This is a genomic window from Geobacillus thermocatenulatus, assembly GCF_002217655.1.
Lineage (GTDB): Bacteria > Bacillota > Bacilli > Bacillales > Anoxybacillaceae > Geobacillus > Geobacillus thermocatenulatus.
In genome coordinates this window covers 691,614-806,956 of record NZ_NEWK01000002.1, presented here as the reverse complement: position 1 = coordinate 806,956, position 115,343 = coordinate 691,614, and the positions used below count along the sequence as shown (strand labels likewise).

General features: G+C 55.3%; 117 protein-coding genes, 2 pseudogenes and 1 other annotated feature (2 of these 120 cut by a window edge). Of the genes and pseudogenes, 116 read left to right on the top strand and 3 right to left on the bottom strand.

Annotated features, from left to right (window positions below):
- From B9L19_RS12890 to B9L19_RS18745, 45 genes and pseudogenes are all read left to right on the top strand, one after another.
- Nucleotides 1-528: the 3' portion of an enoyl-CoA hydratase/isomerase family protein gene (locus B9L19_RS12890; protein WP_047753389.1), read on the top strand. It extends 228 nt beyond the left edge of the window; the window shows 528 of its 756 coding nt (coding positions 229-756); its start codon lies beyond the left edge, outside the window; it ends in the stop codon at nt 526-528.
- A 69-nt stretch (nt 529-597) separates the two neighbouring features.
- On the top strand, nt 598-1,176 hold the full coding sequence (locus B9L19_RS12885; RefSeq protein WP_025949751.1) for an RsfA family transcriptional regulator: 579 nt from the start codon (nt 598-600) through the stop codon (nt 1,174-1,176).
- A 69-nt stretch (nt 1,177-1,245) separates the two neighbouring features.
- Nucleotides 1,246-2,166 (top strand): 2-dehydropantoate 2-reductase, encoded by a 921-nt coding sequence (locus tag B9L19_RS12880; protein WP_047753388.1) that lies wholly within the window; start codon nt 1,246-1,248, stop codon nt 2,164-2,166.
- Entirely contained in the window at nt 2,159-2,545 is a 387-nt protein-coding gene (locus B9L19_RS12875; protein WP_047753387.1) for a DUF3397 domain-containing protein, read from the top strand. Before B9L19_RS12880 ends, B9L19_RS12875 begins: the two co-directional genes overlap by 8 nt.
- A gap of 82 nt (nt 2,546-2,627) precedes the next feature.
- On the top strand, nt 2,628-4,256 hold the full coding sequence (gene bshC / locus B9L19_RS12870; RefSeq protein WP_025949754.1) for a bacillithiol biosynthesis cysteine-adding enzyme BshC: 1,629 nt from the start codon (nt 2,628-2,630) through the stop codon (nt 4,254-4,256).
- Nucleotides 4,257-4,534: 278 nt separating this feature from the next.
- Entirely contained in the window at nt 4,535-5,467 is a 933-nt protein-coding gene (gene rsmH / locus B9L19_RS12865) for a 16S rRNA (cytosine(1402)-N(4))-methyltransferase RsmH (RefSeq protein WP_025949755.1), read from the top strand.
- 96 nt (nt 5,468-5,563) lie between these two features.
- Nucleotides 5,564-5,920 carry a cell division protein FtsL gene (gene ftsL, locus B9L19_RS12860; RefSeq protein ID WP_025949756.1) on the top strand — a complete coding sequence of 119 codons (357 nt, stop codon included), beginning with the start codon at nt 5,564-5,566 and terminating at the stop codon, nt 5,918-5,920.
- A 6-nt stretch (nt 5,921-5,926) separates the two neighbouring features.
- A complete protein-coding gene (locus tag B9L19_RS12855) occupies nt 5,927-8,137 on the top strand; it encodes a penicillin-binding protein (protein WP_025949757.1) in 2,211 nt (736 codons plus the stop codon).
- A gap of 71 nt (nt 8,138-8,208) precedes the next feature.
- The gene (locus tag B9L19_RS12850; protein ID WP_047753386.1) at nt 8,209-10,143 is read left to right on the top strand and encodes a stage V sporulation protein D; all 1,935 of its coding nucleotides are present in this window, start codon (nt 8,209-8,211) and stop codon (nt 10,141-10,143) included.
- Between the two features lie 123 nt (nt 10,144-10,266).
- Nucleotides 10,267-11,736, top strand: coding sequence for a UDP-N-acetylmuramoyl-L-alanyl-D-glutamate--2,6-diaminopimelate ligase (locus tag B9L19_RS12845; RefSeq protein WP_025949759.1), 1,470 nt, complete (start codon nt 10,267-10,269; stop codon nt 11,734-11,736).
- The gene (locus tag B9L19_RS12840) at nt 11,733-12,188 is read left to right on the top strand and encodes a hypothetical protein (RefSeq protein ID WP_025949760.1); all 456 of its coding nucleotides are present in this window, start codon (nt 11,733-11,735) and stop codon (nt 12,186-12,188) included. Before B9L19_RS12845 ends, B9L19_RS12840 begins: the two co-directional genes overlap by 4 nt.
- Entirely contained in the window at nt 12,173-13,147 is a 975-nt protein-coding gene (gene mraY, locus B9L19_RS12835) for a phospho-N-acetylmuramoyl-pentapeptide-transferase (protein WP_025949761.1), read from the top strand. Before B9L19_RS12840 ends, mraY begins: the two co-directional genes overlap by 16 nt.
- Nucleotides 13,148-14,503: a UDP-N-acetylmuramoyl-L-alanine--D-glutamate ligase gene (gene murD / locus B9L19_RS12830; protein WP_025949762.1), complete on the top strand. Its 1,356-nt coding sequence runs from the start codon at nt 13,148-13,150 to the stop codon at nt 14,501-14,503.
- 52 nt (nt 14,504-14,555) lie between these two features.
- Entirely contained in the window at nt 14,556-15,656 is a 1,101-nt protein-coding gene (gene spoVE / locus B9L19_RS12825; RefSeq protein WP_025949763.1) for a stage V sporulation protein E, read from the top strand.
- Nucleotides 15,657-15,868: 212 nt separating this feature from the next.
- Complete coding sequence (gene divIB / locus B9L19_RS12820; RefSeq protein WP_198527174.1) at nt 15,869-16,654, top strand: cell division protein DivIB; 786 nt, start codon at nt 15,869-15,871, stop codon at nt 16,652-16,654.
- Complete coding sequence (locus tag B9L19_RS12815) at nt 16,635-17,339, top strand: DUF881 domain-containing protein (protein WP_025949765.1); 705 nt, start codon at nt 16,635-16,637, stop codon at nt 17,337-17,339. The genes divIB and B9L19_RS12815 overlap by 20 nt, the downstream gene beginning before the upstream one ends.
- 28 nt (nt 17,340-17,367) lie before the next feature.
- Nucleotides 17,368-18,084: a DUF881 domain-containing protein gene (locus tag B9L19_RS12810; RefSeq protein ID WP_025949766.1), complete on the top strand. Its 717-nt coding sequence runs from the start codon at nt 17,368-17,370 to the stop codon at nt 18,082-18,084.
- Nucleotide 18,085: 1 nt separating this feature from the next.
- Nucleotides 18,086-18,448, top strand: coding sequence for a small basic family protein (locus B9L19_RS12805; protein ID WP_025949767.1), 363 nt, complete (start codon nt 18,086-18,088; stop codon nt 18,446-18,448).
- A 195-nt stretch (nt 18,449-18,643) separates the two neighbouring features.
- Nucleotides 18,644-19,912, top strand: coding sequence for a cell division protein FtsA (ftsA, locus tag B9L19_RS12800; RefSeq protein ID WP_025949768.1), 1,269 nt, complete (start codon nt 18,644-18,646; stop codon nt 19,910-19,912).
- Nucleotides 19,913-19,939: 27 nt separating this feature from the next.
- The gene (gene ftsZ / locus B9L19_RS12795; protein WP_047753383.1) at nt 19,940-21,073 is read left to right on the top strand and encodes a cell division protein FtsZ; all 1,134 of its coding nucleotides are present in this window, start codon (nt 19,940-19,942) and stop codon (nt 21,071-21,073) included.
- Nucleotides 21,074-21,452: 379 nt separating this feature from the next.
- Nucleotides 21,453-22,367: a sigma-E processing peptidase SpoIIGA gene (spoIIGA, locus tag B9L19_RS12790; protein ID WP_047753382.1), complete on the top strand. Its 915-nt coding sequence runs from the start codon at nt 21,453-21,455 to the stop codon at nt 22,365-22,367.
- A 52-nt stretch (nt 22,368-22,419) separates the two neighbouring features.
- Nucleotides 22,420-23,139, top strand: coding sequence for an RNA polymerase sporulation sigma factor SigE (gene sigE / locus B9L19_RS12785; RefSeq protein ID WP_025949771.1), 720 nt, complete (start codon nt 22,420-22,422; stop codon nt 23,137-23,139).
- A 119-nt stretch (nt 23,140-23,258) separates the two neighbouring features.
- The gene (sigG, locus tag B9L19_RS12780; protein ID WP_011230628.1) at nt 23,259-24,038 is read left to right on the top strand and encodes an RNA polymerase sporulation sigma factor SigG; all 780 of its coding nucleotides are present in this window, start codon (nt 23,259-23,261) and stop codon (nt 24,036-24,038) included.
- Nucleotides 24,039-24,133: 95 nt separating this feature from the next.
- On the top strand, nt 24,134-24,376 hold the full coding sequence (locus B9L19_RS12775) for a YlmC/YmxH family sporulation protein (RefSeq protein WP_013145837.1): 243 nt from the start codon (nt 24,134-24,136) through the stop codon (nt 24,374-24,376).
- 137 nt (nt 24,377-24,513) lie between these two features.
- On the top strand, nt 24,514-25,338 hold the full coding sequence (pgeF, locus tag B9L19_RS12770; protein WP_025949772.1) for a peptidoglycan editing factor PgeF: 825 nt from the start codon (nt 24,514-24,516) through the stop codon (nt 25,336-25,338).
- Entirely contained in the window at nt 25,335-26,009 is a 675-nt protein-coding gene (locus tag B9L19_RS12765; protein WP_025949773.1) for a YggS family pyridoxal phosphate-dependent enzyme, read from the top strand. Before pgeF ends, B9L19_RS12765 begins: the two co-directional genes overlap by 4 nt.
- Nucleotides 26,010-26,022: 13 nt before the next feature.
- On the top strand, nt 26,023-26,451 hold the full coding sequence (locus tag B9L19_RS12760) for a cell division protein SepF (RefSeq protein ID WP_025949774.1): 429 nt from the start codon (nt 26,023-26,025) through the stop codon (nt 26,449-26,451).
- Between the two features lie 3 nt (nt 26,452-26,454).
- A complete protein-coding gene (locus B9L19_RS12755) occupies nt 26,455-26,727 on the top strand; it encodes a YggT family protein (RefSeq protein WP_011230633.1) in 273 nt (90 codons plus the stop codon).
- Between the two features lie 122 nt (nt 26,728-26,849).
- Nucleotides 26,850-27,623, top strand: a complete 774-nt coding sequence (locus tag B9L19_RS12750) for a YlmH family RNA-binding protein (RefSeq protein WP_025949775.1) — start codon at nt 26,850-26,852, stop codon at nt 27,621-27,623.
- 78 nt (nt 27,624-27,701) lie between these two features.
- Nucleotides 27,702-28,214, top strand: coding sequence for a DivIVA domain-containing protein (locus B9L19_RS12745; protein WP_025949776.1), 513 nt, complete (start codon nt 27,702-27,704; stop codon nt 28,212-28,214).
- Between the two features lie 97 nt (nt 28,215-28,311).
- Nucleotides 28,312-28,532: a binding site (T-box leader), on the top strand.
- Nucleotides 28,533-28,581: 49 nt separating this feature from the next.
- Nucleotides 28,582-31,356: an isoleucine--tRNA ligase gene (ileS, locus tag B9L19_RS12740; protein ID WP_047753381.1), complete on the top strand. Its 2,775-nt coding sequence runs from the start codon at nt 28,582-28,584 to the stop codon at nt 31,354-31,356.
- Nucleotides 31,357-32,270: 914 nt separating this feature from the next.
- The gene (gene lspA, locus B9L19_RS12730) at nt 32,271-32,762 is read left to right on the top strand and encodes a signal peptidase II (protein WP_081804156.1); all 492 of its coding nucleotides are present in this window, start codon (nt 32,271-32,273) and stop codon (nt 32,760-32,762) included.
- Nucleotides 32,763-33,677, top strand: a complete 915-nt coding sequence (locus B9L19_RS12725; RefSeq protein ID WP_025951021.1) for an RluA family pseudouridine synthase — start codon at nt 32,763-32,765, stop codon at nt 33,675-33,677.
- A gap of 254 nt (nt 33,678-33,931) precedes the next feature.
- On the top strand, nt 33,932-34,471 hold the full coding sequence (pyrR, locus tag B9L19_RS12715) for a bifunctional pyr operon transcriptional regulator/uracil phosphoribosyltransferase PyrR (protein WP_025951022.1): 540 nt from the start codon (nt 33,932-33,934) through the stop codon (nt 34,469-34,471).
- Nucleotides 34,472-34,627: 156 nt separating this feature from the next.
- Nucleotides 34,628-35,929, top strand: a complete 1,302-nt coding sequence (locus B9L19_RS12710; protein WP_025951023.1) for a solute carrier family 23 protein — start codon at nt 34,628-34,630, stop codon at nt 35,927-35,929.
- 170 nt (nt 35,930-36,099) lie between these two features.
- A complete protein-coding gene (locus B9L19_RS12705) occupies nt 36,100-37,026 on the top strand; it encodes an aspartate carbamoyltransferase catalytic subunit (protein ID WP_025951024.1) in 927 nt (308 codons plus the stop codon).
- Nucleotides 36,989-38,275, top strand: a complete 1,287-nt coding sequence (locus B9L19_RS12700) for a dihydroorotase (RefSeq protein WP_047753375.1) — start codon at nt 36,989-36,991, stop codon at nt 38,273-38,275. Before B9L19_RS12705 ends, B9L19_RS12700 begins: the two co-directional genes overlap by 38 nt.
- Nucleotide 38,276: 1 nt before the next feature.
- Nucleotides 38,277-39,371, top strand: coding sequence for a carbamoyl phosphate synthase small subunit (locus B9L19_RS12695; protein WP_025951026.1), 1,095 nt, complete (start codon nt 38,277-38,279; stop codon nt 39,369-39,371).
- A complete protein-coding gene (gene carB, locus B9L19_RS12690) occupies nt 39,364-42,561 on the top strand; it encodes a carbamoyl-phosphate synthase large subunit (RefSeq protein ID WP_047753374.1) in 3,198 nt (1,065 codons plus the stop codon). Before B9L19_RS12695 ends, carB begins: the two co-directional genes overlap by 8 nt.
- A complete protein-coding gene (locus B9L19_RS12685; protein WP_025951028.1) occupies nt 42,558-43,331 on the top strand; it encodes a dihydroorotate dehydrogenase electron transfer subunit in 774 nt (257 codons plus the stop codon). Before carB ends, B9L19_RS12685 begins: the two co-directional genes overlap by 4 nt.
- Nucleotides 43,328-44,269, top strand: coding sequence for a dihydroorotate dehydrogenase (locus B9L19_RS12680; RefSeq protein ID WP_025951029.1), 942 nt, complete (start codon nt 43,328-43,330; stop codon nt 44,267-44,269). Before B9L19_RS12685 ends, B9L19_RS12680 begins: the two co-directional genes overlap by 4 nt.
- Complete coding sequence (pyrF, locus tag B9L19_RS12675) at nt 44,241-44,960, top strand: orotidine-5'-phosphate decarboxylase (RefSeq protein WP_025951030.1); 720 nt, start codon at nt 44,241-44,243, stop codon at nt 44,958-44,960. The genes B9L19_RS12680 and pyrF overlap by 29 nt, the downstream gene beginning before the upstream one ends.
- Nucleotides 44,957-45,580, top strand: a complete 624-nt coding sequence (gene pyrE, locus B9L19_RS12670) for an orotate phosphoribosyltransferase (protein WP_089113953.1) — start codon at nt 44,957-44,959, stop codon at nt 45,578-45,580. The genes pyrF and pyrE overlap by 4 nt, the downstream gene beginning before the upstream one ends.
- A 331-nt stretch (nt 45,581-45,911) precedes the next feature.
- Nucleotides 45,912-46,016, top strand: a pseudogene (locus tag B9L19_RS19860) (Wall-associated protein precursor); the annotation flags it as partial.
- Between the two features lie 121 nt (nt 46,017-46,137).
- Nucleotides 46,138-46,313, top strand: a pseudogene (locus B9L19_RS18745) (IS1634 family transposase); the annotation flags it as partial.
- Between the two features lie 14 nt (nt 46,314-46,327).
- Here the strand turns inward: B9L19_RS18745 and B9L19_RS12660 are convergent.
- Both B9L19_RS12660 and B9L19_RS12655 read right to left on the bottom strand, forming a co-directional pair.
- Nucleotides 46,328-46,888 (bottom strand): Uma2 family endonuclease, encoded by a 561-nt coding sequence (locus tag B9L19_RS12660; protein ID WP_015374381.1) that lies wholly within the window; start codon nt 46,886-46,888, stop codon nt 46,328-46,330.
- Nucleotides 46,889-47,137: 249 nt separating this feature from the next.
- Nucleotides 47,138-48,877, bottom strand: a complete 1,740-nt coding sequence (locus tag B9L19_RS12655; protein WP_047753369.1) for an Rqc2 family fibronectin-binding protein — start codon at nt 48,875-48,877, stop codon at nt 47,138-47,140.
- Nucleotides 48,878-49,192: 315 nt separating this feature from the next.
- Between B9L19_RS12655 and B9L19_RS12650 the strand changes: the two genes are divergently transcribed.
- The 17 genes from B9L19_RS12650 (at nt 49,193) to spoVM (ending at nt 66,711) form a co-directional block, all read left to right on the top strand.
- Complete coding sequence (locus tag B9L19_RS12650) at nt 49,193-51,865, top strand: cation-translocating P-type ATPase (RefSeq protein WP_047753368.1); 2,673 nt, start codon at nt 49,193-49,195, stop codon at nt 51,863-51,865.
- Between the two features lie 88 nt (nt 51,866-51,953).
- On the top strand, nt 51,954-52,829 hold the full coding sequence (locus B9L19_RS12645; RefSeq protein ID WP_047753367.1) for a YicC/YloC family endoribonuclease: 876 nt from the start codon (nt 51,954-51,956) through the stop codon (nt 52,827-52,829).
- 38 nt (nt 52,830-52,867) lie between these two features.
- Nucleotides 52,868-53,146: an extracellular matrix/biofilm regulator RemA gene (remA, locus tag B9L19_RS12640; RefSeq protein ID WP_025951040.1), complete on the top strand. Its 279-nt coding sequence runs from the start codon at nt 52,868-52,870 to the stop codon at nt 53,144-53,146.
- An 11-nt stretch (nt 53,147-53,157) separates the two neighbouring features.
- Nucleotides 53,158-53,775: a guanylate kinase gene (gene gmk, locus B9L19_RS12635; RefSeq protein ID WP_025951041.1), complete on the top strand. Its 618-nt coding sequence runs from the start codon at nt 53,158-53,160 to the stop codon at nt 53,773-53,775.
- A 2-nt stretch (nt 53,776-53,777) separates the two neighbouring features.
- Complete coding sequence (rpoZ, locus tag B9L19_RS12630; protein ID WP_011230668.1) at nt 53,778-53,978, top strand: DNA-directed RNA polymerase subunit omega; 201 nt, start codon at nt 53,778-53,780, stop codon at nt 53,976-53,978.
- Nucleotides 53,979-54,027: 49 nt separating this feature from the next.
- Entirely contained in the window at nt 54,028-55,233 is a 1,206-nt protein-coding gene (coaBC, locus tag B9L19_RS12625) for a bifunctional phosphopantothenoylcysteine decarboxylase/phosphopantothenate--cysteine ligase CoaBC (protein ID WP_047753366.1), read from the top strand.
- Nucleotides 55,230-57,635: a primosomal protein N' gene (gene priA, locus B9L19_RS12620; RefSeq protein WP_025951043.1), complete on the top strand. Its 2,406-nt coding sequence runs from the start codon at nt 55,230-55,232 to the stop codon at nt 57,633-57,635. Before coaBC ends, priA begins: the two co-directional genes overlap by 4 nt.
- Before the next feature lie 16 nt (nt 57,636-57,651).
- Nucleotides 57,652-58,125, top strand: coding sequence for a peptide deformylase (def, locus tag B9L19_RS12615; RefSeq protein WP_025951044.1), 474 nt, complete (start codon nt 57,652-57,654; stop codon nt 58,123-58,125).
- Nucleotides 58,126-58,131: 6 nt separating this feature from the next.
- Nucleotides 58,132-59,091 carry a methionyl-tRNA formyltransferase gene (gene fmt / locus B9L19_RS12610; protein WP_047753365.1) on the top strand — a complete coding sequence of 320 codons (960 nt, stop codon included), beginning with the start codon at nt 58,132-58,134 and terminating at the stop codon, nt 59,089-59,091.
- The gene (gene rsmB / locus B9L19_RS12605; RefSeq protein WP_047753364.1) at nt 59,078-60,412 is read left to right on the top strand and encodes a 16S rRNA (cytosine(967)-C(5))-methyltransferase RsmB; all 1,335 of its coding nucleotides are present in this window, start codon (nt 59,078-59,080) and stop codon (nt 60,410-60,412) included. Before fmt ends, rsmB begins: the two co-directional genes overlap by 14 nt.
- 4 nt (nt 60,413-60,416) lie before the next feature.
- Entirely contained in the window at nt 60,417-61,514 is a 1,098-nt protein-coding gene (gene rlmN / locus B9L19_RS12600; protein ID WP_025951047.1) for a dual-specificity RNA methyltransferase RlmN, read from the top strand.
- A 5-nt stretch (nt 61,515-61,519) separates the two neighbouring features.
- The gene (locus B9L19_RS12595) at nt 61,520-62,269 is read left to right on the top strand and encodes a Stp1/IreP family PP2C-type Ser/Thr phosphatase (protein ID WP_089113952.1); all 750 of its coding nucleotides are present in this window, start codon (nt 61,520-61,522) and stop codon (nt 62,267-62,269) included.
- A gap of 5 nt (nt 62,270-62,274) precedes the next feature.
- Nucleotides 62,275-64,245, top strand: coding sequence for a Stk1 family PASTA domain-containing Ser/Thr kinase (pknB, locus tag B9L19_RS12590; protein ID WP_025951049.1), 1,971 nt, complete (start codon nt 62,275-62,277; stop codon nt 64,243-64,245).
- Nucleotides 64,246-64,249: 4 nt separating this feature from the next.
- Nucleotides 64,250-65,131, top strand: a complete 882-nt coding sequence (rsgA, locus tag B9L19_RS12585) for a ribosome small subunit-dependent GTPase A (RefSeq protein WP_025951050.1) — start codon at nt 64,250-64,252, stop codon at nt 65,129-65,131.
- A gap of 2 nt (nt 65,132-65,133) precedes the next feature.
- On the top strand, nt 65,134-65,790 hold the full coding sequence (gene rpe, locus B9L19_RS12580) for a ribulose-phosphate 3-epimerase (RefSeq protein ID WP_025951051.1): 657 nt from the start codon (nt 65,134-65,136) through the stop codon (nt 65,788-65,790).
- A gap of 108 nt (nt 65,791-65,898) precedes the next feature.
- A complete protein-coding gene (locus tag B9L19_RS12575) occupies nt 65,899-66,549 on the top strand; it encodes a thiamine diphosphokinase (protein WP_025951052.1) in 651 nt (216 codons plus the stop codon).
- 81 nt (nt 66,550-66,630) lie between these two features.
- Nucleotides 66,631-66,711: a stage V sporulation protein SpoVM gene (gene spoVM / locus B9L19_RS12570; RefSeq protein ID WP_011230680.1), complete on the top strand. Its 81-nt coding sequence runs from the start codon at nt 66,631-66,633 to the stop codon at nt 66,709-66,711.
- Between the two features lie 88 nt (nt 66,712-66,799).
- Here the strand turns inward: spoVM and rpmB are convergent, their stop codons facing one another.
- Nucleotides 66,800-66,985, bottom strand: coding sequence for a 50S ribosomal protein L28 (gene rpmB, locus B9L19_RS12565; protein ID WP_011230681.1), 186 nt, complete (start codon nt 66,983-66,985; stop codon nt 66,800-66,802).
- A 228-nt stretch (nt 66,986-67,213) separates the two neighbouring features.
- Between rpmB and B9L19_RS12560 the strand changes: the two genes are divergently transcribed.
- The 54 genes from B9L19_RS12560 to fliQ form a co-directional block, all read left to right on the top strand.
- Nucleotides 67,214-67,576, top strand: coding sequence for an Asp23/Gls24 family envelope stress response protein (locus B9L19_RS12560; protein ID WP_025951053.1), 363 nt, complete (start codon nt 67,214-67,216; stop codon nt 67,574-67,576).
- A gap of 17 nt (nt 67,577-67,593) precedes the next feature.
- Nucleotides 67,594-69,264: a DAK2 domain-containing protein gene (locus tag B9L19_RS12555; RefSeq protein WP_025951054.1), complete on the top strand. Its 1,671-nt coding sequence runs from the start codon at nt 67,594-67,596 to the stop codon at nt 69,262-69,264.
- 72 nt (nt 69,265-69,336) lie between these two features.
- Nucleotides 69,337-69,999: an L-serine ammonia-lyase, iron-sulfur-dependent subunit beta gene (sdaAB, locus tag B9L19_RS12550; RefSeq protein WP_025951055.1), complete on the top strand. Its 663-nt coding sequence runs from the start codon at nt 69,337-69,339 to the stop codon at nt 69,997-69,999.
- A gap of 73 nt (nt 70,000-70,072) precedes the next feature.
- Nucleotides 70,073-70,957 carry an L-serine ammonia-lyase, iron-sulfur-dependent, subunit alpha gene (gene sdaAA / locus B9L19_RS12545; protein WP_011230685.1) on the top strand — a complete coding sequence of 295 codons (885 nt, stop codon included), beginning with the start codon at nt 70,073-70,075 and terminating at the stop codon, nt 70,955-70,957.
- The gene (recG, locus tag B9L19_RS12540; RefSeq protein ID WP_025951056.1) at nt 70,954-73,002 is read left to right on the top strand and encodes an ATP-dependent DNA helicase RecG; all 2,049 of its coding nucleotides are present in this window, start codon (nt 70,954-70,956) and stop codon (nt 73,000-73,002) included. The genes sdaAA and recG overlap by 4 nt, the downstream gene beginning before the upstream one ends.
- 298 nt (nt 73,003-73,300) lie before the next feature.
- The gene (fapR, locus tag B9L19_RS12535) at nt 73,301-73,897 is read left to right on the top strand and encodes a transcription factor FapR (protein ID WP_025951057.1); all 597 of its coding nucleotides are present in this window, start codon (nt 73,301-73,303) and stop codon (nt 73,895-73,897) included.
- Nucleotides 73,881-74,864, top strand: coding sequence for a phosphate acyltransferase PlsX (gene plsX / locus B9L19_RS12530; RefSeq protein ID WP_025951058.1), 984 nt, complete (start codon nt 73,881-73,883; stop codon nt 74,862-74,864). Before fapR ends, plsX begins: the two co-directional genes overlap by 17 nt.
- Before the next feature lie 21 nt (nt 74,865-74,885).
- Nucleotides 74,886-75,827, top strand: coding sequence for an ACP S-malonyltransferase (fabD, locus tag B9L19_RS12525; RefSeq protein WP_025951059.1), 942 nt, complete (start codon nt 74,886-74,888; stop codon nt 75,825-75,827).
- Nucleotides 75,828-75,831: 4 nt separating this feature from the next.
- Nucleotides 75,832-76,575, top strand: a complete 744-nt coding sequence (gene fabG / locus B9L19_RS12520; protein ID WP_025951060.1) for a 3-oxoacyl-[acyl-carrier-protein] reductase — start codon at nt 75,832-75,834, stop codon at nt 76,573-76,575.
- Nucleotides 76,576-76,636: 61 nt separating this feature from the next.
- Nucleotides 76,637-76,870 carry an acyl carrier protein gene (locus B9L19_RS12515; RefSeq protein ID WP_011230691.1) on the top strand — a complete coding sequence of 78 codons (234 nt, stop codon included), beginning with the start codon at nt 76,637-76,639 and terminating at the stop codon, nt 76,868-76,870.
- Between the two features lie 178 nt (nt 76,871-77,048).
- Nucleotides 77,049-77,789 carry a ribonuclease III gene (rnc, locus tag B9L19_RS12510; protein WP_025951061.1) on the top strand — a complete coding sequence of 247 codons (741 nt, stop codon included), beginning with the start codon at nt 77,049-77,051 and terminating at the stop codon, nt 77,787-77,789.
- A 228-nt stretch (nt 77,790-78,017) separates the two neighbouring features.
- A complete protein-coding gene (gene smc, locus B9L19_RS12500) occupies nt 78,018-81,581 on the top strand; it encodes a chromosome segregation protein SMC (protein ID WP_047753360.1) in 3,564 nt (1,187 codons plus the stop codon).
- A 19-nt stretch (nt 81,582-81,600) separates the two neighbouring features.
- Nucleotides 81,601-82,587, top strand: a complete 987-nt coding sequence (gene ftsY / locus B9L19_RS12495) for a signal recognition particle-docking protein FtsY (protein ID WP_025951063.1) — start codon at nt 81,601-81,603, stop codon at nt 82,585-82,587.
- Between the two features lie 171 nt (nt 82,588-82,758).
- The gene (locus B9L19_RS12490) at nt 82,759-83,091 is read left to right on the top strand and encodes a putative DNA-binding protein (protein ID WP_013523384.1); all 333 of its coding nucleotides are present in this window, start codon (nt 82,759-82,761) and stop codon (nt 83,089-83,091) included.
- Nucleotides 83,092-83,108: 17 nt separating this feature from the next.
- Nucleotides 83,109-84,449: a signal recognition particle protein gene (gene ffh, locus B9L19_RS12485; protein WP_025951064.1), complete on the top strand. Its 1,341-nt coding sequence runs from the start codon at nt 83,109-83,111 to the stop codon at nt 84,447-84,449.
- Between the two features lie 92 nt (nt 84,450-84,541).
- Nucleotides 84,542-84,814, top strand: a complete 273-nt coding sequence (gene rpsP, locus B9L19_RS12480) for a 30S ribosomal protein S16 (protein WP_025951065.1) — start codon at nt 84,542-84,544, stop codon at nt 84,812-84,814.
- A gap of 12 nt (nt 84,815-84,826) precedes the next feature.
- Complete coding sequence (locus B9L19_RS12475; protein WP_025951066.1) at nt 84,827-85,063, top strand: KH domain-containing protein; 237 nt, start codon at nt 84,827-84,829, stop codon at nt 85,061-85,063.
- An 88-nt stretch (nt 85,064-85,151) separates the two neighbouring features.
- Nucleotides 85,152-85,538, top strand: a complete 387-nt coding sequence (locus B9L19_RS12470; protein ID WP_025951067.1) for a YlqD family protein — start codon at nt 85,152-85,154, stop codon at nt 85,536-85,538.
- Between the two features lie 15 nt (nt 85,539-85,553).
- Nucleotides 85,554-86,072 (top strand): ribosome maturation factor RimM, encoded by a 519-nt coding sequence (gene rimM, locus B9L19_RS12465; RefSeq protein WP_025951068.1) that lies wholly within the window; start codon nt 85,554-85,556, stop codon nt 86,070-86,072.
- Nucleotides 86,072-86,806: a tRNA (guanosine(37)-N1)-methyltransferase TrmD gene (gene trmD, locus B9L19_RS12460; protein WP_025951069.1), complete on the top strand. Its 735-nt coding sequence runs from the start codon at nt 86,072-86,074 to the stop codon at nt 86,804-86,806. Before rimM ends, trmD begins: the two co-directional genes overlap by 1 nt.
- 135 nt (nt 86,807-86,941) lie before the next feature.
- Entirely contained in the window at nt 86,942-87,298 is a 357-nt protein-coding gene (gene rplS / locus B9L19_RS12455; protein ID WP_025951070.1) for a 50S ribosomal protein L19, read from the top strand.
- Nucleotides 87,299-87,417: 119 nt separating this feature from the next.
- Nucleotides 87,418-87,972 (top strand): signal peptidase I, encoded by a 555-nt coding sequence (gene lepB / locus B9L19_RS12450; RefSeq protein WP_013145771.1) that lies wholly within the window; start codon nt 87,418-87,420, stop codon nt 87,970-87,972.
- Nucleotides 87,973-87,984: 12 nt separating this feature from the next.
- The gene (gene ylqF, locus B9L19_RS12445) at nt 87,985-88,851 is read left to right on the top strand and encodes a ribosome biogenesis GTPase YlqF (RefSeq protein WP_025951071.1); all 867 of its coding nucleotides are present in this window, start codon (nt 87,985-87,987) and stop codon (nt 88,849-88,851) included.
- 84 nt (nt 88,852-88,935) lie between these two features.
- Complete coding sequence (locus tag B9L19_RS12440) at nt 88,936-89,718, top strand: ribonuclease HII (protein ID WP_025951072.1); 783 nt, start codon at nt 88,936-88,938, stop codon at nt 89,716-89,718.
- Between the two features lie 18 nt (nt 89,719-89,736).
- Nucleotides 89,737-91,287: a flagellar hook-length control protein FliK gene (locus B9L19_RS12435; protein WP_047753359.1), complete on the top strand. Its 1,551-nt coding sequence runs from the start codon at nt 89,737-89,739 to the stop codon at nt 91,285-91,287.
- On the top strand, nt 91,284-91,571 hold the full coding sequence (locus B9L19_RS12430; protein WP_025951074.1) for an EscU/YscU/HrcU family type III secretion system export apparatus switch protein: 288 nt from the start codon (nt 91,284-91,286) through the stop codon (nt 91,569-91,571). Before B9L19_RS12435 ends, B9L19_RS12430 begins: the two co-directional genes overlap by 4 nt.
- Before the next feature lie 115 nt (nt 91,572-91,686).
- Nucleotides 91,687-92,847 (top strand): ADP-forming succinate--CoA ligase subunit beta, encoded by a 1,161-nt coding sequence (sucC, locus tag B9L19_RS12425; RefSeq protein WP_025951075.1) that lies wholly within the window; start codon nt 91,687-91,689, stop codon nt 92,845-92,847.
- Between the two features lie 17 nt (nt 92,848-92,864).
- The gene (gene sucD / locus B9L19_RS12420; RefSeq protein ID WP_011230709.1) at nt 92,865-93,767 is read left to right on the top strand and encodes a succinate--CoA ligase subunit alpha; all 903 of its coding nucleotides are present in this window, start codon (nt 92,865-92,867) and stop codon (nt 93,765-93,767) included.
- A 323-nt stretch (nt 93,768-94,090) separates the two neighbouring features.
- A complete protein-coding gene (gene dprA / locus B9L19_RS12415; protein WP_025951076.1) occupies nt 94,091-94,972 on the top strand; it encodes a DNA-processing protein DprA in 882 nt (293 codons plus the stop codon).
- 78 nt (nt 94,973-95,050) lie between these two features.
- On the top strand, nt 95,051-97,126 hold the full coding sequence (topA, locus tag B9L19_RS12410) for a type I DNA topoisomerase (RefSeq protein ID WP_025951077.1): 2,076 nt from the start codon (nt 95,051-95,053) through the stop codon (nt 97,124-97,126).
- Between the two features lie 95 nt (nt 97,127-97,221).
- Nucleotides 97,222-98,124: a tyrosine recombinase XerC gene (gene xerC, locus B9L19_RS12405; protein WP_025951078.1), complete on the top strand. Its 903-nt coding sequence runs from the start codon at nt 97,222-97,224 to the stop codon at nt 98,122-98,124.
- Between the two features lie 23 nt (nt 98,125-98,147).
- Entirely contained in the window at nt 98,148-98,690 is a 543-nt protein-coding gene (gene hslV, locus B9L19_RS12400) for an ATP-dependent protease subunit HslV (protein ID WP_025951079.1), read from the top strand.
- Between the two features lie 17 nt (nt 98,691-98,707).
- Complete coding sequence (gene hslU, locus B9L19_RS12395) at nt 98,708-100,102, top strand: ATP-dependent protease ATPase subunit HslU (RefSeq protein ID WP_025951080.1); 1,395 nt, start codon at nt 98,708-98,710, stop codon at nt 100,100-100,102.
- Between the two features lie 16 nt (nt 100,103-100,118).
- Nucleotides 100,119-100,898: a GTP-sensing pleiotropic transcriptional regulator CodY gene (gene codY / locus B9L19_RS12390; RefSeq protein WP_089113951.1), complete on the top strand. Its 780-nt coding sequence runs from the start codon at nt 100,119-100,121 to the stop codon at nt 100,896-100,898.
- A gap of 197 nt (nt 100,899-101,095) precedes the next feature.
- Nucleotides 101,096-101,485: a flagellar basal body rod protein FlgB gene (gene flgB, locus B9L19_RS12385; protein ID WP_011230716.1), complete on the top strand. Its 390-nt coding sequence runs from the start codon at nt 101,096-101,098 to the stop codon at nt 101,483-101,485.
- A 3-nt stretch (nt 101,486-101,488) separates the two neighbouring features.
- A complete protein-coding gene (gene flgC, locus B9L19_RS12380; RefSeq protein WP_025951081.1) occupies nt 101,489-101,941 on the top strand; it encodes a flagellar basal body rod protein FlgC in 453 nt (150 codons plus the stop codon).
- A 19-nt stretch (nt 101,942-101,960) separates the two neighbouring features.
- On the top strand, nt 101,961-102,257 hold the full coding sequence (gene fliE, locus B9L19_RS12375; RefSeq protein WP_047753358.1) for a flagellar hook-basal body complex protein FliE: 297 nt from the start codon (nt 101,961-101,963) through the stop codon (nt 102,255-102,257).
- 81 nt (nt 102,258-102,338) lie between these two features.
- Nucleotides 102,339-103,922, top strand: coding sequence for a flagellar basal-body MS-ring/collar protein FliF (gene fliF / locus B9L19_RS12370; protein ID WP_047753357.1), 1,584 nt, complete (start codon nt 102,339-102,341; stop codon nt 103,920-103,922).
- 12 nt (nt 103,923-103,934) lie between these two features.
- Entirely contained in the window at nt 103,935-104,954 is a 1,020-nt protein-coding gene (gene fliG, locus B9L19_RS12365) for a flagellar motor switch protein FliG (RefSeq protein WP_014195449.1), read from the top strand.
- A complete protein-coding gene (gene fliH, locus B9L19_RS12360; protein WP_047753356.1) occupies nt 104,938-105,717 on the top strand; it encodes a flagellar assembly protein FliH in 780 nt (259 codons plus the stop codon). The genes fliG and fliH overlap by 17 nt, the downstream gene beginning before the upstream one ends.
- Complete coding sequence (gene fliI / locus B9L19_RS12355; RefSeq protein ID WP_075261419.1) at nt 105,695-107,005, top strand: flagellar protein export ATPase FliI; 1,311 nt, start codon at nt 105,695-105,697, stop codon at nt 107,003-107,005. The genes fliH and fliI overlap by 23 nt, the downstream gene beginning before the upstream one ends.
- A gap of 42 nt (nt 107,006-107,047) precedes the next feature.
- Complete coding sequence (gene fliJ / locus B9L19_RS12350) at nt 107,048-107,494, top strand: flagellar export protein FliJ (RefSeq protein WP_025951086.1); 447 nt, start codon at nt 107,048-107,050, stop codon at nt 107,492-107,494.
- Entirely contained in the window at nt 107,495-108,106 is a 612-nt protein-coding gene (locus B9L19_RS12345) for a MotE family protein (RefSeq protein ID WP_025951087.1), read from the top strand. It abuts the gene before it with no gap.
- Nucleotides 108,103-109,287, top strand: a complete 1,185-nt coding sequence (locus tag B9L19_RS12340; protein WP_025951088.1) for a flagellar hook-length control protein FliK — start codon at nt 108,103-108,105, stop codon at nt 109,285-109,287. Before B9L19_RS12345 ends, B9L19_RS12340 begins: the two co-directional genes overlap by 4 nt.
- Nucleotides 109,288-109,304: 17 nt before the next feature.
- Complete coding sequence (gene flgD, locus B9L19_RS12335; protein ID WP_025951089.1) at nt 109,305-109,733, top strand: flagellar hook assembly protein FlgD; 429 nt, start codon at nt 109,305-109,307, stop codon at nt 109,731-109,733.
- Between the two features lie 17 nt (nt 109,734-109,750).
- Nucleotides 109,751-110,566, top strand: a complete 816-nt coding sequence (flgG, locus tag B9L19_RS12330) for a flagellar basal body rod protein FlgG (RefSeq protein WP_047753355.1) — start codon at nt 109,751-109,753, stop codon at nt 110,564-110,566.
- Nucleotides 110,567-110,609: 43 nt separating this feature from the next.
- Nucleotides 110,610-110,834 carry a flagellar FlbD family protein gene (locus B9L19_RS12325; protein ID WP_047753354.1) on the top strand — a complete coding sequence of 75 codons (225 nt, stop codon included), beginning with the start codon at nt 110,610-110,612 and terminating at the stop codon, nt 110,832-110,834.
- On the top strand, nt 110,821-111,249 hold the full coding sequence (gene fliL, locus B9L19_RS12320) for a flagellar basal body-associated protein FliL (protein WP_011230729.1): 429 nt from the start codon (nt 110,821-110,823) through the stop codon (nt 111,247-111,249). Before B9L19_RS12325 ends, fliL begins: the two co-directional genes overlap by 14 nt.
- A gap of 28 nt (nt 111,250-111,277) precedes the next feature.
- Complete coding sequence (fliM, locus tag B9L19_RS12315; RefSeq protein ID WP_025951091.1) at nt 111,278-112,282, top strand: flagellar motor switch protein FliM; 1,005 nt, start codon at nt 111,278-111,280, stop codon at nt 112,280-112,282.
- On the top strand, nt 112,272-113,519 hold the full coding sequence (gene fliY / locus B9L19_RS12310) for a flagellar motor switch phosphatase FliY (protein WP_047753353.1): 1,248 nt from the start codon (nt 112,272-112,274) through the stop codon (nt 113,517-113,519). The genes fliM and fliY overlap by 11 nt, the downstream gene beginning before the upstream one ends.
- 25 nt (nt 113,520-113,544) lie before the next feature.
- Nucleotides 113,545-113,904 (top strand): response regulator, encoded by a 360-nt coding sequence (locus B9L19_RS12305; protein ID WP_025951093.1) that lies wholly within the window; start codon nt 113,545-113,547, stop codon nt 113,902-113,904.
- Between the two features lie 19 nt (nt 113,905-113,923).
- Nucleotides 113,924-114,580, top strand: a complete 657-nt coding sequence (gene fliZ, locus B9L19_RS12300) for a flagella biosynthesis regulatory protein FliZ (RefSeq protein WP_025951094.1) — start codon at nt 113,924-113,926, stop codon at nt 114,578-114,580.
- Entirely contained in the window at nt 114,573-115,241 is a 669-nt protein-coding gene (fliP, locus tag B9L19_RS12295; protein ID WP_020754637.1) for a flagellar type III secretion system pore protein FliP, read from the top strand. The genes fliZ and fliP overlap by 8 nt, the downstream gene beginning before the upstream one ends.
- Before the next feature lie 15 nt (nt 115,242-115,256).
- Nucleotides 115,257-115,343, top strand: partial view of a flagellar biosynthesis protein FliQ gene (fliQ, locus tag B9L19_RS12290; protein WP_025951095.1) — the 5' portion only. Its footprint extends 183 nt past the window's final position; only the first 87 of its 270 coding nucleotides appear in the window; it begins with the start codon at nt 115,257-115,259; the stop codon falls past the right edge of the window.

The window sequence follows — 115,343 nt, the reverse complement described above, 5'->3', positions numbered from 1 at the left end:
AGACAGATGCTCATGCGCATGGGAGAGCTGCTGTACAGGCTGCTGACGTTTCCGAAGCCGACGGCCGCCCTTGTCAACGGAACAGCGATGGGGGGCGGCTGCGAGCTGGCGACCGCTTGCGATTTTCGCTTTGCCAAAGAAGGAAGCCGGATCGGATTTGTGCAAGGTCGACTTGGCATTACGACCGGCTGGGGAGGAGCTTCGATGCTGTTTGCCAAACTTCCGTACGGGCGGGCGCTTGATGTATTGCTGCGCGCCGAGCCGATGACGGCGGAGGCGATGGAAGCGTGCGGTTGGGTTGACGCCATCCTACCAGCCGAACATTGGCACGAACAATGGCGTGAACGGCTGGCGCCTTATGCGGAGCGATCGCTTTCCGTCTTGCAGGCATATAAGGCCGCAGCTGGCGAAAAATGGCGAACAACTTGGTTTCGAGAGCAGTTCTTCGCCGAGATCGCCCGTTGCGCCGAGCTGTGGGGGTCGGCCGAACATGAACAGGCATTGCGTCCTTTTTTGTGTAAGAAGTAATTTTTTCCTTCTACCGTTTCTACTAGCCGCATACATATAATGACAAAGCGGCGATAAGGGGGGAAGGGGATGACGGGAGTACGTCAAGACGCATGGACGAAAGAAGAGGATGAGTTGTTGGCGAATGTTGTGCTTCAGTATATTCGCGAAGGCGGCACCCAACTGGAGGCGTTTGCCGAAGTCGGGCGGCGCTTGTCGCGGACGGCGGCAGCGTGCGGATTTCGCTGGAATTCGTGCGTTCGCAAGCAGTACAAGGAGGAGATCGAGCAAGCCAAGCAAGAACGGAAGATGCGAAAAAAAGAAACCTCATCAACGAAGGAAAGCGAGGGGCAGGCGAAGGTGGAAGCGGCAGTCAAAAGCCATTTGTCATGGGCGGAAGTGCTGGCCTTTTTGCAAGCTGAGGAGCAAAAGGCGCGCGACGCCCGACGGACGGCCGATGAAAACCGGGCGCTCAAAAATGACATGGAGCAGCTGCAGCAAATGGTAACGAAGTTGCAAATGGAAAAAGAATCGCTGCAAAAACAACTAGCTGTGATCCAGGAGGAGTATAAAACGCTGCTTTCCATTATGGAGCGGGCGCGCAGAATGGTGACAGACAGCGGGAAACCGGCGCCGAATGCAGTGGCTGAAGGCGTCGACGAAGGGTAAAGGCTGGCTTTTCGCCGGCTTTTTTTCTTAACGGAAGAAGAAGATCTCTGCTAAAATAAGGCTAACGCCATGTTGCAAGAAAGCGGGGGAGAAGGATTGAACATTGGGATTGTCGGCGGCGGAGCAATCGGATTGCTGCTCGCCGCTTATCTTGGGCGGCGCCATGGGGTGACGGTCTATACGAGGCGTCCGTCCCAAGCAAGGCAGCTTGCCGAGCATGGTGTGGCGCTGAAAAAAGATGGCGAGACATCGGTCGTGGCGGTGCGCGCGCAGCCGTTTGCTGGAGCAGAGCTGGACGAGCCGCTCGTGTTTGTGACCGTCAAACAGTACGATCTCGCTTCCGTCTGTGCGCAAATCGACGCGTTTCGCCGCGTTCGCACGCTCGTTTTTTTGCAAAACGGCATGGGGCATCTCGAGCAGTTGACGATGTTTGCCGACAAAAATGTCCTCGTCGGCGTCGTGGAGCATGGTGCCATGAAGCTGGATGACCGGACGGTGGCGCATACGGGCGTCGGAAAGCTGACACTTGCTTCCCGCTATGGTTCATTTGGCGACGCCCGGGAGCTTCGGGAAGGGGAGCGCGGCTTTCCGATCGAATGGGCGGATGATTGGGAGCGCATTCTTGTGGACAAGCTTGTTGTCAACGCAGTCATCAATCCGCTCACCGCTCTATTGCAAGTGAAAAACGGGGCGCTGCTAGAAACGGCTCCGTACCGCGATATGATGAGGCAGCTGTTTGATGAGGTGCAGAACGTGCTGCCGCTTGAAGACGCTAATCGGGCGTGGGAGCGTGTCGTCCGCATATGCCGAAAAACAGCAGACAACTATTCGTCGATGTATATGGACTTGGCGAACGGGCGCCGGACGGAGATTGACGCCATTTTGGGCTATGTGTTGAAACAAGGGGAGGCGCGCGGCGCTATGCTGCCGGTCGTCCGCTTTGTCTTTTGCGCGGTGAAAGGGAAGGAAGGGGGAGAGATGGATGGATGATTGGCTCGCTTCGACGATAGCGACGTTTGTGACCGCGCCGCTTTTGCTGTTTTTGCTCGTCTACTTCGGAGCACGCTTGGTCGGCAGGCGAAGGCGGGCAGCGTTTTATGCCGCGGTCAACGCTGCGACTGCTTTGTTCATCGCCGCTGTCTATTTTTTGCTGACAGTGCTGTTTAGAAAATCGTACTTCGTTCCTCTTCTTCTCTTTTTGTTTGGTCTGCACGCGGCAATCGCGCTTGGCTATTGGCGGAAAAAAGCGGACTTTCGTTTGCGGACGGTGTTCCGCGTCTTTTGGCGGGCGAGTTTTCTCATTTTTGCCTCTCTTTACGCCGGGCTGCTTGTATACGGAATGGTCATGCGCGTTGCGATGAGCCTTTAGTGTGGCCGAGCAAGCTTTTTTTCTCTTGGCCATAAACGTGCTATACTCATGAAAGAATACATAAGAAAGGGAGTTTTTCGCCATGGAAGTTCGCGAAATTCCGTTGCCAGCGGCGACGAAATTGGCGGCTGATTACATAACCGGCGCGTTTCCAGCAGAGAACGGCTTCGCTTATGCCCAGACGGACGATGAAGCGTTTTGTCGGCGGTTGGCCTATTTGGAAGGAAGAACGTATGACCGAGAAGGGCTTGCCGACTATTTGCACGCTTATCACCGGCGCTTCGCGGCGAGCGCGGCTGCGATGGCAAACATTGAGAAACTGCGCAACGAGCGAAGCGTCGTCATTGTTGGAGGCCAGCAAGCCGGGCTGTTGACCGGGCCGCTGTATACGATTTATAAGATCATCACGATCATCCAGCTTGCCAAAGAGCAGGAGCGGAAACTGGGCGTGCCGGTCGTACCGCTGTTTTGGATCGCTGGCGAAGATCATGACATCGCGGAAATCAATCACGTTTATGTTGTTGAGGAAGGAGAAGTAAAAAAAGCAACGTACCCACACAAAACGAACGAAAAACGGATGGCTGCCGATGTGCCGCTGGACCGGATGGCTGCGAAAGAGTGGGTCGAGCGCGTCGTCAAAACGTATGGGGAAACGGACGTGACGAATGAGCTGCTTTCCTTTTTGTTATCGTGTCTTGATGAGGCACGCACGTTTGTCGACTTTTTTGCCGCCATTGTGCTCCGGCTGTTCGCTGATCACGGCTTAGTTGTTTTGAACGCTGGCGATGCGGCGGTGCGGCTGCTTGAGCGCCGCTTTTTCGCCGCGCTCATTGAACGCCATCGCGATGTGACGGCCGCGGTGCTTGCTCAGCAAGAGGCGTTGCGCGCGCTCGGATATGCGCCGCTGATTGAAATCGGTCGTGACGCGGCCAACTTGTTTTATTACGACGGCCGTGAACGTTCGCTTTTGCAGTATGATGAGGAACGCGGCCTGTTTCACAATAAGGCGGGAACTCTCGTTTGGACAAGAGAAGAGCTCCTTGAGCTTGCGGAAACGAATCCGGCCCGTTTCAGCAACAATGTCGTCACTCGTCCGCTCATGCAAGAGCATTTGCTGCCGACGCTCGCTTTCGTTGCCGGACCGGGGGAGGTCGCTTATTGGGCGGAATTGAAAGAGGCGTTTCCGCTGTTCGGATTCGAAATGCCGCCGGTCGTGCCGCGTCTGCAGGCGACGATTGTCAGCCGTTCGCTGCAAACCGACCTGTCCGATATCGGCCTTGAGGTGGTTGACGTATTGACTGGGCGGCTCGATGAAGCAAAGCGGGAGTGGCGCGAGGCGACTGCTCAAGCGCCGCTTGCTTCAGCATTTGCCAAAGCGAAGGCGGACATTGACGCGGCGCACCGTCCGCTCCGTGAGCTTGGGGTGGCGATTGATCGCGGATTGGAGGGATTGGTGGCGAAAAATGCCGCCATCATTCAGGCGCAAATCGAGTTTCTTCAGCAAGCGCTCGAGCGGGCGCTGTTGCGCAAACATGAGACGGAGTGGCGGAAATTTTGGCGCATTGAGACGTCGCTTCGGCCGAACGGCGCGCTCCAGGAGAGGGTTTGGAACGTGTTTTATTACATCAATCGCTACGGATTTGATTTTGTAGAAAAACTTCTGGCCATTCGCAGTCTTGGCAATGGAATGCATAAAATTGTATATATGTGAGGCTTTTTCAAAGAAAAAGTCGAAAAGAAACATCCTGCTTTGAGCAGGATTTTCTTTTTTGTGAAATGAACTGTAAAAAAACAATATTCACAAAATGGGAATAAAAGTAAAGGGGTGAAGCCGCCAGGATGGCCGTGATTGGTCCGTCCGACAAAAAGAAACAAAAAAGGACGTTTTTTTACAAAAAAAGCTAAAATTTTGTCCGTCTTTGCGATATAATAAGAAGGCGGCCACTGGCTGATGTGAGTGTGGCTGGCAACAGCGAAGGTGGTGGACATGTGTTTCAACATACAACAGTATTGCTGAAAGAGGCAGTCGATGGGTTGAATATCCGCCCTGACGGCATTTACGTCGATTGTACGCTGGGCGGCGGCGGCCATAGCGAATATTTGCTCTCCCGTTTGTCGGCACGTGGGAAGCTGTTTGCCTTTGACCAAGACGAAGCCGCCATCATGCATGCGCGCGAACGGCTCGCCCGCTACGGCCGGCAAGTGCAGTTTGTGCACCGGAACTTCCGGTTTTTGCAAGAGGAGCTTTCGGCGCTTGGCGTCAAGTCCGTCGATGGCGTCTTGTTTGATTTAGGGGTTTCTTCGCCTCAGCTCGACGAACCCGAGCGTGGCTTTAGTTATCAACACGATGCGCCGCTTGATATGCGGATGGACCGCAAGCAGCGGCTGACGGCGGCGGAGATTGTCAACCGCTGGCCATACGAGGAGCTCGTCCGCATCTTTTTCCGTTACGGCGAAGAGAAGTTTTCGAAGCAAGTGGCGCGCAAAATCGAGGAAGTGCGCCGCACAAGGCCGATTCAAACGACGGGGGAGCTCGTTGATGTGATCAAGGAAGCGATTCCCGCCCCGGCGCGCCGCAGCGGCGGACACCCGGCCAAACGCATTTTTCAGGCGCTTCGCATCGCGGTCAACGACGAACTTGAGGCGTTTCGCGAGGCGCTCGAGCAGGCGATCGAACTGCTTGCATCCGGCGGCCGGGTGAGCGTCATTACGTTTCATTCGCTTGAAGACCGCATTTGCAAAGAAACGTTTAAAAAGGCGAGCGAAAGCCCGCCGTTGCCCCCGGGGCTTCCGGTTCTCCCCGACGACTACCGCCCCGTGCTGAAAATCATTACAAAAAAACCGATCGTTCCTTCCGAGGAAGAGCTCGAACGAAACCGTCGCGCCCGTTCCGCCAAACTCCGCATTGCCGAAAAGCTGTAGATGACGAAAATAGCCGGGAAACACAACCAAATTTCAATGCGGGCGCCGCCCATTGCGGCGAAAAACGAATGCATGGAGAAACAGGAGGGGAAAAATGTGAACGACGCAGCAGTCAAAGTCGCGCGCGAACAACGACATCCGGCGTCACCGCCAAGCCCGAAGACGCGGCGGAAGCAGCGCTTTCGCCTGTCACTGGCTGAAAAGATGCTGTTTGTGTTGTTTGGCTTGTTTATTTTCTATGCGGCGGTTCATATCGTCTCGAACCAAGTGCGTATTTACGAATTGAACAAAGGGGTGCAAAAGCTCGAGACGTCGATTGACGAGCAGAAAAAGGAGAACAATGACCTATATGTCGAGGTGCAACGGCTGAGCGCGTACGAGCGCATTTTGCAAAAGGCAAAAGAGCTCGGTTTGTCGCTCAACGAAAACCATGTGAAAGTTGTGCAGGAATGATCGGCGATGGAGGCAAGAAAGCATCGCAACACCCATCAAGGAGCGTTCATCCTGTTTTGCCTGTTCGGCTTCCTCTTTTCTCTGTTGTTCGCCCGCTTTGTGCAGCTTGAATGGACCGGCAAAGCGGACGGCCAAACGCTGGCTGTGATCGCGGAGCGGCAGCACCAACAAACGCGGACGATCAAGGCGAAGCGCGGAACGATTTTCGACCGCAACGGCGCCGTTTTGGCTGAAGATGTGCCGTCGTATACAGTTGTGGCCGTTTTGGATCCGAAGATGACAACCGATCCGGATCATCCGCACCATGTGGTCGATCCGAAAAAAACAGCGGAACAACTCGCCCCGCTTCTTGGCATGGACGTCGAGGAGATGGAGCGCATTTTGACCAAAAAAGCGAAGCAAGTCGAGTTTGGGTCCTACGGCCGCAACATTAGTTTTGAGCTGAAACGGAAAATCGAAGCGCTCCATTTGCCAGGCATCGTTTTCATCCGCGACACGAGCCGGTTTTATCCGAACGGTGTGTTTGCGTCGCACGTCATCGGCTATGCGCAAAAAAATGAAGCCAACGACACAGTCGGCAAAATGGGGGTGGAAAAAGAACTTGACCGGTATTTGCGTGAAAAAGACGGCTATGTGTCATTTGCCAGCGACGCAAAAGGCTTCCGCCTCCCTGGGGGGAAAGAGCGCATTGTCAAGCCGGACAATGGGTCAAACGTCTATTTGACGATCGACGGAAAGATTCAATCGTTTTTGGAAGATGCGATGAGCAGTGTCGAGAAGCAATACAAGCCGAAAAAAATGATCGCCATCGTCGCTGATCCAAAAACAGGGAAAATTTTGGCGATGGCGACGCGTCCAAGCTTCGACCCAAACAAGCGTGATATTACGAACTTTTTAAATGACGCCATTTCCTATCCATATGAGCCGGGATCGACGATGAAAGTGTTCACGCTCGCGGCGGCCATCAACGAAGGAGTGTATAACGGCAACGAAACGTATCGCTCCGGTTCCTACAAAGTGGGGCCGAACACGATCCGCGACCATAACGATGTCGGCTGGGGGACGATCACGTTTAATGAAGGGGTGCAGCGCTCTTCAAACGTCGCCTTTTCGATTTTAGTGAAAGAAAAGCTTGGCGAAGATCGGTTTTTGCAATATTTGCACCGTTTCCATTTTGACCGGAAAACGGGCATCGATTTGCCGAACGAAGCGGTCGGGCAAATCCGCTATCGCTACCCGATTGAACGAATTACGACCGGATTCGGCCAAGGGACATCGGTGACGCCAATCCAGCAAATCCAAGCGGCGACGGCGATCGCCAACGATGGGAAAATGATGAAGCCGTATGTCATCGAGAAAGTCATCGACCCAGACAGCGGCAAAGTCGTGCTCGATCATGGACCGACCGTGGTCGGCGAGCCGATTACGGCGGAAACCGCCCGCAAAGTGCGCGCCATTTTAGAGACGGTCGTCACGTCCGAGCACGGCACCGGCCGTCCGTACCAAATCAACGGCTACCGCGTCGCCGGCAAAACGGGGACGGCGCAAATTCCGTCGGCTTCCGGGGGCTATTTGACCGGACGGGAAAACTACATTTTTTCGTTTTTAGGCATGGCGCCGACGGATGATCCGAAGCTTCTCATGTATGTCGCGGTTCAACAGCCGCACCTTGATGTGACCGAAACGGGAGCGGCGCCGGTGTCGCAAATTTTTACGACGGTGATGAAAAGCAGTTTGCAATATTTGCATATTGAACCGAACGGGGAAAAACAAATGAAAGCAAAGACTGCAAAACCGCAGGCGCTTGATTCATGGATCGGCCAGCCGGCGGCTTCGGCAGCCAAGCAGCTGAAGGAAAAGGGATATGTGCCGGTCGTGATCGGAAGCGGCAAATATGTTGAGCAGCAGCTTCCGCAAGGCGGCGATCACATTCTTTTGGGCGAACGGGTCGTGTTGAAAACGGACGGGGCGGCAACGATGCCGGATTTGCGCGGCTTCTCGCTGCGTGATGCTATGAAAGTGGCCAACGTTCTGGGCTTGCGTCCGAGCACGAAAGGGACCGGCTACGTCGTCAGCCAAAACATTCGTCCGGGAGCGGAGGTGCGAAAAGGCGATTATTTAATTGTTGAATTAGCTCCGCCGCGCCAATGGGAGAAAGCGGCGGCGGAGAAGGAGAAAGAGGCGGCTTTACGGAAAGAAACCGAGCCGCACGAATGATGTTTGCCGTTCTATAACGGGGCGTACAAGCATATAGTGGAACGAGCCCACCATGAAGGAGGTTCCGCCATATGCGCGTATCGTACGTTACCGTGCGCAAGCGGTTGACGATCGTGTTTTTGATCGGGATTTTGATCTTTGCCATTATCGATCTCCGTCTCGGCTACGTCCAATTTTGGCTCGGCGATCTATTAGCGGAACGGGCGAAAGGGCTATGGGGCCGGAACATTCCGTTTGAGCCGAAGCGAGGCGAAATTTTGGACCGCAACGGCGTCCCGCTGGCGACGAACATGAGCGCGCCGACGGTGTATGTCATTCCGCGGCAAGTCAAAAACCCGGCAGAGGCGGCGAAAAAGCTGGCCGGGGTGCTGGGCGGTTCGGTCGAATCCATCTATAAACAAATCACGCAAAAAACGTCGATCGTCCGCCTGAAAGAAGGACGGAAAATTTCCGATGAAAAAGCGGCGAATGTGCGCTCCCTCGACTTGGATGGGGTGTATATCGCTGAAGATACGAAGCGCTACTATCCGTTTGGCAGCTATTTGTCGCACGTGCTCGGCTTCACCGGCATTGACAACCAAGGGCTCACCGGGTTGGAGCTGTATTATGACAAGGAGCTGAGGGGCGAGCGCGGCTCCGTGCAGTTTTATTCCGATGCGAAAGGGCGGCGCATGCCCGATATCGCTGATGACTATACGCCGCCGACGGACGGCTTGAATTTGGTGTTGACGATCGATTCGCGCATTCAGACGATCATGGAGCGCGAACTTGACATCGCGGAGGCGAAATACAATCCGGATGGCATCATCGCCATCGCCATGGACCCAAATACGGGTGAAATTTTGGCGATGGCGAGCCGACCGACGTTTGACCCAGCAGATTACCGGAGTGTTCCTCCGGAAATTTACAACCGTAACTTGCCGATTTGGAGCACGTACGAACCGGGATCGACGTTTAAAATCATTACGCTCGCCGCGGCGCTTGAGGAACATAAGGTGAATTTGCTGAAAGACCATTTCTTTGACCCGGGCTACGCCAAAGTAGCCGGCGCTACGCTTCGCTGCTGGAAAAAAGGCGGCCACGGCGATCAGACGTTTTTAGAAGTCGTGCAAAACTCGTGCAACCCGGGGTTTGTCGAGCTTGGCGAGCGGCTTGGAAAGGAGACGTTGTTTCGTTACATTAAGCAATTCGGTTTTGGTGAGAAAACGGGCATCGACTTGCAAGGCGAAGGAACAGGCATTTTGTTTGATTTGAAACGGGTCGGGCCGGTGGAACTGGCAACGACGGCGTTTGGCCAAGGAGTGTCGGTGACGCCGATCCAGCAAGTCGCTGCCGTATCGGCGGCAATCAATGGCGGCATTTTGTACACTCCGTACATTGCCAAGCAGTGGGTTGATCCGGAAACAGGAGAGATCATCCGCCGCAACACGCCAAAAGCGAAACGGCGCGTCATTTCCGAGGAAACATCGAAACAAGTCCGCTACGCACTTGAGAGCGTCGTCGCTCAAGGAACAGGGAAAAAGGCGTATGTCGAAGGGTATCGCGTCGGTGGAAAAACGGGAACGGCGCAAAAGGCGCAAGGCGGCCGCTATTTACAAAACAACCATATCGTTTCGTTCATCGGCTTCGCTCCGGCGGATGACCCGAAGCTTGTCGTGTACGTCGCCGTCGACAACCCGAAAGGAACGGTTCAGTTCGGCGGCACGGTCGCTGCCCCGATTGTAGGAAAAATTATGGAAGATAGTTTGCGCACGTTGGGCGTGAAGCCTCGCAAAGACCAGCTCGAGAAGGAGCGCGACTGGAACGAGCCGAAAGTCATTGAAGTGCCAAACTTGATCGGAATGACAAAAAATGATTTGCAAGAGCAGCTTTTTGACTTAAAATTAGATGTTAGTGGCGAGGGAGATGTCGTTGTGGAACAATCCCCGAAGCCAGGGGCGAAAGTGAAAGAAGGCTCAACGGTCCGCATTTATTTGGCGAAACGCGAAGCGGCGGAAGAACGGTAAGACACGGTAAGACGAACGTGCAAGGGGCGACCGATGCGATGACACATCGGGTTGGTTGTGCCCCTTTTTCCGCTGTCTGCCTAACGGAGCGGACGATTTCGAAGCGAAAGGGATGAACGAAATATGAAACTGCTGACGCTGCTGTCACACTTGCCCGGTTTTTGGGGGCACCATGGAGGCAATCCCGATATCGTGGCGCTCGAAATGGACTCGCGCCGCGTTGCCTCCGGTTCTCTCTTTTTTTGCCTTAAAGGGTTTACAGTAGACGGACACGATTTTGCCGAGGAAGCGGTGGCGCGCGGAGCGGCGGCGATCGTGGCCGAGCGGCCGCTTTCCGTTGATGTTCCCGTTGTTCTTGTGTCGGACAGCCGGCGGGCGATGGCGATTTTAGCGGACGCGTTTTACGGGCGGCCGACCCACCGCCTTCATTTAATCGGAGTGACAGGCACAAACGGCAAGACGACGACAACGTCGATCATCGAACAAATCGCGAGAAAATCCGGCAAGAAAACAGGGCTCATCGGCACGGTTCACATCAAGGTCGGCGACTGCTCCTATCCGGCGGCCAATACGACGCCGGAGTCGCTCATTTTGCAGCGCACGTTTAAACAGATGGTCGATGAAGGAGTGGAGTTTGTCGCCATGGAAGTGTCGTCGCACGCGCTGCACCAAGGGCGGGTGCATGGCTGTGATTACGATGTGGCCGTCTTTACGAACTTAACGCAAGACCATTTGGATTATCACGGGACAATGGAAGAATATCGGAACGCCAAGGGGCTTTTGTTCGCCCAGCTCGGCAACCGCTACGACGAACGGCGGCCGAAATTTGCCGTTCTCAATCATGACGATCCGGTTTCGCAGTATTATAAACATATGACGGCCGCGCCGATCGTCACATACGGAATGAGGGAAAAAAGCGATGTGATGGCGGAACAGATCCGCATAACCGCAGGCGGCATGGCGTTTCGGCTTTGCACGCCGCATGGGTCGACGGCGGTCGAAACGAAACTTGTCGGCTCGTTCAATGTCTATAACATTCTCGCCGCTGCCGCTGCCTGTCTTGTCTCTGGCTTTTCGCTTGAAACGATCGCCGCGGCGCTTGCGGATGTCGAGCCGGTGCCGGGGCGGTTTGAAACGGTTGATGAAGGGCAAAACTTTACGATCATCGTCGATTACGCCCACACACCGGACAGTTTAGAAAATGCCTTAAAAACGGTGCGCCAATTGGCGAAGCGAAACGTCTATGTCGTCATCGGCTGCGGCGGCGACCGCGACCGGTCGAAACGCCCGCTCATGGCGCAGGTGGCGGTGCGGTATGCAGATGTCGCTATTTTTACCTCCGACAATCCGCGCTCGGAAGACCCGAAACAAATTTTGCGCGACATGGAAGCGGGAGTAAGCGCTGAGATCGGAAAGCATGTGACGATTCCTGACCGTGAAGAGGCGATCCGCTACGCCATTGGCCAGGCGCAGGAAGGCGATGTTGTGTTGATTGCCGGCAAAGGGCATGAAACGTATCAAATCATTGGCAATGATGTGATTGAGTTTGACGATCGTGCTGTTGCCCGAGCGGCAGTGAAGGAGAGAGGATGAGGATGATCGCGTACAGGATGGTGCAATCGATGGCGGTGGAGGCGCGCGGCATTGTCGATGAAACGATTCGTTTTCATGCCGTGTTCGTCGATCCGATCCAGCAGGTGAAGAAAGGATTGTTCGTCCCGCTTGAACGTGGGGCGGAAACATTGAAAACAGCGATTGAACACGGGGCGATCGGTTCGTTTTGGCCTCTTGGCGAGCCGTTGCCGCGCTACATTCCTAACCAATTTCCACTTTTTTTCGTTCCGTCGCCGCTCGAGGCGGCAGCGGCATTGCTTGAGCGGTATTTAGAGCAAGGCGGCGAGGGGGAGGCGCAGTTTTTCTTCGAGCTTCCCGAAGACAGCCCCATCGCTGGGGAGGCCGTGCGTCGCCGGCTGGCGAAATTGAAGAAGCGATGGCTGGACGCTCGGCCGTTTAAAGGATGTGACAATGCATGCGAGAACAAGTGATCATCATGGCCATGGCGGCTTCCTTTCTCATCACTGTCATTTTATCGCCGCTGTTCATTCCGTTTTTGCGGCGGTTGAAATTCGGACAAAGCATCCGCGAGGAAGGGCCAAAGTCGCATCAAAAAAAATCAGGCACGCCGACGATGGGCGGCATCATGATTTTATTGGCGATTGTGGCGTCGACCCTATGGATCACGCCGAAAATCGCCGGCTTGTCGACGAGGACGTATTTGCTGTTGTTGGTCACCGTCGGCTATGGGGTGCTCGGCTTCCTCGACGATATGATCAAAGTCGTGATGAAGCGAAATCTTGGCTTGACGAGCCGGCAAAAGTTTATCGGCCAGCTCCTTATCGCAGCCATCTTTTTTGCCGTCTACCGCCAAAGCGGCTTTTCGACGGTTTTACATATCCCTGGCGCCGATTGGTCGGTCGACCTTGGATGGACGTACGGTGTGCTCTTGTTGTTCATGCTTGTCGGCAGCTCGAACGCTGTCAACTTGACCGATGGGCTTGACGGGCTGCTTGCCGGAACAGCGGCGATCGCCTTTGGCTCTTATGCTGTCTTGGCTTGGAATCAAGGCCAGTACGATGTCGCTGTATTTTGCGTTGCGGTTGTTGGCGCCGTGCTTGGCTTTTTAGTGTTTAACGCCCACCCGGCGAAGGTGTTTATGGGCGACACCGGCTCGCTCGCACTTGGCGGTGCGATCGCCGCTGTTGCTGTCCTCACGAAGCTTGAGCTGTTGCTTGTCATCATCGGCGGTGTGTTTGTCATCGAGACGCTGTCGGTTATCATTCAAGTGGCTTCGTTCAAAACGACGGGACGGCGCGTGTTCCGCATGAGTCCGCTTCATCATCACTATGAGCTTGTCGGCTGGTCAGAATGGCGGATCGTTGTGACGTTTTGGGCCGTCGGCCTTTTATTTGCGATGCTAGCAATTTATATCGAGGTGTGGATGTAATTGAAACCGACTCGTTTTTATCAACATCGTCATGTACTTGTCATTGGATTGGCGAAAAGCGGAGCGGCGGCAGCTCGGCTTCTTGCGGAGTTAGGCGCTAAGGTCGTCGTCAATGATCAAAAGCCGCTTTCGGAAAACATGGAGGCCAAGCAGCTTGAACCGCTCGGTATTCGCGTCGTTTGCGGCGGTCATCCGCTTGAACTGCTTGATGAGCCGTTTGACCTTGTCGTGAAAAACCCGGGCATTCCGTACACGAACCCAATGGTGAAAAAGGCGCTTGAGAAGGGGCTTCCGGTTGTGACCGAAGTGGAGCTTGCTTATCACATTTCCGAAGGGCCGTTTATCGGCATCACCGGGTCCAACGGAAAAACGACGACGACCACGCTCATTTACGAAATGTTAAAAGCGGATGGCCAAGATCCGCTGCTTGCCGGCAACATCGGCCTTGTCGCCTGCGAGGTGGCGAGGGAAGCGAAGCCGGGGCAATGGCTTGTCACGGAACTGTCTTCGTTCCAGCTTGCCGGCATTGACAAGTTTCGCCCAGCCATTGGGGTTTTGCTCAATATTTTCGACGCCCACTTGGACTACCACGGAACGAAAGAGGCGTATGCAGCGGCAAAGGCGAACATTTTCCGCAATCAAACGGAGCGCGATTATGCCGTCGTCAATGCCGACGATCCGCTCGTGATGAACATTGCCTCTTCAGTTCGATCGCAAAAAGTGCTGTTTTCGGCGACGAAGCTTCTTGGCGAAGGGGCGTACGTTCAAGATGGCGCCATCTATTGGAACGGTGATCCCGTTATCAGAATCGCTGACATTGTTCTTCCTGGACAGCACAATTTGGAAAACATTTTAGCGGCGGTGGCGGCCGCCAAGCTGGCCGGCGCCGGCAACGAGGCGATCGTTCAAGTGTTGACGACGTTTGCTGGCGTAAAACATCGGCTTCAATATGTGGCCGAAGTCGACGGCCGGCGGTTTTACAACGATTCGAAAGCGACGAACATCTTAGCGACGCAAAAGGCGCTTTCAGCGTTCGCCGGCGAGCCGGTCATTTTGTTGGCCGGCGGGCTTGACCGCGGCAATGAGTTTGATGATCTTCTCCCGTATTTGCAACAGGTAAAGGCGGTCGTACTGTTCGGCCAGACGGCGGATAAAATCGGCCGCATCGCCCAAAAAGCGGGAATAGAAACGATCCGATATGTCGATAATGTGGAAAAAGCCGTCCCGGTTGCTTTCGAGCTTTCCGAGCCGGGCGACGTCATTTTGCTCTCTCCGGCATGCGCCAGCTGGGATCAATACAAAACTTTCGAGGAGAGAGGGGACATTTTTATCAACGCCGTGCATAAGTTGAAATAGAGGGAAAGGGACAGCCCTTTCCCTCTAGTTTACAAAATAGAGGTGTTGGACATTGCCGCGGAAAAAGTCTGCGCCAGATTTTTTGCTCATTATTTTGACGTTTTCGCTCTTGGCCATCGGACTTATTATGGTGTACAGCGCGAGCGCCATTTGGGCGGAATACAAATTCAACGATTCGTTTTTCTTCGCCAAGCGCCAGCTATTGTTTGCGGGCGTGGGCATGATCGCGATGTTTGTTGTCATGAACATCGATTATTGGGTGTGGCGCGACTGGTCGAAAGTGTTGCTTGGCGTCTGTTTTGTGTTGCTCGTTCTTGTGCTCATTCCCGGCATCGGCATGGTTCGCAACGGGTCGCGCAGCTGGATCGGCGTCGGAGCGTTTTCGATCCAGCCGTCCGAGTTTATGAAGCTGGCGATGATCGCGTTTTTGGCCAAATATTTAGCGGAAAACCAAAAGAAGATTACGTCGTTTAAACAAGGATTGCTGCCAGCGCTTTTGCTTGTGTTTGCCGCGTTCGGCATGATTATGCTGCAGCCGGACTTAGGGACGGGCATTGTTATGGTTGGGACGTGCGTGACGATGATTTTCGTCGCCGGCGCTCGGCTCAGCCATTTTGCCGGGCTTGGCGTTTTGGGGCTCGCTGGGCTTGCCGCCCTCATCCTGTCGGCTCCCTATCGAATCAAGCGGATTACATCGTTTTTAAACCCATGGGAAGATCCACTTGGAAGCGGATTTCAAATCATCCAGTCGCTGTACGCCATTGGGCCGGGCGGCTTGTTCGGCCTTGGGCTCGGACAGAGCCGACAAAAGTTTTTTTACTTGCCGGAGCCGCAAACCGATTTTATTTTCGCCATTTTAGCCGAAGAGCTGGGCTTTATCGGCGGTTCGCTCGTTCTTTTGCTCTTTGCCCTTCTTCTTTGGCGCGGCGTGCGCATTGCCCTTGGCGCCCCTGACTTGTACGGAAGTTTTTTGGCGCTTGGCATTATTTCGATGATCGCGATTCAAGTGATGATCAATATCGGCGTTGTGACGGGACTGATGCCCGTTACCGGCATCACGCTCCCGTTTTTAAGCTACGGCGGATCGTCACTGACGTTGATGCTGATGGCCGTCGGCGTGCTGCTTAATATCAGCAGGCATGCCCGGTATTAGGCAAGCGGCGGATGCCCGCCGTTTTTTTGGCGTCTCTCGAACGCAGCCCATCGTCGAACGGTGCCGGCAAATGCGATAAAAACAGGCTCTCTCTTACATTCATTTGTGATATAATGAAAATAAGTGCAAAAACAAAGAAACGGCAGCGGATGCCGTTTGTTTTTATACCGGTCGTTTCAGCGCGGGCGTTGAAGAAGAAAGCGGGGAATGCGATGGAAAAGGGAAAAGTCGTCGTCCTGGAGGACCGCGTGCCGAAACTGAAGGAGCGGCGCCGCCAGAAAGCGAACCGCCGGCTCATTGCGTACTTATCTTTCTTTTTTCTATTTATTTTGTGCGTCCTTTACTTTGAGTCGCCGCTTGGCGCTGTCGGGCATGTGGAAGTGAGCGGCAACCGTCATCTCACAGCGGAGCGCATCATCAGCTTAAGCGGCATTACGAAGCGGACAAGCTTTTGGAAAGTGAATGGACAAAACGTAGAAGAAAAGCTCACTCGCCATCCAGAAATTAAGGAGGCAACTGTGGAAAAACAGCTGCCGAACACGATCGCCATCCACGTCCGTGAATGGCGGCGAATCGCTTATGTGTATGACCGGCAAACGTTTTTTCCGTTGCTTGAAAACGGGCGGCTGTTAAAGCAGGAAGGGACGAAGACGGCGCCGAGCGATGCGCCGGTGCTTGTCGGCTGGAAAGACGGCGACGCCATTGCGGAAATGACGGGGCAGCTCGCCGAACTGCCCGCGGCCGTGCTGGGCGCCATGTCGGAAATTCACTACAAGCCGACGAAGGAATATGAAGACCGTGTCATCGTCTACATGAATGATGGTTATGAAGTAAGCGCGACCATCCGGCAATTTGCGGACAAGCTGTCGCATTATCCAGCGATTGTCGCCGCGCTTGACCGAAACGTCAAAGGAGTCATTCATTTGGAAGTCGGCAGCTATTTTGTTCCTTACTCCCCGCCGAAAAAGGAGGATGGCGATGAAACGACAAGCCCGTAGCCGCCTCCTGCTGACGTTGATCTGCTTCATCTTCGGCGCCATGCTCGGGTTCTCATACCAACATGCGAAAAATGAAGCATCCCGCCGCGAATGGAGCGACAGCGAGTGGAAAAAAGAGTACGAGTATCGCTCGGCGCTTCTTGCTTTGCAAAAAGAAAACCGGTCGCTCAAGCAGCAGCTTGTCAAAAAGCAGGAGGAGCTGGCTGCATGGGAGAAGAAGCTGGCCAAGGAACAGGAGAACGAGGCCGGATTGGCAAAAGAAGCGGAACAGCTGCGCATGCATGTCGGAAAAGCGAGGGTGAAAGGGAAAGGTGTAGCAGTCACCCTTTCCGATTCCTCTTATATCCCCTCTGAAACGAGCGCTACCAATTATATCGTTCACGAACAGCACGTATGGAAAGTTGTTCACGAGTTGCTCATTTCCGGCGCCGAAGCGGTCGCGATTAATGGGCAGCGCATTTCCCACCGTTCATACATCGTCTGCAACGGCCCAGTCATTGAGGTCGATGGAACGCAGCATGCCGCTCCGTTTGTCATTTCGGCCATTGGCAATCCGAACGTGCTCATGTCCGCTCTAGAACTTCCCGGCGGCATCGTCGACGAACTTGCCGAAGACCATATCGACGTAAAAGTGGAAAAACAAGGAGCGATCGTGTTGGATCCGGTGTTTGCGCCCGAGCCGTAAAACGGGCGGAAAGGGGCGATAAAGCGCATTGGAACGGAAACATCGATTCTATTTTGCCGGCGTAGCTGCCATATTCGGTATGATGCTCGCCGTCGGGTTTCGGACGACGCTGCATCCGGAAGGACGCGACACGCGCGACATTTGGGAGTTGCGCGCCGATTTGACAAAAGAGCAGAAGCTTGAACAACGGCTGCTTGAGGAGCTAGAGAGTTACGAGGAAACATTGCGCCGCTACCGACGGGAACACGAGGCGGGCGGCGCGACAGAGCTTGAAGCGACAGTCGCAAAGCTGAGGGAAGAAGCAGGGCTGACAGAAGTGAGAGGAAGCGGTCTCGTGTTGACGATCGCGCCGCTTTCGGCGGCCGGCTACGTTGGTCCGGCCGTTGCCACCGTATCGCCCGAGCTATTGCAACGGTTAGTGAATGAGTTGAACAAATACGGGGCGAAAGAAATCGCCATCGACGGTGAGCGACTGACGAACCGGACGGCCATTCGCGATGTCAATGGCGCAACGAAAGTCGGGAGCCGCTCCGTGAGGCTGCCAGTCGAAGTGAGAGCCATCGCCGATGATGCGGACAAGTTGTACAGCGGACTCGCCGTTTCGCCGATCCGCGATGATTTCGCCGTGGAAAACTTGGAGCTGTCCATATCCAAGCCCCAGCCGCTCGTTGTCATTCCGCCCGCGGCTAGCCGCCCTGATGTGAAATACATGGAGACAGAAAACGGCGGCAAGGAGGAGAAATAGCATGTGGCTTCCGCTTCTCGGATTGCTTCTTGGGTTTGCCATCGGGGTTCTCGCTGGCTGGGAAGTTCCCGATGAATATTCCCATTATTTGTCGATTGCCATTTTGGCCGCCTTTGATACATTAATCGGAGGATGGCGCGCCTACCTGCAGCGGACGTACGACGAAACCGTATTTATAACCGGGTTTTTTTTCAACATTGTTCTGGCCGCAACTTTAACTTTTCTTGGGGTGCATCTTGGTGTAGACTTGTATTTAGCGGCTGTGTTCGCCTTCGGCGTCCGCTTGTTTCAAAACATTGCCATCATCCGCCGCCTTTGGCTTGCCGAGTGGGCCAAGCGGCGGTACAATCGCGAAAAAAGTTAGGCTAAAGACAGGGAAAGTGTTTTCGCGTGTTGAATTATATGGGGTAAAACAAAATATCGTATTGTTGCGAAACTCGCAAACTAGACATAGACCAATAGACAAAGAGATGGGAAATTTCAGCCGAAAAAGGAGGTGTCGCTGCTTACTGAAACGCCGGCCGGCACCGGCGCGTTTTTAGTAGGCAGATGCCAAAAAATGAGCAGCAATGAGATCGTCGTTAGCCTGGATGTCGGAACATCGAGCGTGAAAGTCATCATCGGGGAAATGCTAGGCAGCTCCATCAATATTATCGGGGTGGGCAATGTCAAAGCGGAAGGGCTCAAAAAAGGGGCGATTGTTGATATAGATAAAACGGTGCAGTCGATCAGACGAGCCGTCGAGCAAGCGGAGCGGATGGTCGGTTTATCGATCCGCCGTGTGATCGTCGGGGTGGCCGGCAGCCATATTCAGCTCCATGACTGCCACGGCATTGTCGCCGTCGCGAGCGAAAACCGGGAAATCAGCGATGAAGATGTCGCCCGCGTCATCGATGCCGCGCAAGTCGTCTCGATTCCTCCCGATCGGGAAATCATCGGCGTCGTTCCGCGCCAGTTTATCGTCGACGGGTTGGACGGCATTCATGATCCGCGCGGCATGCTCGGCGTCCGCTTGGAAATGGAAGGCACTATGGTGACGGGTGCGAAGACGGTATTACATAATCTCCTTCGCTGTGTGGAGCGGGCAGGCTTGGAAATCAGCGATATTTGTCTTCAGCCGCTGGCGGCCGGTTCCCTCGTGCTGTCCGATGACGAACGGCATTTGGGGGCGGCGCTCGTTGACCTAGGAGGCGGCTCGACAACGGTCGCTGTCTTTGAGCAAGGGACGTTGCAAGCTGTCTCTTCTCTGCCGGTCGGCGGGGAGCACATTACGAAAGACTTGGCTATCGGATTGCGGACGACAACGGACGATGCCGAAAAAATCAAACTGAAGCACGGACATGCATTTTACGACTACGCTTCGGAGGAAGAAGTATTCAGCGTGCCGATCATGGGCACCGATCAACACCAGCAGTTCAGCCAGCTGGAGATCGCCGATATTATTGAGGCGAGACTGGAAGAAATTTTGCAAATGGTTCAGCAGGAAGTGCGTCGTCTCGGGTTTCGCGATCTCCCCGGCGGCTATGTGCTGACCGGCGGTGTTGCCAATATGCCAGGGCTGCTTGAGCTGGCCCACGTCGTTTTAGGGACGAGCGTCCGCATTGCCATGCCGGATTATATCGGTGTGCGCGACCCGCAGTATACGATCGGTGTTGGCTTGCTCAAGTTCGCCTACCGGCAGGCGCAGCTGCAAGGAAAAACGGTCCCGGTTGCCGCTGCGGTGGAGCCGGTCGAGCGCTCCTCGCCAAAACAGCAGTCGAAACCGAAAAAGAAAGAAGACCATTTTGGGAAGAAGGTCAAGAAATTTTTCGGTTCTTTCTTTGAATAGAGATTGAAATTTTAGGAGGATTTGGCCATGTTGGAGTTTGAGACAACAGTCGATCAGTTGGCAACGATCAAGGTGATTGGAGTCGGGGGCGGCGGCAACAACGCCGTCAATCGGATGATTGAGCATGGGGTGCAAGGTGTAGAGTTTATTGCGGTCAATACGGATGCACAGGCGCTCAACTTGTCGAAGGCGCCGATCAAGCTGCAAATCGGCGCGAAGCTGACACGCGGCTTGGGTGCGGGGGCTAACCCAGAAGTTGGAAAAAAAGCAGCTGAGGAGAGCAAAGAGCAAATTGAAGAAGCGCTTCGCGGCGCCGATATGGTGTTTGTCACCGCTGGCATGGGCGGCGGCACGGGAACTGGGGCGGCGCCTGTCATCGCCCAAATTGCGCGCGAGTTAGGGGCGCTTACGGTTGGCGTTGTTACACGCCCGTTTACGTTTGAGGGGCGGAAGCGGGCGACGCAGGCCGCAAGCGGCATCGCCGCCATGAAAGAGGCGGTCGATACGCTCATCGTCATTCCGAACGACCGGTTGCTTGAGATTGTCGACAAAAATACGCCGATGCTTGAGGCGTTCCGCGAAGCGGACAATGTGCTGCGCCAAGGGGTGCAAGGCATTTCCGATTTGATCGCCGTGCCGGGGCTGATCAACCTTGACTTCGCTGATGTGAAGACGATCATGTCGAATAAAGGTTCGGCATTGATGGGGATTGGCATCGCCAGCGGCGAAAACCGAGCGGCTGAGGCAGCAAAAAAAGCCATTTCCAGCCCGCTGTTGGAGACGTCGATCGACGGCGCGCAAGGGGTGCTCATGAACATCACCGGCGGCATGAACTTAAGTTTGTACGAAGTACAGGAGGCTGCCGACATCGTCGCTTCGGCGGCCGACCAAGAAGTGAACATGATCTTCGGCTCCGTTATTAATGAGAACTTAAAGGACGAGATCATCGTGACGGTCATTGCGACCGGATTCAACGAAAACGTCGCTTCGCAGCCGCGGCCGCCGCGCGTCGGCATCGGGACGGCGCCGAAAGTGACGCCGGGGCCGAAGCGGGAAAAGCGTGAAGAGCCGATGCAAGACTATGCGGCGCTCCGCTCGGGGCAAGCAGAAGATCCGCTTGACATTCCCGCTTTCCTGCGCAACCGCAACCGCCGCCGCTAGATGGCGAAACGAGGGTGTCCCAAAAGCAACGGGACACCCTTTCTTCATCACAAGATGCATGCACGGACGTACACGAAGCACTTTGGTGAAACAATATATTGTATCTCTCTTAAAGACAGACGATCTTTTGAGACAGCCTCGCTTTTCCGATTAGGACCAAAAACTTTCTCGCGTTGGCCGCCCGCTCTCTCGCAACGAAAGGGCGAAAAAGAGAACGCAGGCTAGGCTTTCGTGCCGGCCGATTTGATCCGCCGTCGTTCTCCCTGTTTTGACAAAACATCCCCTTTTTCACTGCCACCGATTGACAGACTTTCCCCCACAAAGTGCTATATACTTGTTTCAGACAAAGCCGATGTGGGCGGGGGGAGGGGCTTGACGGTTGGTCGTCTATCTCGATGTCATTTGGTTGTTGAATGTCTGTTTTGACGCGTTGCTTCTTTGGCTGACGGCGCTCATGCTCAAGCGGCCGATCGTCTGGTGGCGCCTGTTGGCCGGGGCGTTGATCGGTTCGCTGCTCGTTGTGCTGCTGTTTACCCCGTTTTCCGCCATCGCCCAGCACCCGTTGATGAAAGCAGCCGTTTCCGTATTGATCGTGTGGGCCGCCTTCGGCTTTAAGCGCCCGCGCTATTTGCTTGAGAACATGCTGGCGTTTTACTTTGCTACGTTCGCTGTCGGCGGCGGCATGCTGGCGGTTCATTATTTTTTCGCGCACCAACTGTCCGTCCGCCAAGGAATGCTCCTCATGCATCATCCCGGGGCGGGCGATCCGGTCAGCTGGCTGTTTGTTGTCATCGGGTTTCCGGCTTTATGGCTTTTTTCCCGCCGAAGGGTGGAGACGATTCGCGAAAAAAAACTGCGGTTTGAACATATCATTGAGGTCAAGATCGTATGGGACGGGCGGCCGCTGATGCTGCGCGGCTTGATTGACAGCGGCAATCAGCTCGTCGATCCGTTGACCAAAACACCGGTGATGGTAGTCGAACAGGAAAAAGCGAAGGCCGTGCTTCCGGAAGAGCTATTGGGTTGCCTCAGCGCTCCCATGATGCTGGCTTCCCCGCCGGAGCGGTGGGTCCATCGCCTCCGTCTCATTCCGTACCGCGTGGTCGGCAGCGGTTCACAAATGATGGCGGCGGTCAAGCCAGACTGCATTATGCTTCGATATGAAAACGAATGGTTGGAAGTAGTGCAAGGGCTTGTGGCGTTAAGCGCTGATCCGCTGTCGACGGATGGGGAGTACGACTGCATCGTCCATCCGAAAATGGTGCAGGCGGGAAGGAAGCTGACTGCTTCATAGGGTTTGTTAGTATATCATACTCGCTTTTGATCCGTTTAGAAGGGGGATTTTCATGAAAAAGTGGAAACTTCGTTTCATGTACTGGCTGTATAAGCTTTTGGCCAAGCTCGGCTTGAAGGCGGATGAAATTTATTATATCGGAGGCAGCGAAGCGCTCCCGCCGCCGCTGACAAAGGAAGAAGAGGAGCAGCTGATCGCCAGGCTCGCCGCCGGCGATGACACGGCGAGATCGCTTTTGATCGAACGCAATTTGCGTCTTGTCGTCTACATTGCGCGCAAGTTTGAAAACACTGGCATTCACATTGAAGATTTGATCAGCATTGGAACGATCGGCCTCATTAAGGCGGTCAACACGTTCAACCCGGAAAAGAAGATCAAGCTGGCGACATACGCGTCGCGCTGCATTGAAAACGAAATTTTAATGTATTTGCGCCGCAACAACAAAGTGCGGGCGGAAGTGTCGTTTGACGAACCGCTCAATATCGACTGGGACGGCAACGAGCTGTTGCTTTCCGACGTGTTGGGAACGGAAGACGACGTGATTACGAAAGATTTGGAGGCGGATGTCGACCGGCGCTTGCTCTTAAACGCCTTGCGCCAGCTGAGCGACCGCGAGAAGCAAATTATGGAATTGCGCTTTGGCCTCTCCGGCGGCGAAGAAAAGACGCAAAAAGACGTCGCTGATTTGCTCGGCATTTCGCAATCGTACATATCGCGGCTCGAGAAGCGGATCATTAAACGGTTGCGCAAAGAATTCAATAAAATGATGTAGCGGGCGGCGGGAGCGAAATTCCGCCGCTTTTTCCGCGTCGGACAGGCTGTGCATATTTTTCCCTTCCAAGGAGATACTGAAAACTGACGACTTAGCATCTCCTGATGGGAGGGAACAACTTGACGAGGAACAAAGTCGAGATTTGCGGCGTAGACACTTCGAAGCTTCCCGTCCTCAAAAATGAGGAAATGCGTGAACTGTTTCGCCGGATGCATGAGGGGGATTTGGAGGCGAGAGAGAAATTAGTAAACGGCAACTTGCGCCTCGTGTTGAGCGTCATTCAGCGCTTCAACAACCGAGGCGAATTTGTCGATGATTTGTTTCAAGTCGGCTGCATCGGACTTATGAAATCGATTGATAATTTTGACCTCAATCAAAACGTGAAGTTTTCCACTTACGCAGTGCCGATGATCATCGGCGAAATCCGCCGCTATTTGCGCGACAACAACCCGATCCGCGTTTCGCGCTCGCTGCGCGACATCGCCTACAAAGCGTTGCAAGTGCGGGAGCGGCTCATGAGCGAGACGGCGAAAGAACCGTCAACCGAGGAAATTGCCAAAGAACTCGGCGTCGCCCATGAGGAAGTGGTTTTTGCCCTCGATGCCATTCAAGATCCTGTTTCGTTGTTTGAGCCGATATACAACGACGGCGGCGACCCGATTTATGTGATGGACCAGCTGAGCGACGAGCGCAACCGCGACAGCCAATGGATCGAAGAAATCGCCTTGAAGGAAGGGCTTCGGCGGTTGAATGAGCGGGAAAAAATGATCATCCGCAAACGCTTTTTCCAAGGAAAGACACAAATGGAAGTGGCCGAGGAAATCGGCATTTCCCAAGCGCAAGTGTCCAGGCTCGAAAAAGCGGCGATCCGGCAAATGAATAAAAACATCCAAGTGTGACAGGCTGCAGGTGGCAGCCTTTTTCTTTGGCACATAACTGCTCATTCGGTGTCATATAGATGAAAAAGAGGGAGAGGAAAGGCGGGGAGAAAACCGTGATGAGAATTTCCGAATTTCAGACGAAAGATGTCGTCAATGTAGCCAATGGGAAGAAGCTTGGCAATATTGGGGACATTGATATTGATTTAGATACTGGAAAAATCCGCTCACTCATTATTTTAGGCGCCGGAAAGATGCTCGGGCTGTTCGGCCGCGAAGAGGCGGTCGTCATTCCATGGCAGAACATCGTCAAAATTGGAGCCGATGTGATTTTAGTCCGCCTTCATGATACGGATTGAATCCCGAGGATGGCCTAGGGTTGACAGCAATGTTTCGACAAAATCGCAAATAAAGGTTATCACGGACAAACAAACTATGATAAAATAGGAAAAAAAGTGATAAAAAACTACAAAAAGCACCGTGAGGGTTGACGCGAATGTCGGACATTTTTCAACAAGAAGCCCGCGGCTGGCTCCGTTGCGGGGCGCCTCCGTTTGCTGGAGCCGTCGCTGGATTGACGACGAAACATGGCGGGGAGAGCAAAGGGCCGTTCGCCTCGTTGAATATGGGACTGCATGTCGGCGATGATCGTACGGATGTCGTCAACAACCGCCGGCGTTTGGCGGAATGGCTTGCATTCCCGCTTGAGCGATGGGTATGTTGCGAACAAGTGCATGGCGCTGACATTCAGAAAGTGACGAAAAGCGACCGAGGGAACGGGGCTCAAGATTTCGCCACGGCAGTTTTAGGGGTCGATGGGCTGTATACGGACGAAGCAGAGGTGTTGCTCGCGCTTTGTTTTGCCGATTGTGTGCCCATTTATTTTGTGGCGCCATCTGCTGGGTTAGTCGGCCTTGCTCATGCTGGGTGGCGGGGAACGGCCGGCGGCATCGCTGGTCACATGGTGCGGCTTTGGCAAACGCGCGAACACATCGCGCCGAGCGACATCTATGTTGCCATCGGACCTGCCATCGGTCCGTGCTGTTATACGGTTGACGACCGGGTTGTGGACAGTCTGCGCCCGACGCTTCCTCCGGAAAGCCCCCTGCCATGGCGGGAAACAAGCCCAGGGCAATATGCGCTCGACTTAAAGGAAGCCAACCGGCTTCAGTTGCTCGCGGCTGGCGTTCCGAACAGCCATATTTATGTGTCGGAACGCTGTACAAGCTGTGAGGAAGCGTTGTTTTTTTCCCACCGCCGCGACCGCGGAACGACCGGAAGGATGTTGGCGTTCATTGGCCGAAGGGAGGAATGGACATGACGGTGCGCGACAACTTGGCGGCCATTCGCCGAGAAATCGAGGCGGCCTGCGCTCGCGTCGGCCGCGATCCGGCCGGCGTGCGCATCGTGGCGGTCACCAAATATGTGGATGCAAAGCGGGCGCTCGAGGTGCTTGACGCCGGCATTGCCGATCTCGGCGAAAACCGCGCCGACCAGCTGCTTGAAAAGTATGAACGGATCAGGGATCGAGCGGTGTGGCATTTCATTGGGACGCTTCAGTCGCGCAAAGTCAAAGACATTATTGATAAAGTCGATTACATTCATTCGCTCGACCGCTTGTCGCTCGCGAAAGAAATCGAAAAGCGGGCGGCGCGGCCGGTAAAATGTTTTGTGCAAGTGAACGTATCGGGCGAAGCGACCAAACACGGGCTCGCTCCCGACGAAACGGTTCCGTTTATTGAACAGCTCCGCTCATTTTCGCACATTGAGGTCGTCGGATTGATGACGATGGCGCCGCACACCGACGACGAAGCGATATTGCGCGCTTGCTTTCGCCAATTGCGGATGCTCAGGGAACGCGTTCAGGCGTTGGGAATGGCCCATGCGCCATGCACCGAACTGTCAATGGGCATGTCAAACGACTACACGATCGCCATCGAGGAAGGAGCGACGTTTGTGCGCATCGGCAGCGCGCTTGTTGGATCATTGTAGGAGGTGAAACCGGATGGGGTTGATGAAAAAATTTCGCGATTACTTTTTAGAAGAAGACTACGAAGACTATGATGAAGAATATGAAGCGCCGCAGCCGGAAGAGGAGGCGCCGTTGAAGACGGCAGGCAAGGCGAATGTCGTCAGCCTGCAAAGTGTGCAAAAATCGGCGAAAGTCGTGCTTGCTGAGCCGCGGGTGTATGCGGAGGCGCAGGAGATCGCCGACCATTTGAAAAGCCGGCGCGCGGTCATCGTCAACTTGCAGCGCATCCAGCATGAGCAGGCGAAGCGGATCGTCGACTTTTTAAGCGGCACGGTGTACGCCATTGGCGGCGACATTCAGCAAGTCGGCACAAAAATTTTTTTATGCACCCCGGAAAACGTCGACGTCAGCGGCTCGATTTCGCTCGACGGCGAGGATGACAGACCGATGAAGAGGTGGTAGCTGTTGGATTATGTACTCACGTTTTTGACGACAGTGATTCAAGTGTACTCGTATGCGCTGATCATTTATATTTTAATGTCGTGGTTTCCCAATGCGCGCGAAACGCGGTTCGGACAGATGTTGGCCGCTATTTGCGAGCCGTATTTGGAGCCGTTTCGGCGGGTCATTCCGCCGCTTGGCATCATTGACGTCTCCCCAATCGTCGCGTTTATCGTTCTTGAATTCGCGACGAGAGGGCTTCACGCCCTGTTCGACATTCTTCAGTCGCAGTTTTAGCTTCGTTTTGCGCATACGGCGCCGCCGCTCTCCGTCCGGCAGGCAAAAAGGCGGAAGGGCGGAACTCGCAGAGAGGAATCCGTTGTGGGTTCCTTTCTTCCATGAAAGCAAGGTGACGTCGAGTGGAGCTGTATCAGCATTTTCGCAAAGAGGAACATCCGTTCATTGATCAAGTGCTCGAGTGGAAGGAGATGGTGAGCCGTCAGTACGCTCCGAAGCTGACCGATTTTCTCGATCCGCGCGAGCAGCAAATCGTGCAAAGCATCGCCGGCGGCGCGGAAGATGTGCGCGCGTTCTTTTTCGGCGGCGCCCCGTTTGTTGAGCGGAAGCGGGCGTTTCTCGCTCCGCCGTATATCGATCCTGTGGAGGAGGATTATGGCATTGTCCTGTTTGCCGTCCGCTATCCGGCGAAATTCGTTTCCCTTGAACATCGCGACGTGTTGGGGGCGCTGATGTCGCTTGGCTTGCGGCGCGGCAAGTTTGGCGATATTCTTGTTCGGGATGGGGAAATTCAGTTTTTTGTTGCTGCTGAAGTCGCCGACTACGTCCGCTTGCATGTCGAAACGATCGGCAAAGCTCCGGTTGCGCTTGAGCCCCTTCCGTTGTCGGCAGCCATGCCGCTTGCCGAAACGTGGGAGGAAGGAACGATCACGGTGTCTTCTCTAAGGCTCGATGCTGTGCTCGCTCAGGCGTTTCGCCTTGCGCGCGAGAAAGCGCGTGCGCTTGTTGAAAGCGGGCTTGTCAAAGTCAACTGGAAGGTGGTGGACAAGCCGGATTTCCTCTGCGGACCGGGCGATGTCCTGTCGGCGCGCGGTTTTGGCCGCTGCAAGCTGTTTTCGGTGGAAGGGCCGACAAAAAAAGAGCGCTGGCTCGTTCAGATCGGCCGACAAAAATAAGCAAATGACGGCAGGAACTCGGCAAACCGTGTCGAATGAAAGTGAAGAAAAGGAATGATGGAGACGGAGGTGGCCGTTGTGCCGTTGACGCCATTGGATATTCACAACAAGGAATTCAGCCGCGGGTTTCGCGGGTACGATGAAGACGAAGTGAACGAGTTTCTCGATCAAGTCATTAAAGACTATGAAATGCTCATCCGTGAAAAAAAGCAGCTGGAAGAAAAAGTGGCCGAACTGACGGAAAAACTGAACTACTTTGCGAACATTGAAGAGACGCTCAATAAGTCGATTCTTGTTGCTCAAGAAGCAGCAGAAGAAGTGAAGCGGAATGCGCAAAAAGAGGCGAAGCTGATCATTAAAGAGGCGGAAAAAAACGCCGAGCGCATCATCAGCGATGCATTGGCGAAATCGCGGAAAATCGCCCTCGAGATCGAGGAGCTGAAGCGGCAGTCGAAAGTGTTCCGCGCCCGTTTCCGCATGTTGGTCGAGGCGCAGCTTGATATGATCAACAGCCGCGATTGGGACGAGTTGATGGAGTATGAGACGCCGGATTTAGAAGAAGGGGCGAAAGAACCGCTGTCACAGCCTTGACGAGCGGAAGTCGTTTCGGTTATAATCATTGGCAAAAATCGCCGCACCAGCCGTCGTGGGAGGCGGTTGGCTTTTTTCAGGATGAATAGCGAAACAGCCATCGACGATGAAAGGGACAGTAGCTCTTGTACGACCGGTCGCAGCGAGCCGGGGATGGTGGAAGCCCGGCATCGGCGCAAGAGTGAACATCACCCTGGAGTTCCATGCCGAACATCCAGTAGGCCATGGCGCGTCATTCCCGTTACGAATGAAAAGTGGGCTGTGCGTCGTTTGCATGGCCAAGAAGGGTGGTACCGCGAGACCGTTCTCGTCCCTTGCCGGGGGAGAACGGTTTTTTATTTGATTTGATGCCAGAGGAGGAGCGAAGATGGACTACAAAGAGACGCTGCTTATGCCGCAAACCGAGTTCCCGATGCGCGGCAACTTGCCGAAGCGGGAGCCGGAAATGCAAAAAAAATGGGAGGAAATGGACATTTACCGGAAAGTGCAGGAGCGGACGAAAGGACGGCCGCTGTTCGTGCTGCATGACGGCCCGCCGTATGCCAACGGCGACATTCATATGGGCCATGCGCTGAACAAAATTTTAAAAGATATCATCGTCCGCTACAAATCCATGAGCGGCTATTGCGCGCCGTACGTGCCGGGCTGGGATACGCACGGCCTGCCGATTGAAACGGCCCTCGCGAAGCAAGGCGTCGACCGCAAATCGATGAGCGTCGCCGAGTTTCGCAAGTTGTGCGAGCAATACGCGTATGAACAAATCGACAACCAGCGCCGGCAGTTCAAGCGGCTCGGCGTGCGCGGCGACTGGGACAACCCGTACATTACGCTCAAGCCGGAGTACGAAGCCCAGCAAATTAAAGTGTTCGGCGAAATGGCGAAAAAAGGGCTCATTTACAAAGGGTTGAAGCCGGTCTATTGGTCCCCGTCAAGCGAATCGGCGCTCGCCGAGGCAGAAATCGAATATAAAGACAAGCGTTCGCCGTCGATTTATGTCGCCTTCCCAGTGAAAGACGGCAAAGGCGTGCTTGAGGGGGATGAGCGAATCGTCATTTGGACGACGACGCCGTGGACGATTCCGGCGAATTTGGCGATCGCCGTCCATCCGGAGCTGGACTACCATGTCGTGGAAACAAACGGGCAAAAATACGTCGTCGCCGCTGCCCTTGTCGAGTCGGTGGCGAACGAAATCGGCTGGGACGCATGGTCGGTTGTCAAAACGGTCAAAGGAAAAGAGCTTGAATACGTCGAGGCGAAACATCCGTTTTATGAGCGCGACTCGCTTGTCGTCTGCGGCGAGCACGTCACGACCGATGCCGGCACCGGTTGCGTCCATACGGCGCCGGGCCACGGGGAAGACGATTTTCTCGTCGGACAAAGATATGGGCTTCCGGTCCTTTGCCCGGTTGATGAACGCGGCTATATGACGAGTGAAGCGCCGGGGTTTGAAGGAATGTTTTACGAAGACGCCAACAAGGCGATTACACAGAAGCTTGAGGAAGTCGGAGCGCTCTTGAAGCTCGGGTTTATCACCCACTCGTATCCGCACGACTGGCGGACGAAGCAGCCGACGATTTTCCGGGCGACGACGCAATGGTTTGCGTCGATTGATAAAATCCGCAGTGAGCTGCTTCAAGCGATCAAAGAAACGAAATGGATTCCGGAATGGGGGGAAATCCGCATCCACAACATGGTGCGCGACCGCGGCGACTGGTGCATTTCCCGCCAGCGCGCCTGGGGCGTGCCGATTCCGGTTTTTTACGGCGAAAACGGCGAACCGATCATCACCGATGAAACGATCGAGCATGTGTCGAACTTGTTCCGCCAATACGGGTCGAACGTCTGGTTTGAGCGCGAGGCGAAAGACTTGCTGCCGGAAGGATTCACCCATCCGTCGAGCCCGAACGGCATCTTTACGAAAGAAACGGACATTATGGACGTCTGGTTTGACTCCGGTTCGTCGCACCAAGCCGTGTTGGTCGAACGCGACGATCTCGCGCGCCCGGCTGATCTGTACTTGGAAGGATCCGACCAATACCGCGGCTGGTTCAACTCATCGCTGTCCACCGCCGTTGCCGTCACCGGCAAAGCGCCGTACAAAGGCGTGTTGAGCCACGGCTTTGTCTTGGACGGCGAAGGGCGGAAAATGAGCAAGTCGCTCGGCAACGTCGTCGTGCCGGCGAAAGTAATGGAGCAGTTTGGCGCCGACATTTTGCGGCTTTGGGTCGCGTCGGTCGACTACCAAGCGGACGTGCGCATCTCCGATCATATTTTAAAACAAGTGTCGGAAGTGTACCGGAAAATCCGCAACACGTTCCGGTTTATGCTCGGCAACTTGTTCGATTTTGACCCGAACGAAAACGCCGTGCCGGTTGAGGAGCTGGGCGAAGTCGACCGCTACATGCTGGCGAAGTTGAACAAGCTGATCGCCAAAGTGAAAAAGGCGTATGACCGTTACGATTTCGCCGCGGTGTACCATGAGATGAACCATTTTTGCACCGTCGAGCTGAGCGCGTTTTACTTGGATATGGCGAAAGACATTTTGTACATCGAAGCAGCCAATTCCCGCGCCCGCCGCGCCGTGCAGACCGTATTGTATGAAACGGTCGTCGCATTGGCGAAGCTGATTGCGCCGATTTTGCCGCATACCGCCGATGAAGTGTGGGAGCATATCCCGAACCGGAGAGAAAACGTCGAAAGCATCCAGCTCACCGATATGCCGGAGCCGATCGCGATCGACGGCGAAGAAGCGCTGCTTTCGAAATGGGATGCGTTTATGGACGTGCGCGATGACATGTTAAAAGCGCTCGAGAACGCGCGCAATGAAAAAGTGATCGGCAAATCGCTGACCGCGAGCGTCACCGTCTACCCGAAAGACGAGGCGCGGAAGCTGTTGGCGTCGCTTGATGCCGACTTGCGCCAGCTTCTCATCGTTTCCGCGTTTTCCGTTGCCGATGAGCCGTATGACGCCGCGCCGGCCGAAGCCGAGCGGCTCGACCACGTGGCCGTCCTCGTCCGCCCGGCGGAAGGCGAGACGTGCGAACGGTGCTGGACGGTGACGAAAGAAGTCGGCGCCGATCCGTCGCATCCGACGCTTTGCCCGCGCTGCGCACATATCGTGAATGAACATTATTCCGCGTAACGAAAAGCGGCAGGCTGCCTTGGGGCGGCCTTGCCGCTTGCTTTTGGTGGAGGAAAGAAAAAACCCAAAACGATGGTGTAAAAAACGCAAAGGGATCAGGGGGGGTTGTTTTTGTCAAGAAAAAGTGCAGAATGTTGCAGTGTATAAATTCAATTCTGTAGTTGAATCAATTCTATAGTTGAACCAATTCTGTCAAACTCCGTGTCTCATGAGCCTCCGTCGCATTTACTCCATCATCTTCGACCACACGTTTGCTTAAAATCATGATGTTTATAGCGCAATTTTCCTATTATTTGTGAATATACTGTGAATTTCCATGTAAAAGGTTGACATCTTCTTTTTTTTTTTTTTTTTATTGCCATTGAATTTTACAAACATTTCAAATTCATGATTAGAGAGGGCATTCCATATGAAATGGGTGTTCATTTCAAGAATGACGTTCCGCTTAAAAGCCGAAACTATTTTCATACTCGCATTTTCTGGGGTTTTGATGTTTTTTTGCCTCAATCCCCATACGATCAATCCCCGTGGCCGCATCTGTTTTTGTTTCAAGCGCCGGCGGATTCGCTGTCCCTCCTTCTCCCCATGATGTGGCTGGGGGCGGGCATTGTGATCGCCGCCATTTTGATTGGACGGGAGTTTTGGTAAACGAATTGGAAGCCATCGGCTGAATGTGGGAATGGGGAGCTTCTATGGAACGATGTCCGTTCGTTTAGTGCACCCGGCCGCACACTCCTCTTGCCGCTTCCATGGTCAGGAAGTGGGAAGTCGTTTCTCCTTTTTATCATGGCTAATTGAGATGGCCGCCGTAAATCGAAAAATCGAAAAAAGCTCTCCATAAAGTCTTGACTGACTCCTTTTTGCCGCTTCATTTGTTTGCCATGGCGAATTATGCTACAATGCAAAAAGGATGAATGAGAAGGACAGGGGGACTTGGCACGGTGGCATACTATTGGATTGCAGCGGCGGTCGTCATCCTCGATCAATGGACGAAATGGCTTGTCGTCCGCTATATGCGGCTTGGGGAAAGCATCCCGATCATTGACAATGTGCTTTACATTACGTCGCACCGCAACCGCGGCGCGGCGTGGGGGATGCTCGAAGGGCAGTTTTGGCTCTTTTATTTGATTACGGTCATTGTTGTGGCGGCGATCGTGATCTACATCCGCCGCCTGAAGCCTTCTGAACGTCTGGCGGGCGTAGGGCTTGGGCTGATGCTCGGCGGGGCGGTCGGCAACTTTATCGACCGTGTGTTCCGGAAAGAAGTGGTTGACTTTATCCATACGCATATTGGCACGTACAGTTTTCCAGTGTTCAATGTCGCCGATTCGGCGTTGACGGTCGGCGTCATCTTGCTGTTTGTCCATATGTTTTTTTTCGCGACACCAGAGAAAGGGAATGAGTAGATGGACACGATCACGTTTCACATCGAAGACGAATATGACGGCGAACGAATTGATAAAGTGATCGCGGCGTTAAATGAGGAATGGTCGCGTTCGCAAGTGCAGCAATGGATCAAAAGCGGGCTTGTGACCGTCAATGGCGAGACGGTCAAGGCGAACTACAAATGCGAGGCGGGCGACGCTGTCGCCGTTTCACCGCCGGAGCCGGAGCCGCTCGAGGTTGAGCCGGAGCCGATTCCGCTTGACATTTATTACGAAGATGAAGACGTCCTTGTCGTCAACAAACCGCGCGGCATGGTCGTCCACCCGGCGCCGGGGCATATGCGCGGCACGCTTGTGAACGCGCTTCTCGCCCATTGCCGCGACTTGTCCGGGATCAACGGCGTGCTTCGCCCCGGCATCGTCCATCGCATTGACAAAGATACATCAGGGCTGTTGATGGTGGCGAAAAACGACGCCGCCCACCGCTCGCTCGTCGAGCAGCTGGTGAACAAAACGGTGACGCGCCGCTACAAGGCGATCGTCCACGGCGTCATTCCGCATGATTACGGGACGATCGACGCGCCGATCGGCCGCGACAAACGCGACCGAAAAAAAATGGCCGTCACCGAGGAAAATGGGAAAGAAGCCGTCACCCATTTCCGCGTGCTCGAGCGGTTTCGCCATTATACGTATGTGGAGTGCCAGCTGGAAACGGGGCGGACGCACCAAATTCGCGTCCATATGAAATACATCGGCTACCCGCTCGCTGGCGACCCGCAATACGGGCCGAAAAAAACGCTCGCCATCGACGGCCAGGCGCTTCACGCCGGGGTGCTCGGCTTCCGCCATCCAAGAAGCGGCGAGTATTTGGAATTCGAAGCGCCGCTGCCGCCGGAGTTTGCCGAATTGCTTGACTGGCTGCGAAAAAACGATTGACAAACGAACACGCCCCCTTTACAATGAAAACAGGTGAACAGGAACCTTTAAGTTCAGTCCTGTGAGGCTGAAAAGGGGTCGGAATGACAAAGAAGGGCGGCGTATGCCCATCTTGTTTGGCCATAAGCGCGCCATCCCCCGCTTCACAGGCGGGGGATTTTTTATGAAAACAGGCGGGAACGGCCTCTGTTGGCGGACGGCCTGCGGAAACGCGCTGGCCGCGGTGTGCATGCGCTTTTTAGGAGGTGGACGGAATGCAAAAGGCGGTCGTGATGGACGAACAGGCGATTCGCCGCGCGCTGACGCGCATCGCCCACGAAATCATCGAACGGAACAAAGGCATTGAGAATTGCGTATTGGTCGGCATTAAAACGCGCGGCATTTACTTGGCGCGCCGATTGGCGGAGCGGATCGAGCACATCGAAGGGGCGTCCGTTCCCGTCGGCGAACTGGACATTACGTTGTACCGCGACGATTTGACGGTGAAGACGGACGACCATGAACCGCTTGTGAAAGGAACGAACGTGCCGTTTCCGGTGAGCGAGCGAAATGTCATTTTAGTCGACGATGTGCTGTTTACTGGCCGGACGGTGCGGGCGGCGATGGATGCGGTCATGGATTTGGGCCGCCCGTCGCGCATCCAGCTGGCGGTGCTTGTCGACCGCGGGCATCGGGAGCTTCCGATCCGCGCCGATTTCGTCGGCAAAAACGTGCCGACCTCCCGTTCGGAGCTGATTGTCGTCGAGCTTTCCGAAGTGGACGGCGTTGACCAAGTGTCGATTCATGAGAAATAAAGCAGCTCCCTTTTAAGCGCAGTCCCGTGAGGCTGCAAAAGGGGCGGAATCGTTTCGGGCGTTTCTGCACCCTCTTTGCGCCTTCATGGGCAAAGAGGGTGTTTTTGTGCACACGAAAAACGAAATTCGCTCATTTGGCGAAAGGAGAGGCGAAAGATGAACAAACCGGTGTTGGACATTCAAGACCGCCCGACTGTGGGGCAATGGGTGACGTTAAGCTTGCAGCATTTATTCGCCATGTTCGGGGCGACGATTTTAGTGCCGTACTTAGTCGGGTTGGATCCGTCAATCGCCTTGCTCACAAGCGGGCTCGGGACATTGGCGTTTTTGCTCATTACGAAATGGCAGGTGCCGGCGTATCTTGGCTCCTCGTTTGCCTACATCGCGCCGATCATCGCGGCGAAAACGGCTGGCGGCCCGGGAGCGGCGATGATTGGCAGCTTCCTCGCTGGATTGGTGTACGGGGTTGTCGCCCTCATCATTAAAAAAGCCGGCTACCGCTGGGTGATGAAACTGCTGCCGCCGGTTGTCGTCGGCCCGGTCATCATCGTCATCGGTCTCGGCTTAGCCGGCACGGCGGTCGGGATGGCGATGAACGGCCCGGACGGCAAATACAGTCTGCTTCATTTCTCGGTGGCGCTTGTGACGCTCGCGGCGACGATCATCTGCTCCGTGCTCGCGCGCGGCATGTTGAGCTTGATTCCGGTGCTTGTCGGCATCGTTGTCGGCTACGTTTACGCCCTCGCTGTCGGACTGGTTGACTTGTCGAAAGTGGCGGCGGCGAAATGGTTCGAGTGGCCGGATTTCTTGATTCCGTTTGCCGATTATCCGGTGCGCATCACTGCCGAGATCGTCATGCTCATGGTGCCGGTGGCGATCGTCACCTTGTCCGAACATATCGGCCACCAGCTCGTCTTAAGCAAAGTTGTCGGCCGCGACCTTATTCAAAAACCGGGGCTGCACCGCTCGATTTTAGGGGACGGAACGGCGACGATGATTTCCGCCTTGCTCGGCGGCCCGCCGAAAACGACGTACGGGGAAAACATCGGCGTGCTCGCGATCACCCGGGTTTACAGCGTCTATGTGCTCGCCGGCGCGGCAGTCATCGCGATCGCCTTTGGCTTCGTCGGCAAAATCACGGCGCTGATCAGCTCGATTCCGACGCCGGTCATGGGTGGCGTGTCGATCTTGCTGTTTGGCATCATCGCCTCGTCCGGATTGCGGATGCTCGTTGACAGCCGCATCGACTTTGGCGCGACGCGCAACTTGGTCATCGCCTCGGTTATCTTGGTGATCGGCATCGGCGGTGCGGTGCTCAAAATCAGCGACAGCTTCCAAATCACCGGCATGGCGCTTTCGGCGATTGTCGGCGTCCTGCTCAACTTAGTGCTGCCGGGGCGTCCGCAAGAAGCGGAAAACTTATTTGAAGCTGAAAACGACAGCGGCCATGTTGCCTAAATCGAATACAAAACACCTTTTAATTAAGTTCCCGTGAGGCTTAAAAAGGTGTGAAAACAGGCGCATCCAGGGCCGGAGTGCACCTTCTTCGGTTCTGCCATGCGCTGATCGTCACACCTTGCCCAGCCGGCAAGGTGTTTTTTTGCAAAAAAAGAAAGGGAGAGAGGCCAATGACCCATCTTTTTACATTGAGCGAACTGCCGCTTTCCGACATCACCCGGCTGCTTGATGAAGCGGAAGCGTTCCGCCGCGGCCGCGCTTGGCGCCCGGCCGCGCCGATGTATGTCGCCAATTTGTTTTTCGAACCGAGCACGCGCACGAAATGCAGCTTCGAGATGGCGGAACGGAAGCTTGGGCTTCATGTCATTCCATTTGACCCGGAGCACTCGAGCGTGCAAAAAGGGGAGACGCTGTACGATACGGTCAAGACGCTTGAAGCGATCGGCGTCGACGCGGTTGTCATCCGCCACCACGAAGATGCGTATTTCGAAGCGCTCCGTCATGCGGTCGGCATCCCGGTCATCAACGCCGGCGACGGCTGCGGGCATCATCCGACCCAGTCGCTCTTGGACTTATTGACGATCCGTCAGGAGTTTGGCGCTTTCACTGGTTTGACGGTGGCGATCATCGGCGACATCCGCCACAGCCGCGTCGCTCGCTCCAATGCGGAAGCGTTGACAAGATTGGGCGCGAACGTCCTGTTTTCCGGACCGGAAGAGTGGAAAGACGAAACGAATCCGCACGGGACGTACGTCGAACTCGATGAGGCCATCGCCTGCGCCGATGTCGTGATGCTGTTGCGCATCCAACATGAACGCCATGCGGAAACGATGGGGCTGACGAAAGAGGAGTACCATGCGCGGTACGGGCTGACGCTTGAGCGGGCGCGGCGGATGAAACCAGGGGCTGTCATCTTGCACCCGGCGCCGGTCAACCGCGGGGTCGAAATCGCCAGCGAACTCGTCGAAGCGAAAGCATCGCGCATTTTTAAACAAATGGAAAACGGCGTCTACGTGCGGATGGCGGTCTTAAAACGGGCAATGGAAGGGAGAATGGAGCATGGGCGTATGGCTGAAAAATGGCATGTCGTTCAATGAAGATGGGAAATTGGTGCGGACACATCTCAAAATGGAACACGGAACCATTGCGGCGATCCTGTATGAACAGCCGCTCGAAGCGGATGGGGAGGACGTGATCGACGTCGGCGGCCGTCTCATCGTTCCCGGCTTGGTCGACTTGCACGTTCATTTGCGCGAACCGGGCGGCGAGGCGAAGGAAACGATTGAAACGGGCACGCTCGCCGCGGCGAAGGGCGGCTTTACGACGGTTGCCGCCATGCCGAACACAAATCCGATGCCGGACCGGAAAGAACAGATGGAATGGCTCACGCGCCGCATCCGCGAAACGGCGCGCGTCAACGTGCTTCCGTATGCGGCGATCACGATCGGGCAAAAAGGGGAAGAGCTGACCGACTTTGCGGCGCTCAAAGAAGCCGGAGCGTTCGCGTTCACCGATGACGGCGTCGGCGTCCAGTCGGCCGGGATGATGTATGAGGCGATGAAGCGGGCGGCGGCGCTCGATATGGCGATCGTCGCCCATTGCGAGGACGATACATTAAAAAACGGCGGCGCGGTGCATGACGGCGAGTTCGCCCGCCGGCATGGGCTCGCCGGCATTCCATCCGTCTGCGAGGCGGTGCACATCGCCCGCGACGTCCTGCTCGCGGAAGCGGCGGGATGCCATTATCACGTCTGCCACATCAGCACGAAAGAGTCGGTGCGCGCCGTCCGCGACGCGAAGCGGGCCGGCATCCGCGTCACCGCTGAAGTGACGCCGCACCATTTGCTCTTGTGCGACGAAGACATTCCGGGGTTGGATGCGAACTACAAAATGAACCCGCCGTTGCGCAGCCGCGCGGACTGCGAGGCGCTCATCGAAGGGCTGCTCGACGGCACGATCGATTTTATCGCCACGGATCATGCACCGCATACAGCAGAGGAAAAAGCGAAAGGCATCGAGGCGGCGCCGTTTGGCATCGTTGGGCTCGAAACGGCGTTTCCGCTCCTATATACGCATTTTGTCAAAAAGAACGTGTTTACGCTAAAGCAGCTTGTCGACTGGCTGACGGTGAAGCCGGCGCAATGCTTCGGCCTAAACGCGGGCCAGCTTGCCGTCGGGGCGCCGGCGGACATTGCGGTCATCGATTTGGAAACGGAAGAAGCGATTGATCCCGAGACGTTTGCCTCAAAAGGAAAAAATACGCCGTTTGCCGGCTGGAAATGCCAAGGCTGGCCGGTGATGACGTTTGTCGGCGGAACACTCGTATGGAAGAAAGGAAGAGAATGACATGAAACGGCAGCTGATTTTGGAAGACGGTTCGTTTTTTGTCGGCGAAGCGTTTGGCAGCATGAAAGAGACGACCGGCGAAGTCGTCTTTAACACCGGCATGACCGGGTATCAAGAAATTTTGACCGACCCGTCGTATTGCGGGCAAATCGTGACGATGACGTATCCATTGATCGGCAACTACGGCATCAACCGCGACGACTTTGAAGCGATCCGCCCGTACGTGCACGGGTTCATCGTCAAAGAAGCGTGCGTAACGCCGTCGAACTGGCGCGGCGAACTGACGCTGGATGAGTATTTAAAAGAAAAAGACATTCCGGGACTTGCGGGCATTGACACGCGCAAACTGACGCGGATCATCCGCCAGCACGGAACGCTGAAAGGAATGATTTGCGGGCTGGACGTCCATCCGGCGGAAGCGGCGGCCAAGCTGCGGGCGATGGAGTGGCCGCGCGACCAAGTGCAGCGCGTCTCAACGAAAAGCGCCTATCCAAGCCCGGGGCGCGGCGAGCGCGTCGTCTTGATCGACTTTGGGATGAAGCACGGCATTTTGCGCGAATTGAACAAGCGAAACTGCGATGTCATCGTGTTGCCGTACAATGCGACTGCTGAAGAAGTACTGAGCTGGCATCCGGATGGGGTCATGCTCTCGAACGGCCCGGGCGACCCGAAAGACGTGCCGGAAGCGATCGAGATGATCCGCGGGATCTTGGGCAAAGCGCCGCTCTTTGGCATCTGCCTCGGCCATCAGCTGTTCGCCTTGGCGTGCGGCGCGAATACGGAGAAGATGAAATTCGGCCATCGCGGCTCGAACCATCCGGTCAAAGACTTGCGCATCGGCAAAGTCGCCATCACGGCGCAAAACCATGGCTATACGGTCACGCATGAATCGCTTGCCGGCACGCGCCTTGAGGTGACGCATATCGCCTTAAATGACGGCACGGTTGAAGGGCTCCGCCATCTCGATTTCCCGGCGTTTACGGTGCAATACCATCCGGAAGCGTCGCCGGGCCCGGAAGATGCGAATTCGTTGTTTGACGAGTTTTTGGCGCTCATCCGCGAGTTCAACAAGAAAGGGGAAGTCATCCATGCCTAAACGCCGCGACATTGAAACGATTTTAGTCATCGGCTCGGGGCCGATCGTCATCGGCCAGGCCGCCGAGTTCGACTATGCGGGAACGCAAGCGTGCTTAGCCCTAAAAGAAGAAGGATACAAAGTCATTCTGGTGAACTCAAACCCGGCGACGATCATGACCGATACGGAAATCGCCGATAAAGTGTACATGGAGCCGCTGACGCTTGAGTTTGTCGCCCGCATCATCCGCAAGGAGCGGCCGGACGCGATTTTGCCGACGCTCGGCGGCCAGACGGGCCTTAACTTGGCGGTCGAGCTCGCCAAAACCGGCGTGCTCGCGGAGTGCGGCGTGGAAATTCTCGGCACGAAGCTCGAGGCGATCGAAAAGGCGGAAGACCGCGAACAGTTTCGCGCCCTCATGAACGAGCTTGGCGAGCCGGTGCCGGAAAGCGCGATTATTCACAGCTTGGAAGAAGCGTACGCCTTTGTCGAACAAATCGGCTATCCGGTCATCGTCCGTCCGGCGTTCACGCTCGGCGGCACGGGCGGGGGCATTTGCACGAACGAAGAAGAGCTTGTCGAGATTGTGTCAACCGGCCTGAAGCTGAGTCCTGTGCACCAATGCTTGCTTGAACGGAGCATCGCCGGCTACAAGGAAATCGAATACGAAGTGATGCGCGACGCCAACGACAACGCGATTGTCGTCTGCAACATGGAAAACATCGATCCGGTCGGCATTCATACGGGCGACTCGATCGTCGTCGCCCCGAGCCAGACGTTAAGCGACCGCGAGTACCAGCTGCTCCGCAACGCGTCGCTCAAGATCATCCGCGCCCTTGGCATCGAAGGCGGCTGCAACGTCCAGCTCGCGCTCGACCCGGACAGCTTCCGCTATTACGTCATCGAAGTGAACCCGCGCGTCAGCCGCTCGTCGGCGCTGGCGTCCAAAGCGACGGGGTATCCGATCGCGAAACTGGCGGCGAAAATCGCTGTCGGGTTGACGCTTGATGAAATGATCAACCCGGTCACTGGGAAAACGTACGCCTGCTTCGAGCCGGCGCTCGATTATGTCGTCACGAAAATTCCGCGCTTTCCGTTTGACAAATTCGAATCGGCGAACCGCCGCCTTGGCACGCAAATGAAAGCGACCGGCGAAGTGATGGCGATCGGCCGGACGTTTGAAGAATCGCTGTTAAAAGCGGTTCGTTCGCTCGAGATCGGCGTGCACCATCTCGAATTGAAGGAAGCGAAACACGCGACCGATGACGTGATCGAAAAACGGATCCGCAAGGCGGGCGATGAGCGGCTTTTTTACATCGCCGAGGCGCTCCGCCGCGGGGTGGCGGTTGACACCTTGCATGAATGGAGCCAAATTGACCGCTTTTTCCTGCATAAGATTCAAAACATTATTGAGATGGAAACGGTCTTGAAAAACCATCCGGGCGACCTTGACGTGCTAAAGAAGGCGAAAGCGCTCGGGTTTTCCGATGCGGCGGTGGCGGCATTATGGAACAAAACGGAGCGCGACGTTTACGCGCTGCGCCGCCAGGAAGGCATCGTGCCGGTGTACAAAATGGTCGATACGTGCGCGGCCGAATTCACGTCGGAAACGCCGTACTACTACAGCACGTATGAGGACGAAAACGAATCGATCGTGACGGAAAAACCGAGCGTCATCGTGCTTGGCTCCGGCCCGATCCGCATCGGCCAAGGGATCGAGTTTGACTACGCGACCGTCCATTGCGTCTTTGCGATCAAACAAGCCGGCTACGAGGCGATCATCATCAACAACAACCCGGAAACGGTGTCGACTGACTTCAGCACGTCGGACAAACTGTATTTCGAACCGTTGACGGCTGAAGATGTGATGCATGTCATCGACCTTGAGAAGCCGGTCGGCGTCATCGTCCAGTTCGGCGGTCAGACGGCCATCAACTTGGCGGCGGAACTCGAAGCGCGCGGCGTCCGCTTGCTCGGGACGACGCTTGAAGATTTGGACCGCGCCGAAGACCGCGACAAATTTGAACAGGCGCTCTCAGAGCTTGGCATTCCGAAACCGGCCGGCAAAACGGCTGTTTCGGTCGAAGAAGCGGTTGCCATCGCCGAAGAAATCGGCTATCCGGTGCTTGTCCGCCCATCGTACGTGCTCGGCGGCCGGGCGATGGAAATTGTCTACAACCGCGAGGAGCTGCTTCATTACATGGAACACGCCGTGCGCGTCAATCCGCAGCACCCAGTGCTTGTTGACCGCTACATCACCGGCAAGGAAGTCGAAGTCGATGCCATCGCCGACGGCGAGACGGTCGTCATTCCGGGGATCATGGAACATATCGAACGGGCCGGCGTCCATTCCGGCGACTCGATCGCCGTCTATCCGCCGCAAACGTTATGCGATGACGTCATCGCAAAAATTACGGACTATACGGTGAAACTGGCGCGCGGGCTGCATATTGTCGGGCTGTTGAACATCCAGTTCGTCGTCGCAGGAAGCAACGTCTACGTCTTGGAAGTGAACCCGCGCTCAAGCCGCACGGTGCCGTTTTTAAGCAAAATCACCGGCGTGCCGATGGCGAATCTCGCCACGAAAGCCATTTTAGGGGCGAAGCTTGCCGAGATGGGCTATGAGACGGGCGTCTGCCCGGTGCGTCCCGGCGTGTACGTGAAAGTGCCGGTGTTCTCGTTTGCCAAACTGCGCAACGTCGACATTTCGCTCGGCCCAGAAATGAAATCGACCGGCGAAGTGATCGGCAAAGACGTGACGTTTGAAAAAGCGCTCTATAAGGGGCTCGTCGCTTCGGGCATCCACATCCAGCCGCACGGAGCGGTGCTGTTGACGGTGGCCGACAAAGACAAGGAAGAAGCGGTCGAGCTGGCGCGCCGCTTTGCCGACATCGGCTATCAGCTGCTGGCGACAAACGGCACGGCGGAAACGTTGAAAGCGGCTGGCATTCCGGTGACGGTCGTCAATAAAATCCACTCGGCGTCGCCGAACATTTTGGATGTCATCCGCCAAGGGAAGGCGCAAGTCGTCATCAACACGCTGACGAAAGGGAAGCAGCCGGAAAGCGACGGCTTCCGCATCCGCCGCGAAGCGGTCGAAAACGGCATTCCATGCTTGACGTCGCTCGATACGGCAAGGGCGATGCTGCAAGTGCTCGAATCGATGACGTTCTCGACAACGGCGATGACGGAAGGGCTGGTGCGGTCATGATCGGCCGCGAACGAATGACGGTCGCAAGCCAGCGGCGGATCGCCGAGCGGACGTATGAATTGACGCTTGCTGGCCGCCTCGTGCAACAGATGAAACAGCCGGGCCAGTTTGTCCATGTGAAGGCAACGGCAATGGCCGATCCGCTTTTGCGCCGCCCGCTCAGCCTTTGCCATATCGACCGGGAGCGCGGACAGTGCACGATCATCTACCGCCAGGAAGGAAAAGGCACCGCGCTGTTGTCGCAAAAACAGCCGGGCGATGCGGTCGATGTGCTCGGCCCGCTCGGCAACGGCTTTCCGCTCGAGGCCGCGCCGGCGGGCGGCCGCGCGCTGCTGGTCGGCGGCGGCATCGGCGTCCCGCCGCTCTATGAACTGGCGAAACAGCTCACAAAGCGCGGCGTCAAAGTGGTGAGTGTGCTTGGGTTCCAAACGAAAGCGGCGGTCTTTTATGAAGAGGAATTCGCCGCGTTTGGGGCGACGTATGTCGCAACCGATGACGGCTCGCACGGAACGCCGGGGCGCGTCACCGATGTGATCGAAGCGCGCTCGCTTGAGTTTGACGTCTTATACGCCTGCGGTCCGAAACCGATGCTTCGGGCGCTGGCGGAACGGTTTCCGAACCGGCCCGTGTACGTGTCGCTCGAGGAGCGGATGGGTTGCGGCGTCGGGGCGTGTTTTGCCTGCGTCTGCCATGTGCCGGGAAGCGAGACGGCGTATAAAAAAGTATGCAGCGACGGTCCGGTGTTTCGGGCCGGGGAGGTGGTGCTATGAACCGGCTTGCCGTTGAACTGCCGGGTCTTTCGCTCAAAAACCCGATCATGCCGGCGTCCGGCTGCTTCGGGTTTGGCCGCGAGTACGCCCAATTTTACGATTTAAGCGTGTTAGGCGCCATTATGATCAAGGCGACGACAAAAGAGCCGCGCTTTGGCAACCCGACGCCAAGGGTGGCAGAAACGCCGGCGGGGATGTTAAATGCCATCGGCCTGCAAAACCCCGGCCTTGACAAAGTGCTCGCAGAAGAGCTGCCGTGGCTTGAACAGTTTGACGTCCCGATCATCGCCAACATCGCCGGATCGACGGTGGAAGAATACGTCGAAGTGGCCGAAGCGATTTCCAAAGCGCCCAATGTCCATGCACTGGAGCTCAACATTTCCTGCCCAAACGTGAAAAAAGGCGGCATTGCGTTCGGCACCGTGCCGGACGTGGCCGCGGAACTGACGAGGCTTGTCAAAGAAGTGTCCGCCGTGCCGGTGTACGTGAAGCTGTCGCCGAACGTCAGCGACATCGTGGCGATGGCAAAAGCGATTGAACAAGCGGGCGCCGATGGCTTGACGATGATCAATACGCTCGTTGGCATGCGCATCGACGTGAAAACAGGCCGCCCCGTTTTGGCCAACGGCACCGGCGGCTTATCCGGCCCGGCGGTCAAACCGATCGCCATCCGCATGATTTACGACGTGAGCCAGGCGGTGTCGATTCCGATCATCGGCATGGGCGGCATTCAAACAGCGGAAGACGTGCTTGAGTTTTTCTATGCCGGCGCGAGCGCGGTTGCCATCGGCACGGCCAACTTCGTCGACCCGTTCGTCTGCCCGACGATCATCGCCGACCTGCCGGCGCTGCTCGATGAACTCGGGATCGGCCACATTTCCGAATGCATAGGAAGGAGCTGGAAGACCGGTGCACACGCCGTTCATTGTCGCGCTTGATTTTCCATCAAAACAAGAAGTGGAGCGGTTTTTGCGCCCGTTTGCCGGAACGCCGCTGTTTGTGAAAGTCGGCATGGAGCTGTACTATCAGGAAGGTCCCGCCATCGTCGCGTTTCTCAAAGAACAAGGGCATGCCGTCTTTTTAGACTTAAAACTGCACGACATCCCGAATACGGTGAAACAAGCGATGAAAGGGCTCGCCCGTGTCGGCGCCGATTTGGTGAACGTCCACGCCGCCGGCGGCCGGCGCATGATGGAAGCAGCCATCGAAGGGCTTGACGCCGGCACGCCAAGCGGAACAATGCGGCCGCGCTGCATCGCCGTCACCCAGCTGACGAGCACGGACGAGCGGATGCTTCATGAGGAGCTGTGGATTGACCGCCCGCTTGTGGAAACAGTCGGCCATTACGCCGCCTTGGCGAACGAAAGCGGCCTTGACGGCGTCGTCTGCTCGGCGAACGAAGCGCCGCTCATCAAAGAACGGTGCGGCGCCTCGTTTCTCGCCGTCACCCCGGGCATCCGCTTTGCCGATGAGGCAGCGCACGACCAAGTGCGCGTCGTCACGCCAAAGCGCGCCCGCGAGCTCGGCGCCGACTACATTGTCGTCGGCCGCAGCCTCACCCGCGCCGCCGATCCGCTGAAAGCCTACGAACGCCTGCAGCACGAATGGAACGGAGGAGAGAAAGAATGAAACACGACATCGCCGCCAAATTGCTTGAAATCGGGGCTGTCGCCCTGCAGCCGAACGAACCGTTTACCTGGTCCTCGGGCTTGAAATCGCCGATTTACTGCGACAACCGCCTGACGCTCGCTTACCCCGACGTGCGCCGCACGATCGCCGACGGCCTCGCCGAGCTCATCCGCACCCAGTTTCCCGAAGCGGATCTCATCGCCGGCACCGCAACCGCCGGCATCCCGCACGCCGCCTGGGTGAGCGAACGGCTCGGGCTGCCGATGTGCTACGTCCGCAGCCAGGCGAAAGCGCACGGCAAAGGAAAACAAATCGAAGGCAAAGCCGAACCGGGCCAGCGCGTCGTCGTCATCGAAGACTTAATCTCGACGGGCGGCAGCTCGCTTGCGGCCGTCCGCGCCTTGAAAGAGGCGGGCTGCGACGTGCTGGGCGTCGCCGCCATTTTCACGTACGGGCTCGACAAAGCGAAACAGGCGTTTGCCAAAGAGAATTTGCCTGCCTACACGCTCACCGACTACAACACCCTCATCGAAACGGCCGTCCGCCTTGGCGCCGTCAGCGAGCACGACTTGGCGACATTGCGAAAATGGCGGGAGAATCCGGAGGAGTGGGGGAACTAACATCAACGCAAGGGAAAAGGGGCTGACGCAAAAGCCCCTTTTTGATGAAACTCTCCATTTTGACGACAAATATTTTACTCACGCAAGCTTCTGCAAGAAAATGAAAAACCATGTCGAACTTTGTCGTCTGTCCCGAATAGCCGTAAAATTCAGTGTATCTTTAATGAAGCAGCCAATCACAGGTTTCTTCCACCTACACCCCAGTTGTAAATAGCAGCTTTGAAGGAACCACAGCGAATTGGAGTGGAACAATGATTTATCGGAACGCTTCAAACAGCTGTTGTTAGCGAACGGCACTTCCGTCAACTACGATTATGACGTAAATGGCAATATGACTTCAAAAGTCATTCGAACCAGCGATGGCCAGTCTCAAACATTTGCCTATTCTTATGATAAGACGGGAAAACTCATTAAAACGGTTGGTCCGCTCCATGATGTGACCACGCATGACTATGATGCCAACGGAAATAAAATCAAAACTTCACGACAGGAAACGGAGCCGGCGCTACTTTTACGTATGATGACCGCGGCCTCATGGAAAGCGTTTCGGTCGGTACGGCGGCCGGAAACGGACCCGACCAACCGGACAAGTGATTTTTCAATGGTTTTGGTATGTCAGAGTCGTCCTGTTGGAACTGCCGGATGGGCAAATCCAACGCAGGCTAGGGAGACCACCCCTGATCAGCGAAGGATTCTGCAGGGATTGGGCATGGATGAGAGCATTGACGTGTAAGTCATACGATATTTTTATTGAAAAAATAATCGCCTCGCCTCGAGAGAAAAATCGGTAAATAGAAAAGAGATGATGGTTTCATTTTCCCCAAACGCTTCTCTTTTTTTAAAAAATCCATCTTCTAACCCAAATACTTCAATCGTTTTATACAAAGGGTCAACAATCCAATATTCTTTTACACCAAATTGTTCGTATAGTTTAAATTTTTCATTTCGATCTTTTAACGCTGTAGACGGAGAAAGAACCTCGACAATGAGTGTTGGTGCGCCTAAACAGCCGTTTGGTGTTAAGTTGTTTCGATTGCAAATGACAGAAATATCGGGTTGAACGACATGTTTTGCATATGTGTAGTCATCGTTTTCGGAGAGACGAACATCAAACGGAGCAATGGCAACGTAGCAATCTTTATTTTGAAAGTACGAACGAAATGCGAACGATAGTTCCATAACGGTAAACTGATGCTCCCACGTTGGTGAAGGGCTCATGTTGTAAGCTTTTCCATCAATAAGCTCCCAACGCCCATCCCATTGAATATAATCGGCATACGTATACAGTTTGGATGGTTCTGGATTCATCGGATCTCCCTCGCTTTTTTCATTATTATACCATATCCAAAACGGCAACGATGATTGAAGATAACAAATTGCATTCGCGACGGCGGCTTTTGGTTGACTCGACAAGTTTGCCAAGCGGGCTGTCCGTAAGGCCAATTGCAGCTGGTCTTACAGACAGCCCGCTGTCTTTGATGCGGCGCTGGACCGTTTCGGTTTGCGGGAGTTTGCGCGAATCGCCCGATGCCGTGTTGGGCGGCCATTGGGGCGGGTTTACGATGGTTTTGCCGCTTGTTGTTTTTGCCGTTGTTTCATGGCGCGGACGAGTTCTTCATCCGGCGTGACGTAGAGCGTTTGCTCGTGTTCGTAAATGACAAACCCCGGCTTGGCGCCGCTCGGTTTTTTCACGTAGCGGATGCGCGTGTAGTCGACAGGCACGGATCCGGAGTGGCGGGCTTTGCTGAAGTAGGCGGCCAAGTTTGCCGCCTCGAGGAGCGTCTCGTCAGACGGCTGCTTGCTCCGGATGACGACGTGCGAGCCAGGGATGTTTTTCACATGCAGCCAAACATCGTCCTTATGGGCGAGTCTGGTCGTGAGATAATCGTTTTGTTTGTTGTTTTTGCCGACGAGTATTTCCGTGCCGTCGCTTGCGACGTAGCGGTCGAGCTCAGGGACGGCGGTTTTCCGCTTTTTTGCTCCTTTCGCCGCGCGCGGGCGCAAGTAGCCTTGTTCGATGAGCTCATCGCGGATTTCCTCGATGTCTTTCGGCGCGGCGGTTTCTAGCTGGCTTAAAATCGTGTCGCAATAGGCGATGTCTTCTTTCGTGCGCTCGATTTGTTCTTGCACGACGGCGAGCGAGTTTTTCGCTTTTTGATATTTTTGAAAGTACTGCTGCGCGTTCTCGGCCGGCGATTTTTGCGGGTCGAGCGGAATGGTGACCGTGCCTCCGTTTTCGTCGTAGTAGTTTGCGACTTCGATTTCCGTCATGCCGCGCTTTGCGGCGTACAAATGGGCGGTGAGCAGTTCGCCGTACAGCCGGTAAGTGTCGGCTTGTTTCGCTTCCTCCAGCGTCTGTTCGAGCTTGAGGAGCTTTTTTTCGTTTTTCGCTTTTTCGTTCGCCATGAGCCGCTCGATGTCATGGGCTTGCTGCTTGACGCGGTCGCGCTCGGCCTTGCCGAAATAAAAGCGGTCGAGCAGCTCGCTTGCACTCGCAAACGGTTGGCCTTCGATTTGCAAGTGCCGAAGCGGCAACACGTAAAACCATTCTTTTTCGCCGTTCGTGTACATCATCGGGGCAAAGCGGCGGCCGCGCACGTCATCGATGAGCGAAAGAAAGCTTTTTGGCAGCGTCGCCCGGTTGGCGAGCCCGGCGCGGAAGACGGCTTCGTTGGCAAATAGCGGCGAAAGGCCGCTGAAGGCGGAGACAAGCTGCTGGGCGAGCTTGCCGGCGTGAAAGTCGAGTTTTTTCAGCACCGTTTCTTCCGTCGCTTCAAGCGGGTTCAGCTTGCCGTGCGTCGGCGGAGCGACGTACGGATGCCCGGGAAGCACCGTCCGGTAGCGGTTGACCGACGGCGGCAAATGTTTCAAGCTGTCGATGATCGTGTTGGTCGATGCGTCAACTAAGATGATGTTGCTATGGCGGCCCATCACTTCGATGATGAGCCGCTTCGTCTGCACGTCGCCGAGTTCATCGCGGCCTTTTGAGTCGATGATGATGATGCGGTCAAAATCGACTTGACGGACCGATTCGATGATGCTTCCTTCCAACTGCTTGCGCAGCCGCATGCAAAACATCGGCGGCTCGGGTGGGTTGTCGTATGTTTCGTTCGTCAAATGGACGCGGGCGTACGTCGGATGCGCTGACAGCATCACTTTATGATTCTGGCCGCGGGCGCGCACGAGCATGACGATCTCATATGCGGATGGCTGATGGATTTTCGTGATCCGCCCCCCTGTGAGCGCTTCTTCGAGTTCGCTGACAATAGCATAGGTAAACACTCCGTCGAACGACATAGAGAAACACCTTTCTATTTCGATTGTTGGCTATTTCGATCTTACCATACGACCCGCTGTTTTGAACATTTCTTTGAATATTGCCTGAAGACGGACGAAGATGCCCGACGAACATGTTGCATAAAATGGGGAGGCCGGCTTTTTTGACACGATTTTTTCCCTTATGGGGGAGATGGCGTGGCAAAGGGCCCATGACTCCTTAGGTTTGTGTCGCGAAACATCATGGCGGGGACTATCATTTTTTGGGACATGTATGAATAAGCATAGAGAAGCGGGAACGGCGTGCGAAAAAAATGGAAGGACGGAGGGAGACAGATGCAATGGCATACGCTCGCGGCAAGCGATGTCGCGCACGAGACGAAGACGAATGTCAAGACCGGGCTTACGGCGGCAGAGGCGGAAAAACGGCTGCGGCAGTTCGGGTGCAACGAGCTGGCGGAAGGGAAGAAGGAGTCGGCGATCGTTGTCTTTTTTCGCCAGTTTCAAGATTTTATGGTGTTGGTGCTGCTTGCGGCGACGGTGATTTCTGCGTTGTTAGGCGAGTATGTGGATGCGGCGGCGATTGTTGTCATCGTGATCATGAACGCCATTCTCGGGTTTATCCAAGAGCGGCGGGCCGAGAAGTCGCTGGCCGCCTTAAAACGGCTGTCCGCTCCGCAAGCGGTTGTGCGGCGCGATGGCAGGTGGGTGAAAATTCCGGCGCGCGAACTTGTTGTCGGTGATGTCGTGAGGCTGGCAAGCGGCGACCGGGTCGGGGCCGATGTCCGCTTGATCGAGGCGGCCGGGCTGGAAATCGAGGAATCCGCCTTGACGGGTGAATCGGTGCCCGTAGCCAAATCCGCCGCCCCGCTTCATACGAAACAGGCGTCGCTCGGCGATTTGCACAATATGGCGTTTATGGGGACGTTGGTAACAAGGGGAAGCGGCGTCGGCATCGTCATTGCCACCGGAATGAAAACGGCGATGGGGCAAATCGCGACGATGCTCGAAGAGGCGGATGCAGGGGCGACCCCGCTCCAGCGCCGGCTTGAGCAGCTTGGGAAAATTTTGCTTGTCGTCGCCTTGGCGCTGACGGCTGCCGTGGTGGCGGTTGGGGTTATGCAAGGGCACGATCTGTACGAAATGTTTTTGGCTGGCGTATCGCTTGCGGTCGCCGCCATTCCGGAAGGGCTGCCGGCCATTGTGACGGTTGTGTTGGCGCTTGGCGTGCAGCGGATGATCAAGCGCAACGCCATCGTCCGCAAACTTCCGGCGGTGGAAACGCTCGGCTGCGCCTCGGTCATTTGTTCGGACAAAACGGGGACGATGACGGAAAACATGATGACCGTCACACAAGTATGGGCAGGCGGGCGGACATTTGCGGTCAGCGGCGTCGGGTTGGAAACGCGCGGGGAGTTTTCCGAGCGCGGGCGCACGATTGATCCGAACCGCGTTCCCGAGCTCGCTCGCCTATTGACAATGGGGGTGCTTTGCAACGGTTCGGAGTTGAAAGAGGAAAACGGACGGCGCTACATCGACGGTGATCCGACGGAAGGAGCGCTGCTGGTCGCGGCAGCGAAGGCGGGGATTACAAAACGAAGTCTGCTAGGCGAGTACGCCATCGAGCGGGAGTTTCCGTTTGATTCCGAGCGGAAAATGATGACGGTCATCATTCGCGGCCGGAACGGGCGGCGGTTCATTGTGACGAAAGGGGCGCCCGATGTGCTGCTTGAGCGGGCGGACCGCCTGGAATGGAACGGCCGCGAGCAGATGCTGACGCCGGCGTGGAAAGAGGCGATTGAGAAGGCGATTCGCCAGATGGCGTCTTCCGCCTTGCGCACGATCGCCGTTGCGTATCGGCCGCTTGCGGAAACAGAACGGATTAAATCAGAGAAGGAGGCGGAGACAAAGCTCCGGTTCCTCGGCGTCGCCGGCATGATCGATCCGCCGCGCCCTGAGGTGAAGCAAGCAGTGGCGCGATGCAAAGAGGCAGGCATGAAAACGGTGATGATCACCGGGGATCACGTGTTGACCGCAACGGCCATCGCCAAACAGCTTGGCGTGCTGCCGCCTGGCGGAAAAGTGATGGACGGGGCGACGTTATCGCGCCTGTCGGTCGATGAGCTTGAACGCGAGGTCGATGATATTTACGTGTTTGCCCGCGTCTCCCCGGAGCATAAGCTGAAAATTGTCAACGCCTTCAAGCGGCGTGGCCATATTGTCGCCATGACCGGCGACGGGGTAAACGATGCGCCGGCGTTGAAAGCGGCGGATATCGGCGTCGCCATGGGCCGGTCGGGGACGGAAGTGGCGAAAGAGGCGGCGTCGCTCGTGCTGCTTGATGACAACTTTGCGACGATTGAGGCCGCGATCGAAGAGGGGCGCAACATTTACGAAAACATTCGCAAGTTTATCCGCTACTTGCTCGCCTCGAACGTCGGGGAAATTCTCGTCATGTTGTTTGCGATGCTGCTTTCGCTTCCGCTGCCGCTCGTGCCGATTCAAATTTTATGGGTGAATCTCGTGACCGATGGGTTGCCAGCCATGGCGCTTGGGCTCGACCGTCCGGAGGAAAATGTCATGAAGCGGCCGCCGCGCCGTCCCGATGAAGGGGTGTTCGCCCGCGGGCTCGGCTGGAAAATCGTAAGCCGCGGCTTTTTGATCGGCGTGGTGACGCTCGCCGCCTTTTTGACCGCCTATGAACGGAGCGGCGAGGATCTCGTTTACGCTCAGACGGCGGCGTTTGCGACGCTTGTGTTGGCCCAATTGATCCATGTGTTCGACTGCCGCTGCGATCGTTCGGTTTTTGACCGCAGTCCGTTCGGGAACATATACCTTGTCGCAGCGGTGATCGTGTCGCTGCTGTTGCTGTTGGTCGTGATCTACTACCCGCCGCTGGCTGCCGTGTTCCATACGAAGCCGCTTGCGGCCGTCGATTGGCTGCTCATCATCAGTTTGTCCGCCTTGCCGACATTTTTGTTTGCCGGTTCGCTTTTGGCGAGAAAATAAAAGGATGAATATGTTATAATAAAAAAGGTGATAGAGGAACGCTCTATGACCTTTTCTTTTTCATCAACGACGCAACGGATGTGATGGCATGGTTTACAGCATGACCGGTTTTGGCGCGAGCACGAAAAAAACGGACCGCTTGACGGTGGCGGTGGAAATGAAATCGGTCAACCACCGGTTTTGTGAAATTTCCATTCGCCTCCCTAGACAATGGCTTGTGTTTGAGGATAAAATAAAAAAAGCAGTTTCATCGTACGTGCGGCGTGGAAAAGTGGAAGTGTTCGTCACGATCGCCGGCAAAGGGCTTGTGAAACGGAGCGTACATATTGATTGGGATTTGCTTGGCCAGTATTGGGCCGGAGTGCAGGAAGCCGCAAAGCGATTTGCCATTGACGGCAGCGTCACGGCGGCCGATTTGCTTCGGCTTGATGGAGCGGTCGAGGTCGTGGAAGAGGAAGGCGCGAACGAGGAGGTCGAGCCGCTGCTTTTAGATGCCGTCGATGAGGCGGCAAAGGCACTTGTTGCCATGCGCCGGCGCGAAGGGGAGGCGCTTGCTGCGGATTTGCGCGCTCGTCTTCATGAGGTCGAAGCTGGGGTGGACGCCATTGAACAGCGGGCGCCGCTTGTGGTTGAACAATACCGCGAGCGGCTTGAACGCCGCTTGCGCGAATGGGCGCCTTCTCCGGTTGATGAAGCGCGGCTGCTCACAGAAGTGGCGGTGTTTGCGGAAAAGGCGGACATTCACGAGGAATTGAAACGCATCCGCAGCCATTTGGCGCAAATGGCAGACGCCTTAGAAATGGACGAACCGATCGGAAGGAAGCTCGACTTTTTGGTGCAAGAGTTGAACCGGGAAGTCAACACGATCGGCGCCAAGGCAAACGACAGTCTGATTGCCGCGCAAGTCGTCGAGATGAAAAGCGCGCTTGAGAAAATGCGCGAGCAAGTGCAAAACGTGGAATAACCGTTTAAAACGACTTGTTGGCGGCAACAATATCGGATATGGCAGGTGGGCGTGTCATGATGAAATTTATCAATATCGGGTATGGAAACATGGTGTCAGCCGCCCGCATCATTACGATTGTCAGCCCTGATTCGGCGCCGATCAAACGAATCATTCAAGATGCGCGCGAAAGCGGCAAGCTCGTTGACGCGACGCACGGGCGGAGGACGCGCGCCGTCATCATCATGGACAGCGATCACGTCATTTTGTCGTCCGTGCAGCCGGAAACGGTGGCGAACCGCTTATATGGAAGCGACGATTTCTCCGAGGAAGGGTAGGGTTTTGGGCGTTGAAGAACGAACGAGGGTTGTTGATCGTCATGTCGGGTCCGTCCGGCGTTGGCAAAGGAACGGTGCGCAAGGCGCTGTTTTCGCAGCCGGACATCAATCTTCATTATTCGGTGTCGGTCACGACGCGTCCGCCGCGCGAAGGCGAAGTGGAAGGCGTCGACTATTTCTTCCGGACGCGCGAGCAGTTTGAACAAATGATCCGCGAAAACAAGCTGCTCGAATGGGCCGAGTATGTCGGCAACTATTACGGGACGCCGATTGATTATGTGGAAAAAACGCTCGCCGAAGGGAAAGACGTGTTTTTGGAAATCGAAGTGCAAGGAGCGATGAAAGTGCGGCGGGCGTTTCCAGAGGCGCTCTTCATTTTCTTGGCCCCGCCAAGTCTCACGGAGCTTGAAAAGCGGATTATGGGACGCGGCACCGAGTCGAAAGAGCTGATTGAAAATCGGCTGCGGGCGGCGAAAGAGGAGCTTGAAATGATGGACGAGTACGACTATGTCGTGGAAAATGATGAAGTGGAGCTCGCCTGCGAGCGGATCAAGGCGATCGTCATCGCCGAACATTGCCGGCGCGAACGCGTCGCCGAGCGATATAAACGGATGTTGGGGGTGGAATGACGATGCTGTATCCTTCCATCGATTTGCTGATGCAAAAAGTCGATTCGAAATACAAGCTCGTCACGGTGGTGGCCAAACGGGCGCGCGAGCTGCAGGACGGTGCGGAGCTGATGGTGAAAAAGCCGGTGTCGAAAAAATTTGTCGGCCAGGCGCTCGAGGAAATTGCCGGTGACAAGGTCGAATTAGTGGAGGAGGAAAAATAACAACCTAGCTTTAGGTTGTTATTTTTTTCAATGTCGGGGGGTGGCCAACATGATCAAGGGAAAACATATTTTGCTTTGTGTGACCGGGGGGGTGGCGGCGTACAAGGCGGCGGCGCTCACCAGCCAGCTCGTCCAGCGCGGCGCTGAAGTAAAAGTGATCATGACAGAAGGGGCGTGCCAGTTCATTACACCGCTCACGTTTCAAGCGTTGTCGCGCCAGGAAGTGTATGTCGATACGTTTGCGGAAAACGATCCGGCTGTCATCGCCCATATCGATTTGGCGGACTGGGCGGATCTCGTCCTCGTTGCGCCGGCGACGGCCAATACGATGGCGAAGCTGGCCGCCGGCATCGCCGACAATATGGTGACGACGACGATTTTGGCGACGAAAGCGCCCGTCTGGATTGCTCCGGCGATGAACGTTCATATGTACGAGCATCCGGCCGTTCGGGCGAACATGGAGCGGCTCTGTGAGTTCGGCTACCGGTTTATTGAGCCAGCGGAAGGCTACTTGGCGTGCGGCTACATCGGCAAAGGGCGGCTTGAAGAGCCGGAGAACATCATCGCCCATATCGAGCGCTTTTTTGCCGGTGATTCGCCGCTGTTTCGCGGGAAGCGCATTCTTGTCACCGCCGGGCCGACGCGGGAGCGGCTTGATCCAGTCCGCTATTTCTCCAACTACTCGAGCGGCAAAATGGGCTACGCCATCGCCGAAGCGGCGGCCCGCTTCGGCGCTTCAGTGACGCTTGTCTCCGGACCGACGGCGCTTTCTTCGCCCGATGGCGTCGAGACAGTGGCGGTTGAATCGGCGGAAGAGATGTATGAAGCGGTTTTGTCTCGGTTTGCGGAAACGGACATCGTGATCAAGGCGGCGGCGGTCGCCGATTATCGGCCGAAATATGTCGCAGCGTCCAAAATTAAAAAGCAGCCGGGCGGTTATGTTGTCGAGATGGAGCGGACGGTTGATATTTTGAAGGCGCTTGGCGAGCGGAAAACGGGGCAGATTTTAGTTGGATTTGCCGCTGAGACGGACAACCTTGAGCAGTATGCGTTAAAAAAACTGGAAGAAAAGCGGCTCGATATGGTCGTCGCCAACAATGTCACCGAAGAAGGGGCAGGATTTGCCGGCGATACGAACATCGTCACCATCTTCCGCCGCGACGGTGTCGTCCGGCCGCTGCCGCTCATGACGAAACGCGAGGCGGCCGAGGAAATTTTAAAAGAAATTCACGCGTATATCGAGGCGATTCGATGAAAGTAGCATCCGTGATTGTCGATGTCCCGTCCCGGCAGACGGATCGTCCGTTCGATTATTGGATTCCGGAGCGCTGGCAAGGCGTCATCAAGCCGGGCATGCGGGTGACCGTGCCGTTTGGAGCGCGGCGCTTGCAAGGATTTGTGATCGACGTGAAAGACCATTCCGACGTCCAGCAGCTCAAGCCGATCGAGCATGTGCTTGATGTCGTGCCGGTGTTAAACGAAGAGCTGCTTGATCTTGGCCGCTATTTAACGGAAACGACGCTTTGTTTTGCCATTTCGGCGTACCAAGCGATGCTGCCGGCGGCGATGCGGGCGAAATATGAAAAAACACTCCGCTTGACGGATGAAGAGAAGAGAGGGAGGTTGCCGGATGAGGTAAAGCCGCTGTTTGCCGGGCGGACGGAAGCCGCTTGGAAAGAGGTTGAGGCGGCCGGTTTATGGCGGGCGGCGCAAAAAGCGGTGCAGCAGGGTGTGCTCGAGGCGGTCTACCAGGTGAAAGAAAAAGCGGGCAAGAAAACGGTGAAGCACGCCGCTTTGGCCATTCCATCGGAACAGGCGAAACAGGAGCTCGGGTCGCTGCCGCCAAGGCAAAAAGAGGTGCTTTCCTTTTTGCTTGAAAAAGGGGAAGCGGCGCCGGTTGCCGAACTGCAAGCGGTGCTTGGCGTCTCCTCAGCGCCGTTGAAAGCGCTCGTCGATAAAGGATTGGTGGTGCTGAATGATGTCGAGGTGTACCGCGACCCGTACGAGCATCGAACGTTTCAGCCGAGTGAGCCGCCGGCGCTCACCCGGGCGCAAGAGGCGGCATTGGCGAAGATTACCGCTTCGGTGCGCGCCGGGGAGCATCGCACGTTTTTGCTGTATGGCGTCACCGGCAGCGGGAAGACGGAAGTGTATATGCAGGCGATTGATGAAGCGTTGCGCCAAGGAAAGGAAGCGATCGTTCTCGTGCCGGAAATTTCGCTGACGCCGCAAATGGTCGAGCGCTTCAAAAGCCGGTTCGGCTCGAAAGTAGCGGTGCTTCACAGCGGGCTGTCGGTCGGCGAAAAATATGACGAATGGCGGAAAATTCACCGGAAAGAAGTGCAGCTTGTCGTCGGGGCGCGCTCAGCCGTGTTTGCCCCATTTGAAAACTTAGGGATGATCATCATCGATGAGGAGCATGAGACGAGCTACAAGCAAGAAGAAATGCCGCGCTATCATGCGCGCGATGTCGCCATTTACCGCGCTCGCCGCCACAGCTGCCCGGTCGTGCTTGGCAGCGCCACCCCCTCGCTTGAGACGTTCGCCCGCGCCGCCAAAGGGGTGTACGAGCTGCTTGAGCTGCCGGAGCGCATCAGCGACCGCGGCCTGCCGGACGTTCATGTCGTCGATATGCGCGAGGAGCTGCGAAGCGGCAACCGTTCGATGTTTTCACGCCGATTGCTTGACGAATTGCGCCGCCGGCTTGAGCGCGGCGAGCAGGCAGTGTTGCTGTTGAATCGACGCGGTTATTCGACGTTTGTCATGTGCCGCAGCTGCGGCTATGTCATCCGCTGTCCGCACTGCGACATTTCGCTGACGTACCATCGTGCCGGGGAACGGATGAAATGCCACTATTGCGGGCATGAAGAGCCGCTCGTCCCCCGCTGTCCGTCATGCGGCAGCGAACATATCCGCTTTTTCGGCATCGGCACGCAAAAAGTGGAAGAAGAACTGACGAGGTTGCTGCCGAAAGCGCGCGTCATCCGCATGGATGTCGACACGACCGGCCGCAAAGGGGCGCATGAAGAGCTGCTTTCCCGTTTTGCCGCCAAGGAAGCCGATATTTTGCTCGGCACGCAAATGATCGCCAAAGGGCTTGACTTTCCGGACGTCACGCTTGTTGGTGTGCTGGCGGCCGACACGATGCTTCATTTGCCCGATTTTCGCGCCGCGGAAAAAACGTTCCAACTGTTGACGCAAGTGAGCGGGCGCGCCGGACGGCACGAGCTGCCCGGCGAAGTGATCATTCAGACGTATACGCCCGACCACTACAGCATTGAACTGGCCGCCCGCCACGACTACCGCGCCTTTTACCAGCGGGAGATGGCGCTGCGCAAAGCGCACGGCTATCCGCCGTACTATTATTTGACGCTCATTACCGCCGCCCACGAAGAGGCGCTGGCTGCGGCCAAAGCGGCGGAGAAAATCGCCGCCTATTTGCGCAAGCATTTGTCGCGCGAAGCGGTCGTTCTCGGCCCCGTTGCCTCGCCAATCGCCCGTCTTCACGATAGATATCGTTACCAATGCATGATAAAATACAAACGGGAGCCGAATTTGACTGCGGCGCTCAAGGCGGTCATCGACCGCTACCAAGCCGATGCCGCCCATGGCGGAGTGATGGTCACCATTGATACAAACCCATATATGATGATGTGAACTTGGGGGAATGACGTTGTCTGTTTTGTCGATTGTCACGTATCCTGACCCGATTTTGGAACAGCCGTGCGCGCCGGTGACGGCGTTTGACCGTCGGCTCGGGCGGCTGCTTGACGATATGTATGAAACGATGCTTGCCGCTGACGGGGTGGGCCTAGCTGCCCCGCAAATCGGCGTCGCCGAACAAATCGCTGTCATCGATGTCGGTGATGAACACGGTCGGATCGAGCTCATCAACCCGGTCGTGATCGAGGCGCGCGGCGAACAAGTAGATGTGGAAGGCTGTTTGAGCTTTCCCGGCTTGTTTGGCGAAGTGCCGCGCGCGAAATTTGTGAAAGTGCGGGCGCAAAACCGACGCGGCCGCCCGTTTACGCTTTCCGCGACCGGTTTTTTGGCGCGCGCGTTGCAACATGAAATCGACCATTTGCATGGTGTGCTGTTTACTTCGAAAGTGATTCGGTATTGCGATCTTGAAGAATTGGAAGGATAGATGCCAATGACGAACATTGTGTTTATGGGAACACCGGACTTTGCCGTGCCGATTTTGCACCAACTTCTTCATGACAACTACCGTGTTGCAGCGGTCGTCACCCAGCCGGATAAGCCAAAAGGGCGGAAGCGCGAGCTCGTGCCACCCCCGGTGAAAGTGGAAGCGGAGCGCCACGGCATCCCGGTGCTGCAACCGACAAAAATTCGCGAGCCGGAGCAATACGAACAAGTGTTGGCGTTTGCGCCCGATTTGATTGTCACGGCTGCGTTTGGGCAAATTTTGCCGAAAGCGCTGCTTGATGCACCAAAATACGGCTGCATCAATGTCCATGCCTCGCTTCTGCCCGAGCTGCGCGGCGGGGCGCCGATCCATTACGCCATTTGGCAAGGGAAAACGAAAACGGGCGTGACGATCATGTATATGGTGGAGCGGTTGGACGCCGGCGACATGTTAGCGCAAGTCGAAGTGCCGATTGCCGAAACGGATACGGTCGGCACGCTCCATGATAAATTGAGCGCCGCCGGGGCTAAACTACTATCAGAAACGCTCCCACTTTTATTGGAAGGAAACATTACGCCCGTTCCGCAAGATGAGGAGAAAGCCACGTATGCGCCGAACATTCGCCGCGAGCAGGAGCGGATCGATTGGACGCAGCCCGGCGAAGCCATTTACAACCATATTCGCGCCTTCCATCCATGGCCGGTCACGTATACAACGCAGGATGGGCACATTTGGAAGGTTTGGTGGGGTGAAAAAGTGCCGGCGCCCCGTTCAGCGCCGCCGGGCACGATTTTGGCGCTCGAGGAAAACGGTATTGTCGTGGCCACCGGCAATGAGACAGCCATTCGCATCACCGAATTGCAGCCGGCCGGAAAAAAACGGATGGCGGCGGGCGAATTTTTGCGCGGCGCCGGCAGCCGCCTTTCGGTCGGCATGAAGCTAGGAGAGGATCATGAACGTACGTGAACTTGCTTTAGATACGCTGTTAGCCATTGAACAAAAAGGAGCGTACAGTCATTTGCAATTAAACGAAGCCATTCAAAAAGGACGCCTTGACGGGCGCGATGCGGCGCTGTTGACCGAGATTGTCTACGGCACGGTGCAACGGCGCGACACGCTCGATTATTATTTGGCGCCGTTTTTGCGCAAGGCGCGCCGGCTTGAGCCGTGGGTGCGCGTGCTTCTTCGGTTGACGCTGTACCAAATGGTGTATTTGAACCGCGTCCCGGATCACGCCGCCATTTTTGAAGCGGTCGAGATCGCCAAGCGGCGCGGCCATCGCGGCATTGCTTCACTTGTCAACGGCGTATTGCGGGCCATCGGCCGCGAGGGGCTGCCGTCGATCGAGGCGGTTGATGACGCGGGCAAGCGGCTCGCCCTTGCCACCAGCCATCCCGAGTGGCTCGTTCGGCGCTGGATCCAGCAATATGGTTATGAAGAAGCGGCGCGCATGTGCGAGACGAATTTGCGCTCGCCGCAATCAACGGCCCGCGTCAACCGGCTGCGTGCGACTGTCGAAGAAGCACTCGAGCGGCTGCGCGCTGAAGGGATGCAGGCAATCCCTGGCCATGTCGCTCCGGAGGCCATCCGGGCGGAAAAAGGGAATTTGGCTCATACGGAGACGTTTCGCGCCGGTTGGCTGACGATTCAAGATGAAAGCTCAATGCTTGTCGCTCGAGCGCTCGACCCAGCCCCCGGCGAGCGGGTGCTTGACTGCTGCGCGGCGCCGGGCGGGAAAACGACCCATATCGCCGAGCGGATGGACGGGCGCGGCGAGGTCGTTGCTGTTGATATCCACGAACATAAGGTCATGCTGATCGAACAGCAGGCCAAGCGGCTCGGGCTTGACAACGTTGCGACGCTCGCCCTTGACAGCCGCCGGCTCGGCGAGCGGTTTGCCCCGGAATCGTTTGACCGCGTTTTGGTCGATGCGCCGTGCACTGGATTCGGCGTCATTCGCCGCAAACCGGAGATCAAATATACGAAAGGGAAAGACGCCATCGCCGCGCTTGTCGAGATTCAGCAAGCCATTTTGCGGGCGGCCGCCCCGCTTTTGAAAAAAGGCGGTACGCTTGTCTACAGCACATGCACGGTGGAGCGCGAGGAAAATGAAGACGCCATCGCCCGCTTTTTAGCGGATCATCCGGACTTTTTCCTCGACGCCAGCCTTGCCGAGCGGATGCCGAAACCGGTGCGGCCGCATGTGAAAGGCGGCATGTTGCAGCTTTTGCCGCATCATTTTGACTCTGACGGGTTTTTTATCGCCCGACTGCGAAAGAGGGTGTAAAAGCATGGAAATGGTTCGTCCGGCTGCCCGCCGCTCTGTCGGCGAAACGCAGCCTCCGTTGCCATCGATTTATTCGCTCACGCTAGACGAATTGAAGGAATGGCTTGTCGCTCAAGGCGAAAAGCCGTTTCGGGCTACACAAATTTATGAGTGGCTGTATCAAAACCGCGTCACCGATTTTGCCGACATGACGAATTTGCCGAAGCGGCTGCGCGAACAGCTGGCGTCATCGTTTTCGATCACGACGTTGAAAACCGTGGTCAAACAAACGTCGAAAGACGGGACGATCAAATTTTTGTTTGAGCTCCATGACGGCTATTCGATCGAGACGGTGCTCATGCGTCATAACTACGGCAATTCGGTGTGCGTCACGACGCAAGTCGGCTGCCGCATCGGCTGCACGTTTTGCGCTTCGACGCTCGGCGGGCTGAAGCGTCATTTAGAGGCGGGCGAGATCGTCGCCCAAGTCGTGCAAGTGCAAAAGGCGCTCGATGACACGAATGAACGCGTCAGCAGCATCGTCGTCATGGGCATCGGCGAGCCGTTCGACAACTACGATGAGCTCATCAAGTTTTTGCGCATCGTCAATCACCCAAAAGGGTTGAACATTGGCGCCCGCCATATCACCGTTTCCACCAGCGGCATCATCCCAAAAATTTATCAATTTGCCGATGAAGGAATGCAAATCAACTTCGCCATTTCGTTGCATGCACCGACGAATGAGCTGCGGACGAAACTCATGCCGATCAATAAAGCGTACCCGCTGCCGAAGCTCATGGAGGCGGTTCGGTATTACATTCAAAAAACCGGCCGGCGCGTGACGTTTGAATACGGATTGTTCGGCGGGGTGAACGACCAGCTTGAGCACGCCGAGCAGTTGGCCGAGCTGATTAAAGGGCTGAAATGCCATGTGAATTTGATTCCGGTTAACTATGTGCCGGAGCGCAACTATGTGCGCACGCCGCGCAGCCAAATTTTCGCCTTTGAACGGGCGTTGAAAAAACATGGAATCAATGTCACCATTCGCCGCGAACATGGACACGACATCGATGCCGCCTGCGGACAGCTTCGCGCGAAGGAGCGAAAAGAGGAGACGAGGTGAATCGGATGCGAGCCGTTTTCCGAACTGACATCGGCCAAATTCGCGAACATAACGAAGACAGCGGCGGCGTATTTGTCAATCAAAGCGGCCAATATTTAGCGGTCGTCGCTGACGGGATGGGCGGCCATCGCGCCGGTGATGTGGCCAGTTCCATGGCGGTGGCGTATTTGCAGGAGCGATGGGAGAACGAGAGCGGCCTTGCTTCGCCGGCTGAGGCGGAGCAATGGCTCAAGACGCAAATTGCGGCGGCGAACGAACAACTGTTTCGCCATGCCTGTTCCCACCCGGAATGTCAAGGAATGGGGACGACAGTCGTCGCCGCCGTTTGCGCTTATTCGTTTGCGACGGTTGCCCATATCGGGGACAGCCGCTGCTACGTGCTCAACAAAAGCGGAATTCAGCAGCTGACCGACGACCATTCGTTGGTCAATGAGCTCGTCAAAAGCGGGCAGCTTTCGAAAGAAGCGGCTGAGCATCATCCGCGCAAAAACGTGCTGCTGCGGACGCTCGGCACAGAGCCGGCGGTGAAAATCGACGTGAAAACAGTGGCGCTCGACGAGGGCGACATGTTGTTGTTATGTTCGGACGGGTTGTCCAACAAGGTGCCGGAAGCGGACATGATGCATATTTTGACGGGGGACGGCACGCTGGAAGAGAAGGCGGAGGCGCTTATCGAGCTCGCCAACGGGCGGGGCGGGGAAGACAACATTTCGCTGGCGGTCATCGATGTTTCAGCGGAACGTGAAGGTGGGTGATCGGCGTGCTCATTGGAAAGCGATTGAATGACCGCTATAAAATCATCAGCCTCATCGGCGGCGGCGGCATGGCCAACGTGTATTTGGCCCGCGATATGATTTTGGAGCGCGATGTTGCAGTCAAAGTGCTCCGCCTTGATTTTGCCAATGATGATCAGTTCATCAAACGGTTCCGCCGCGAGGCGCAAGCGGCGACGAGCTTAAACCATGAACATATCGTCTCCATTTATGACGTCGGCGAAGAAGAAGGCGTCTATTACATCGTTATGGAATATGTGCGCGGCGCGACGCTGAAGCAATACATCCAGCAGCACGCTCCGCTTCCGGTCGAACGGGCGCTTCGCATCATGGATCAGTTGACGTCAGCCATCGCCCATGCCCATGAGAACGGCATCATCCATCGCGACATTAAACCGCAAAACATTTTGCTTGATGAGCACGGCAATGTGAAAGTGACCGACTTCGGCATCGCTGTGGCGATGAGCGGCACGACGATCACGCAGACCAACTCGGTGCTCGGTTCGGTTCATTATTTGTCGCCGGAGCAGGCGCGCGGGGGCATTGCGACAGAAAAGTCAGATATTTATTCGCTCGGCATTGTCATGTTTGAACTCGTTACCGGTCGGCTGCCGTTTTCCGGCGAATCAGCCGTTTCGATCGTGTTGAAGCACTTGCAGGCGGAAACGCCGTCGCCGAAGGCGTGGAATCCGGACATCCCGCAAAGTGTGGAAAACATTATTTTAAAAGCGACGGCGAAAGACCCGTTTTACCGCTACCAATCCGCGCGCGAAATGAACGAGGACATTCGGACAGCGCTGGATCCAAGGCGGCGCAACGAGCCGAAATTTACCATACCCGATGACGATGAGGAAGCGACGAAAGCCGTTCCCATTATAAGGAATGCGGAAAGCGCGGCGCTGGAGCAAGAGACGCTTGTGTACGAGGAACAAACGAGCGAACCGGCTCATGCGGCCGGCGAGCCGAAACCAAAGCGGAAACGGGCATGGATTGCCTGGCTTGTGGCTGCCTTGCTGTTCATTGGAGCTGTCGGCGTCAGCGCCGTCACATGGATTCCGGATCTCATTTTTCCAAAAGAAGTGACGATGCCGAACGTGGTCAACAAAAACTATGATGACGCTGTTGAACAGCTGTCGTCGCTCGGTTTGGAAATCAAAGATACGATTGATGTGGAAGATGATCAAGTCGAAGAAGGAAAAGTCGTGCGCACCGATCCGGAAGCCGGCATGACGGTGAAGAAAGGGGCCGGCGTCATCATTTATAAAAGCATTGGAAAAAAGAAAATCGAATTTCCAAGCTTCATTGGCGATGATATTGCTGCGGCGGAGGAGGAGCTGCGCGCCGAAGGATTTGCCCGCATCACACGCAGCGGCCGCTACAGCGACAAGCCGGAAGGGACAATTTTGGATCAATACCCGTACGCCGGTGATGAAGTCGTGCCTGATGAAACGGAAGTGATGTTCACCGTCAGCCTCGGGCCGGAGAAGGTCACCGTTAAAGATTTGACTGGCTATACGGAAAAAAGTGTGCGCGATTACGGGGCCGATCAAGGGTTGCGCATTGACGTGAAGTACGAGTATTCGGACGAGGTGCCAGAAGGGCTTGTCATTTCACAAACCCCGGCGGCGAACGAGCAGGTAAAAAAAGGGGAAACGATTACGGTCGTCATCTCCCGCGGGCCGGAACCGAAGCCGTCGAAAACGGTGGTTAAAGAGATTACGATTCCGTATGAACCGGAGATGCCGGGGCAAATGGTTGAAGCCCAGCTTTACATCCAAGATGCCACCCACAATATGTCAACGCCATACAAAACATACCGGCTGACGGCGCCAGCGACCGAGATGGTCGAGTTTGAAATTCCATATGGGGAGACCGCTTATTACCGCGTCATTGTCAACAATGTCGTCAAAGAGGAAGGATCGATCCCGTACCCAAAACATAACGGAAAAAAGGGGTGAGGCTATGGCGGAAGGACAAATCATGAAAGCATTAAGCGGATTTTATTACGTCTTGTCCGAAGGCCGCGTGTTCCAATGCCGCGGGCGCGGTGTGTTCCGCAAGAAAAACGTGACGCCGCTCGTCGGCGACCGCGTCGTTTTTCAGGCGACGAGCGAAACGGAAGGCTATATTTTGGAGATTGGCGAGCGGCAAAATGAGCTTGTGCGGCCGCCGATCGCCAACGTCGAACAGGCGATTTTAGTCTTTTCGGCTGTAAGCCCGGACTTCAGCGCCAAGCTGCTCGACCGCTTTCTTGTCTTGGTTGAATCGAAACGCATCGCGCCGATCATTGTCATCAGCAAAATCGATTTGTTAGATGGCGAATCGAAAGAAGAGATCGCCCGCTACGTGCATGATTACCGGCGCATCGGCTACGACGTGATTGAAACGTCAGCCGTGACCAAGGGCGGCCTCGATGAACTGGCGTTGCGCCTTCGCGGCCGCGTCTCCGTCGTCGCCGGGCAGTCCGGGGTGGGCAAATCGTCGTTGCTGAACGCGCTCCGTCCGGATTTGCGGTTGAAAACAGGCGACATTTCCACCCATTTAGGGCGCGGCAAGCATACGACCCGCCATGTCGAACTGCTTGAGGTCGCCGGTGGACTTGTCGCCGACACCCCAGGGTTTGGCGCGCTTGAGTTTGACCAGATCGAGCTTGATGAATTGCCGCATTATTTTCCGGAATTCCGGATGTACGGGGAAGGGTGCAAATTCCGCGGCTGCCTTCATATCGCCGAGCCGAAATGCGCTGTGCGTGAGGCGGTCGAGGCCGGGGAGATTCCATCGTACCGCTATGACCACTACGTTAGTTTTGTTGCCGAAATGAAAGAACGAAAGCCGAGGTATTGAACATGATTCGAATTGCGCCATCGATTTTATCAGCCGATTTCGCCCGCCTGGCCGAGGAAATTCGTTCGGTCGAGGAAGGCGGGGCGGATTGGATTCATGTCGATATCATGGACGGGCATTTCGTGCCGAATTTGACGTTCGGTCCGCCGGTCGTGGCCGCCATTCGACCGGTGACGAAGCTGCCGCTTGACGTCCATTTGATGATCGCCGACCCGGACCGATACATTCCGGCGTTTGCGAAAGCGGGCGCGGATGTGATTTCCGTCCATGTTGAGGCGTGCGTGCATTTGCATCGGACGATTCATTTTATCAAAGAACAAGGCGTCAAAGCCGGGGTGGTGCTCAATCCGCATACACCGGTCGAGATGATCCGCCATGTGATCGGTGATGTCGATCTCGTCTTGTTGATGACGGTCAATCCAGGGTTTGGCGGACAGGCGTTCATTCCGGCGGTCGTGCCAAAAATCCGTGAGGTCGCCCGGATGGCCAGCGAACAAAACAAAGAGGTCGATATTGAGGTCGACGGCGGCATCAATGCGGAAACGGCGCCGCTTTGCGTGGAAGCCGGAGCGAACGTGCTTGTCGCCGGCTCGGCCATCTACAATGAACGGGATCGAGCCGCCGCCATTCGTGCGCTTCGCACAGCGTGCGCCAACTAGCCAAAAGGCAGCGCCGCTTTTGCCATCTTATTGAGCCGCAGGGTGATGAGAGCAAAGAAAAGAACGGAAGATGGCTGCCTCGGCCCTTGCCGAAAGGGGGAAACGCATGTGTTGATTCATATTGTCGGCGGCGGTCCGCCCCACCTTCTTCCCGATTTGCGCTCGTATGATGGGAGCGATGTGCAGTGGGTCGGCGTCGACCGCGGCACGAAAGCGCTCTTGGATTTCGGACTCCGCCCGGTGCGGGCGTTTGGCGATTTTGATTCCTTGCCGGCTGAGGAGGTCAAGCGGCTAAGGGAGATGCTGCCGGAGCTTGACATTTGGCCGGCGGAAAAAGACAAAACGGATATGGAGATCGCCCTTGACTGGGCGGTTAGGCAGACAGATGGGGCCATCCGTCTGTTTGGGGCGACCGGTGGGCGGCTTGACCATTTGTTTGGCAACGTTGAGCTGCTGTTCAAATACGCCGGTCGTCCCATTGAACTCATCGACCGGCAAAACGTGCTCACCGTCCATCTGCCCGGCGTGCATACGGTCGCCCGCGACGATCGATACCGTTATGTGTCATACATCCCGATTTCCGAAACGGTGGCGGAGCTTACGCTGATCGGATTTAAATATCCGCTAACAAACTGTCATATTTCCCGTGGTTCGACATTATGTATTAGTAACGAACTTATCCAATCTTCTGGTACTTTTTCGTTTTCAGAAGGCATATTAATGATGATAAGGAGCAGCGATTTTGCCGGCTGCCCGTAGTCGCGCTTGGCTTATGACGGAATATAATGGATAAGGAAATGGCGGGAAGCTCGTGATGATCGGTGTGAGGAGGGAATCGGGATGAAGTTTTATACGATCAAGCTGCCGAGATTTTTAGGCGGAATCGTGCGGGCGGTGTTGAACGCATTTAAAAAAGGATAAGAAAAAAGCACCATTTTTGGTGCTTTTTTGTTGCCGCCGAACAAAAGGAGGGTTGCAACCTTTTGGGCGGCTTCTTTTTGTTAGGGCGTTAGACGCGTTTCACTTTTCCAGATTTCAGCGCGCGCGCCGAAACCCAAACGCGTTTCGGTTTGCCGTCAACTAAAATGCGCACTTTTTGCAAGTTGGCTTTCCATGTACGGCGGCTGGCGTTCATGGCATGCGAACGCGAGTTGCCGAACGATTTCTTCTTGCCGGTAATGAAGCACTTCGCCATCGTTTTTCCCTCCTTGCTTTCACATCCCTCTAAAAACACTATTATAATTTACCATACAACCGTAGGGATTGCAATAGACGTGCGGTTTTCTTTCAAGAAACTGTCCTTGACATCTATTTCAGTTTTCGGCTAAATAATACTAGTGGGCGGACGGGGAGCGCTTTGAAAACAGAAAGCGTTATAGTACAATAGGGGTAGCTGTGCGAGATACGCAAAGGGGGAACGAGCATGTCGATCGAATGGCAAACGAAATACGGGCGCATCGAAGTCGCCAATGAAGTCATTGCGATGATCGCGGGGGGAGCTGCCGTCGATTGCTACGGCATTGTCGGAATGGCGTCGAAAAACCAAATTCGCGATGGGCTGTCGGACATTTTGCGCCGGGAGAATTTTTCCAAAGGGGTTATTGTCCGCGAAGAAAACGGCGAGGTGCATATCGATATGTACATCATCGTCAGCTACGGAACGAAAATTTCCGAAGTCGCCCATAACGTGCAGTCGAAAGTGAAGTACACGCTCGATCAGACGCTCGGGCTGTCGGTTCAGTCGATCAATATTTACGTTCAAGGGGTTCGGGTGTCAAACCCGTAGTAAGGAGGAGTTAGCCGGTGACAATGAGGACGCTTGACGGAAGACGATTTGCCGATATGGTGCAGCAAGGGGCCGCCCATTTGGCGAACAACGCCAAGGCGGTCGATGCGCTGAACGTCTTTCCGGTTCCAGATGGCGATACAGGAACGAACATGAACTTGTCGATGACGTCCGGGGCGAAAGAAGTGAAGGCGAATGCCTCCGACCATATCGGCAACGTCGCCGCGGCGCTGGCGAAAGGGCTGTTGATGGGGGCGCGCGGCAATTCCGGCGTCATTTTGTCGCAGCTGTTTCGCGGATTTGCCAAGGCAGTCGAAGGCAAACAAGCGGTGAACAGCTTCGAATTCGCCGCCGCTTTGCAGGCGGGGGTGGACACAGCCTATAAGGCGGTGATGAAGCCGGTTGAGGGGACGATCCTCACCGTTGCCAAAGAAGCGGCGCGCAAGGCGGTGGAGGTGGCAAAAAAAGAACGCGACGTGATCGCTGTGATGGAAGCGGCGCTCGCCGAGGCGAAAGCGGCGCTTAAGCGCACACCCGAATTGCTCCCGATCTTAAAGGAAGTCGGTGTCGTCGACAGCGGCGGTCAAGGGCTCGTATACATCTATGAAGGGTTTCTTGCTGCTCTGAAAGGAGAAATCGTGAGCGCCGCACGCGCTGAGGCGCGGATGGACGATTTAGTGAAAATGGTGCACCATCAAAGCGCGCAAAGCCATATTCATACCGATGAAATCGAATTCGGCTACTGCACGGAGTTCATGGTCCGCTTTGAACCGGACAAGCTGGCCGAGCACCCGTTTTCCGAAGAAACGTTCCGCCGCGAGTTAAGCCAGTTCGGCGACTCGCTGCTTGTTGTCGCGGATGACGAGCTTGTTAAGGTGCACATCCATTCGGAAACGCCGGGTGAGGTGCTGACATACGGTCAACGCTACGGCAGCTTGATCAATATTAAAATTGAAAACATGCGCGAACAACATGCCAACATCGTCGGCAAGGAGGCAAAGACGCTTCCTGGTGTTGCCAAAGAGGAAGCAAAGCCGTACGGCATCGTCGCCGTCGCCATGGGCGCTGGCGTGGCTGAACTGTTTCGGAGCATCGGTGCTCACGCCATCATTGAAGGTGGGCAAACGATGAACCCGAGCACGGAAGAAATCGCTGACGCCATCCGCCTCGCCAACGCGGAAACGGTGTTTGTGCTGCCAAACAACAAAAACATTGTAATGGCGGCCAAACAAGCGGCGGAGCTTTCCGAACAGCGGGTGATCGTCATCCCGTCGAAAACGGTTCCACAAGGTCTGGCGGCGCTCTTGGCGTTCAATCCGGCGCAACCGGCCGAGCAAAATGAGCAGGCGATGACGGCGGCGCTTTCGCGAGTGAAAACGGGGCAAGTGACGTTTTCTGTGCGCGATACGACGATTGACGGCATCGAGATTGAAAAGGGCGATTACATGGGGTTATGGGATGACCGCATTATTGCCGCTCACAAAGACAAACTCACCGTAACGAAGCGGCTGCTTGATGCGCTTATTGATGAAGAAAGCGAAATCGTGACCATTTTGTACGGCGAAGACGCAACGGAGATCGATGTGGAAGCAGTTGTTGCCTATTTGGAAACGAAACATGACGGGATCGAAGTGGAAGTGCATAACGGAAAGCAGCCGCTGTATCCATTCATCATTTCCGTCGAATAATATGTTAGAATAATAGAAGGGAGCATTCCCTTCTATTTTTCTTCATTTCAGTTTTGTGGAGGAATAGCGGAGATGAAATACAAAAGCGTCTTTGATATCATTGGCCCGGTGATGGTTGGGCCGTCAAGCTCACATACGGCCGGGGCGGTGCGCATCGGTTTAGTCGCGCGCAAGTTGTTTGGCCGAAAGCCGACGTGGGCGCGCATTTCGTTTTACGGCTCATTTGCTGAAACGTATCGAGGGCATGGCACCGATGTTGCCATTGTCGCCGGGTTGCTCGGATTTGACACGTTCGATGAACGTCTTCCGAATGCGCTCGAGATCGCCCAAGCGGAAGGGGTGGATGTGACGTTTTCCGCTGAGGAGGCGATTCCGCATCATCCGAATACGGCGCGCCTGCGGATTGGCGATGACGAAGGCGAGCTTGAGCTCGTCGGCATTTCGATCGGCGGCGGCAAAATCGAAATCGTCGAATTGAATGGGTTTGCCTTGAAGCTGTCTGGCCACCATCCGGCGCTGCTCATTATGCATAACGACCGGTACGGGACGATCGGGGCGGTGGCTTCGGTGTTGGCGAAACAGAAAATCAACATCGGCCATATGGAAGTGTCGCGCAAGGAGAAAGGGAAAGAGGCGCTCATGGCGATCGAAGTTGACCAGCCGTTGACCGATGATCTGATTCAAGAATTGGAGCAGCTGCCGAACATCATTCAAGTGGCGAAGCTTGCGGATTGAAAAGAAATCGGTTTCATGTTGATGTGCATCGAAGAAGATAAGCCATGATGGAGAGAGGACAGGTGGGAATCAAATGTTTCGCAATGTGGCTGAACTTGTGGCGTTGGCCGAAAAGGACAGCATCAAAATCGCTGAAGTGATGATTCGTCAGGAAGTGGAAGTGAGCGGGCGAAGCCGGGAAGAGGTGATCGCGCAAATGGATCACCATCTAGCCGTCATGGAGCGCGCCGTCGAGAGGGGACTCGAAGGGGTTGTGTCCCGCTCCGGATTGACAGGCGGAGATGCGGTGCGGATGCAGCGTTATATTGAGGGCGGCCGTTTTTTGTCCGGAGAGACGATTTTAGACGCCGTCAGCAAAGCCATGGCGACCAACGAAGTGAACGCAGCGATGGGCGTCATTTGCGCCACGCCGACGGCTGGGGCGGCCGGCGTCGTCCCGGGGACGCTGTTTGCCGTGAAAGAGAAGCTGCGGCCGACAAGAATGGAAATGATTGAGTTTTTGTTTACAGCCGGGGCGTTTGGCTACATTGTCGCCAACAACGCCTCGATTTCCGGCGCCGCCGGCGGCTGTCAAGCCGAGGTTGGGTCGGCGGCTGGCATGGCCGCCGCGGCGCTGGTTGAGCTGGCCGGTGGGACGCCTGCTCAAGCGGCCGAAGCGATGGCCATCGCCTTAAAAAATATGTTGGGATTAGTATGCGACCCGGTTGCTGGCCTGGTCGAAGTGCCGTGCGTCAAGCGGAACGCGATGGGGGCGGCGAACGCCATGATCGCTGCGGATATGGCGCTAGCCGGCATTAAAAGCCGCATCCCGTGCGATGAAGTGATTGAAGCGATGTATCGCATCGGTGCAGCCATGCCAGTGGCGCTCAAAGAAACGGCGCAAGGGGGGTTGGCCGCGACGCCGACTGGCCGCGCCATTGCGGCTCGCATTTTCGGCGCTTCTGCGGCATCGAAGTGAACGAAGCGATGCAGCAGCCGGTGACGGCCGTCAAAGGCATCGGTGAAGAGACGGCGGCGGCGCTTGCCGACATCGGCATCGCGACGGTCGGTGACCTGCTTGCGTACGCCCCGTACCGCTATGATGATTACGAACAAAAAGATTTGGCCGCTGTCCGCCATGAAGAAAAAGTGACATTGGAAGGAAAAGTATACAGCGCCCCGCTGTTGACGTATTACGGAAAGAAAAAATCGCGCCTTTCCTTCCGCATGCTGGCCGATCGCTACTTGATCACCGTCGTTTGTTTCAACCGTCCCTATTTGAAGGAAAAAATCGCCCTGAACGAGACGGTGACGGTGATCGGCAAATGGGACCGGCATCGGCAAACGATCAACGCCTACGAACTTCGGTTTGGACCGGCTCCGGAGACCACCGGCATCGAGCCGGTTTACTCCGTGCGCAGCCCGCTGACGGTGAAAACGATGCGCCGGTTGATGAAAGCGGCGTTCGAACAGTTTGGCGAGCACATCCCCGACCTGCTGCCGCCCGCTTTGCGCCGCGCTTATCGCCTTGTCGACAAACAAGAAGCGCTCCGCGCCCTTCATTTTCCGCGCACGCGCGAAGAGTTGCATCAAGCGCGGCGCCGGCTCATCTATGAGGAGTTTTTGTTGTACCAGCTGAAAATGCAGGCGCTCCGTCGATTGATGCGCGATGAGCGGCGCGGCGTCGTTCATTCGTTTTCTGAAGAGCGGCTTTCGTCCTTTCTTTCCGGATTGCCGTTTGTCTTGACGAACGCCCAGCGCCGTGTCATCGGCGAAATTTTGGCGGACATGCGCTCGCCGCGGCAAATGAACCGGCTTTTGCAAGGCGACGTCGGTTCTGGCAAGACGGTCGTTGCTGCTGTCGCTCTTTACGCCGCTGCTTTGTCCGGATTTCAAGGAGCGCTGATGGTGCCGACGGAAATTCTGGCTGAACAGCACGCCCGCTCGCTCACCGAGCTGTTTGCCGATACGGATGTGACGATCGCGCTCTTGACAAGCTCAGTGAAGGGAAAGCAGCGCAAAGCGGTGCTTTCCGAGCTGGAAGAAGGAACAATTGATATCGTCGTAGGCACGCACGCCTTGATTCAAGAAGGAGTGCAGTTTCGCCGGCTCGGCCTCGTGATTACGGATGAGCAGCACCGGTTTGGCGTCGAACAGCGCCGCGTTTTGCGTGAGAAAGGGCATGCACCAGATGTATTGATGATGACGGCGACGCCGATTCCGCGCACACTCGCCATTACAGCGTTCGGTGACATGGACGTATCGGTGCTCGATGAAATGCCGGCCGGACGAAAAAAAGTCGAGACGTATTGGGTGAAGCATCATCAGTTCTCCCGCGTGCTCGATTTTATCGAAAAGGAATTGCGCCGTGGTCATCAGGCGTATGTCATCTGTCCGCTCATTGAGGAGTCGGACAAATTGGATGTGCAAAACGCCATCGATGTCCATAGCCAGCTTGTCCATTATTATCGCGGGAACTATGAGATCGGCTTGATGCACGGCCGGCTGTCGGCCGACGAAAAAGAACGCGTCATGCGGGCGTTCAGCGAAAACCGCATCCATGTGCTCGTCTCGACGACGGTCGTTGAAGTCGGCGTGAATGTACCGAATGCGACGGTGATGGTCATTTACGACGCCGAACGGTTTGGCCTCGCCCAGCTCCATCAGCTGCGCGGGCGGGTCGGGCGCGGCGACGCCCAGTCGTACTGCATTTTGATCGCCGACCCGAAATCGGAAGTCGGCAAAGAACGAATGCGCATCATGACGGAAACGGCCGATGGGTTTGTGTTGGCCGAAAAAGATTTAGAGCTGCGCGGTCCGGGCGATGTTTTCGGTACAAAACAAAGCGGGCTCCCGGAATTCCGCTACGGCGATCCAGTGCATGATTACCGCATTTTGGAAGTCGCTCGCCGCGATGCCGCCAAGCTCGTTTCCTCGACCGCGTTTTGGCGCGATGAGGCGTACGCCGGGCTGCGCGCCGAGCTGGAAGCGTCCGGCATACTCGACGGGGAAAAGCTAGATTAATAGACAGGGAGGAGGCGGCCGGCGCATTCGCGCCCCGCTGTTTTTTATGGCAATTGATTTTTTGGCCAGTGGAAGCCTATATTTTCATTGCTCGGACGGAGGAGGCAGGAGATGCCTGTCCCACTATTTCGTTTGGGGGCCTCGAGGATGGAGCAGAAAGCCGTTTGGCGAGGGGGCGTCGGATCCACAGCAGCCGACAGCATGTGGCGCTGTTCATTTTTTGTGCTTGCATTTCGTTTTTTGATATTATATATTACTTTTAGTACCTAGTCATAAAATCGGACGGTGTCACGAATCAATGAGAAAAAGCAAACGCGAACGGCAACGGTTGTTGCAGGAGACGATCCGGGAAAACCCGTTTATCACCGATGAAGAGCTCGCCGAAAAATTTTCGGTCAGCGTGCAGACGATCCGCCTTGATCGGCTTGAGCTGTCGATTCCCGAACTGCGTGAGCGCATCAAGAATGTCGCCCGCCAGTCGTTCGCTGATAAAGTGAGGGCGTTGCCGCTTGAAGAAGTGATCGGCGACATTATTGACATCGAGCCGGATGCGAGCGCCATTTCGATTTTCGATGTGAAAGAGGAGCACGTCTTTCGGCGCACCCGCATCGCCCGCGGCCACCATTTGTTCGCTCAGGCCAACTCGCTTGCCGTCGCTGTCATCCATGATGAACTGGCGCTGACAGCGAAAGCGGCCATTCGTTTTGTGCGTCAAGTGAAAGAAGGGGAGCGGGTCGTAGCCAAAGCGAAAGTGACCGGAAAAACGGCGCACGGGCGCACAATCGTCGAGGTGAACAGCTACGTCGGTCAGGAGCTCGTCTTTTCTGGTACGTTTGAAATGTATCGTTCCAACATAGAGAAAAAGGATGGGGACAGCCATGAATATCGCGGTTGATGCCATGGGCGGAGACCATGCCCCGGGCGAAATCGTGCGCGGGGCGCTTATGGCCGCCGCTCATTTCCCTGACATCGAGATTACGCTGATTGGCGATGAAGCGAAAATTCGCCCGCATGTGACGGGGGAAGAGCGCATTTCGATCATCCACACCGACGAAGTGATCGAAGCAGATGATGAGCCGGTGCGGGCGGTGCGGCGCAAAAAGAACTCGTCGATGGTGCGCATGGCGGAAGAAGTGAAAGAAGGGCGTGCCGAGGCGTGCATTTCCGCCGGCAATACCGGGGCGCTCATGGCCGCCGGACTGTTTGTCGTCGGGCGGGCAGCCGGCATCGACCGCCCGGCGCTTGCCCCGACGCTGCCGACGTTGGATGGGCGCGGCTTTGTCTTTCTGGATGTCGGCGCCAACGTCGATGCAAAGCCGGAACATTTGCAGCAATACGCTTTGATGGGGCATGTGTACGCAAAGAACGTGCGCGGCGTCGAAAAACCGCGCATCGGCTTGCTGAATGTCGGAACGGAAGACCAAAAAGGAAACGAAACAACGAAACGGGCGTTTGCCTTGCTCAAGGAAACGAACCTTCATTTCATCGGCAATGTCGAAGCGCGCGATCTGCTAGAGGGAGTGGCTGATGTTGTCGTCGCCGACGGCTTTGCCGGCAATGTTGCGTTAAAAACGATTGAAGGGACGGCGCTGGCGCTCTTTTCCTTGCTCAAGCAGACGCTGACAAGCGGTGTCGCGGCGAAGTTGGCCGCCGCCGTCCTCAAGCCAAAGCTTGCCGGGCTGAAAAAGATGATGGACTACTCGGAGTATGGCGGCGCGGCGCTGTTTGGCTTAAATGCTCCGGTCATTAAAGCGCACGGGTCGTCCAATGCGAACGCCATCTTCCACGCCATCCGTCAGGCGCGAGAGATGGTGGTTCATGATGTCATCGGCACGATCAGAGCGGAGCTGGAACAGGCATAATCGGTAAAGGAGGAATCCAAAATGGGGAAAATCGCCTTTTTATTTCCTGGCCAAGGATCGCAGACGGTTGGCATGGCGAAAGACGCTGCCGAGCATGACGACCGCGCCCGCGCCGTCATCGCGGAGGCTGACAAGCGGCTTGGATTCGCGCTTTCCAAGCTCATGTTCAACGGACCGCAAGAAGAGCTGACGTTGACATACAACGCCCAGCCGGCGCTTTTGACCGCCAGCATCGCCTTGCTCCAGCTTGTCGACGGCGCTGGGCTGAAAGCGGACTATGTCGCCGGCCACAGCTTAGGCGAATATACGGCGCTTGTCGCCGCCGGCGCCATGTCGTTTGCCGATGCCGTCTATGCGGTGCGCCGCCGCGGTGAGCTGATGGATGAAGCGGTGCCGGCCGGTGAAGGGACGATGGCGGCGGTGCTTGGGATGGACGCTGATGCGCTTGAAGCAGTGACAAATGAAATCGCCGCCCAAGGCGATCCGGTCGAGCCGGCCAACTTCAACTGCCCAGGGCAAATTGTCATCTCCGGCTCGAAAGCCGGAGTGGAAAAAGCGGCGCAGCTTTTGAAAGAACGCGGCGCCAAACGCGTTATTCCGCTTGAGGTGAGCGGTCCGTTCCACTCCGCTCTCATGAAGCCGGCGGCGGAAAAACTGAAAGCGGTTCTGGACAGTTTGGTGATTCGTGACGCGGTCATTCCGGTCGTCGCCAATGTGACGGCTGAGCCGGTGACGAAAAAAGAGGACATTGCCCGCCTTCTCATTGAACAACTGTACTCGCCAGTGCGTTGGGAGCAATCGGTGCGCACGCTTCTTTCGCTTGGCGTCGACACGTTTGTTGAAATCGGTCCGGGAAAAGTGTTGTCCGGCCTTGTGAAAAAAATCGACCGCAACGCCCGCGTTTATGCGGTGAACGATCTTGCTTCCTTCGAAGCGGCCGTTGCGGCGCTGAAAGGGGAATAAAGCGATGCTTGAAGGAAAAATGGCGCTCGTCACCGGAGCATCGCGCGGCATTGGCCGGGCGGTCGCTTTGGAGCTTGCCCGCCAAGGGGCGAACGTTGCCGTCAATTACGCCGGCAGCGAGGCGAAAGCGAATGAAGTTGTCGAGGCCATCCGCTCGCTCGGCCGCGAAGCGATCGCCGTGCAGGCGGACGTCGCCCGCGCTGAAGATGTGGAGCGCATGGTGAAAACGACGATGGACCATTTTGGCCGCCTCGATATTTTGGTCAACAACGCCGGCATTACACGCGACAATTTATTGATGCGGATGAAAGAAGAAGAATGGGATGCCGTGATTAACACGAATTTAAAAGGGGTATTTCTTTGTACGAAGGCGGCAACGCGCCCGATGATGAAGCAGCGCTATGGGCGGATCGTCAACATTGCTTCGGTCGTCGGCGTGATCGGCAATCCGGGGCAGGCGAACTATGTCGCCGCCAAGGCCGGCGTCATCGGGTTGACGAAGACGGCGGCGCGCGAACTCGCCAGCCGCAACATCACCGTTAACGCCGTCGCACCAGGATTCATTACGACCGATATGACCGAAGCGCTCAGCCCGGAGCTGAAGGCGGAAATGTTAAAGCAAATTCCGCTCGCCCGCTTTGGCGAGCCGGATGATGTCGCCCGCGTCGTCGCTTTCCTCGCTTCCGACGCCGCGAGCTACATGACCGGACAGACGCTTCATGTTGACGGCGGCATGGTGATGCCGTAAGAAAAACAGCGCTAGTATTTTTTCTGCCAATCGACTATAATCATGAAGGGAGGTGAACGCAATGGCCGATGTATTGGAACGTGTAACGAAAATCATCGTTGACCGGCTGGGGGTTGACGAATCGCAAGTGACGCTCGAGGCGTCGTTTAAGGACGACCTGGGCGCTGACTCGCTCGACATCGTCGAACTCGTCATGGAACTTGAAGACGAATTCAACATGGAAATTTCCGATGAAGAGGCGGAAAAAATCGTCACAGTCGGAGACGCTGTGAACTACATAAAAAGTCGTCTGTAATGCCGCTTTTTTGCAAAGTCCCGTTGCTTCGAACGGGGCTTTCTCTGCTTTTTCAGGGATGCTCGGCGGGTCTTGCGGAAAAAGCGCACGATTCCCGCTCGCGTAGCGGACCGGAGAACGGATATAATAGAAGAAGACACGGCCATTTTGTTCTGGAACGAAGTCGGAGGGCATTTTTATGTCAAAACAAAAAGATCAAGAGCGCATCCATGAAAAGAGGCGGGCGAAGTTTCAAGAGCTGCAAAACAAAATCGGCATCACCTTTCGAAACGAAAAGCTGTTGATTCAAGCGTTCACCCATTCATCGTATGTGAATGAGCATCGGCGGCGGCTTCACGAAGACAATGAACGGCTTGAGTTTTTAGGCGATGCCGTGCTGGAGCTGACCGTTTCTCAATATTTATTTCAAAAGTTCCCCCATATGAGCGAGGGGCAATTGACGAAGCTGAGGGCGGCCATCGTCTGCGAGCCGTCGCTTGTGAAATTTGCCAACGCCCTGTCGTTCGGCGAGCTCGTCTTGCTCGGCAAAGGCGAGGAGCTGACCGGCGGGCGGACGCGTCCGGCGCTCTTAGCAGACGTCTTTGAGGCGTTCATCGGCGCTTTGTATTTGGACCAAGGAATGGACGCGGTCATCCGCTTTTTGGAGAAAACGATGTTTCCGAAAATTGATGAAGGTGCTTTTTCTCATGTGATGGATTTTAAAAGCCAGCTGCAGGAATTGGTGCAGCGGGACGGCAGCGGAACGCTTGAATACGCCATTTTGGAGGAAAAAGGTCCGGCCCACAACAAGGAGTTTGTCGCCCGCGTAGCGTTAAACGGCCAAGAGCTTGGCATCGGCGTCGGCCGCTCGAAAAAGGAAGCCGAACAGCATGCGGCGCAAATGGCGCTCGAAACGTTGCGGGCTGCCGATCAGCAGTGAAGGCTGGCGCTGTTACGTCAGTCTTTTTTCTGTGAACGTGCGAAGAGATGGAGGGCAAACGCTGCTCATGGGTGTTTCGATGAACATGCGCGCCTTGAGCGAGGGAAGAAAGGTGTTTTTTTCGATAGCTCATATGGTAGGATGAAAAGATCGAACGTCTCGGTTTCCCAAAAGGGCTCCGGGGTGTTTGTGGTGGATCACAGTGGAAAGATGGTGAGGCGTCATACCATGTTCCTGAAACGATTGGATGTGATCGGCTTTAAATCGTTCGCCGACCGTGTATCGATCGAGTTTGTTCCTGGTGTGACGGCGGTCGTCGGTCCGAACGGGAGCGGCAAAAGCAACATTACCGATGCGATTCGCTGGGTGCTCGGTGAGCAATCAGCCAAATCGTTGCGCGGGGCGAAAATGGAAGACGTTATTTTCGCCGGCAGCGAATCGCGCAAGCCGCTCAATGTGGCTGAAGTGACGATCACACTCGACAATGAAGACGGCTTTTTGCCGCTTGAGTACCAGGAAGTGAGCGTGACCCGGCGCGTCTATCGCTCGGGGGAGAGCGAGTTTTTCATCAACCGCCAGCCGTGCCGTTTGAAAGACATCGTCGATTTGTTTCTCGATTCCGGGCTCGGCAAGGAGGCGTTTTCGATCATCGGCCAAGGCCGGGTCGAAGAGATTTTAAGCAGCAAACCGGAAGAGCGGCGCACGATTTTTGAAGAAGCGGCCGGCGTGTTGAAGTACAAGCTGCGGAAAAAAAAGGCGGAGGCGAAGCTAGCGGAAACGCAAGACAACTTGCACCGCGTCAACGATATTTTGCACGAGCTCGAACAGCAGCTTGAGCCGCTCCGCATGCAGGCGTCGCTCGCCAAAGAGTTTTTGGAAAAACGCGAAGAGCTCGAGCGATTTGAAGTGGCGCTGATGGTTCACGACATCGAGCAGCTGCGCGGGCAATGGAATGAGTGGAAGGAAGCGCTTGATGGGCACCAGCGGGACGAAGTGGCGCTGGCGGCGGCGTTGCAGAAAATGGAAGCCCAAATCGAACAGCTGCGCGATCAAATGACCGCCATTGACGAATCGATCGACGGTTTGCAGCAAGTGCTGCTTTTAGCCAGCGAAGAGCTTGAGAAGCTCGAAGGGCGGAAAGAAGTATTGAAAGAGAGAAAAAAGCATGCCGCGAGGCGAAAAGCGCAGCTGGACGACATAACGGCTGCACTGGCTGCGAAACGGCGCCGCTTGACGGAGCAGCTGCATGCCGAGCGGGAGGAACTCGCCCGGCTTGAGGCGGGCGCCGCAGCGCTCGAGCGGGAGCTGAAAGAAAAACAGGCTTTGTTTTCGGCGCATGAAGCCGACATTGAAGAAGAAATCGAGCGGCGAAAAGGTGATTACATCGACCTTGTTCATGAACAAGCGGCGTTGAAAAACGAACGCGCACATGTGGAGCAGGCCATCAGCAAGCTGCATGCCAAACGGACGGCGCTCGATGAAGCGAACCGCCGCCATCTCGCCGAACGTGAACAGCTCGAGCAGAAGCGGGCGGCCTTATGGGCCGAGCAGACCCGCCTCGAACAGGCGCTGGCGGAAGCGCATAACAGACAAGCCGCTCTCGCCGCGGCGCTCGAAGCGCAAAAAACGGAGCTCGAGCAGCATGAAGCGTTGCTGCATCAGGCGCGCCAATACCGGCAGCAAACGAAAGCGCGAAAGCAATGGTTGGAAGAGATGCAACATGATTATTCCGGTTTTGTTCAAGGAGTAAAGGAAGTATTAAAGGCGCGCGACCTTCTGCCCGGCATTCATGGCGCCATTGTTGAGCTCATTCGCGTGCCGGACCACTATGAGACGGCGATTGAAACGGCGCTTGGCGGGGCGATGCAGCATATCGTCGTTGACAGCGAACAGGCGGCGCGGCAAGCGATTCACTATTTGAAAACGAACGGCTACGGGCGCGCGACGTTTTTGCCGCTTGACGTCATAAAAGCGCGTGCGCTTTCCGAACGGGAGCGGGCGGCGATTGACCGCCATCCGGCGTTTGTCGGCATTGCGAGCGAGCTCGTCGAATACGACCGCGCCTATAGGGCGGCGATCGACCATTTGCTCGGCCATGTCATCGTAACAGCCGATTTAAAAGGCGCGAATGAGCTGGCCAAGCTTCTTCAGTACCGTTATCGTCTCGTGACGCTGGACGGCGATATCGTCAGCCCCGGCGGGGCGATGACCGGCGGCGGGGCGGCGAAAAAGACCGCGTCGCTATTAAGTCGAAACCGCGAGCTTGAGACGCTTTCGGCCAAACTGCAGGAAATGGATGAAACGATCGCTCGGCTTGAGCGGGCTGTTGCCGCAAAACGACACGAGCTGGCGGAGCAGGAAGCGCAGGCGGCCGCGCTGCAAGAAGAGGTTGCGGCGCTTCGGGAGGCCCTGCAAAGACAAAAGGACGAGCAACGCGAGCTCGAATGGCAGAAAAAACGGATCGACGAGCGGCTCGCTTTGTATGATGAAGAAAAGGCGAACGATGAGCGCGAAATGGCAGAACTGAACCGCCGCCTCGGCGCCATTGACAGGCAGCTTGAGCAGCTTGCCGAGAAATTGCAGGCGATCGATGACGACATCAGTCGGCTGCAGGCGCAAAAACAGACGGAGCAAACGACGAAAGAGGCGCTCCAGGCAGCGATCACGGAGCAAAAAATCGCCTTGGCGGAAACGAAAGAGCGCGTGAAACATGCACGCCGGAAAGTGGAAGAATGGGAAGCGGAGCTTGCCGAAACGATCCGTGGGCTCAAAGAAGCAGAGCGCGAACGAGCCGCTTTGGATGCGGAAATGGAGGCGCCGGAATGGAACGAGGAAGAGATTGAGCAGCTGCGACAGCAAAAGCTTGAGGACAAGCAAAAGACATTGGAGCTGATCGCGAGCCGTCGCGAACAGCGGCTCGATTTCCAACGCCGTCTTGAACATTTGGAACAGGAATGGAAAGAGACGAAGCGGCAGCATAAACAGCTCGCCGATGTCGTGAAAGACGAAGAAGTAAAATTGAACCGGCTTGATGTGGAGCTGGAGAACTTGCTTGCCCGTCTGCGCGAAGAGTACGGGCTGTCGTTTGAAGCGGCCCGCTCCACCTATCCGCTTGAGATCGGCGCCGATGAGGCGCGCAAGCGGGTGAAGCTGATCAAGCGCGCCATGGAGGAGCTCGGCACCGTCAACTTGGGGGCGATCGATGAATACGAACGAGTTTCCGAACGGCACCGCTTTTTAAGCGAGCAAAAAACCGATTTGGAAGAGGCGAAGGCGACGCTCCACCAAGTCATTGATGAAATGGACGATGAAATGAAAAAACGATTTTTCGCGACGTTTGAACAAATCCGGGCCCATTTTGGCGAGGTATTTGGCGAGCTGTTCGGCGGCGGGCGCGCCGATTTGCGGCTGACCGACCCGACGGATCTTCTCGAAACCGGGATCGACATCGTCGCTCAGCCTCCGGGGAAAAAGCTGCAACATTTAAGCTTGCTTTCCGGCGGTGAACGGGCGCTGACGGCGATCGCCCTCTTGTTTTCGATTTTAAAGGTGCGTCCGGTGCCGTTTTGCGTCCTTGATGAAGTCGAAGCGGCGCTTGATGAAGCGAACGTGCAACGGTATGCCCAATATTTAAAACGGTTCAGCCGCGACACGCAGTTTATCGTCATCACCCATCGAAAAGGGACGATGGAAGAAGCGGACGTGCTGTACGGCGTCACGATGCAAGAATCGGGCGTCTCAAAGCTTGTTTCCGTCCGTTTGGAAGATTCGAAGGAGCTCGTGCGGTCATAATGGAAAGGAGGCGCTTTGGATGGGTTTTTTTCAAAAATGGAAAGAAAAATGGACAAAGCAAGCGGATGCCGTAACCGAAAAGTTTAAAGAAGGGCTGTCAAAAACGCGAAATTCGCTCGCCGGGAAAGTGAACGACCTCATCGCCCGTTATCGGAAAGTGGATGAAGCGTTTTTTGAAGAGCTTGAGGAAATTTTGATCGCCGCCGATGTGGGCGTCACGACCGTCATGGAATTGGTCGATGAGCTGAAAATGGAAGTGAAGCGCCGCAACATTCAAGACCCGGCGCAAATGCGCGACGTCATCGCCGAAAAGCTCGTTGACATTTACCGCGCCGGCGCCGATGACAAAGAACTTTCCGCTTTGAATATACAAGAAGGCGGGCTGACGGTCATGTTGTTCGTCGGTGTCAACGGCGTCGGCAAAACGACAACGATCGGCAAGCTCGCCCATAAGCTGAAATCGGAAGGGAAATCCGTCTTGTTGGCAGCTGGCGACACGTTCCGCGCCGGGGCGATCGAGCAGCTCGAAGCGTGGGGCAAGCGCGTTGGGGTCGACGTCATTAAGCAGGCGGCCGGCTCCGATCCGGCAGCTGTTATGTATGACGCCATTCAAGCGGCGAAAGCGCGCGGCGTTGACGTATTGTTATGCGACACGGCCGGACGGCTGCAAAACAAAGTGAATTTAATGAAAGAGCTCGAAAAAGTGAAACGTGTCATTAGCCGCGAAATTCCGGGCGCTCCGCATGAAGTATTGCTTGTGTTGGATGCGACGACCGGGCAAAACGCGATGAGCCAAGCCAAGCTGTTTAAAGAAGCGACCGATGTGACCGGCATCGTGTTGACGAAGCTTGACGGCACGGCGAAAGGCGGCATCGTGCTCGCCATTCGCAACGAGATGGCCATCCCGGTGAAACTCGTCGGCCTCGGCGAGAAGATGGACGATTTGCAAGTGTTCGATCCAGAACAGTACGTCTACGGATTGTTTGCTGATTTGCTGGAATCATAGAAATGTCAACAGAGGGTGCTCCCAAAACAATGGAGCGCCCTTTGTTGTTGCGTCCACGGGGGTGTAACCGATAAGCCCTTTGTCCGTTCCATCCCTTGACACCTTGCCGAAAAGACGGTACACTACATTTTTGTAAAGGTATTTTACTTAACAATGAGGGGGGAGAGTCCGGTGCTGGAAAAAACGATGCGCATGAACTATTTATACGATTTTTACCAAGCGCTGTTGACGCCGAAACAGCGCAACTATATGGCGCTTTACTACTTGGACGACTACTCCCTCGGGGAAATTGCCGAACAATATGAGGTGAGCCGCCAGGCGGTGTACGATAACATCCGGCGTACAGAAGCGATGCTGGAGCAGTATGAAGAGAAGCTCGGGCTGCTGCGAAAATATGAACGGCGGCGGCAGATCATCGAGCGGCTGAAAGACTACATCAGCCGGCACTACGGCGCTGACGCCGAATTGGCGGCGCTAGTCCGCGAGCTTGACGAACTTGATTAAAAAAGGGGGTGGCCGCCATGGCGTTTGAAGGACTGTCTGAACGTTTGCAGCAGGTGATGAACCGCATTCGCGGCAAAGGGAAAGTCACCGAAGCGGATGTCAAAGAGATGATGCGCGAAGTGCGCCTTGCGCTTTTGGAAGCTGACGTCAACTTTAAAGTCGTCAAAGATTTCATCAGACAGGTGAGCGAGCGGGCTGTCGGGCAGGAAGTGATGAAAAGCTTAACGCCGGGCCAGCAAGTGATCAAAATCGTCAAGGAAGAGCTGACGGCGTTAATGGGCGGTGAGCAAAGCCAAATCGCTGTCGCAAAGAAACCGCCGACTGTTGTGATGATGGTCGGGCTGCAAGGGGCTGGGAAAACGACAACCACCGGGAAGCTGGCCAACTTGCTGCGCAAACGGCATAACCGAAAGCCGCTTCTGGTGGCTGCCGACGTTTACCGCCCGGCGGCGATCAAACAGCTTGAGACGCTTGGCAAGCAGCTCGACATGCCTGTCTTTTCGTTAGGCGAGCACGCCAATCCGGTTGACATCGCGAAACAGGCGCTCGAGCGGGCGAAAGAAGAGCATTATGATTACGTGCTCATCGACACAGCCGGCCGCCTCCACATTGATGAAACGCTCATGGATGAACTGAAGCAAATGAAAGAAGCGGTCAAGCCGGATGAAATTTTCCTCGTCGTGGACGCCATGACCGGGCAAGATGCCGTCAATGTCGCACAAAGCTTCCATGAGCAGCTCGGCATCACTGGGGTGATTTTGACGAAGCTGGACGGCGACACGCGCGGCGGGGCGGCGCTCTCGATTCGCGCCGTCACTGGAGCGCCGATCAAGTTTGCTGGGATGGGCGAAAAACTTGATGCTTTGGAGCCGTTCCATCCGGAGCGAATGGCGTCGCGCATTTTAGGCATGGGCGATGTCCTGACGCTCATCGAAAAAGCGCAGGCGGCCGTCGACGAAGAGAAGGCGAAGGAGCTCGAACAAAAAATGCGCACGGCCACCTTCACGCTTGACGACTTTTTGGAGCAGCTCGGCCAAGTGCGCAAGCTCGGCCCGCTTGACGAACTGATTAAAATGCTGCCGGGCGCCAACAAAATCAAAGGGCTCGCCAACATCCAAGTCGATGAAAAGCAAATCGCCCGCGTTGAGGCGATCATCCGCTCGATGACGAAAGAAGAGAAAACGCATCCGGAAATCATCAACGCTAGCCGCAAAAAGCGGATCGCCAAAGGAAGCGGCACGACGGTGCAGGAAGTGAACCGGCTTTTGAAGCAGTTTGACGAGATGAAAAAAATGATGAAAATGATGACGAATATGCCAAAAGGGAAAAAGAAAGGATTCCGTTTTCCATTTATGTAAATGAAGATCTGTTAAGCGAAAAACCTTTACAAACGGAAAAAGAATTGTTAATATACTATCTTGTGTGAACTCTATACGGAGGTGCGTACTCTATGGCAGTAAAAATTCGTTTAAAACGCATGGGGACAAAGAAAAAACCATTCTATCGCATCGTAGTTGCTGATTCGCGCTCCCCGCGCGACGGTCGCTTCATTGAAACGATCGGCACGTACGATCCGGTCGCTGAGCCGGCGCAAGTGAAAATCGATGAGGAACTGGCGCTCAAATGGCTGCAAAACGGCGCCAAACCGTCGGATACGGTGCGCAACTTGCTGTCGAAGCAAGGCATTTTAGAGAAGTTCCATAACTTGAAATACGGCAAATAAGCGGAATGGCACATGAAGACGCTCATTGAAACGATCGTCAAGGCGCTTGTCGATCATCCGGAGGCGGTAGCGGTTGAGCGCCGCGAAGAAGAGACGGCCGTCATCTATGAGCTGTCCGTCCATGAAGACGACACTGGCAAAGTGATCGGCAAACAAGGGCGGACGATTCAGGCGATTCGCACGGTCGTTGCCGCCGCCGCGGCCGGATCGCCAAAGCGGGTTGTTGTGCAAGTGAAAGACAAAGGGTGAGGATGTTCCTCTCCCTTTTTTGATATGATGCCAAAGGGCGCAAAAATGGCCCGGGGGCCGTTCATTCCGTGTCAAAAGGGGGAAGAGGATGAAGCTCATTCAAACGGTTGAGGTGCGGCAAATCGTCACCAAACGGAGCAAACAAGAGCTTGCCGCCGCGTTTTTGGCGCGCAAGCAACAACTTAAGCGGGAGTGCGACCAGCTTCGTTTTGAACAGAAACGAATGGAGAAAAGCGGAAACTATCCGCCCGCTTTAATGAAACAATATTTTGCCAAAGAGATCGACGAGCGGATGGAGAAAATGAAACTGCTTGAGTTTCAGCTCGAACAATTGCATATGCTACCGTTAGGAAGCGAATTGAAAGAGCGGGAAGTCGAGGCGCTCGTTGAGGTGAACGTCGGCGACCGTTGGGAAGAGGTGACAAAAACGCGCGCCATCATCATTGAAGACGGCGTCGTCAAAGAGATTCGCTAAGAAGGGATGAACGCCATGGAACGATGGTTTAATGTCGGAAAAATTGTCAATACGCACGGCATTCGCGGCGAAGTGCGCGTCATTTCGCGCACCGACTTTCCTGAAGAACGGTATAAAAAAGGAAACAAGCTGTACATTTTCCGCGAACGAGACACGGAACCGATTGAAGTCACGGTGAAAAGCCACCGCGTCCATAAATCGTTTGACTTGTTGTCATTTGAAGGCTATGACAGCATCAACGACGTGGAACGGTTTAAGGGGGCGATGCTGAAAGTGCCGGAAAGACAGCTCGGTGAACTCGCGGAAGGGGAATATTATTTCCATGAGATCATCGGCTGCACGGTCGTGACAGAAGGCGGGGAAACCATCGGCGCGGTAAAGGAAATTTTGACTCCAGGGGCGAACGACGTCTGGGTCGTCCGGCGCGAAGACGGATCGGAAGCGCTCATTCCGTACATTGACGAGGTTGTTTTGCACGTCGATCCGGAGCGGAAAACGATCATCATTCGGCCGATGGAAGGGCTGCTTGAATGATGCGGATCGATATTTTAACGTTGTTTCCCGGCATGTTTTCCGGGGTGTTGAACGAGTCGATTTTAAAGAAGGCGCAAGAAAAAGGGGCCGTCGACATCCGCCTTATTGATTTTCGCGAGTTTGCCGACAACAAGCATAAAACGGTCGACGATTATCCGTATGGCGGCGGCGCCGGCATGGTGCTCAAGCCGCAGCCGATTTTTGACGCGGTGGAACACGTGACGGCTGGATCGTCTGGCGCCCGCATCATTTTACTTTGCCCGCAAGGCGAGCGCTACACGCAAAAAAAGGCGGAAGAGCTGGCGAAAGAAACGCATTTGGTGCTCATTTGCGGCCATTACGAAGGGTATGACGAACGCATCCGTCAATATTTAGCAACCGATGAAATTTCGATCGGCGACTATATTTTAACAGGCGGGGAACTCGGCGCCATGGTCATTGTCGACAGCATCGTCCGTCTTCTCCCCGGGGTGCTCGGCAATGAGGCGTCGCCGGTCGATGACTCGTTCAGCTCCGGGCTGCTTGAGTATCCGCAATACACAAGACCAGCCGATTTCCGCGGCATGAAAGTGCCGGATGTATTGCTTTCTGGCAACCATCAGCTCATCGCCGAGTGGCGCGAGAAGGAATCGCTCCGGCGCACGTTTTTGCGCCGTCCGGACTTGCTAGATGACTATCCGCTTACAGACAAGCAAAAGCAATGGCTGAAAGAGTGGGAAAAGGAGCGCGAATAGCTATTGCCTGAGTCGACCGTTTATGCTATCATGTCTTTTGTGTGACCTTAAGCGATGGGCTTGAGGATGGAAAACGATGTTCCGCTGCAATGAAGAGATCATTGGCATGAACATCTGTGGAAGGAGTGGATCATGATGCATCATTTCATCCAAGAGATTACGAAAGAACAACTGCGGACGGATTTGCCGGATTTTCGCCCGGGCGACACGGTGCGCGTTCATGTGAAAGTCGTCGAAGGCAACCGCGAACGCATCCAAGTGTTTGAAGGTGTCGTCATTAAACGGCGCGGAGCGGGCATCAGCGAAACGTTCACGGTCCGCAAAGTGTCCTATGGCGTCGGCGTTGAGCGCACATTCCCGGTGCATACGCCGAAAATCGCCAAGCTGGAAGTCATCCGCCGCGGGAAAGTCCGCCGCGCGAAATTGTACTACTTGCGCAACCTTCGCGGCAAAGCGGCGCGCATCAAGGAAAATACGAACGCAGCGCAATAATGGACAACGGTGGATCACAGCGGAAAAGGAGCTTGCTTTCAAGCTCCTTTTTTCACTACCGCCAATGATGATGATGGTCGTGATCCACGACTGCAAACTTTGATTTAGGTGGGTGGACAATGGAACAGAAAAAAAGCGAATGGCGCGAATGGATGAAAGCGATCGTCGTTGCTGTCTTGCTCGCCGGGGGCATCCGCTACTTTATTTTCGCTCCGATCATCGTCGACGGTTATTCGATGATGCCGACCTTACATAACCATGAGCGGATGATCGTCAATAAACTGGCGTATAAAATCGGCATGCCGCACCGTTTCGATATCATTGTTTTTCACGCTGAAGAAGGGAGAGACTATATTAAGCGGGTCATCGGCCTGCCGGGCGACCGAATTGAATACAAAAATGATACGCTCTATATCAATGGCAAGCCGTATGAAGAGCCGTATTTGGACGAGTATAAAAAGCAGTTGTCCGACGGCGGTCCACTGACGGAATCGTTCACGTTGGAGGAACTGACCGGGCGAAGCACGGTGCCGCCGGGGCATTTGTTTGTCATGGGCGACAATCGCCGTTTCAGCAAAGACAGCCGCCATATCGGCTTCATTCCGATGTCAAAAGTCGTTGGCAAGGCGAATCTTGTGTATTGGCCGCTTTCTGACGCCCGGATTGTGAAATAAACGAGGCAGGTGATGCCAATGACAGTGATTCAATGGTTCCCCGGCCATATGGCGAAGGCCAAGCGGGAAGTGCAAGAAAAATTAAAGTGGATCGATGTAGCGTTTGAGCTGCTGGACGCCCGTGTGCCGATGTCCTCGCGCAACCCGATGATCGACGAGATTCTCGGACAAAAGCCGCGCCTCATTTTGCTCAATAAGGCTGATATGGCCGATGAGGCGGTGACCGAACAGTGGATCCGCTATTTCCACGATCAAGGGCGGCTGGCTTTGCCCATCGATGCTCAAAGCGGAACAGGAGTCCGGCAAATCGCGGCGGCAGCGAAAGAGATGGTGAAAGACAAATTCGAGAAAATGCGGGCGAAAGGGATTAAAAACCCGCGCCCGGTTCGGGCGCTCATCGTCGGCATCCCGAACGTCGGCAAGTCGACGCTGATCAACCGGCTCGCCGGCCGCCATATCGCGAAAACCGGCGACAAGCCGGGGGTGACAAAAGCGCAGCAATGGATCAAAGTCGGCAAAGAAATGGAGCTGCTTGATACCCCAGGCATTCTATGGCCGAAATTTGAGGATGAGGACGTGGGCTACAAGTTGGCGGTGACCGGGGCCATTAAGGATGAAATTTTGAACTTGCAGGATGTCGCCGTCTATGCGCTCCGCTTTTTGTCGACCCACTATCCCAACCGGCTTGCGGAGCGCTACGGTCTTGATGACATTCCGGATGACATCGTCGCCTTGTTTGACGCCATCGGAAGGCGGCGCGGCTGCTTGACGTCAGGCGGCGCTGTTGACTACGATAAAGTGGCTGACATTGTTTTGTATGACATCCGCACGGAAAAATTAGGCCGCTTAAGCTTTGAAACGCCCGCTTCACGGACGTAGCGCGTCCGGCGGGCGTTTTTTGCCGGCGGTGCTTTACGGTCGGCCAAACAGAACCGATAGTATAAGTAGAAGAGGGAGAGGAGCATGAAGCGGTATACGGTGAAAGACATTGAAGCGCTGCTTCCGAAGCTTGGCGCGGACGACCCGCGCTGGGAGATGCTGCGGCAGGATGAGCGAAAAAGCGTGCAGGCGCTTCTTGCCCGTTTTGAAAGGCAGAAAGCGCGCCGGCACGCCATCGAGCAGCGGTGGGAAGAACTGATGCGTTATGAGCGAGAACTATACGCCGCTGGCGTTAGACGGATCGCCGGCGTTGATGAGGCCGGGCGCGGCCCTCTGGCCGGTCCGGTCGTCGCCGCCGCGGTCATCTTGCCGAAAGACGCCTATTTGCCGGGGCTAGACGACTCGAAGCGGCTGACGCCGGAAAAGCGCGAGGCATTGTTTGCGCAAATTGAAGCGTGCGCTGTCGCCATCGGCATCGGCATCGTCAGCGCGGCGGAGATCGATGAAAGGAATATTTACGAAGCGACAAGACAAGCGATGGCGAAAGCGGTGAACGCCCTTTCCCCGCCGCCTGAACATTTGCTTGTGGATGCGATGGCGGTGCCATGCCCACTGCCGCAACAGCGCCTCATAAAAGGAGACGCCAACAGCGCTTCGATCGCTGCTGCGTCGGTCATCGCCAAAGTGACGCGCGACCGGTGGATGAAAGAACTGGATCGCCGCTATCCACAATACGGGTTCGCGCGCCATATGGGCTACGGAACGCCGGAACATGTCGAGGCGATCCGCCGCTACGGCGTTACGCCTGAGCACCGTCGTTCGTTCGCACCGGTGAGGGAGGTGCTCGAGGCGAGCGAGCAGCTCTAGAAGAAGGGATGGGACGAAATGGTCGAGCGCATGGAGCGGACGATGCCAACGACCGCTGTCCGCGACGCGGCATCCAGCCGGCGGTTTCAGCCGGGGCAGGCCGTCGTCGGCCGAGTGGAGCGGGTCGAGGAGACGGAAACCGGGGAGCGGGCGGCGCTCGTCCGCGCTGGCGGACAGCTTGTGCGCGCCCGTTTGGAGGCGCCGCTTGCCGTCGGACGTTTGTATTTGTTTGAAATTCACGAACGACAAGGAACAATGTATTGGAAAGCCATTCCCCTTTCCGAACCGGCGTTGGCTCCGTCAGGTGAAGAGGCGGTGCGCCGGTGGCAAAAAGCGTGGAAACTGCCGGATGCGGCGCTGCCGGTGCTCCGTCAAGCGCTGAAAGCTGGCGCGGCTGCAACGAAAGAGGAAATTGCCGCACTGACTGAAGCGGTAAAAGAGACCGGCCAGCCGGACGCGGCCGAAGACGTGCTCGCTCATTTGTTTCGCCGCCGGCTGCCGTTCTCTTCAGCCGTGTTTCGCGCGCTATGGGCAGCCAAAACCGGGGTGCCGCTCGCTGAGGGGTTGGGGAAACTGAAAGCGGCCATGGCCGCCCTTTCCGCCCACCCGGCGGCGCTTGAGCTCATCCGGGCGATGGAGAAGTTTCTTTCACCGCCGCTGTCCGCTTACGAGACGGCCGTGCGTTTGTTGCTGCTAAGGGAGGAAGAGGCCGAAACGGCCCGCGCGCTTCTTGCCCGCCTTGGGCTCGCCCCGTTGCCGGAGGACCGCCGCTTGGCGCTTCGGGAGGCGGTGCAATGCCGCCGGTTTGCCGATATCATTCGGCAGCTTGGCTTGACGGACGAGGAGGCGTTTTTGGAACGGTGGACCGCTCTCGATGCTGCCTATCAAAGCGGAGCGCTGCCCGCCGCGGAAGCGAAGTTGTGGGCGGCCGCTCGAGCGACGAGAGATCCGGCGCTGTCGCTGTTTTGCTGGTTGAGGCGAGCGGCCGTGCGGCTTGGGCTTGAGGACGAGGCGGCGCTCGTCCGCGTTGGGACAATCGAGGATTTGCCTTCCGCCCCGTCGTTGAAACGGCTGCTTTTTCGCTTTCTTCATGAATCGGGGGGGAGCGAAGGGGCCAAGAGGGCGGCCGAAGCGATTCTCGACCAGCTCGATGGCATGGCGATCGCTGCTGGCGGCGATGGGCCCATTGAGCACGTATGGATTTCGTTTCCATTGCCGCTTGGCGGCCGTAGCAGCGATTTTGCTGTGTGCTGGCAAGGAAGGAGGAAACAAGGCGGGCCGCTTGATGCCGATTACAACCGCATTGTTTGTTGCCTGACGCTTGAAGAGCTCGGAGAGGTGATCGTTGATATGCGCGTGCAACGACGGATCGTCCACATCTCCATTTTTCACGATGATCCGCGGTTGGCGGTTGCTGCCGCTCGGATGGCTCCGCTTGTCAAAGAGCGGTTTCAGGCGCACGGCTATGCGCTTTCAGGCATTGATGTAAAGACAGCGCGTTCCGCCCCTCCTCCGCCTTCCGTTTTTCTGTTTGCCGACAGTTGCAGCGAGGTGGATTGCCAAGCATGAACGAGGAGCGGAAAAAAGCAGTCGCCTTGTCTTACGATGCGGCACTTGACGCCGCTCCGATCGTCAAGGCGAAAGGAGTTGGCAAGGCCGCCGAAGCGATCATCGCCGCCGCCCGCGAGCACGGCGTGCCGATTCGCCAAGATCCGACGCTTGTTGAGCTGCTGGGGAAAGTGGAGATCAACGAAATGATCCCGGAGGAGCTGTACGCCTTAGTGGCTGAATTGTTCGCGTTTTTGTATCAGCTTGATCAGGAAGCGAAAGGAGAAAGAGCGGGGAAGGAGTGATGTTTCCGTTCCCCGCTTTCGTAATTTTGCGGCGAAACGGTGGACAAGCGCGAAATGTTAGGTATAAAATGAAAGCGCTAAGACTTTTTTGATTTTATACATAGGAGGTTGGCGCATGAACATTCATGAATACCAGGCAAAAGAAATTTTGCGAAGCTATGGTGTAAGCGTGCCGAACGGCCGCGTCGCGTTCACGGTGGATGAAGCGGTCGAAGCGGCGAAAGAGCTTGGCGCGCCGGTGTGTGTCGTCAAAGCGCAAATCCATGCCGGCGGGCGCGGCAAAGCGGGCGGGGTGAAAGTGGCGAAAAGCCTCGAGGAAGTCCGTACATACGCCAGTGAATTGCTCGGCAAAGTGCTCGTCACCCATCAAACCGGCCCGGAAGGAAAAGAAGTGAAACGGCTGTTGATTGAAGAAGGATGCGACATCCAAAAAGAATACTACATCGGCCTTGTCGTCGACCGCGCCACCTCGCGCGTCGTGTTCATGGGGTCGGAAGAAGGCGGAACGGAAATCGAAGAAGTGGCGGCGAAAACGCCGGAGAAAATTTTTAAAGAATACATCGATCCAGCCGTCGGGCTCCAAGCGTTCCAAGCGCGCCGATTGGCTTTCAACATCAACATTCCGAAGCATCTCGTCAACCAAGCGGTCAAATTTATGATGGGCTTGTACCAAGTGTTTGTCGATAAAGACTGCTCGATCGCCGAAATCAACCCGCTTGTCGTCACCGGCGACGGCAAGGTGATGGCGCTTGATGCGAAGCTGAATTTCGATTCAAACGCCTTATACCGTCATCCGGACATCCTTGAATACCGCGACTTGGATGAAGAAGACCCGAAAGAAGTCGAAGCGTCGAAATACGACTTGAACTACATCGCTCTTGACGGCAACATCGGCTGCATGGTCAACGGCGCCGGCTTGGCGATGGCGACAATGGACATCATCAAATATTACGGAGGCGAGCCGGCTAACTTCCTCGATGTCGGCGGCGGCGCCAGCGAGGAAAAAGTAAGGGAAGCGTTCAAAATCATCTTGTCCGATCCGAACGTCAAAGGCATTTTCGTCAACATTTTCGGCGGCATTATGAAATGCGATGTCATCGCGAGCGGCATCGTTGCGGCGACGAAGCAAGTCGGTTTGACGCTTCCGCTTGTCGTCCGGCTTGAAGGGACGAACGTTGAGCTTGGGAAAAAGATTTTGCAAGAGTCGGGCTTAAACATTATTGCGGCCGAATCGATGGCGGACGGAGCACAAAAAATCGTCGAGCTAGTACGTTAAGAAAGCGAGGGAGACACGTGAGCGTTTTTGTCAATAAAGACACGAAAGTGATCGTGCAAGGGATTACCGGTTCGCAAGGGCTGTTCCATACAAAGCAGATGATCGAGTACGGGACGAACATCGTCGGCGGCGTCACGCCGGGCAAAGGCGGCACGGAAGTCGAAGGGGTGCCGGTGTTTGACACGGTTTCGGAAGCGGTCGAAAGAACGGGAGCGAACGCATCGGTCATTTACGTTCCGCCGGCCTTCGCTGCAGATGCCATCATGGAAGCGGTCGACGCGGGACTCGACCTTGTCGTTTGCATCACCGAAGGCATTCCGGTGCTTGATATGGTGAAAGTGAAACGGTACATGGAGGGCAAAAAGACGCGCCTCATCGGTCCGAACTGCCCGGGCGTCATTACGCCGGAAGAGTGCAAAATCGGCATTATGCCGGGCTACATCCATAAAAAAGGACATGTCGGCATTGTTTCCCGTTCCGGCACGCTGACGTACGAAGCCGTTCACCAACTGACGCAAGCCGGCATCGGCCAGTCGACGGCGGTCGGCATCGGCGGCGACCCAGTCAACGGCACAAACTTCATCGATGTGTTGAAGGCGTTTAACGAAGACGAGGAGACGTACGCGGTCATTATGATCGGCGAAATCGGCGGCACGGCGGAAGAAGAAGCAGCCGAATGGGTGAAAGCGAACATGACGAAGCCGGTCGTCGGCTTTATCGGTGGGCAAACGGCGCCTCCAGGCAAACGGATGGGCCATGCCGGCGCGATCATTTCCGGCGGCAAAGGCACGGCCGCAGAGAAAATCAAAAAAATGACCGAATGCGGCATTAAAGTGGCGGAAACGCCGGCCGTCATCGGTGAAACGCTCATTTCGGTGCTGAAAGAACGCGGCTTGTACGAAAAATGCAAAACGCACTAATGGTTTAGCCCCGCACGTTGCCGTGCGGGGTGTTGCATATCATGTCTATCGATGCCATTTGAAGCTTTCCCATTTGCCGCTTTTACAGAGCAATTGGATCGACTGTCGGGCGACCGAACAACGCCGCTTAAAGACCTATGTATGGATCTGTGAAGCGGGTGGCTGTTCGGTCTTCCGTCACGCCAAAGCGTGACGAGGAAGCTTGCGGCTTGCCTCCGACAGTCGAAAAAATAGACAGGCGGACTTTTCCGTCAAGGATATGTTAAACGTTTTCGTTGCACCGATAGATTCATGCTGAAGGTGAAAAAAGAAAGGAGAGCAGTATGTACGATACGGTCCGCGATCGACTTATTCATCTCCATCATTGCCGCGGGGCAGGATGGAAGACGATTCATTCCTTGCTGAAGGTTGATCCGACGCTCACCGCTCCATTTTCCCTGCCTCCTAATGATCTCCGCCCGCTCGTTCCGCTTTCCGACGCTCAATGGCCCGCTTTTTTTCATGATTTGCATTCCATCGATATGCAACGTGTGATAAAAACATATATGGACCGGTGCATTCATTTGGTCACCGTGTTTGATCATGACTATCCGCCGTTGCTTCGGCATATTTATGCCCCGCCGTGGGTGCTGTATGCAAAGGGGGACCCCGCTTTGCTTCAGGAGTGGAAGCTGATCAGCATCGTCGGTACGCGGCGGCCGACGAAGGAAGGAATCGAAGCGTTGAACAAACTGGTCCCGCCGCTTGTTGCTGCCGGCTTCACGATTGTCAGCGGGCTCGCGTTTGGAATTGACGTGTGCGCCCACCAACTCGCCGTCCAGCATGGCGGGGCGACGATCGCCGTCATCGCTGGGGGGCTTGACCACATTTATCCGAAAGAGCATCGACCGTTCGCCGCCCGGCTGATGAATGAACAGCTGGTCATCGCTGAACATCCGCCGGCAACGCGCCCACAGGCATGGCAATTTCCCGCTCGCAATCGCATCATCAGCGGGCTGTCGCTCGGCACGCTTGTCGTGCAAGCGAAGCGAAAAAGCGGTTCGCTCATTACCGCTGCCTATGCGCTTGAGCAAGGGCGGGAAGTGTTCGCTGTCCCCGGCCCGATCGGTTTGGCGGAATCCGATGGGCCGAATACGCTCATTCAACACGGGGCAAAACTCGTGCAAGAAGCGGCGGATATTTTGGCTGAATTCCCGTACGTGTAATGCACATGTTTGACAAATGCGGCAATAATCATTAATAATAATGAAGATTTCAATTTACCTCCTAGGGGTGGAAGATGGATGTCAGACTACTTAGTTATCGTCGAATCGCCAACGAAAGCGAAGACGATCGAACGATACTTGGGAAAAAAATATACAGTCAAAGCGTCGATGGGCCACGTCCGCGATTTGCCAAAAAGCCAAATGGGCGTTGATATAGACCACGGCTACGAGCCGAAATACATTACGATCCGCGGCAAAGGCCAGGTGATCAAAGAGTTGAAAACGGCGGCGAAGAAGGCGAAAAAAGTGTTTCTTGCCGCCGACCCCGATCGGGAAGGAGAGGCGATCGCTTGGCATCTGGCCCACATGCTCGATCTAGACATTCACTCTGATTGCCGTGTTGTCTTTCATGAGATCACGAAGGATGCGATTCAGCAATCGTTTCAAAAGCCGCGCGCGATCAATATGAATCTTGTTGACGCCCAGCAGGCGCGGCGCGTGCTCGACCGCCTCGTCGGCTATAACATCAGCCCGCTCTTATGGAAAAAGGTGAAAAAAGGATTAAGCGCCGGCCGCGTCCAATCGGTGGCGCTGCGCCTCATCATCGATCGGGAACGAGAAATTCGCGAATTTCAGCCGGAAGAATATTGGACGATTCAAGCGACGTTTCAAAAAGAAGGAGAGACGTTTGCCGCCTCGTTTTACAGTATTGACGGACAAAAGCGCGATTTAAAGACGGAGGCGGATGTGAAAGCTGTGCTGGATCGCTTAAACGGAACGGCATTTGCGGTGAAAACGGTGACAAAGCGAGAGCGCAAGCGCAGCCCCGTGCCGCCGTTTACGACGTCGTCGCTTCAGCAGGAAGCGGCGCGCAAACTGAATTTCCGGACGAAAAAGACGATGATGATCGCCCAGCAGCTGTACGAAGGAATCGATCTTGGCAGCGAAGGGACGGTCGGTTTGATCACGTATATGCGCACCGATTCAACGCGCGTCGCCGAGACGGCGCAGCAAGAGGCAGCGGCGTATATCGAGGCGACGTTCGGCGCGATGTATGTCAACCAGGAAAAGCGGAAAGAGAAGAAAAGCACGAACGCCCAAGACGCCCATGAAGCGATCCGCCCGACATCGGCATTTCGCGATCCGGACAAAGTGAAACCGTATTTGACGCGCGACCAGTTTCGGTTGTATAAACTCATTTGGGAACGGTTCATCGCCAGTCAAATGGCAGCAGCCGTGCTTGACACCATGAGCGTCGAGTTGGAAAACAACGGTGTCGTGTTCCGCGCCAGCGGCTCGAAGGTGAAATTTCCAGGGTTTATGAAAGTGTATATTGAAGGAACGGACGATCAAACGGAAGAGCAGGACCGTATCCTCCCGGATTTGGAAGAAGAGGAAACGGTTGAGAGCGAAACGATCGAATCGAAGCAGCACTTTACGCAGCCGCCGCCGCGTTACACGGAAGCCCGCCTCGTTAAAACGTTGGAGGAACTCGGCATCGGCCGTCCGTCGACGTACGCCCCGACGCTTGATACGATCCAAAAACGCAACTATGTTGTCCTTGAGAACAAGCGGTTTGTCCCGACCGAGCTCGGCGAAGTCGTTGTGGAGCTGATGCTCGAATTTTTCCCGGAAATTATCGATGTCGAGTTTACGGCGAAAATGGAAAAAGAATTAGACGAAATTGAAGAAGGAAAAGTGGAATGGATCAAAGTCGTCGACGAATTTTACCGGGAATTTGAAAAACGGTTGAAAGTGGCGGAAAAAGAAATGCGCGCAGTTGAGATTAAGGATGAGCCAGCCGGCATGGACTGCGAGGTGTGCGGCAGCCCGATGGTGTACAAAATGGGCCGTTTCGGCAAGTTTATCGCCTGCTCAAATTTTCCGGAATGCCGCCATACGAAGCCGATTGTCAAAGAAATCGGCGTCAAGTGCCCAAAATGCCGCGAGGGCAACATCGTCGAGCGCAGCACGAAACGAAAGCGGGTGTTTTACGGTTGCGACCGTTTCCCGGATTGCGACTTCGTCTCGTGGGATAAACCGCTCGCCCGCCCGTGCCCGAAATGCGCGGGGCTGCTTGTGGAGAAAGAGCTGAAAAAAGGTGTGCAAGTGCAATGCACGGCGTGCGATTATGAAGAGCGGCTAGAAGCTTAAACAGGCATCGGATACAATTCAGAATTTTATAAAAAAACAGTTGCGTTCAAGCGGATGAATATGGTACGATGTAGTAGCCGTTGCGGGGTGAGGCGATGGAGAATTCGAAACTTGCGTTACAATTATTCATGGAATATTTACAAATCGAGAAAAATTATTCACAATATACTATTGTGTGTTACCGGCGTGACATTGAGCAATTTTTCCGGTTTATGGATGAAGAAGGAATCGGCGCGCTCGATGAAGTGTCCTACAGCGATGTTCGTTTCTATTTGACGAAACTATACGAGCAACAGTTGGCCAGCCGTTCGGTCGCCCGCAAAATTTCGAGTCTGCGCAGCTTTTACAAGTTTTTGTTGCGCGAAGGGCGGGCGTCCGAAAATCCGTTTGCGCTCGCGACGCTGCCGAAAAAAGAGCAAAAAATTCCCAATTTTTTATATCCGAAAGAATTAGAAGCATTGTTTCTTGTCAATGATGAAAATACGGCCCTAGGCCAGCGCAATGCGGCGTTGCTTGAGTTGTTGTACGCGACGGGCGCTCGGGTTAGTGAATGTTGTCACATACAGTTGCCTGATGTCGATTTGGTTGCGGAAACCGTGCTCATTCACGGCAAAGGAAACAAGCAGCGCTATGTTCCGTTCGGCCGTCCGGCCCGCGAAGCGCTTGAACGGTATATCCATGGGGGAAGACGCGAGCTGACAAGAAAGCTGCCGGCGGACCACCGCTATTTATTTGTCAACGCCCGAGGCAATCCGCTCACACCTCGGGGAGTGCGCCATATTTTGGGTCGGATTGTCGAAGCTGCTGCGCTGACGCAAAACATCAGCCCGCATGTGCTTCGGCATACGTTTGCGACTCATTTGCTCAACGAAGGGGCCGATCTCCGTTCGGTGCAGGAACTGCTCGGCCATGCGCATTTGTCATCGACGCAAGTGTATACACATGTAACGAAAGACCGGCTGCGGCATATTTATTTGCAGGCGCATCCGCGGGCGTAACCCGCAGGCAAGGAGGAGAAATGATGGGAGCCTTTCATGCGACGACAATTTTTGCCATCCGCCATAACGGCGCATCCGCCATGGCTGGAGACGGCCAAGTGACGTTCGGCAATGCGGTCGTCATGAAGCATACAGCAAAAAAAGTGCGGCGGCTGTTTCAAGGCAAAGTGCTAGCCGGCTTTGCCGGCTCCGTCGCTGACGCGTTTACGCTGTTTGAAATGTTTGAAGGCAAGCTCGAACAATGGAATGGCAACTTGCCGCGCGCGGCGGTTGAGCTGGCGAAAGAGTGGCGGAGCGATAAAGTATTGCGCCGCCTCGAGGCGATGCTCATCGTGATGGACCAACAGCATTTGTTGCTTGTCTCCGGCACGGGCGAAGTGATTGAGCCGGATGATGGCATGCTTGCCATCGGCTCGGGCGGTCAGTATGCATTGGCGGCTGGGCGTGCATTGAAGAAGTACGCCGGCGGCTCGATGACGGCGAAAGAGATTGCCAAGGCGGCGCTGGAGATCGCCGCTGACATTTGCGTTTATACGAACAGCCATATTATTGTCGAAGAGCTGTAAAAAGGAGGAGGCCGATGATGGCGGAAACGTTGACTCCACGGCAGATTGTCGAAAAGCTCGATCAGTTCATCGTCGGGCAGAAAGAGGCAAAAAAGGCGGTGGCGATCGCGCTTCGCAACCGGTACCGCCGCAGTTTGCTCGATGAAAAATTGCGCGATGAAGTGATGCCGAAAAACATTTTAATGATCGGCCCGACCGGGGTCGGGAAGACGGAGATCGCCCGCCGGCTCGCCAAACTCGTCGGCGCCCCGTTCATCAAAGTCGAAGCGACGAAATTCACCGAAGTCGGTTATGTCGGGCGCGACGTCGAATCGATGGTGCGCGATTTGGTGGAAACGTCAGTTCGGATCGTGAAAGAACGAAAAATGAACGAAGTGAAAGACCGAGCTGAACAGCAGGCGAACAAGCGGCTTGTTGAACTGCTCGTTCCAGGCAAACAAAAGCAAACGATCAAAAACCCGCTCGAGCTGCTGTTTGGCGGCCAAGGAGTCCAAACGGACAACAGCTACAGCCATGAGGATGAACAAGTCGAGCAAAAGCGGCGTCAAGTCGCCTGGCAGCTGGCAAACGGGCAGTTGGAAAACGAGATGGTCACGATTGAAATTGAGGAGCAGCCGCCAATGTTCTTTGACTTTTTGCAAGGGGCAGGCATTGAGCAGATGGGGATGAACATGCAGGACGCCTTGAGCAGCCTCATGCCGAAGCGGCGCAAAAAGCGGCGTCTCAAAGTGAGTGAAGCGCGCAAAGTGCTCATCAACGAGGAAGCGCAAAAGCTGATCGACATGGATGAAGTGACGCAAGAGGCTGTCCGCCTGGCTGAGCAGTCCGGCATCATTTTTATCGATGAAATCGACAAAATCGCCCGCAGCGGAGCGGTGTCCGGCTCGGCCGACGTCTCGCGCGAAGGGGTGCAGCGCGACATTTTGCCAATTGTCGAAGGGTCGACCGTCATGACGAAGTACGGACCGGTGAAAACAGACCATATTTTATTCATCGCCGCCGGCGCGTTTCATATGGCGAAGCCCTCGGATTTGATCCCTGAGCTGCAAGGCCGTTTCCCGATTCGCGTCGAGCTGGCGAAACTTTCGGTCGACGATTTCGTAAGAATATTAGTCGAGCCGAATAACGCGCTCATTAAACAATATCAAGCTCTTTTGGCAACAGAAGGTATAAGTCTTGAATTTTCTGACGATGCTATTCGTAAGATTGCCGAGGTGGCGTTTGAAGTAAACCAGACGACCGACAACATCGGTGCGCGCCGGTTGCACACGATTTTGGAAAAACTGCTGGAAGACTTGCTGTTTGAGGCGCCGGACATCGGAATCGACAAGGTCGTCATCACACCGCAATATGTCGAGCAAAAACTCGGCAGCATCGTCAAAAACAAAGATTTAAGCGAGTTTATTTTATGAGGAGGAGATGAAATCCATGAACTTGCTGGAGAAAACGCGGAAAATCAACGCCATGTTGCAAAAGGCGGCCGGGCGGCCGGTCAATTTTAAAGAAATGGCAGAAACGCTTTGCGAAGTGATTGAAGCCAATGTGTTTGTCGTCAGCCGCCGCGGCAAACTGCTTGGATTTGCCATTAAACAATCGATTGAAAACGAACGGATGAAGCGGATGCTGGAGGAGCGCCAGTTTCCGGAAGAATACACGAAAAACTTGTTCAACATTACGGAAACGTCTCCTAATATTGATATTAATAGCGAATATACGGCGTTTCCAGTGGAAAATCGTGACTTGTTCAAAACTGGTTTGACGACGATTGTCCCGATCAACGGCGGAGGCGAGCGGCTCGGCACGCTCATTTTGTCGCGCCTTGACCGCGAGTTTGACAATGACGATCTTATTTTGGCTGAATACGGTGCCACGGTCGTCGGCATGGAAATTTTGCGTGAAAAGGCGGAAGAAATTGAAGAGGAAGCGCGCAGCAAGGCGGTCGTGCAAATGGCGATCAGCTCCCTTTCTTACAGCGAGCTTGAGGCGATCGAACACATTTTTGAGGAGCTTGACGGAACGGAAGGGCTGCTTGTCGCGAGCAAAATCGCCGACCGCGTCGGCATCGCCCGCTCGGTCATTGTCAATGCTCTGCGCAAACTGGAAAGCGCCGGCGTGATCGAATCGCGCTCGCTCGGCATGAAAGGAACGTACATTAAAGTATTGAATGACAAGTTTTTAAGCGAACTTGAAAAATTGAAATCAAGCTGAACGGCGTAGCCGCCTAAGCCCGCTGGGGATTTTGGCCCGGCGGGTTTTTTGTTGTTGACAAACATCTTTGGCATCGTTTTTCTGTCATGGCATCGTCGAAAAATAGTACCAAGTTCCGTCTATACATTAGGTTTTCTTTCCCGTAAAATGAAAACTAGCAGAAATTGTCGAAAAATAGGAGAAAAGAGGGGATTCCATTGGCGCTCTTTTCAGCGACGATCGGTTGGCTTGAACAAGGGCTTCGCTATGCTGCGCTTCGCCAACAGGCGATCGCCGACAACATCGCCAACGCCGATACCCCGGGCTATAAGGCGAAAGATGTGCGCTTTCAGGCTGAATTGGAACGGGCGTTTCGGCTTGAGGCTAAACGGACGAATCCGAAGCATTTTTCGTTTCCAAACGAACAAAATGGAAAAATCATCGTGACGACGGACACGACGGTGAGTTACAATCATAATGGAAACAGTGTCGATATCGATCAAGAAATGTCAAAACTAGCAGAAAACCAAATTTATTACAATGCTTTAATCGAGCGGCTCAACGGCAAATTTACCACGTTGAAAACCGTGATAAAAGGAGGGAAGTAACGGGTGTCTTTGTTTCAAAGTCTAAACATTTCGGCTTCGGCGTTGACCGCCCAACGGTTGCGCATGGATGTGATTGCCTCTAACATGGCTAACGTCGATACGACGCGCGCCCGCCTTGTCAACGGCGAATGGGAGCCGTACCGACGCAAAATGGTCATCATCGAACCGCGCAGCGGGTCGTTTTCCGGCTATTTGCAGGCTGCGCTCGGCCGTGCCGACGCGGTGGACGGCGGAGTGCGGGTGCGCGAAATTGTCGATGATCCGGCGCCGTTTAAACTCGTCTACGACCCGAATCACCCGGATGCGGGCGCCGACGGCTATGTGCGTCTGCCAAACGTCGACCCGCTGAAAGAAATGGTGGACTTGATCGGGGCGACGCGTTCGTATGAGGCGAACGTTACAGTGTTGAATGCTTCAAAAGGAATGCTCATGAAGGCGCTCGAGATCGGGAAATAGCATGCGAGGGGGATAAACGATGATTGATGGAGCAAGCCGCATTGGGCTGACGATGTCTTCCGCCGTTTCGCCCCCAGCGAAGCCGGCTGAGGCGCAAAAGCAATTCGCCGCATTGTTCAAAGAGGCGCTCAACCGCGTGAACGAAGCGCAAATTCAAGCCGATGCGCTGACGGAAAAGCTCGTTCGCGGGGAGAACGTTCAGTTGCATGATGTGATGATCGCCGCGCAAAAAGCGAGCATCACGTTGCAGCTGACGCTGGAGATCCGCAACAAAGCGATCGAGGCGTATCAAGAAATGATGCGCATGCCATTGTAGCAGCCATGAATCGCAATACATACGAAAGCCGCCGCCATTGTTGCGCTATGGCGGCAGGTATTGGATCATCGGGGGAATTGTATGAGAAGGAAATGGAAAGAGTGGTGGAGCCGCGCTCGCGCGTTTTGGCAGGAACGGACAAAAAAACAGAAATGGCTCGTGCTCGCTGCGGCAGCGGCCGTGCTTCTGGCTGTTGGCGTCGGCGTCTTTTTCGCCACAAGGACGGAAATGGTGCCCCTCTACAGCAATTTGTCGCCGCAAGAAGCGGGGCAAATTAAAGCAACGCTTGACCAGCGCGGCGTTCCGGCCGAAGTGGCGGACGGCGGGACGACGATTAAAGTGCCGAAAGAGCAAGTGGACGCGCTGAAAGTCGAGCTCGCTGCTGAAGGCATCCCGAACAGTGGAGTCATTGACTATTCATTTTTCGGCCAAAACGCGAGCTTCGGCATGACGGACAACGAGTTCAATATGGTAAAGCTGAAGGCGATGCAAACGGAGCTCGCCAACTTGATCAAGACGATCGACGGCGTCGAGGACGCCAAAGTCATGATCAACCTTCCGCAGCCGAGCGTATTCGTTTCCGATGAGAAAGGGGAAGCCTCGGCTTCGATCGTGCTGAAGACGAAGCCGGGCTATCAATTCAGCGACGAGCAAATCAAAGCGCTCTATCATCTCGTCGCCAAAAGTGTTCCGAATCTCTCTACAGATAATATCGTCATTATGAATCAGTTTTTTGAGTATTACGATTTAAAAAACGACGGCGAAAATTCGACAGGAACGACATTCGCCTCGCAGCAACAAATCAAAAAGCAGATCGAGCGCGACATTCAACGCCAAGTGCAGCAACTGCTCGGCACGATGATGGGGCAGGATAAAGTCGTCGTTTCCGTGACGGCGGATGTCGACTTTACGCAGGAGAAACGAGAAGAAAATTTGGTTTCTCCAGTGGACGAGAAAACGAAGCAAGGTATTGCCGTCAGCGTCCAGCGCATTAAGGAGACGTACTCCGGGAGCGGCGCGCCGCCCGGAGGCGCCGCTGGAACAGGCGCGAACGAAGTGCCGGGCTACCAAAATGCAAACGGCGCGACAAACGGCAACTATGAACGAACCGAAGAGACGATCAACAACGAGGTAAACAAAATCAAAAAGCAAATCGTCGAAAGTCCATATAAAATCCGCGACCTAGGCATCCAAGTGATGGTCGAGCCGCCTGACCCTAATGATCCGAACTCGCTGCCGCCCGAGACGGTCAATGATATTCAAAAACTGCTAGGAACGATCGTTCGGACGTCAATTGACAAAAGCGAGGCGCAAACGCTCACGGATCAAGACATCAACAACCGCATCGTCGTTTCGGTGCAAAAATTCAACGGCAAGCCGACATTCACCGAATCAACGCCGGACCGGCCGGTGTGGTGGTGGTATGCGGCCGGTGCAGGAGCGCTGCTCCTCGTTGCTTTGCTGTTGTTCCTCTGGCTGCGCCGCCGCCGTGAAGACGAGGAAGAAGAAGAACACTTGTTCACTCCGCCGCTTTCGACGGAGCCGGATTTGCCGGAGCCGCCGGAGACGGAGGCAGCGTTGCGCCGTCGACAGCTTGAGCGGCTGGCGAAAGAAAAGCCGGATGAGTTTGCCAAACTATTAAAAACGTGGCTATCGGAAGAGTAGGGGGAACGGCGTATGGCAAAGCGCGAACGAAAAGGCGGGCTGTCGGGCAGGCAAAAAGCAGCCATCCTGCTTATTTCCCTCGGCCCGGATGTGTCGGCCTCTGTCTATAAACATTTATCCGAGGAAGAGATCGAGAAGCTGACGCTGGAAATTTCCAACGTCCGTCAAGTGACGACGGAACAAAAAGAGGAAGTGCTTGAAGAGTTTCGACAGCTCGCCCTGGCGCAAGATTACATTGCCCAAGGCGGCATCGCCTATGCGAAAGAAGTGCTTGAAAAAGCGCTCGGCCCGGATAAGGCGATGCAGATCATCAACCGCCTGACATCAGCGCTGATGGTGCGGCCGTTTGATTTCGCACGCAAAGCCGACCCGATGCAGCTGTTAAACTTCATTCAAAATGAACATCCACAAACGATCGCTCTGATTCTTTCGTATTTGGAGCCGGCGCAGGCAGGGCAAATTTTATCGGCGCTGCCGCAGGAAATGCAGGCGGATGTCGCCCGGCGCATCGCGCTGATGGACAGCACATCGCCGGAGATTATCAACGAAGTCGAGCAAATTTTGGAGCGGCGGCTGTCCGCGACCGTCGTGCAAGATTACACGCAAGCCGGCGGAATTGAGGCGGTCGTGGAAGTGCTGAACCAAGTCGACCGGAGCACGGAGCGGACGATTTTGGATGCCTTGGAAATTCAAGACCCGGAACTGGCCGAGGAAATTAAAAAACGGATGTTTGTCTTTGAAGATATCGTGACGCTCGATCACCGCGCCATTCAGCGCGTCATCCGCGAGGTGGACAACAACGATCTCATGTTGGCGCTGAAAGTAGCGAGCGACGAAGTGAAAAACATTATTTTCCGCAACATGTCGACAAGAATGGCCGAGACGTTCAAAGAAGAAATGGAATATATGGGGCCAGTCCGGCTGCGTGATGTCGAGGAGGCGCAGTCGCGCATCGTCGCCGTGATTCGACGTCTCGAAGAGGCCGGAGAAATCGTCATCGCGCGCGGGGGAGGAGATGATATTATTGTCTAACGTCATTAAAGCGCCCAATTTGGCGGCGCGCGCTGGGAAAAAGACGATTGTCGTGCAGCGCCATGCTTCCGATCTTCCATCGTCCGTCGACGATCGGCAACGGGAGATGGAAGCGGTCGCCGCCGCCAAGGAAGAAGCAGCCGAGCTTCGCCGCCAGGCAGAGCAATATTACGAATCGGTGCGCGAGCAGTTGGCCCGCGAAAAAGAGGAATGGCAGCGTGAGAAAGAGCGCCTCATCGAGGAAGCGCGCGCCCGCGGGTATGAAGACGGCTATGCGGCTGGGCGTGAGGAGGCTTTGAGCGCGCACCGCGCGTTGATCGAGCAAGCCCGCCGCTTGGCGGAGCGAGCGAACACCGAATTTTACGCTCGCATCGAATCGACGGCTGAGGCGATGCTGGAGGTGGCGTTAAAAGCGGCCGAACGCATTCTCGGCGCCGCGCTTGAGGGCGATCGAAACGCTTTTTTGCCGCTCGTGCACCAAGCATTGCAGGAAGTGCGCCAGCAAACGGAAGTGGCCGTTTATGTGCATCCGCACGGCTACGAAATCGTGGCAGAACAAAAAGAGCTGCTGAAATCTCTGTTTCCGCATCGCGTTGATCTATTCATCTACCCGGACGATGCGCTTCCTGAATATGGCTGTGTCGTGGAGACGCCGTTTGGGCGCATCGAGGCGGGCGTCGATGTACAGCTTGAGCGGCTGCGCGAGGCGCTCTACCGGCGATTGAAGGAGGGAGCGTTTTCTGAACTGGCAGGCGCTTCTTGATGAAATAGACGCTGTCGACTTGTATAAACGGTTTGGCAAAGTGTCGCGCGTCATCGGCTTGATGATGGAATCGAAAGGACCAAAAAGCTCGATTGGCGATCTTTGTTACATCCATGAACAGAGCGGATGCCGGAAAATTCCTGCTGAAGTCGTCGGCTTTCATGAACAGCACGTCTTGCTTATGCCGTTTTCCGCCACGACCCATATCGCTCCCGGCTGCCTTGTCGAAGCGACCGGCCGGCCGCTTGAAGTGCACGTCGGCGATGCGCTCATTGGCATGGTTCTTGATCCGCTCGGCCAACCGCTTGACGGGAGTCCGTTGCCGCCCGGGCTGAAGCCGGTGTCGGTCGAACGCGATCCGCCCAATCCGCTCGTTCGGCCGCCGATTGTCGAACCGCTTGAAGTCGGCATCCGCGTCATCGACAGCCTGCTTGCCGTCGGCAAGGGGCAACGCGTCGGCATTTTTGCCGGCTCGGGCGTCGGCAAAAGCACGCTCATGGGAATGATCGCCCGCCATACGTCGGCTGATGTGAACGTCATCGCCTTAATCGGCGAGCGTGGCCGCGAAGTGCGCGAGTTTTTAGAACGCGACCTTGGCCCGGACGGCTTGGCCCGCTCAGTTGTCGTTGTCGCCACGTCCGACCAGCCGGCGCTGATGCGCGTCAAAGGCGCCTATACGGCAACGGCGATCGCCGAATATTTCCGCGACCAAGGGGCGGATGTCATGCTCATGATGGACTCAGTCACCCGCGTCGCGATGGCGCAGCGGGAGATTGGCCTTGCCGTCGGTGAGCCGCCGACGACGAAAGGCTATACGCCATCGGTCTTCGCCCTCCTGCCAAAGCTGCTTGAACGGGCTGGAACGAACGCTTCCGGCACGATCACCGCGTTTTATACGGTGCTTGTTGACGGCGATGACATGAATGAGCCGATCGCTGATGCGGTGCGCGGCATTTTGGATGGCCATTTTGTGTTGGAACGCCAGCTGGCGAACAAAGGGCATTATCCGGCGATTAACGTGCTCAAAAGCGTCAGCCGTGTCATGCCCCACGTGATCAGCGCAGAGCACCGCGAAGCGGCAAACCGTTTCCGCCGCCTTCTGTCCACTTATATCGATTCGGAGGATTTGATTCAAATCGGGGCGTACAAACGAGGATCGTCCCAAGAAATTGATGAGGCGATCGAATTTTATCCGCAAATGATGGCGTTTTGCCGCCAAAACATCGATGAAAAAATGACGCGCGCCGAAAGCATTGATGCCCTGTTGCGCTTGTTGCCGGTTCGGTGAGAAATCGCGCGCCATGTTCAGACGATGAAAGGGGGAACAAATGTGACGCCGACGTTTCGGCTGCAAAAAGTGCTGGCGATGAAAGAAAAAGAAAAAGAGAAGGCGCTTGGCGAATACGAGGAGGCGGTCCGCCGGTTTGAGCAGGCAGCCGAAACGCTTTACCGCCTGCTCAAGGAAAAAGAAGAATGCGCAGCGGCTCGGGATGAACAGCTTCAAGCCGGCCTGTCCGTTGGAGACATTCGCCTCAGGCTGCAATATATGGCGAATTTAGAGCGGATGATCGACCATTATCAGCTCGTCGTCATGCAGGCGCGCGAGCGGATGCAGCGCCGGCAGCAGCGTTTGATGGAATTGAATATCGAAGTGAAAAAATACGAAAAAATGCGCGAGCGCATGAAGCGGTGGGCCGAGCAGCTTGAGAGGGAAGCGGAACGCCGTCTGCTCGATGAAATGGCGGTTCAACGTTTTGCAAGGCAAGGAGAGGTATAGATGGCGGAGAGCAAAGTTGAACAGGAAATACAAGCGAGTTGGTGGCAATGGCTGTTGTTTGTCATTGTCATTCCGAGTGCGTTTGCCGCCTCCTTTCTGTTGTTGATTTTAAACATTGCCGGCGTTGATGTGGCCAAGGCGGCAAAACAGTGGACCATAAAGGCGCCGTTTGTCTCCGAGTGGGTCGACTGGAACAAAAAGGAGAAAGCGTTGCAAAAAACGATTGAAGCCCAACAGAAGACGATCGACCAACAAAAACGAACGATCGCCGACCAACAAAAGCAAATCAAGCAGTTGAAAAACGAATTGGCGGCAAAGGAAAAGGAAATCGCCCAGCTGTCTGCGCCAAGCGGGAAAACGGACGCTCAGGCTGAGCCTGTTGACGAGCCGGCCTTGACGGAAGAAGATGTCGCCGGCATGTATGGCGCCATGTCGGAAAAACAGGCGGCGGCGATTTTAGCGGAACTGCCTGAGAGCGAAGCGCTCCGTGTGCTGAGCAGGATTGACGGCGACAAAGCAGGCGCCATTTTGGAACAAATGCCGGCTGGACAGGCGGCGAAACTGTTGGCATCGTTAAGCAAAAAGGCGATGGAGAAGGAGGCGGCCGAATGAAAGTGACGATCACAGCAAACGCGCCGCTATCGGCAGGCGCTATGGCGGTGAAAAAAGAGGCGGGAAACGCAAACGTGTTTGCGGCGCTGCTTGCCGATAAGCAACAAGAGCTATTGCCCTCTTGGGCAAGGGACCGCTTGTTTCAAGAGCAACCGAACGGAAACAAAGAGCCGGATTGGCAAAATGGCGGAGTGGAACCGGGAACAGCCGGACAACCATCTTCAGCGGAAAAGAAGCCGGCGCCAATCGAATCATGGTGGCTTGCCCCTTCCGTCGTGGCTGCTTGGGCTGTCGCTCCAATTTCGGCAGCTGCAGGCGCGCCGCTTTTGACGGCGGATCAGCAGGCGGAAGGGATAACGAGTGATCATGGGGCATTTCCGTTTGTCGGCGCGATGAATGGCGAAGAAACGATTGCCGCTCAGCCGGCAGCCGATGAAGCGGGATTGGAACGTGCGCTCATAACCGATGGACGGAAACGTGGTCATATCGATGCTGAATCTGTTTCGCCTTTCAGCGGAAAAACCGGGGTGTTTCCATCGCTCCTAAGCGACGGCGACCAACGTCCATTCCATGAGCAAGGAGGCAACAGACCGGGTGTTGCGTTGGCGAACGAAGCTTCTTCTGTCCGTCCGGCTGGTGAAAAAGACGTTTCGTTGCCAAAAAGGGAGGGGCAGGGCGGCGAGGCCGCTCCTTCGTTCACCACTCCTCCTGCGCTTTCATCACCCTCCTCTTCATCTGTCGGGCTGGTTGGCGAGATGCCGGCGTCAGCTGGCGGAAGCGTCGCTGATCAAGTCGCCCACGTGCTAAGGTCGGCGCGGTGGATGAGGCTTCCAAACGGTGTCATGCAGCTTGTCATCCGTCTGCATCCGGAACATCTCGGGACGGTGACGGTGAAAATGACAGAGGAAGGTGGAAAGCTCGCCGCCAAGCTGCTCGTGGCGAACGACGCGGTGAAAGAGTTGCTAAACGCTCATTTGCCGCAGCTTGCTCAGCAGCTTGATGCGAGTTCCATCACGGTCGAAAAATGGACCGTTTGGTCGGATTATGACAGCCCCGCGATGCCGCCATATTCCGGGAACCGCCAAGGAGGGCAGCAGCAGGGCGAATCGCGGCAAAAACAAAAGCGGGAGCCATCATCTTCTTTCCCGTTTGCGCTAGACGGGATCGAAGCTGACGCATAAGGGGGAAAAGAACGAGGATGACAACGAATCCGATTGATGGAAGCTTATGGCTGACAAACGCGGTTCAGCCGGAACGGAAAACGGGCAATCAAATTTTAGGAAAAGACGACTTTCTCAAAATTTTGCTCGCTCAGCTCGAAAACCAAGATCCGCTCAATCCGATGGAAGATAAAGACTTTATCGCGCAAATGGCGAGCTTCTCCTCGCTTGAGCAAATGATGAACATCGCCAATTTGATGCAGCAATGGATGCAAGCGTCAAGCCGCGATGCGCTTTTGCGCTACAGCGAATGGATCGGCAAAACGGTGCACTGGCAAGACGGCGAGACGATGATGAGCGCCGTCGTTCAATCGGTCATGCAAAAAGACGGCCAAGTGACTATTGGGCTTGATAACGGGACAACGATTGCCGCGGATGCGGTCGTGAAAGTCGAACAAAAAGGATAAAAGGGGAGAGGGAACCGATGCTTCGTTCCATGTATTCCGGAATCGGCGCCATGCGCAACTTTCAAACGAAGTTGGATGTCATCGGCAACAACATTGCCAATGTCAATACGTACGGGTTTAAAAAAGGACGAACGATTTTCAAAGATTTGATGAGCCAGACGATTTCTGGAGCAAGCGGACCCAATGCCGGTGCCGGCCGCGGCGGGACGAATCCAAAGCAGGTCGGGCTCGGTTCGCAGCTGGCGGCGATCGACACCGTCCATACGCAAGGCAGCTTGCAAACGACCGGCCGCGTGCTCGATTTGGCCATTTCCGGCGACGGGTTTTTCGTCGTCGGCGATGCGTCCGGCAACAATCGCATGTATACGAGAGCCGGGAATTTTTATCTCGATTCGCAAGGCTATATGGTCAATGCCGATGGGCAATATTTACTTGGAACTGATTCGACTGGGAAAATCACGAGTTTGAAAATTTCTTCTACTGCGAAAAGCTTAAGCATCGGGGCAGATGGCAAGGTGAATATTGTAGACGATTCGGGAAACTTGCAGACAATCGGCACGATTCAGCTGGCCAAATTTACAAATAATGACGGATTAGAAAAAGTCGGCAACAACTTGTTCCGCGAAACGACCAACTCTGGAACGCTAACGATAGGGGCGCCGGGAGCGAACGGAACAGGAACGATCGTCTCCGGCGCGCTTGAGATGTCCAACGTCGACCTTGCCGAGGAATTCACGGAGATGATCGTCGCCCAGCGCGGCTTCCAGGCGAATACGCGCATCATTACGACATCGGATGAAATTTTGCAAGAGCTTGTCAACTTAAAAAAATAGAATAGGAGGTAGGGCGTGAGCGGCGTCTTGCGCCTGCTGGCCGATGATTTCGTTAACGAAGCTCAACGGCAAACGGTTTGTGCTCAATGCGCTGTACATCGAACAAATTGAAGCGTTTCCTGATACGACCGTGACGCTGACGAACGGAAAAAAATTCGTCATTCGCGAAACGGTCGAGCAAGTGGCGGCGCGAGCGAGCGAGTTTTACCAGCAGCTTGGTGTGTTTCGCTTACCGAAAGCAGGAGGATTGGACCGTGAAAGGGAATAAAGCAATCAAAACGATGATCATTGTGCTGGCGGTCATCGCTTTGGCTGGAACGGCGGCGCTTGTCGCGGTGATGAAGATGGGGCATGCGGAAAAACAAGGGGCGCCAAGCGCTGACGAACTGGCGGAACGATCGATCGACATTCCGGAAATGACCACCAATTTAGCAGACGGACGTTATATTAAAATCTCATTTAAAATTGAAACAGACAGCGATCAAGGAAAAGAAGAGGCGGAGAAACGAGATTTTCAGATGAAAGACGTGATCATCGAGCAACTTTCGCAGATGAAAGCGGCCGACTTTAAAGGAAAAGAAGGGCTGACGGCGCTGAAAGAGAGGCTGAAGCGCGAGATCAACGGATTGATGCAAGAAGGGAGAGTGGAGAACGTCTACATTACTTCGTTTATCCTCCAGTAGCCCTGTCATTGGAAGGGGGGAAGATGAAATGACGGCCGGGGAAGTATTGTCGCAAAGCGAAATTGACGCGTTGCTCGCTGCGCTTTCTGCAGGGGAGATGAGCGCGGAGGAGCTGAAAAAAGAGGAGGAAGGCCGACGCGTCAAAACGTATGATTTCCGGCGGGCGCTCCGGTTTTCCAAAGATCAAATCCGCAGCCTGACGCGCATTCATGAAAATTTCGCCCGTCTGCTGACAACGTTTTTTTCCGCCCAGTTGCGCACATATGTGCAAATTTCGGTCGCATCGGCCGACCAAATTCCATACGAAGAATTTGTCCGCTCCATCCCAAAAATGACGATCATCAATGTCTTTGAGGTGCCGCCGCTCGGCGGACATGTCCTTTTGGAAGTCAACCCGAACATCGCTTACGCCATTCTTGATCGGGTGATGGGCGGACGCGGCGTCGGCATGGATAAAGTGGAGCATTTGACGGAGATTGAAACACGCATCATGTCCAATTTGTTTGACAAGGCGTTTGTCCATTGGCGCGACGCTTGGGAATCGGTGGCGGAAGTCGACCCGCTCTTTGTCAATTTTGAAGTCAATCCGCAGTTTTTGCGCATGATTGCGCCGAACGACACCGTCGTCGTCATTTCGCTCAACACGCAAATTGGCGAAGCGCGCGGCATGATGAATGTGTGCATTCCGCATGTCGTCTTGGAGCCGATTATGCCGCGGCTGTCGGTGCATTACTGGATGCAGGCGCAAAAAAAGGAGCGTTCCCCCGAGGAAGCGAAACGGATCGAACAGCGCATCCGCGCGGCCCAATTGCCGATTATCGCTGAACTGGGAACGGCGGTCATCACGGTCAATGAATTTCTTCAACTCGAGGCCGGCGATGTCATTCAGCTCGAGCAGTCGATTCATGAGCCGCTCGTGGTCAAAATTGGCCATATTCCAAAGTTTATCGGCCAGCCGGGGAAGCGGAACAAAAAGCTGGCGGTGCAAATTTTAGCGATGATCGAGGGGGACGAAGACGACCATGATGAATGATGGCATGCTGTCGCAGGATGAAATTGATGCTTTGTTGCGCGGAATGGGCAGCGATGACTCTATTCCGAAGCTTCATGATATTCTCTCTCCACTTGAGCAGGACGCCCTTGGGGAAATCGGCAATATTTCTTTCGGCAGTTCGGCCACTGCCCTGTCGATGTTATTGAATCAAAAAGTGGAAATCACGACGCCAAGTGTGTCCATTATCGAGCGCACAAGCGTCGCCGATGAATTTCCGCAACCATATGTCGCCATCCAAGTTAACTATACGGAAGGGCTGCTCGGGACAAACTTGCTCGTCATTAAACAGCAAGACGCGGCGATTATCGCTGATTTAATGCTTGGCGGCGACGGAACGGCGGCCGATGGTCCGCTCGGAGAGATTCAGCTGAGCGCTGTTCAAGAAGCGATGAACCAAATGATGGGCTCAGCGGCGACGTCAATGTCGACCGTCTTTGGCAAGCGGGTTGATATTTCCCCGCCGGCGCTCCATCTGCTTGATTTAGCGGAAGGAAAAGGGATGGAATATTTGCCGGACGAAGACTTTTTCATTAAAGTGTCATTTCGGCTCAAAATTGGCGAGTTGATCGACTCAAACATTATGCAGCTGCTGCCGGTCGATTTCGCGAAAGAATTGGTTGCCCAATTGCTCGGCTCGCCGCTTGAGGAGCCGGGGGCAGCGGAAGTGAGCCTTAAGTCGTCGGCGGACGACCGGCCGTTTTGCGAGCCGCAGCCTGTTGCGATTGACGCTCAGACAAACGGCGGTGTGGCTGTTTCAGAAGCGGCGAGCCGCTCGACGGATCAAGCGCCGGCTGGGCGCGCGAACAAGGAGAGAGAGGGTGCAGCTGCACGCGGGCTCGCATTGACCGACACGTACGCCTCGACCGCGAACAAGGAGAGAGAGGGTGCAGCTGCACGGCATATTCAAACCGCCGATTTCGTCGAGTTCGATGCCCCGCCGCTTGCGGCAACGGAGGCGCGCAATTTGGAGCTGCTGTTTGATGTGCCGCTGCAGGTGACGGTTGAACTCGGACGGACGAAGCGGTCGGTGCAGGAAATTTTGCAGCTGTCGACTGGATCGATCATTGAGCTCGATAAACTGGCCGGCGAACCGGTCGATGTGTTTGTCAACAACAAGCTGATCGCCAAAGGCGAGGTTGTCGTCATCGATGAAAATTTCGGCGTCCGCATTACGGACATCATCAGCCAAAGCGATCGGCTGACAAAGCTAAAATAAACAGGCGTTTGGGAGGTTAGGGGACATGGCAAGAGTGCTTGTCGTTGATGATGCGGCATTTATGCGCATGATGATTAAAGATATTTTGACGAAAAACGGACATGAAGTCGTCGCCGAAGCGGCCGATGGACGGCAGGCGATCGAGAAATACAAGGAAACGCGGCCCGATATCGTGACAATGGATATTACGATGCCGGAGATGGATGGGATTGCGGCGCTCAAGGAAATTAAAAAAATCGACAGCAATGCCAAAGTCATTATGTGCTCCGCGATGGGGCAGCAGGCAATGGTGATTGATGCCATTCAAGCCGGGGCGAAAGATTTTGTGGTCAAGCCGTTCCAAGCCGACCGCGTCATCGAAGCGATCAACAAAACGATCGGGTGAGCGATCAGAGGTGGAAACGATGGCAATTTGGCGCTGGGCGGCCGTTTTGCTGGCGGCAGCCATCGCTTTGGGGCCGACGCCGGCATTGGCCGCCCAAAGCCCGACGGTCGCCGACTGCCTGCAGCATCCCGATTCATGCGGGCCGCCAGCTCCTTCCGGGCAACAGACAAAACAGACAGCGAATCAAGCCGCTGATGCGGTTTCCGCTTTCGATGTGCTTCGGCTCATCGGCGCGACCGCCTTTGTCCTTGTTCTTCTTTATGCCGTGCTAAGATGGATATCTCGCCGCCAGTCATTCATTTCAAGCCAAAAGGGCGTCATCGAGCATCTCGGCGGGACGAGCGTCGGGACGAACCGCTCTGTACAGCTCATTAAAGTCGGCCGTCGGCTTTTCGTCATCGGTGTCGGTGATTCGATTCAGCTTCTGAAAGAAATTGAAGACGAACAAGAAATGAATGAACTGTTGGAGCAACATCGCGCACGGTTGGAGCGAATGGCGGAGTTCGGCCGGCTTGGTTCCTTCCTTCGAGGCGAGTGGACGGGAAATTTAAAAAGGAAAAACGGTTTGCCGCCGTCGTTTTCGGCGCTGTTGGCGGAGGAGATGAAGCAAATGGCCGAAAAGCGAAACGAGTGGCTCAATCGGTTGAAGAAGAAAGGGACGGCGGGCGATGAGTGAATTTGTCCATATGTTTGATTCGATGGCTCCCGAGCACGTTTCGACAGCGGTGAAGCTTCTTCTGTTGCTCACCGTTTTGTCGATTGCTCCCGGCATTCTCATTATGATGACATGTTTTACGCGCATCGTCATCGTTTTGTCGTTTGTGCGCACGGCGCTCGGCACGCAGCAGATGCCGCCGAACCAAGTGCTTGTCGGACTCGCCTTGTTTTTAACATTTTTCATTATGGCGCCGACTTGGAAAGACATCAACGACCAGGCATTGCAGCCGCTGTTTGCCGACAAAATTGATTTGGAGGAGGCGTATGAACGGGCGGCTGTCCCCCTGAAGCAGTTTATGAGCCAATACACCAGGCAGGAAGATTTGGCGCTGTTTTTATCATACAGCGGCGCCAAACAGCCGAAAACGGTCAACGACATCCCAATGACCGCGCTCGTGCCGGCGTTTGCCATCAGTGAGTTGAAAACGGCGTTTCAAATGGGCTTTATGATTTTTATTCCGTTTTTAGTCATCGACATGATCGTCGCCAGCGTCTTAATGTCGATGGGGATGATGATGCTGCCGCCCGTGATGATTTCGCTGCCGTTTAAAATTTTATTGTTTGTCCTTGTTGATGGCTGGCATTTGGTCGTCAAATCATTGTTGCAAAGTTTTCAATAAAGATAGGTGGCGTTTATGAGTGCCGATTTCATCATCCGCCTTGCTGAACAAGGCGTGTATATCGTGCTTGTCGTCTGCGGGCCGCTCTTGTTGTTGTCCCTT

Coding starts and splice junctions, on each gene's coding strand:
- B9L19_RS12885 (WP_025949751.1), top strand. CDS start 598: ATGACGGGAGTACGTCAAGACGCATGGACGAAAGAAGAGGATGAGTTG.
- B9L19_RS12880 (WP_047753388.1), top strand. CDS start 1,246: ATGTTGCAAGAAAGCGGGGGAGAAGGATTGAACATTGGGATTGTCGGC.
- B9L19_RS12875 (WP_047753387.1), top strand. CDS start 2,159: ATGGATGATTGGCTCGCTTCGACGATAGCGACGTTTGTGACCGCGCCG.
- bshC (WP_025949754.1), top strand. CDS start 2,628: ATGGAAGTTCGCGAAATTCCGTTGCCAGCGGCGACGAAATTGGCGGCT.
- B9L19_RS12855 (WP_025949757.1), top strand. CDS start 5,927: ATGGAGGCAAGAAAGCATCGCAACACCCATCAAGGAGCGTTCATCCTG.
- B9L19_RS12850 (WP_047753386.1), top strand. CDS start 8,209: ATGCGCGTATCGTACGTTACCGTGCGCAAGCGGTTGACGATCGTGTTT.
- B9L19_RS12845 (WP_025949759.1), top strand. CDS start 10,267: ATGAAACTGCTGACGCTGCTGTCACACTTGCCCGGTTTTTGGGGGCAC.
- B9L19_RS12840 (WP_025949760.1), top strand. CDS start 11,733: ATGAGGATGATCGCGTACAGGATGGTGCAATCGATGGCGGTGGAGGCG.
- mraY (WP_025949761.1), top strand. CDS start 12,173: ATGCGAGAACAAGTGATCATCATGGCCATGGCGGCTTCCTTTCTCATC.
- divIB (WP_198527174.1), top strand. CDS start 15,869: ATGGAAAAGGGAAAAGTCGTCGTCCTGGAGGACCGCGTGCCGAAACTG.
- B9L19_RS12815 (WP_025949765.1), top strand. CDS start 16,635: ATGAAACGACAAGCCCGTAGCCGCCTCCTGCTGACGTTGATCTGCTTC.
- B9L19_RS12805 (WP_025949767.1), top strand. CDS start 18,086: ATGTGGCTTCCGCTTCTCGGATTGCTTCTTGGGTTTGCCATCGGGGTT.
- ftsA (WP_025949768.1), top strand. CDS start 18,644: ATGAGCAGCAATGAGATCGTCGTTAGCCTGGATGTCGGAACATCGAGC.
- ftsZ (WP_047753383.1), top strand. CDS start 19,940: ATGTTGGAGTTTGAGACAACAGTCGATCAGTTGGCAACGATCAAGGTG.
- sigE (WP_025949771.1), top strand. CDS start 22,420: ATGAAAAAGTGGAAACTTCGTTTCATGTACTGGCTGTATAAGCTTTTG.
- pgeF (WP_025949772.1), top strand. CDS start 24,514: ATGTCGGACATTTTTCAACAAGAAGCCCGCGGCTGGCTCCGTTGCGGG.
- B9L19_RS12765 (WP_025949773.1), top strand. CDS start 25,335: ATGACGGTGCGCGACAACTTGGCGGCCATTCGCCGAGAAATCGAGGCG.
- B9L19_RS12760 (WP_025949774.1), top strand. CDS start 26,023: ATGGGGTTGATGAAAAAATTTCGCGATTACTTTTTAGAAGAAGACTAC.
- ileS (WP_047753381.1), top strand. CDS start 28,582: ATGGACTACAAAGAGACGCTGCTTATGCCGCAAACCGAGTTCCCGATG.
- lspA (WP_081804156.1), top strand. CDS start 32,271: ATGAGAAGGACAGGGGGACTTGGCACGGTGGCATACTATTGGATTGCA.
- B9L19_RS12725 (WP_025951021.1), top strand. CDS start 32,763: ATGGACACGATCACGTTTCACATCGAAGACGAATATGACGGCGAACGA.
- pyrR (WP_025951022.1), top strand. CDS start 33,932: ATGCAAAAGGCGGTCGTGATGGACGAACAGGCGATTCGCCGCGCGCTG.
- B9L19_RS12710 (WP_025951023.1), top strand. CDS start 34,628: ATGAACAAACCGGTGTTGGACATTCAAGACCGCCCGACTGTGGGGCAA.
- B9L19_RS12705 (WP_025951024.1), top strand. CDS start 36,100: ATGACCCATCTTTTTACATTGAGCGAACTGCCGCTTTCCGACATCACC.
- B9L19_RS12700 (WP_047753375.1), top strand. CDS start 36,989: ATGGGCGTATGGCTGAAAAATGGCATGTCGTTCAATGAAGATGGGAAA.
- B9L19_RS12695 (WP_025951026.1), top strand. CDS start 38,277: ATGAAACGGCAGCTGATTTTGGAAGACGGTTCGTTTTTTGTCGGCGAA.
- carB (WP_047753374.1), top strand. CDS start 39,364: ATGCCTAAACGCCGCGACATTGAAACGATTTTAGTCATCGGCTCGGGG.
- B9L19_RS12685 (WP_025951028.1), top strand. CDS start 42,558: ATGATCGGCCGCGAACGAATGACGGTCGCAAGCCAGCGGCGGATCGCC.
- B9L19_RS12680 (WP_025951029.1), top strand. CDS start 43,328: ATGAACCGGCTTGCCGTTGAACTGCCGGGTCTTTCGCTCAAAAACCCG.
- pyrE (WP_089113953.1), top strand. CDS start 44,957: ATGAAACACGACATCGCCGCCAAATTGCTTGAAATCGGGGCTGTCGCC.
- B9L19_RS12660 (WP_015374381.1), bottom strand. CDS start 46,888: ATGAATCCAGAACCATCCAAACTGTATACGTATGCCGATTATATTCAA.
- B9L19_RS12655 (WP_047753369.1), bottom strand. CDS start 48,877: ATGTCGTTCGACGGAGTGTTTACCTATGCTATTGTCAGCGAACTCGAA.
- B9L19_RS12650 (WP_047753368.1), top strand. CDS start 49,193: ATGCAATGGCATACGCTCGCGGCAAGCGATGTCGCGCACGAGACGAAG.
- B9L19_RS12645 (WP_047753367.1), top strand. CDS start 51,954: ATGGTTTACAGCATGACCGGTTTTGGCGCGAGCACGAAAAAAACGGAC.
- remA (WP_025951040.1), top strand. CDS start 52,868: ATGGCAGGTGGGCGTGTCATGATGAAATTTATCAATATCGGGTATGGA.
- rpoZ (WP_011230668.1), top strand. CDS start 53,778: ATGCTGTATCCTTCCATCGATTTGCTGATGCAAAAAGTCGATTCGAAA.
- coaBC (WP_047753366.1), top strand. CDS start 54,028: ATGATCAAGGGAAAACATATTTTGCTTTGTGTGACCGGGGGGGTGGCG.
- priA (WP_025951043.1), top strand. CDS start 55,230: ATGAAAGTAGCATCCGTGATTGTCGATGTCCCGTCCCGGCAGACGGAT.
- fmt (WP_047753365.1), top strand. CDS start 58,132: ATGACGAACATTGTGTTTATGGGAACACCGGACTTTGCCGTGCCGATT.
- rsmB (WP_047753364.1), top strand. CDS start 59,078: ATGAACGTACGTGAACTTGCTTTAGATACGCTGTTAGCCATTGAACAA.
- rlmN (WP_025951047.1), top strand. CDS start 60,417: ATGGAAATGGTTCGTCCGGCTGCCCGCCGCTCTGTCGGCGAAACGCAG.
- B9L19_RS12595 (WP_089113952.1), top strand. CDS start 61,520: ATGCGAGCCGTTTTCCGAACTGACATCGGCCAAATTCGCGAACATAAC.
- rsgA (WP_025951050.1), top strand. CDS start 64,250: ATGGCGGAAGGACAAATCATGAAAGCATTAAGCGGATTTTATTACGTC.
- rpe (WP_025951051.1), top strand. CDS start 65,134: ATGATTCGAATTGCGCCATCGATTTTATCAGCCGATTTCGCCCGCCTG.
- spoVM (WP_011230680.1), top strand. CDS start 66,631: ATGAAGTTTTATACGATCAAGCTGCCGAGATTTTTAGGCGGAATCGTG.
- rpmB (WP_011230681.1), bottom strand. CDS start 66,985: ATGGCGAAGTGCTTCATTACCGGCAAGAAGAAATCGTTCGGCAACTCG.
- B9L19_RS12560 (WP_025951053.1), top strand. CDS start 67,214: ATGTCGATCGAATGGCAAACGAAATACGGGCGCATCGAAGTCGCCAAT.
- sdaAB (WP_025951055.1), top strand. CDS start 69,337: ATGAAATACAAAAGCGTCTTTGATATCATTGGCCCGGTGATGGTTGGG.
- sdaAA (WP_011230685.1), top strand. CDS start 70,073: ATGTTTCGCAATGTGGCTGAACTTGTGGCGTTGGCCGAAAAGGACAGC.
- fapR (WP_025951057.1), top strand. CDS start 73,301: ATGAGAAAAAGCAAACGCGAACGGCAACGGTTGTTGCAGGAGACGATC.
- plsX (WP_025951058.1), top strand. CDS start 73,881: ATGAATATCGCGGTTGATGCCATGGGCGGAGACCATGCCCCGGGCGAA.
- fabD (WP_025951059.1), top strand. CDS start 74,886: ATGGGGAAAATCGCCTTTTTATTTCCTGGCCAAGGATCGCAGACGGTT.
- fabG (WP_025951060.1), top strand. CDS start 75,832: ATGCTTGAAGGAAAAATGGCGCTCGTCACCGGAGCATCGCGCGGCATT.
- B9L19_RS12515 (WP_011230691.1), top strand. CDS start 76,637: ATGGCCGATGTATTGGAACGTGTAACGAAAATCATCGTTGACCGGCTG.
- rnc (WP_025951061.1), top strand. CDS start 77,049: ATGTCAAAACAAAAAGATCAAGAGCGCATCCATGAAAAGAGGCGGGCG.
- smc (WP_047753360.1), top strand. CDS start 78,018: ATGTTCCTGAAACGATTGGATGTGATCGGCTTTAAATCGTTCGCCGAC.
- ftsY (WP_025951063.1), top strand. CDS start 81,601: ATGGGTTTTTTTCAAAAATGGAAAGAAAAATGGACAAAGCAAGCGGAT.
- ffh (WP_025951064.1), top strand. CDS start 83,109: ATGGCGTTTGAAGGACTGTCTGAACGTTTGCAGCAGGTGATGAACCGC.
- rpsP (WP_025951065.1), top strand. CDS start 84,542: ATGGCAGTAAAAATTCGTTTAAAACGCATGGGGACAAAGAAAAAACCA.
- B9L19_RS12475 (WP_025951066.1), top strand. CDS start 84,827: ATGAAGACGCTCATTGAAACGATCGTCAAGGCGCTTGTCGATCATCCG.
- B9L19_RS12470 (WP_025951067.1), top strand. CDS start 85,152: ATGAAGCTCATTCAAACGGTTGAGGTGCGGCAAATCGTCACCAAACGG.
- rimM (WP_025951068.1), top strand. CDS start 85,554: ATGGAACGATGGTTTAATGTCGGAAAAATTGTCAATACGCACGGCATT.
- trmD (WP_025951069.1), top strand. CDS start 86,072: ATGCGGATCGATATTTTAACGTTGTTTCCCGGCATGTTTTCCGGGGTG.
- rplS (WP_025951070.1), top strand. CDS start 86,942: ATGCATCATTTCATCCAAGAGATTACGAAAGAACAACTGCGGACGGAT.
- lepB (WP_013145771.1), top strand. CDS start 87,418: ATGGAACAGAAAAAAAGCGAATGGCGCGAATGGATGAAAGCGATCGTC.
- ylqF (WP_025951071.1), top strand. CDS start 87,985: ATGCCAATGACAGTGATTCAATGGTTCCCCGGCCATATGGCGAAGGCC.
- B9L19_RS12440 (WP_025951072.1), top strand. CDS start 88,936: ATGAAGCGGTATACGGTGAAAGACATTGAAGCGCTGCTTCCGAAGCTT.
- B9L19_RS12435 (WP_047753359.1), top strand. CDS start 89,737: ATGGTCGAGCGCATGGAGCGGACGATGCCAACGACCGCTGTCCGCGAC.
- B9L19_RS12430 (WP_025951074.1), top strand. CDS start 91,284: ATGAACGAGGAGCGGAAAAAAGCAGTCGCCTTGTCTTACGATGCGGCA.
- sucC (WP_025951075.1), top strand. CDS start 91,687: ATGAACATTCATGAATACCAGGCAAAAGAAATTTTGCGAAGCTATGGT.
- dprA (WP_025951076.1), top strand. CDS start 94,091: ATGTACGATACGGTCCGCGATCGACTTATTCATCTCCATCATTGCCGC.
- topA (WP_025951077.1), top strand. CDS start 95,051: ATGTCAGACTACTTAGTTATCGTCGAATCGCCAACGAAAGCGAAGACG.
- xerC (WP_025951078.1), top strand. CDS start 97,222: ATGGAGAATTCGAAACTTGCGTTACAATTATTCATGGAATATTTACAA.
- hslV (WP_025951079.1), top strand. CDS start 98,148: ATGGGAGCCTTTCATGCGACGACAATTTTTGCCATCCGCCATAACGGC.
- hslU (WP_025951080.1), top strand. CDS start 98,708: ATGGCGGAAACGTTGACTCCACGGCAGATTGTCGAAAAGCTCGATCAG.
- codY (WP_089113951.1), top strand. CDS start 100,119: ATGAACTTGCTGGAGAAAACGCGGAAAATCAACGCCATGTTGCAAAAG.
- fliE (WP_047753358.1), top strand. CDS start 101,961: ATGATTGATGGAGCAAGCCGCATTGGGCTGACGATGTCTTCCGCCGTT.
- fliF (WP_047753357.1), top strand. CDS start 102,339: ATGAGAAGGAAATGGAAAGAGTGGTGGAGCCGCGCTCGCGCGTTTTGG.
- fliG (WP_014195449.1), top strand. CDS start 103,935: ATGGCAAAGCGCGAACGAAAAGGCGGGCTGTCGGGCAGGCAAAAAGCA.
- fliH (WP_047753356.1), top strand. CDS start 104,938: ATGATATTATTGTCTAACGTCATTAAAGCGCCCAATTTGGCGGCGCGC.
- B9L19_RS12345 (WP_025951087.1), top strand. CDS start 107,495: ATGGCGGAGAGCAAAGTTGAACAGGAAATACAAGCGAGTTGGTGGCAA.
- B9L19_RS12340 (WP_025951088.1), top strand. CDS start 108,103: ATGAAAGTGACGATCACAGCAAACGCGCCGCTATCGGCAGGCGCTATG.
- flgD (WP_025951089.1), top strand. CDS start 109,305: ATGACAACGAATCCGATTGATGGAAGCTTATGGCTGACAAACGCGGTT.
- flgG (WP_047753355.1), top strand. CDS start 109,751: ATGCTTCGTTCCATGTATTCCGGAATCGGCGCCATGCGCAACTTTCAA.
- B9L19_RS12325 (WP_047753354.1), top strand. CDS start 110,610: ATGATTTCGTTAACGAAGCTCAACGGCAAACGGTTTGTGCTCAATGCG.
- fliM (WP_025951091.1), top strand. CDS start 111,278: ATGACGGCCGGGGAAGTATTGTCGCAAAGCGAAATTGACGCGTTGCTC.
- fliY (WP_047753353.1), top strand. CDS start 112,272: ATGATGAATGATGGCATGCTGTCGCAGGATGAAATTGATGCTTTGTTG.
- B9L19_RS12305 (WP_025951093.1), top strand. CDS start 113,545: ATGGCAAGAGTGCTTGTCGTTGATGATGCGGCATTTATGCGCATGATG.
- fliZ (WP_025951094.1), top strand. CDS start 113,924: ATGGCAATTTGGCGCTGGGCGGCCGTTTTGCTGGCGGCAGCCATCGCT.
- fliP (WP_020754637.1), top strand. CDS start 114,573: ATGAGTGAATTTGTCCATATGTTTGATTCGATGGCTCCCGAGCACGTT.